Source organism: Bacteroides sp. AM16-24 (assembly GCF_003471885.1).
GTDB lineage: Bacteria > Bacteroidota > Bacteroidia > Bacteroidales > Bacteroidaceae > Bacteroides.
On the sequence record NZ_QRKI01000015.1, the window covers coordinates 1 to 115,343 of the forward strand.

Genomic DNA, 115,343 nt, shown 5'->3' on the forward strand with positions numbered 1-115,343 from the left:
TTAAGGGGGTAGAATCGCTTGGTTTTAGGGGGCAGCTTACACTGGATTTTCCACTTGGTTTGGATAAAGAAAGAATAGCGTATGATTGGGCTTGGAGCCATCGAGGTTTTGATTTCGATGGTTTTGTTTATTGGAAGAAAAACAATGCATCTAATTTGTATTTGGTGCAGGACGTAAAAGTTAGAAAATTTAAGGCAACAAATCTACCTTATATTCAATCAAAAGAGCGATATTCAACTTCGCTGCTGGCTAGTATAGATTTTGCTGATTATGTAGATTATAGGTTTTATCATGCATTTGGAAGGCGTATTAGTTGGTTTATTGAGGTTCCTATGGATGAAACCTTTGATGTCAATAATGAACAATTTGAGCTTATTCCTAGTGGAACTCTTTTTAAGAAAGCTGAAAGTAAAATTGATTATGTAATAGTTGATGAAGCACAAGATTTTGATGTTAATGATTATAATAATCGCTTTCTTCCAAATGTAAATAAGAGTATTACTCTTTTTGGTGATTCTGCTCAAAAAATCTATTCTAATCGTGGTGCAACTATGGATACGATAACAAGTGCATTAAGATATAAACGTTTTTTCTTGCGTTTTAATTATCGACTTCCTAAGTCTATCGCAAAAGTGGCTCAAGATATTTTGTCTCCCTCGATTGACCTGCTAACAGATAATATGAAAGATGGGGGTAATAGTGATTATCCTAACTATCCTAAGCCTATTATTTTGAAATATGATTCTAGAGAGGATGAGTTAAATGGTATTTTGAATAGAATTCAATTAGAAGATTTAGATGATGTCGCAATCTTAGTCCCTAAAGAGGAAGACGTAAAAGAAGTGAATAATTTCTTCGTTAAAGCAGGTATTCAGACACAAGTACATTATCGTACTGGAAAAGTCATCCCATTTCGGACAATAAACACATTGGATTTCTCAAATAATGATTTACCTTGTATCTTGACATACTATGCCGCTAAAGGAACTGAATTTGATAATGTGTTTATTCCTTTTGCTAACAATGCGGAATTGCCTGATAGGAATGCGTTCTATGTAGCATGTACTCGTTCTTCTCGTGCATTATATATATCTTACTCAAAAAGGAAAACATCTTATTTAGATAGGGTTAATTCTAATTTTGTAATAGAACAGGTAATTAAACAAGAGAAAAAGACTGTAGAAAATAATCTAAAAAAGATCTCGATCGCTGCTGATAATGATGATTGGAATGATGACTATGGAAGTCATTATGGAAAATATGCAGGAACGTATGCTCAAGATGAGGCTGGTCTTAGTGATGATGTTATAGATGATGCTTTTGAAGGTGACCCTGATGCATATTGGAATATTGATTAATTCTTTAAATATATAGTATGAAATATTGGTTGTTAATAGACTCTTGGAATTTGATGGAGTCTTTTGTGACAGAAAGCATATCTCCCTATTCATTTTATCAAGAACGTGGTTTTGGAAATAACCTTAGCCGATTTTATAAAGCGGGTAGTGAGAAAATAAACCATCTGATTCTCTCTACAGTAGAACCTGTGGGAGAATATGCCGTTGAGATTTCTGATGAGTTGCTAGATGTTGCTTTGCTCGTTAAAAGTGGAAGAAAGAAAACGGTGTTTACTTATCCAAAAACAATCTACTATAGAAAAGACTCTGTACGTTTTCGGTTCTTTAGTAGAGAGAAGCAAATCGCATTTATTGCTGAGTCTAAAATTTTGCTAGAAGTTAAATGTGTAGAGAAATATATGAATAATTTTTACTTTGACAATAAGGCGAAAGTAAAAATCAATGAAAAATCCAGTGATACTTTTCTTTTTGAAAAGCAACAATACCTAGCTTTTGATAAAAAATATAATTTTCTAAAAGGAGCAGTTGTTGGCTATGTACGGGGGCAACTCACATCTATGGATAATGGGCAGCAAGAACTATTATCTCATATAACTGAACTAAAGAATTCTTTTGCAGGACTTCATACTGAATTGATGTTAGGGGAAGATGCTGTGCATGATATGTCAATTTTGCAAAAAATATTTCAGTGCAAATTGGAATATAGTAAATTGGATATAGAGGCAACTAATCTTTTTGATATACTTGGTCAAGTATTTAAAGAGATTATAAAGTTGGCATCTATGCGAAGCCAAGAACTGAACAGGCAAAAAACGCCTGCATATGAGAAAGAATTAGAGGAACTTAAACAAAAACGTGAAAAATGTGCTCATACGTTGAATCGTTTAGAAGATATGTTTAACTTTAGTTGCATAAAGAATGAATTGGATCAGATAAGGCGAAAGGAGATTGAGAAAGGGGAAAAAAAAGGTAAAAAACGAGAATATTTTAAGAAAGATACTCCTGAATATAAAAGAAAAGTAGAGTTAAAAAAGATGCTTGATGATTTTGAGGAGAATAATAGTGAATATAAAACGTTAAAACAAGAAATAAAGAATATAGAGGAGCGTATAGATAGCTATCATTATGGCTCAACAGAATATGATTCGGCTTTAGGGGCATTGTTTGTTCGACTAAGTGATGGAGTAAATGATTTGATAAAGAAAGTAAATAAATCAGGTCAGTCTCATTCTGTGGACTTTTCAAGGATCAAGATACTTGATAGAAAAGTACTGTTGGTTTTTGGTAATGAAGCTGTCGTAGAGTCTGCTTATTTTGATATAGTCTTGCAATATATTTTGGAGCAATCTTTTGGAGGTATCCGTTCGATTTCCGAAATAGATATATTGAATCTTATTCTTGCAACGGCTAAGATATTTAAAGATACAGAATATTCTAAGACAGTTACTGGACAAGAATTGTTGGTTTCATTGGGACAATACTGGAGATACAAGAAGCAAGAGCTAGATACATTCTCTATTCCTTCGCATTTGCCCATCTTTCAATCCATTATGTCTTTCTTTATAAAAGCACAAGGATTTGAGCAAATAGAACGGTTTATGTTAAATAGAAAATATCGGTATAAGGAATATGCTTTCATGCTGTGGGGAGCATATATAGGCTTTGCTGCTATTCCGAAGACGTTTACAAATGTTATATATCAAAATGATGAAATAGATAAAGAATTAGATTATTTTTTTAATGGTATACTGGGTGATTGAGAGAATTGGTTTGTGTTTATCAAGGTTTAGTTTGTACCTTTTGCTTATATATTCAAAACGTACTAAACTTATTTATATTCACAGCAAAATATAGGTGCTGATGAAAAGAAAAAAAGATTTGGTTCCTTTTCAGTAGCATTATTTTTGTACTTTTGCGCTCAATAAAAATGCAAATGGATATAAATCAGAATTATAGAGAAGCAGTAAAGACCATAAAAGAAGCTATCTTACGCAGCCAGTACCGTGCAGCCGCATCGGTGAACAAGGAACAGCTATCTCTTTATTACGGCATCGGACGTTACGTGTCAGAAAATTCCCGTACAGGCTTTTGGGGGAAAGGTGCAATTGAACAAGTATCTTCTTTGTTGCAAAAAGAATTGCCGGGACTAAGGGGATTTTCAGCAACAAGCATAAGAAATATGCGTATTTTTTATGAGGAGTGGGATAAGGTTTTAAATCATCAGCCGTTGGCTGATGATTTGGCGTTGAATGAAAAATTGCTTCTTGTAGAAATTCATCAGCCAGTGGCTGATGAATTCAATTGGGCTGATTTCCTTTCAATCGGTTTTAGTCATCATACCGAAATAATATCCAAAGCTAAGACTTTGGAAGCAAGGCTATTTTATATACATGAGTGCGCTACTCGCTATTGGAGTAAATACACTTTAAGGGATTATTTAAAAGCAGACCTCTACAGCCATCGGGGAACTTTGCCTAACAATTTCGCACAAACATTGCCTGATACTAAGCAAGCTCTAAAAGCTGTTTGTTCATTTAAAGATGAATACTTGCTTGATTTCATCAATGTGGAGGAACTGAATGAGCAGGAGGATTTAGATGAAAAGATAGTAGAAAAGGCGATTGTTACCAATGTGAAGAAGTTCATCATGACCTTTGGGCAAGATTTCAGCTTTATAGGCAATCAATATCGTGTAGAAGTGGCTGGAGAGGAAATGTTCATTGATTTGTTGTTTTTCAATCGGGAACTTAATTCCTTAGTCGCAGTCGAGTTGAAGTCCGGAAAATTCCGTACATCTTATTTGGGGCAGTTGAATACTTATCTATCTGCCTTAGATACATATATCAGAAAGCCACACGAAAATCCCTCTATCGGAATAATCCTTTGCAGGGAAATGAATCAAACTTTTGTGGAATTTGCCGTTCGTGATTATAACAAGCCGATGGGTGTTGCTACTTACCGTGCATCTAAAGATATGCCGGAACGACTTCGTAACGCTCTGCCGGACATTGAGGACTTGAAAAAGCTATTGTAAGGCAAAAGCCTTGTTTCTTTTTTGGCAGGTAATTGCCTTTTGTTACCTTTGCACATGAAGTTCACCACTAAGCGAATTTCTTCGTTTTTTTTGTTACTATTTTGTTACCCACTGTTAGTAATAGGTGGACTTCTTCTTTGACAATCAGACTAATATACTATTCGATATATAATATGTGGCAAAATTTGATTAATAGTTGGCAACTATGGAAGAAAAGAAAGAAACAATCTGTGCCTTAAAAACGTTTAGCATTCTCAAGGGGGGATTGCCTTGGATATCCCCCTACCGTTTCAGATAATATACCTTTAATCGGTAGGGGGTTGTCCTTATCAAGCAATCTTGAGGTTGTAGTGCAATTTTAACCTCGCTCTCTATGTTGATGCGTTGTGCTGTTGCGATATCTTAAGTGCTTTTTATTAGATATCGCAGGGCAGAAAATCTTTGTGTTTGCTCCTTTTTAAAGAAAAGTAGGAATATATAAGATTGATGTTACTGATCAAATGACGTTCCCTTTTCTTTACTTGTATTAAGATAGTATAAATCTTAATATTCAATAACTTGATTAATGCTACAAAGTTCTTTCTTAATTCGACCAAAACCAAAAAAGATGAGTGAAAAAGGAGTACGGATATTTGCGAAAATGTTCAATTGTTGATATGTTGACAAACTTTAACTCTAAAGAGCTTGTTGAAAGAATGGATAGAATGTGCATTTGCCCGGATTAAATGTATTTTTGTAGAAATTTACTAGAAAAAATTGTAATGGAAGAAAGTAGACTTCTTTTTGAAATATCGGAAGATATTGTAGCTAAGGAAAATGTTTCGGCAGATGATTTGCAGGATTATTTGGAGAATCCTTATCATGTAAAGGGAACTATCTTTGTGGTATGTATGAAAGGAAGTATAGAAGTTACATTAAATTATGGAAGATATATTGTTCGTGAGAATGATTACATCACTTTGCTGGATAACTCTTTTCTACAGATTCATAACGTTTCACCAGATCTTCGCTTTTCATATGCTGGCTTTTCTCCGAAGATCATGCATGAGGTGGAGTTTTTTAAAAAAGCATTTGATTATTTGTTTATTATCTTTGAGGAGCCTGTTAAGCATATATCTGAGAATTTGGAACTTTATATGCTACGTTCCATATCGTTATGGAAAATGATACGCGAAGTTCCGGAAATCTATAATAATAAAGAAGTGTTGAGAAGTATGTTGGGCACTTGCATTCATACGAGTATTGCAATGTATTATCAGGATAATTTGGAAGAAAGATGGGCTAAATCCCCAAAAAATGTTAGAATGAGCCGGCAATTTCTTAAATTGGTTGCGATACATTATAGGACAGAACGAGGAATATCATTCTATGCAAAAGAATTAGGGACTTCGAAGGAGAATTTGTGCCGTAATATTAAGAGTTGTACCAATATGACTGCTTTGGATGTGATAGACTACCTTATTATTATAGATGCAAAAACGCAACTGAAATCTACCAGTACTAGCATAAAAGAGATAGGTATATCATTAGGTTTTGATAATCTGGCTACTTTTTGCCGTTTCTTCCGCAGGCATACAGGAGTTTCTCCATTGAAGTACAGAGATAAATGACCCTTTTCTCTTTTAACGTAATAATAATTCCTCCTCGTTGTAGCGTGGACGATCTTTTACTTCAATGTAGATCTTTCCGATGTACTCACCCACAATTCCCAGGGATACGAGTATAGTACCACCTACTAACCAAAGAGAAATCATCAGGGATGACCAGCCGGGTACTGTATTGTGAAGAAAGTATGCACGTAGGGTCCAGATAGTGACGCAGAGAGCTATCAGAAGGAAAATGCAGCCCAACCAGAATATCATGCGTACAGGCTTGACTGAAAAAGACGTGATTCCGTCAATAGCAAAATTCAACATCTTCTTAAAAGGATATTTCGACTCTCCGGCGAAACGTTTGTCGCGATTATAATAAACGCAGGCGGTTTGATAACCAATGAGAGGCACTAATCCACGCAGATAAAGGTTACGTTCGCGGAAGCGACAGAGTTGCTGGATGGCACGGCTACTCATTAACCGATAATCTGCATGATTATAAACTGATTTTGCCCCCATCGTTTTCATCAGTCGATAGAAGGCGAGGGCGGTGGTGCGTTTGAAAAAAGTGTCAGTCTTGCGTTCACGTCGAACACCATAAACAATATCATTGCCTTCCATATAGCGTTCTATCATCTCAGGGATGACATTGACGTCATCCTGCAAGTCGGCATCAATGGAAATAGCTGCGTCGCAACGTTCCTTTACAGTATTCAGTCCGGCCATAAGTGCGTTTTGATGGCCCACATTTCCAGCCAGATTCAGCCCGCAGGCATACGACGTATTTTTATAAAATTCCTTGATGATTTTCCAGGTATGGTCTGTACTACCATCGTTTACATATAGTATATAACTTTTGGAAGATATGCGTTCTTCAGTTATCAACCGATCGAGCAATTGGCTGAGCCGTTTATGTGTTTCGTGTAAAACAGATTCTTCCTTATAACAAGGTACTACGATAGCAAGTACTGGAGCTTCTTTCATAATCAATAGTTCTTTTTGCAATATTCGTAAGAAATCGGGAGAAAAACAAATTATCTTCCTTTGTATTTGAAAACGAATCTAACCAGCAAGAAGTTTACCGGAATGCCGATGGCGAATACCGGTATGGGTGCAAATGGTTTGGATATTCCAAACCAGAGGAATAGATTCAGCAAACTCATATGTAGAAGGTAATTGATCAGATGTGCTCCGCCAAACCCAAAAGCCTTTTTCCAGGACGGCTTTTTTCTGAAAGTGAAAAAGGCTGTAAGGTAAAAATTGGCGATGAAACTGAGTACGTAACCTATGCTGTAGGCTATGTTGACATTGATGACCTGCTGGAGTATAATATATATTCCATAGTGCAGGGTGGTAGCAAAGATGCCTACCATAATGAAACGGACAAATGCAGGTAGTTGTTTCAGTCTCTTCATGTTCATAGAATTGAGATGGCAAAGTTAGGGATTGTTGCAGAATAATTTGTACTTTTGCGCACAGAAATCATTAAAAACAGAAATATATGTCAGATGATAGGAAGAAAGCATTCTGGTTTATAGCACTGCTCAGTGTGCTTGTGATACTCCCTTTTCTAGGAGAAACTATTTTTTATTCCAAAGGAGAACCACGCGAGGCTATCGTTGCATTTTCTATGCTGGAGAGTGGAAATTGGATACTTCCGGTAAATTATGGAACTGATATAGCTTATAAACCTCCTTTCTTTTATTGGTCAATTGCCACTGTGTCGTCGCTTCTGGGTGGAGTGACGGAATATTCGTCCCGCCTGCCGTCTGCTCTTGCATTTCTGGCTATGCAGTTGGTGTTTTTTTCTTTTATAGCAAAGCGCAAAGGTGTGAAGACGGCTTTTCTTGCTTCCATTCTTCTCCTCTCTTCTTTCGAAGTGCATCGGGCAGCGGTAGCTTGCCGTGTCGATATGGTGCAGGTATCATTTATTGTTATTTCATTATGTCTGTTGTTCCGCTGGGATGAGAAAGAATGTCGCGGAATTCCATGGCTGGCTATTTTATTGATGGGCTGCGCCACGTTGACCAAGGGGCCGGTAGGTTCCATTTTCCCTTGTGTCAGTATCGGTCTCTACCAATTATTACGCAGACGTCCTTTCTGGAAAACATTTTTCCGGTTATTTGTGATAGGAATACTTTCCCTGATTCCATATGCTGCTTGGATTAGTGCGGCTTATGTACAGGGAGGCCAATCTTTTATAGATTTAATGCTGGAAGAAAATACAGGCCGTTTCATGGGTAAGATGTCTTATGATTCGCATGAAAATCCGCTATGGTATAATTTCCTGACCATTATTTGGGGATGGATACCTTGGACTTTAGTACTGTTGATTTCTCTCTTTGGTTTGAAATGGAAAAATATAAGCTTATTGCCTGAAGGTTCATCTTTCGGTGAACGTATAAAGAAAGCCTGGAATAAATTCCGTTCACAATCGCCTCTGCAATTATTCACATGGGTAGTTATACTCTTTATTTTTGTGTTCTATTGTATTCCTAAGAGTAAAAGAAGTGTTTATCTGCTTCCTATCTATCCCTTTATGGCGGTGTTGATAGCCGAGTATCTGCTGGCTTTGGTACAGCGGGGAGCGAAAGTCTTTAAAATTTCGGCTTATATCTTTGCTTCGCTGGCTTTGTTGCTCACGATAACGTTTGCTGTGGTGCGTCTCGGACTGATTCCTGATAGTGTTTGGGGAACGGGAAAGCATGCCATGGAAAACGTAGGATTCATGAATGCATTGGAGAATGTGGATTTGTCATTCTCTAAATGGTTGCTTGTGGCTTTGCCGCCAATTGCAGGTGTCTGTATGTTGATTGCATTGGCAAAAAAGGCGGATTCTCGTTCATTATTATATGGTATAGCCGGTTGTATCTTGTGCCTGTTTGTTTCCTTAGACGGTGTTTATCAACCTACGGTACTGTCTACGAAATCAGACAAGCGTCTGGCAGAAGAAGTAAATACTTATGTGCAGGACGGGGTCATGTATTCGTACACTACACGGCTGATTCGTTTTTATTGCACTAATTACTATCTGAATGATCGGATGAGGAATTTTACTCCCGGTCTTTCCGGAACGGGATATGTGATGCTTTCCGAACGAACCAAAGAGGACTTTCTGAAAGAGTATTCAGATAAATATCAGTTGGAGGAAATCTATCTTACTCCTTATCGCAGCTGTGATTTACGCGATAAGGTATTGATTTATAAATTCAGTGAAAAATGAATCCGATAGAATTGATTGATGCATATTATCCGGAAGATAATGAGCGGAAGCATATCTTATTGGTGCATAGCCGTCTGGTAGCCGAGAAGGCTCTCCGCATTGCAGACGGCCATCCAGAACTTAACTTGGATAAAGACTTTTTATATGAAGCGGGTATGCTTCATGATATTGGTATTTTTCTGACTAATGCTCCGGGTATCTTCTGTTTTGGTGATCAGCCTTATATCTGTCACGGTTATCTGGGAGCTGATTTGATGCGCCGGGAAGGGTATCCCCGTCATGCGTTGGTATGTGAAAGACATACAGGCGCAGGACTCTCTCTAGACGATATTATTGCACAAAACTTGCCTGTACCTCATCGGGATATGCTTCCGGTGAGTATGGAAGAGCAAGTAATTTGCTTTGCCGATAAGTTTTATTCCAAAACTCATTTGGAACGGGAAAAAACGGTAGAGAAGGCTCGGAAAAGTATCTCTAATTTCGGTAATGTAGGCTTGGAACGTTTTGACCATTGGTGCGAACAGTTCTTGTAGCATTCTAAATTTCTTTAAAAAGGGAGATTATCCGTATAATTTACGTACTTTTGCCCCTTCAAGCGGAAACTATTAGTTGATTACGCCATTGAAAGCAAATACATTCATATCATTCATACTACTACTAGTCTTACTCCTGATCCCTGACGAGGCTTTTTCGCAACGTCGGCGTGGAAGGACTGTTCCTACAGGAATCGAACGGACTGATACCTTTAATATAGGAGGTGTGCAAGAGGGAGATACCCTGTTGAGAGGAGATACACTGCAAAACGATACGATTCAGTTGCAGCCTGCCAAGAAGAAGCAACCGCTGGATGCTCCGGTTATTTATGAAGCTAATGACTCCATTGTGTTTACACAAGATGGTGTGGCCAACTTGTATGGCGACGGCAAAGTGAATTACCAAAATATAGAACTGGCCGCTGAAGTGATAACCATGAATATGGATAGTAGTACGGTCTTTGCTCATGGTGTGGAAGATTCGTTAAAGGTGATAAAGGGAAGACCTGTCTTCAAAGATGGCGATACTCCTTATGAAACGAATACGATACGGTATAATTTTAAAAGTAAGAAAGGACTTATTAGTAATGTAGTCAGCCAGCAGGGTGAGGGATATGTTACCGGTAATAATGCTAAGAAGGGTATGAATGATGAGTTGTACATGAAAAGTGGTCGTTATACCACTTGCGACAACCATGATCATCCGCACTTTTATATGCAGATGACTTATGCCAAGGTGCGTCCCAAGAAAAATGTTGTGACGGGACCTGCATATCTGGTAATTGAAGATGTCCCGTTGCCTCTTGCTGTTCCCTTTTTCTTTTTTCCTTTCTCCAGCAGCTATTCGTCCGGTTTCATAATGCCGAGCTATATGGACGACTCCGCTCGTGGCTTTGGTCTGACGGATGGTGGTTACTACTTTGCCATTAGTGATAAGATGGACTTAAAATTAAGAGGTGATATTTTCACGAAAGGTTCATGGGCGCTGAATGCAGAAACTAATTACAATGTCCGCTATAAATTCTCAGGTTTGTTTCAGGCCAGTTATCAGGTGACTAAGACGGGTGACAAGGGCTTGGAAGACTATATGGTGGCAAAAGACTTTAAAGTTGTATGGTCACACCGCCAGGACCCGAAGGCTAATCCTAACTCTTCATTCTCGGCCAGTGTGAACTTCTCTTCCAGTAGTTACGAGCGCACCAATATCGGTAATATGTATAACTCGCAGGCTATGACACAAAATACTAAAACATCCAGTGTCAGCTATTCGCGTAACTTCCCCGATCAGAAACTTTCTATTGCAGCTACCGGTAACATTGCACAGAATATGAAAGACTCATCTATTGCTGTGACTTTGCCGGACCTAAACATTACCCTGAGCACCATTTTCCCTTTTAAACGGAAGAATGCAGTAGGAAATGAGAAGTGGTATGAGAAAATCTCTGTTCGTTATAGCGGACGTCTTTCTAACAGTATTACTACAAAAGATAATCTTCTGTTCAAGTCTAATCTGATCAAGGACTGGAAGAATGGCATGAAACATGAGATACCTGTCAGTGCAACATTTACGTTATTCAAATACTTTAATGTAACCCCGTCTGTTAGCTATACGGAGCGTTGGTACACCCGTAAGGTGATGAAGGATTGGGATCCGAATTCAGGTACCAGTGGGCAGGTTGTGAATACTGATACTGTCTACGGCTTCCACCGAGTATATAATTATAGTGCGAGCCTGGGTGTCAATACAAAGATTTATGGCATGTATAAGCCTTTGTTTATGAAGAAGAAAGAGATACAGATTCGCCATGTCATCACTCCTTCTATCAGCATCAGTGCATCGCCGGACTTTGGCTCTTCCCGTTATGGCTACTATGATACTTATCTTAAGCCCAATGCTGACGGAACACAGGATACCGTTGTTTACTCTCCGTATGCTGATCAAATGTTTGGTGTGCCGGGACAAGGTAGGTCGGGAAATATTTCATTTCAGATTTCCAATAACCTGGAAATGAAATACAGGGATAAAAACGACTCTATACGTAAGGTGAGTTTGATTGATGAGTTGGGTGCCAGCATTTCATATAATACGGCTGCTCAAGTACGTCCATGGAGTAATCTTACCCTAAATCTACGTTTGAAATTAAGTAAGAGCTATACCTTCAGTATGAGTTCAGTCTTTGCTACTTATGCTTACGATTTTGATAAGAATGGTAATGTAATAACAAGTAATCGTACGGAATGGTCTTATGGGCGTTTCGGGCGTTTTCAGGGATACGGAACTTCTTTCAGTTACACGCTTAATAATGACACGTGGAAGAAATGGAAAGCATTCTTTACCGGAGAAAAAGCGGATGATGATGGCAAGGGAAATGGGCAGACTGATACGGATAGTGAAGGTGATGAAGCTGATGATTCTGAGTCAGGTGCTCCTACAAAGCGAAAGAAAGAAAAAGCTGCTGTAGATAGCGACGGCTATCAGGAGTTTAAGATGCCTTGGTCCATAAATCTGAGTACAGGTTTTAATATTACGGAAGATAACACAAAGCCTATCAATAGAGAGAGTATGCGTTATCCATATAAATTTAGCCTGAATGCCCTCAATATCAATGGTAATATAAAAATCTCAAATAAATGGGCTGTCAGCTTCAACTCCGGTTATGACTTTAATGTTAAGAAGATTGTGCAAACCTCTTTCAATATAACGCGTGACCTGCACTGTTTCAGTATGTCTGCAAGCCTTTCTCCTTTTGGCACATGGAAGTATTATAGTTTTGTGATTCGCGCAAATGCGAGCATTCTACAAGACTTGAAATATGACAAAAAGAGTCAGACTCAGACGAATATCAAGTGGTACTAAGAGAATTTAAGATCCTTTCTTACCATGCAATTTCCTGTTCACCATGTTCCTTTAAGTAAGCGTTTGCTCTGCTGAAATGCTTGTTTCCAAAGAAACCATTGTAAGCTGATAGAGGGGAGGGGTGTGCGGATGTCAGTACCAGGTGCTTGCTACGATCAATAAATGCACCTTTACGTTGCGCATATGATCCCCAGAGAATAAAAACAAGGTGTTCCCGTTGTTCGGCAAGAACACGTATAGCTGCATCGGTGAATGTTTCCCAACCGCGGTTTTGGTGAGAACCTGCCTGATGGGCACGAACGGTCAGTGTAGCATTCAGAAGCAGAACTCCCTGCTCGGCCCAGCGGGTCAGATTACCTGTGTTGGGCGCATCGGTGCCGATATCATCTTTAATTTCTTTGAATATATTAATCAGCGAAGGGGGAAAACGAACCCCGTCATTGACGGAAAAACATAACCCGTGAGCCTGTCCGGGACCATGGTAAGGATCCTGACCGATAATGACTACTTTCACTTTGTCGAATGGGCAAAGATTGAAAGCATTGAATATCAACTTTCCCGGAGGATATATCGGATACTGGCTATATTCTTCCCGTACAAAATTAGTTAGTGTGCGGAAATAGTCTTTTTCGAATTCCGGTTCCAAACGTGCTTTCCAACTTTCTTCTATTTGAACATTCATAATTTTGTATGTTAAAAGTTTCGGACGCTAAGATACTATTTTTATCCGGTTCCGATGGCAGGACATTGGCTTTATTTCTTAGAGTGGGTGATAAACAAAGAGGCAGAAATCAAAAAATCTCTGCCTCTTCCTGTTATTGAGAAAATGTTAAATCAGATATATATTATGCTCTTTACATTCCTGACGCATATCTTCTGGCCAGATACTGGCTTGAATTTCACCGATATGTGCTTTGCGGAGATAGAACATACAAAGGCGTGATTGCCCTATACCGCCACCTATAGACAGAGGTAATGTATCACTCATCAAACGCTTGTGGAAGTAAAGTTCCAGGCGTTTCTCTTCTCCTTCCTGTTTTAACTGGCGTTGTAAAGCTTCCTTGTCTACACGGATACCCATGGATGAGAGCTCAATACTGCGTTGGAGTACATCATCCCATAGCAAAAGGTCACCATTCAGTCCGGGGAGGCCATTCAGACCTTCTGAAGTATAGTCATCGTAGTCCGGGGCACGTCCGTCGTGCTTCTCTCCGTCACTTAACTTACAACCGATACCGATAATGAATACTGCACCATACTTTTTGGTAATAGCATGTTCGCGACATTTGGGTTCCAGGTCCGGATAGAGTTGGCGCAATTCTTCAGCGTGAATGAAGTGCAGCTTTTGAGGCAGGCAAGGCTTGATTTCCGGATACATCTCATACACCATATATTCTGTGCGGATCATGGCGGCATAAATGCGGGTTACTATTTCTTTTAGGAAATCCACATTCCGGTTTTCAGCAGTAATAACACGTTCCCAGTCCCATTGGTCTACATAGAGTGAATGTAAGTTTCCCAGTTCTTCATCTGAGCGTATGGCATTCATATCCGTATAGATGCCATATCCGGGTTCAATATTATAATCTGCCAATGTCAGTCGTTTCCATTTGGCAAGTGAATGTACAACTTCAGCTTGTGCGTCTCCCAGATCTTTGATAGGGAATGATACGGCACGTTCCACTCCGTTCAAGTCATCATTGATACCCATTCCTTTTAATACAAAAAGCGGGGCGGTGACGCGACGCAAACGTAATTCCGATGAAAGGTTCAACTGAAAGAACTCTTTAATCTGTTTGATTCCTAATTCTGTTTGTTTTAAGTCCAATAAGGGTTTGTACCCTTCTGGTTTTATTAGATAACTCATAAGTGTATACTATGTTTTTGTTCGGCAAATATAGGTATAATATTTATATTTGCATCGGTTTTGAACGAATTTGTTGTCAAATTGTTCCTTATTAACTACCTGTTGCTCTCAAAATAACATTCTTATTTTGAAGTCTTTGCAGTAAAAAAAGATAAATCATTAGGAATATGCCCGGATTTTTTATACTTTTGTCCCCGCATTTGAGGCCTGGTAGCTTAGTGAATAGAGCGTCAGATTCCGGTTCTGAAGGTCGTGGGTTTGAGTCCCACCCGGGTCACTATATAAGAAAGAGGGGATACTATTTAAAGTATCCCCTCTTTCTTATATAGTATGTTAATCTTCTATTTTTATCATTTCCAATGGTAGTATTGAGTATCTTACTCTCAGTGTCTTTATTTCCGAATCAGTGGCATAAATGAATATGCACCTATTGACAGTCGGAATCTGTATTTTTCTTATCTTTTCTTTCCACTTATATTGTACATAAGTGGTAGGGAGGTGGCTTATGATGCCTTTGTTATCCAAGTCTTCCCTTATTTTTTTTTCTTTCCAAGGTGATGTTAGTACGATGTACCAGTTCCGTGTTTCGTTGAGATATTTTTTTATGTCTTGAAGTTTCATGGTTAGTAAGCTTGCTTAACTACGAAATCGAAGGTTGTGAAGAATTGGGGTTTGTTGGCGATAGCTATGGGAAGAATAATACTGACTGCTATCTTATTACCTTTTCGGATATCTTTTGGGTTATATATCTTTTTGTTTTTTGTACCTTCCATCAAGATGCTTGCTGTACAGGTTTCACTAATTTCACTATTACCGTTTATTATTTCTTTTGAAGGGGAAGATTCTGATTCCGGGTAAAGCAATAGCCCTGAGGCGCGTCCGTTGATGATGAATTGCGCATTTTCCCAATTGACTTGCGCAGCATCAGATGAATTATTCCGGATAATTATTTTCCAAAAACTTTCATTAGGAATGAACTCATAGGTGAGATTTCCGTTTATACATTCCAGTTTTCCTTGTTGGTTTTCATGCCATTTGAAGCTTATGCAACAGTTTTTGTCTACATATTGGGCTTGCATAGTGGCTGGTAAAGTCCAAAAAAGCAAAAGTAGGAAGCTTTGCTGCTTTTTATATTTGCGATAGTCGTTGTATATCCATAATAAAATTATCAAAATACAGATAGGAATGGCTATAAGTATAAGGATTAATAACGTCATAGCTGTTAATTGTTTATATGATTTTGTGACAAAAGTATCAAAATATATCTGATTAAACAAATAAATTATGAATAAAATGAAGTGTATGAACAGATAAAATTTTATTTTTCATTCTTTAGGTCTAAATTATAAATCGTACCTTCATTAAAATGGAAAAGCCCAATATATACATAGGTGAAATTATAAAAAATGTCATGGCTGAAAAGCAAGTGACAAAGGCGGAACTTGCAAGAAGACTGCAAGTTAAGCCTCAAAGTGTTGATTATATGTTGACACGAAAAAGCATTGATACAGATACTCTCTATAACGTATCAAAGGCTTTGGATTATGATTTTGCTCTGTTATATTCTATTAGTAAGGAACAGATAAATTGTGATAAAAAAGACGAAGCTTACAAAGTGCCGACTGCTAAGGTTCTGATAGAGTTGGAATTAAAGCCGGAGGAAATCATAAAATTAAACTTGAAGAAAAAAATAGCGGAGCTACTGAAATGATTTTCTTCTTTTCCAAAAATATCAAAGTGTCCGGTTTATTTGTCCGAATGCTTCATGTAATTTCTCCCAATTATCACAAAATGCCTGCATGGACGGGAATAGTACATTTGCTCCCGCATCTAATAATACTTGTCCATTGATAGGACCTGTGTTGACGGCTATAGTGAATATACCTGCGGCTACACCAGCTTGTACGCCCATAGGTGCATTTTCCACCACGATAGCTTCATTGGGTTTTACTCCCCCTTTCTGCAGAGCCATCAGATAGGGTTCCGGATGGGGCTTACCATATTTTACATCAAAGGCGGTTACCATCAATTCTCGGTGAAACATACCGGGGAAGTTGTGTGACAGCCGGTCTAACAATGAATGTTGCCCGGAGCCGGTAACTACCATAGGGACCAGTCCGTCTGCTTTTATTTTTTGCAGTACTTCCCATGCGCCGGGCATACGTTCCGGTTCAGGATTACTATTGAACTCAGCACTCTTTTCTGCATATATACTCTTTATCATTTCAGGGGTGGCATCTTTACCGTATTGCCGCTGATAAACGATATTTATGGTAGCAGCTCCGGTTCTCCCCTCATGCAGATAAGCTTCTTCACGGCTCAGATGGAGGTCATGGCGTTCCATAACCTTGTGCCAGGCATCGGCATGGTAAGGCATAGAGTTGAACAATACACCGTCCATATCAAAAAGGACAGATTTCAATTGAATTTGTGAGTGCCCGCTGGATTGAAGATAACGGGCGATAGCTTCTTGAAACATAATACCTATTGTTTTATAGCTGCAAAGATACAATAAAAAAACGAGGTGTGAATGAGTTTAATCATTCACACCTCGTCTATCTGTGTTTAACTTACTCCTCTTTAGAGTCTTGCCTGGATAGCTTTTGACTCTTCTTCGTATCCCGGCTTATTCAGCAGAGCAAACATATTCTTCTTGTATGCTTCTACACCTGGTTGGTTAAATGGATTAACGCCCAGCAGATAACCGCTGATACCACAACCGATTTCAAAGAAATAAAGCAACTGACCGATGTTATATTCGTCCAGTTTTTCGATAATGATACGCATATTAGGCACACCACCGTCTACGTGAGCCAATTGAGTACCCAGTTCGGCCATCTTGTTTACTTCGTCCACACGCTTACCTGCCAGGAAGTTCAGGCCGTCCAGGTTTGCTTCATCAGAAGGCACTTCCAGTTTGTGGTCTACTTTCTCTACAGAGATTACAGTTTCAAAGATAGTGCGTTCGCCTTCCTGAATCCATTGTCCCATGGAGTGCAGGTCAGTAGAGAAGTCTACAGCAGCCGGGAAAATACCTTTATTTTCCTTACCTTCCGATTCTCCGTAAAGTTGTTTCCACCATTCGCTTACATAGTGCAGTTTCGGGCAGAAGTTCACAAGAATTTCAATCTTCTTGCCATTCTTGTACAACTCGTTACGAGTAGCGGCATATTGTGCAGCCAAGTTCTCTGCAAACGGAACATTTACTCCGCAAGCCTTTTCCATATCCGCAGCACCGGCAACTAATTTTTCGATGTCGAAGCCAGCTATTGCAATCGGCAATAAACCTACCGGAGTCAGTACGGAGAAACGTCCTCCTACGTTATCGGGGATAATGAATGATTTGTAACCTTCTTTATCGGCTGTAATGCGGGCAGCGCCTTTCTTTGCATCCGTGATGGCAACGATTACTTTCTTAGCCATATCCTTACCGCGTTGGTTTTCGCATTGCTTTTTCAGCAGGCGGAAAGCAAGAGCAGTTTCGGTAGTAGTTCCTGATTTGGAGATATTGATGACACCGAATTTCTTGTCTTTCAGGAATTCGGTCAGTTCATACAAATAATCTTCGCTGATATTGTGTCCTGCATAGATCATGACAGGCGCAGTTTTCTTTTCCTGTAACCAGGTGAAACTGTTTGATAAAGCCTCGATAACTGCACGTGCGCCGAGGTAGCTTCCGCCGATACCGGCAACGATTACTACATCGCAATTGTCGCGCATAACCTGTGCAGTAGCTTTCAGGTCGGCCAGATGCTCTTGACTGATAGATGAAGGGAGGTGCAACCAGCCCAGGAAGTCATTTCCTTTTCCGGTACCGTTTTCCAATGCTTCCTGCGCAGCCTTTACCTGAGCTTCGTAAGCAGCAACAGATGCTTTGGAGATAAATCCAAAAGTCTTTTCGATGTTCAAACTAATCATAATATTCTAGGTTTTAAAAGCCTCTCCTCTCATCCCTTTCCCATGGAAAAGGGGGAACTGAGTTGCTTTTGATTTAAAAGATGTTTATTGTATGTTGTTTATTATACTTCTATCTGAGCGAGTCAGTCAGCAACTTGATTTCTATCATGGGTGAAATGCGTTCGTACAAGATGTTATAGACAGCATCCAGTATCGGCATGTTGACATGGTGATGTTTGTTGATTTCCTTGATACACTTTGTTCCGTAGTATCCTTCAGCAATCATCTCCATTTCTATCTGCGCACTTTTCACAGAGTATCCCTTACCGATCATTGTACCAAACGTACGGTTACGGCTGAAATTAGAATACCCTGTCACCAGCAAGTCACCTAAATAAACAGAATCATTCACGTTTCTGTTCAACGGATGTACAGTTTGCAGGAAACGATTCATTTCCTGTACGGCATTGGATATCAATACTGCCTGGAAGTTATCACCATATTTCAGACCACTGCAAATACCTGCGGCAATGGCGTACACGTTTTTCAGTACAGAGCTGTATTCTATACCGGCTACGTCATTGCTGACAGATGTTTTAATGAATGAACTGGCCAGACGGCGGGCGATGGTGCATGCTTTGTCTGTGTCCGGGCAGGCAATGGTGAGATAAGAGAGACGTTCCAGGGCTACTTCTTCCGCATGGCAGGGACCTGCCAATACAGCAATATTTTCAGGTGGAACGCCATATTCTTTTGTGAAGTACTCCGATACGATCAGATTGTCATCGGGTACGATTCCTTTAATAGCAGTGATGATGAATTTATCCCGTATCCGCGTTTTCAGTTTCTTTAAGTGGGCTTTGAGATAAGGGGAAGGAGTGACAAATATCAGCGTATCAGACTCTTTCACCACATCGTTGATGTTCGAGGAGAAATTGATACGTTTCATGTCAAATTTGACGCCCGTCAGGTAGGCAGGGTTATGGCCCAGTCGTTTAAAATCAGCTATACGATCATCTCGTCGCATATACCAGTTAATCGACTCAGCCTGAGCAAGTACCATTTTTGCAATGGCTGTAGCCCAGCTTCCTCCGCCCATTATGGCTATCTTTCCGGGTAGTTTCATATCGAAATTAATAATTAATAATTAAAAATTAAAAGAGGGAAAGGAAAGTAAACTCCTTTCCCTCGTTCGATCTTTAATCTTCTTATTTAATTTTTAATTCTTTAATTCTTAATTTTTTCGATCCAGCCTTCTACGTCGTTTACAGACGGGTTGGTCAGTTCCAATTTGTATTTTTTGTTGATACCGCAAATGTCTTGATGTAACTTTTGCGGATTTACACCTTTCATGTCTTCTATTGTGTTGTAGCCGGCTTTCTGGATAACGGGTACCCAGTCTTCGGCAATACCCAGTTCCATATATTTGGCCGGAGCATCTTTCGGGATAACCTTTTCGGGACGCATTTGCGGGAAGAATAGCACTTCCTGAATGTATGACTTACCTGTCATTAGCATAGTAAGACGGTCGATGCCGATACCGATACCAGATGTAGGAGGCATACCGAACTGCAGAGCACGCAAGAAGTCCTGGTCGATGAACATTGCTTCATCGTCACCCTTTTCGCTCAGGCGTAACTGATCTTTGAAACGCTCTTCCTGATCGATGGGATCATTCAACTCACTGTACGCATTGGCAAGTTCTTTACCATTCACCATCAACTCAAAACGTTCAGTCAGACCCGGTTTGCTGCGGTGCATCTTGGTCAACGGACTCATTTCAACAGGATAGTCAGTGATGAATGTCGGTTGGATGAAGGTTCCTTCACAGAATTCACCGAATATTTCATCTATCAGCTTACCCTTGCCCATGGTGTCATCAATCTCCATCTTCAGCTCTTTACAGATCTGGCGGATTTCTTCCTCACTCTTGCCATTGAGGTCGTAACCGGTTTTCTCCTTGATAGCATCCAGGATAGGCAAGCGGCGGTATGGTGCCTTGAAACTGATAGTCTTACCGTCGATGGTAGTCTCTTCGCTGCCATTTACAGCAATGCAGATACGTTCCAGCAATTTTTCGGTAAAGCTCATCATCCAATTGTAATCCTTATATTGTACGTAAAGTTCCATACAGGTGAACTCCGGATTATGGTTCTTGTCCATACCTTCGTTACGGAAGTTCTTGCCGATTTCATAAACACCCTCAAAACCACCTACAATCAGACGCTTCAGGTAAAGCTCGGTAGCGATACGCAGATACAGGTCGATATTCAGTGAGTTGTGGTGGGTAATGAACGGGCGGGCGCTTGCTCCACCTGCTATAGATTGCAGAATGGGAGTTTCCACTTCGGTATAGCCGGCTTCATCCAGTACGGCACGCATGGTCTTAATGACAGTGGCACGTTTTAAGAATGTATCTTTTACGCCGTCATTTACAATAAGGTCGACGTAACGTTGGCGATAACGCAGTTCAGGATCTTCAAAAGAGTCATAAGCTACACCGTCTTTGTATTTTACGATAGGCAGTGGTTTGATGGATTTTGCCAATACGGTCAACTTCTGGGCGTGGATACTGATTTCGCCCATCTGAGTACGGAAAACAAAACCTTCGATTCCAATGAAGTCGCCTAAGTCGAGCAGGCGTTTAAATACAGTATTGTAGAGTTCCTTGTCTTCTCCCGGACAGATATCGTCGCGAGTGATATACACCTGAATGCGACCTTTGGAGTCCTGCAATTCAACGAACGAAGCTTTACCCATCACCCGGCGCGTCATCATACGTCCGGCTACGGATACCTTGCGAGGTTCTGCGTCATCTTTAAATTCCGCTTTTATATCTGTAGAGAAAGCATTGGTTACATACTCTGCAGCGGGATAGGGGTCGATGCCCATCGCGCGAAGTTCATTCATACTATTACGTCGAATGATTTCCTGTTCACTTAGTTCTAATACATTCATTTCGTTGTACATTAACACAATTTGGGAGCAAAAATACGAAACATTTTTCATATAATGGCATGAAGAAGGGGAGAATTAGGAAAAGTTTAAAGTCAACGTGTACATTCTCAGTGGAGTGAATGAATTTCTCTTTGAAGTAGCGATAATCTCTTTGTTCTCCTTTTCTTGTTTGCTTATGGGAAAATCAGTACCTTTGCACCCTAAAATAGAGGAATAGGTATTATGACAGGACAAAAGGCACCCACAGCGTTGGGAACAGAACAGATTGGAAAGCTACTGATGCAATATGCCGTACCGGCAATTATCGCTATGACGGCATCTTCTTTATATAATATGGTGGATAGCATTTTTATCGGTCACGGAGTAGGCACAATGGCTATTTCGGGATTGGCGCTAACTTTTCCTCTGATGAATCTTGCTGCTGCGTTTGGCTCGTTGGTAGGAGTTGGAGCTTCCACATTGGTTTCGGTTAAACTGGGACAAAAAGATTACGATACAGCCCAACGTATCTTGGGTAATGTACTGGTGCTAAATATCGTGCTGGGATTGGCATTTACGGTTGTTACGATGATATTCCTCGATCCCATCCTTTACTTCTTTGGGGGTAGTGACGAAACAGTGAAGTACGCCCGCGAATATATGCAGATTATTTTGCTGGGCAATGTTGTCACTCATCTTTATCTTGGCTTAAATGCTGTTCTACGCTCTTCCGGACATCCGCAAAAGGCAATGTACGCCACTATCGCTACAGTAGTCATCAATACGATACTTGACCCTTTGTTTATTTACGGTTTCGACTGGGGGATTCGTGGAGCTGCTATTGCCACCATCATAGCACAGGTTATTTCACTGTTGTGGCAATTCAAGATATTCAGTAACAAAGACGAACTGCTACATTTCCATCGCGGTATATTCCGCCTGCGCCGTAAGATTGTGATGGATTCGCTTGCTATCGGTATGTCTCCTTTCCTGATGAATCTGGCAGCATGTTTTATTGTAATTGTTATTAATCAAGGGTTGAAGCGCTATGGTGGAGACTTGTCTATCGGTGCATTCGGTATTGTCAACCGCCTGGTATTTATATTTGTAATGATCGTGATGGGATTGAATCAGGGCATGCAGCCTATTGCCGGATATAACTTTGGTGCGCAGCAATATGCACGTGTTTCCCGGGTGCTGAAACTGACTATAATTTTTGCTACGCTTGTCACCACATCAGGTTTCCTGATGGGGATGATTATACCCGATCTGGTGGTTTCCATATTTACTTCTGACGAAGAATTGATAGCTATTTCGGCACGTGGACTACGTATTGTAGTGATGTTCTTTCCGATAATCGGTTTCCAGATGGTGACGTCGAATTTCTTCCAGAGTATCGGGATGGCGAGCAAGGCTATCTTCTTGTCTCTTACCCGCCAGATGCTTTTCTTGCTTCCGGCACTGATAATTCTTCCCCATTTCTTCGGTGCGGCCGGTGTTTGGTATAGTATGCCGGTTTCCGATTTGCTTGCCAGTTTGGTGGCAATGGTGATGTTGGTTAGCCAGTTCCGTAAATTTAAAAGAGGCGAAGGATAGTGTGAAAAACATGCGGTTCGTGGTAAAGTTAGTTATAACCGGAAAATTAGTATAGATTATTTTTTTGTTTCTTTCCTATAAATCCTTACTTTTGCTATTAGTAAACCAATATTTAGATTGAAGCTATGAATAAGAAATTCGTTGTGAACATCGGTCGCCAATTGGGAAGTGGCGGAAAGGAGATAGGGGAGAAGTTGGCAGCCCGTTTGGGTATTGATTTCTATGACAAGGAGTTAATAACTCTGGCTTCCAAGGAGAGCGGTCTATGCCGTGAGTTCTTTGAGAAAGCCGATGAGCGTGCTTCGCAAGGGATTATCGGCGGACTCTTTGGCATGCGTTTCCCTTTTGTGGGAGATGGTGCTTTACCAACCCAGAATTGCCTCAGTAACGATGCACTTTTCAAGGTGCAGAGCGATGTAATCCGTCAGTTGGCAGCAGAGAAATCCTGCCTTTTTGTAGGTCGTTGTGCTGATTATATACTGCGTGATCATCCTCGTTGTGCCAATATCTTTATTTCCGCTTCGCATGAAGCACGCGTTGCCCGTCTGTGCGCTTCACATCATGTTTCAGAAGAAGAAGCAGAAAATATGATGAATAAGGCTGATAAAAAACGTTCGGAATATTATAACTATTATAGCTATAAGACGTGGGGAGCTGCGGCAACCTATCATCTGTGCATTGATTCTTCCGTGCTGGGGATTGAAAAGACTATCGATTTTATAGAAGATTTTGTGAAACTTAAAATAAAGTGAAACAGAACAATTTCTAACCCGGACCATACCTTCTCCGTATCAAGCCCGTACCAACTCCATACCAAGTCTAAGTGTATAGACATGGAGCAAGTACGGAGAAAATACGGTTTTGGTAATATGAAGGGGAAAAACAGAACAAAAAAAAAGAGAGACTACAATTGCGTAATCTCTCTTTTCTTTTATATCATCTGACATTACATCATTGTCAGCAATATCATCTGGCCTGCCAGAATACGCAGGAACATTGTAAGTGGATAAACAGTAGAGTAACCTACTGCCGGAGCATCATTGCCGGATGCCTGGTTAGCATAAGCTAATGCAGGAGGGTCTGTGTTACTACCGGCAATTAATCCCATCAGGGTGAAGTAATTTACTTTGCAGTAGAAGCGGGCAATCATACCGATAATCAGCAAAGGAATAACAGTGATCAGGAAACCATAGCCTACATACAGCAAACCGGAGCCTTCTACCACTGTTTCTACAAAGTGGGCGCCGGCTTCGATACCTACGCTGGCAAGGAAGAGTACGATACCGATTTCACGCAGCATCAGGTTGGCACTCATAGTTGTATAAGTCACCAGTTTCAGCTTATGACCGAAGCGACCGATGAGAATAGCTACTACCAGCGGACCACCTGCCAGACCGAGTTTGACTGGAGTGGGTATGCCCGGAAAAGCGATAGGAAGACTACCCAGCAAGATACCCAGGAAGATACCCACGAAGATAGTCACAATATTAGGCGTATCCAGACGTTTCAGTTGATTACCCAGTACTCCTGCAACACGCTCTACGGCATCTTGCTGGCCAACGACCATTACACGGTCACCTACCTGTAGTATCAGGTTCGGATCAGCAAACAAGTCCATACCGGAACGGTTGATACGGGTTACGTTTACTCCGTACATACTACGGAAATGGAGGCTACCTAATTTTTTACCATTGATTTCGGATTTTGTCACCAATATACGGCGTGAAACCATCGGCATGTCTTGTTTTTCCCAGTCCACCTGAATTTCTTTACCGATGAAAGCGGTTACTGCTTCAGCGTCTTCTTCGGAACATACAATAAATACCTGGTCGCCAATATGGAATTCAGTGTCTTGGTTAGGGATGCTGACGTGTCCCTCGTGACGGATGCGTGAGCATACAAAAGGACGTCCCATAAACTCCTTGATCTGGATGAGCTTTTTTCCATCGATAGATTCGTTGCGGACTTCCAGATGTAACATATGGGGCATATGTTTCATATCAGAAGTCTGAACGGCCAGTTCATCTTCTTCTTTTTTCAGGTTCACCCGGCAGATGTAGCGGACGGCAATGATAGAACCGATGATGCCGACAACACCAAGAGGGTAAGCGCAAGCATATCCTAGTGCGATAGGGTCACCTGTGTAGCTTAACTGATTCAAGGCTTCCTGTGCGGCACCCAAACCCGGAGTATTGGTGACAGCACCATATAGGATACCTACCATCATGGGAAGATCGATTCCCCCGTCGATGAAATAAATACCCAGAGCTACTGCTATATTCAGTACCACAATGCCTACTGCAAGCATGTTCAGGGTCATTCCACCTTTTTTAAAAGAAGAAAAGAATGACGGTCCTACTTGCAGACCGATACAGAATACAAATAAAATTAACCCGAATTCGCGGATAAAGTGCAAAATGTGTGTCTCACCCGTAAAACCGAAATGTCCCATCAGAATACCAGTGAAAAGCACAAATGTGACACCCAGTGATATCCCGAAAATTTTAATCTTACCCAAAAGCACGCCGACAGATATTACGAATGCATACAAGCATACAATATGGGCGACGGAGGCAGGGTCCCATAACAAACTCTCTAACCAATCCATAGTTACTTTTGTTTATCTTTTTTATTAGCTTATTGAATTTCCGCGCAAAGGTAGGCATTAAAAGGGAGGTGGCAAAGGGTTTGCTGGAGTTTTTCTTTTGGAATATAGGTAAAGGTGTCAGAGGCTAATTGGGTAGTATGCAAGGATATTAGTTTATACTCTAAAATGTAAAGTGTACTTTGCAATCATGTATATACATACGAAAATCATACTTGCAGAATGTCATTTCTCCATGCGAATTTTACTTAAAAGACCTTGTATTATTAAGTTATTGAGTATATTTGCGAATCCTATTCTAGACAAATAGGTAAATGAAGAGATTACTTATTATCTTTATTAATTATAAAATAAACTATGGCAGACAGTAAAGAAAAACTCTTCTCGGACTTTGCTCCCACCACCACCGAACAGTGGATGGAGAAAGTAACAGCTGACCTGAAAGGCGCTGATTTTGAGAAGAAACTCGTTTGGAAAACAAACGAAGGATTCAAGGTAAAACCTTTCTACCGCATGGAAGACCTCGAAGAATTGAAAACGACGAATGCACTTCCCGGTGAATTCCCTTATCTCAGAGGTACCAAGAAAGACAACAACGAGTGGCTTGTTCGCCAGGAAATTAAAGTGGAATGCCCTAAGGAAGCCAATGCGAAAGCACTGGACATCCTGAATAAAGGTATCGATTCACTGGCTTTCCGTGTAAAGGCAAAAGAACTCAATGCCGAATACATCGAGACTTTGCTTGAGGGAATCTGCGCTGAGTGTGTAGAACTGAACTTCTATACTTGTCAGGGACACGTGGTAGCACTTGCAGAGCTTTTGGTGGCTTACTTCCAGAAGAAAGGTTACGACTTGGCGAAGTTGCAGGGTTCCATTGGTTATGATTTCTTCGACAAGATGCTGGCAAAAGGCAAAGAAAAGGGTGATATGGTGCAAACCGCCAAAGCTCTGATTGAAGCAACTACTGCTCTGCCGAAATACCGTGTACTGAATGTGACAGCTTTGACGCTGAACAATGCCGGAGCATACATTTCCCAGGAACTGGGCTATGCTCTTGCTTGGGGTAATGAATATATGAATCAACTGACAGAAGCAGGAGTTCCTGCTGCTCTTGTTGCCAAGAAGATTAAATTCAACTTTGGTATCAGCTCTAATTACTTCCTTGAGATTGCTAAGTTCCGTGCTGCCCGTATGTTGTGGGCAAACATCGTAGCTTCTTATGATGCCGATGCTCAATGTGCTGCCAAAATGCACATACATGCTGAGACTTCTACGTTCAACCTTACTTTATTTGATGCTCATGTAAACCTGTTGCGTACGCAGACAGAGGCTATGAGTGCTGCACTGGCAGGTGTGGATTCAATGACAGTAACTCCATTCGATAAGACTTACGATGCTCCGAATGAATTTTCGGAACGTATGGCACGCAACCAGCAATTGTTGCTGAAAGAAGAGTCTCACTTCGATAAAGTGATTGACCCTGCTGCCGGTTCTTACTATATTGAAAATCTGACTGTATCCATTGCTAAACAAGCTTGGGAACTTTTCCTGGCTGTTGAAGAGGAAGGTGGCTTTTATGCTGCTGTAAAAGCAGGTACGGTGCAGGCAGCTGTGAACGAAAGTAACAAGGCTCGTCATAAAGCTGTTGCTCAACGTCGCGAAGTGTTGCTGGGTACGAATCAGTTCCCGAACTTTAATGAGAAGGCAGGCGAGAAGAAACCATTGGAAGCTACTTGCTGCTGTGGTGGTCATGATACTTGTGAAAAAGATGTGGCTACACTCAACTTTGACCGTGCTGCCAGTGAATTCGAAGCATTACGCCTCGAAACAGAAGCTTCAGGCAAGCGTCCGAAAGCCTTTATGCTGACTATCGGTAATCTGGCTATGCGTCAGGCACGTGCTCAGTACTCTTGTAACTTCCTGGCTTGTGCCGGATATGAGGTTGTTGATAACCTGGGCTTCCCGACTGTAGAAGCTGGTGTGGAAGCTGCGATGGCTGCTAAGGCTGATATCGTGGTACTTTGTTCCAGTGATGATGAATATGCAGAATACGCTGTTCCGGCTTTCAAGGCTCTGAATGGTCGTGCTATGTTTATCGTAGCCGGTGCTCCTGCTAATATGGACGAGCTGAAAGCTGCCGGTATCGAGAACTTCATCCATGTTCGTGTCAACGTACTGGAAACATTAAAGGAATACAACGCTAAACTTTTGAAGTAAGATGAGAAAAGATTTTAAAAACTTAGATATATATGCCGCATTCAAGCCCGCTAACGGTGCTGAGTGGCAAAAGGCTAACGGCATCCATGCTGATTGGAAAACGCCGGAACACATTGAAGTGAAGCCTGTTTATACAAAAGAAGACCTGGAAGGCATGGAACATTTGGGCTATGCTGCCGGTCTGCCTCCTTATCTGCGCGGTCCGTACTCAGTGATGTACACACTACGCCCTTGGACAATCCGTCAGTATGCCGGATTCTCTACAGCTGAAGAATCAAATGCATTCTACCGTCGTAATCTGGCTTCCGGACAGAAAGGTTTGTCTGTAGCCTTCGACTTGGCTACACATCGCGGCTACGACCCTGACCATGAACGTGTGGTAGGTGATGTGGGCAAGGCCGGTGTATCTATCTGCTCACTGGAGAATATGAAGGTTCTTTTCGATGGTATTCCTTTGAACAAGATGTCTGTGTCCATGACTATGAATGGTGCTGTTCTTCCAATTCTGGCATTCTATATCAATGCCGGTCTGGAACAAGGTGCTAAATTGGAAGAAATGGCAGGTACTATCCAGAATGACATCCTGAAAGAATTCATGGTGCGTAATACTTATATTTATCCGCCTGCATTCTCCATGAAGATCATATCCGATATTTTCGAATATACTTCTCAGAAGATGCCGAAGTTCAACTCTATCTCTATCTCCGGTTACCACATGCAGGAAGCGGGAGCTACGGCAGATATTGAGTTGGCTTATACGTTGGCCGACGGTCTTGAATACCTTCGTGCCGGTGTTGCCGCAGGCATAGATATCGATGCTTTTGCTCCGCGTTTGTCTTTCTTCTGGGCTATCGGTACCAATCACTTTATGGAAATTGCCAAGATGCGTGCGGCTCGTATGCTTTGGGCAAAGATCGTGAAACAGTTCAATCCGAAGAATCCGAAATCACTGGCTTTGCGTACGCACTCCCAGACTTCCGGTTGGTCGTTGACTGAACAAGATCCGTTCAATAATGTAGGCCGTACTTGTATCGAGGCTATGGCTGCAGCTTTGGGACATACCCAGTCTCTGCATACCAATGCTCTTGATGAGGCTATCGCATTGCCGACAGACTTCTCTGCCCGTATTGCCCGTAATACTCAGATTTATATCCAGGAAGAAACTTATATCTGTAAGAACGTTGACCCATGGGGAGGTTCTTATTATGTAGAGTCTCTGACAAACGAACTGGCTCACAAGGCTTGGGAGCTTATTCAGGAAGTAGAAAAACTGGGTGGTATGGCAAAGGCTATCGAAACCGGTATTCCTAAGATGCGTATCGAAGAAGCTGCTGCGCGTACACAGGCTCGTATCGACTCCGGTTCTCAGACTATCGTTGGTGTGAATAAATATCGTCTGGAGAAAGAAGCTCCGATTGATATCCTCGAAATCGACAATACGGCTGTTCGTCTGGAACAGATTGAAAACCTGAAACGCTTGAAAGAAGGAAGAAACGAGGCTGAAGTACAGAAAGCATTGGAAGCTATTACCAAATGCGTGGAAACCAAGGAAGGCAATTTACTGGAACTGGCAGTAGAAGCTGCCCGTGTTCGCGCTACATTGGGAGAAATCTCATATGCTTGCGAAAAGATTGTAGGACGTTATAAAGCAGTAATCAGAACTATATCAGGCGTGTATTCATCAGAAAGTAAGAATGACAGCGACTTCAAGCGTGCTTGCGAATTGGCCGAGAAGTTTGCGAAGAAAGAGGGACGTCAGCCCCGTATTATGGTTGCCAAAATGGGTCAGGACGGTCACGACCGTGGCGCTAAAGTAGTTGCGACCGGATATGCCGACTGTGGTTTCGACGTGGATATGGGACCGTTGTTCCAGACTCCTGCCGAAGCCGCCCGCGAAGCTGTTGAAAACGACGTTCATGTAGTGGGCGTATCTTCATTGGCTGCCGGACACAAGACGTTGGTTCCGCAGATCATTGACGAACTGAAGAAGCTGGGCCGTGAGGATATCATCGTAATTGCAGGTGGAGTGATTCCTGCACAGGACTATGATTTCTTGTATAAAGCCGGTGTGGCTGCTATCTTTGGTCCCGGAACTCCGGTTGCCAAAGCTGCTTGTCAGATTCTGGAAATCTTGATGGACGAAGAATAAATCTTTATTCATATAATTTTAGAGGGGCAGGGTATTGTATTAATATCCTGCCTCTCGCATTTTAAGTATATAGAGATAAAATTAGTTGATTTTTAATGTCATATTAATCTTTTCTTTAATCACTCCGGTGGATATTTGCGACATCATTTCTTTGATATCCGTAATCTAATAATTGATGTAGCATGAAAAAATTATTACTTCTTTTTATCTCAGCTTTATTAGCTGTAAGTGTGCAGGCACAATCGAGTGATAAGCCTGGTAACTGGAAACTGATTGTGTCGGATGAATATCCGGCGGATGACATCGGTGTGGCAACGTATGACGTTGTAGCTGACTTTGGAGCAGATCCTACCGGAGTGAAAGACTCGTGGAGTATTTTCCAAACAGCACTTAATAAACTAGGTGAGAACAGGCGTGGCGGTGTGCTTTTTGCTCCTGCCGGCCGTTACCGTATTACCGGGAAACTTTATATTCCTACAGGTGTGACGCTGCGTGGCGAATGGAAACGGCCGACCAAAGGAGTAGCCATACAGGGAACCATTCTGATGGTAGACAATGCCGGGGGAGATGAACTTGAGTCGAAATCTTTCATCACCATGGAGCCTTCCACTGCCTTGACCTATCTTTCCATTTGGTACCCACATCAGGATCCGGATCATATAAAGCCCTATCCGCCGACAGTGCTTTATGGCCGTGATGGTGTGTGGGGTAATGAATATTGTAATGTCCGTCATGTAACATTGGTAAATTCTTATAGCGGCATTATCCTTTCCAGAAAGAACGGTGGCGGTTGCCCTAATATCTATGATGTATATGGAACCCCACTGAGCCGTGGTATTGAGATTGATAACATAGCTGACGTCGGTCGTTTTGAGCAGATATACTTTTCTCCTGATTATTGGGCAGGTTCAGGGCTTGAAGGGGCACCGAAAGCAGGTTCCGCTTTCACAGATTGGATCTATCAAAATGGGGTAGGTATAACAATGCGTCGTAATGACTGGTCTTACACCTGTTTCGTCGATGTCGAAGGATATAATTGTGGTTTTAAGACCGGAAATAGCATGTCCGGTGACGGCAATCCGAACGGTCATAATTACAGCTTTCATCTGAAAGACTGCCAGACTGGTATTCATGTTGATGGTAGTTCTTCCTCCGGCATTATGTTTACTCGCGTAGAGATGGAGAATTGTGAAAATGGTATCGTTGTATCTTCTGCCGACGGACCTGTTCAGCTTTACGGATGTGAAATATCCGCTCGTGAGAATGCTGTACTTATGGAATCCGGTTCTTCTTCTCGCTTGATGATGGAGCAATGTACTGTAAAAGGGGGAGCGGTGAATAGTATGTCAGGTGATTTTGTCGCTTCGGATTGTGACTTCAATAATACTACTCCGCAAGTTTTCATAGGTTCGGATGCACGTTGCATTCTTAAGGGTAACCGCTTCGCAAAGAAAGCAGATGTTCAAAACAATTCGCTGTTTGAATGTCATATAGATCACACAGCTCTGACAGAGAGGAGCAAGCTGCCGGAATTTCCTGACTTGCGTGTGCCTGAAACAAAACCTGCCCGTGTGGTGCTTTATAATGTCCTCGATTTCGGTATTGAACCTTTCGTTGTGCCTTTCAATTCTTCTACGAATACGCAGAGTATCCAAAATGCGATCCGCAATGGCCTTAACAGTGCGAAGGATGCTACTGCAGCTATACAAAGTGCCCTGGATAAAGCCAAAGCTGATGGGGGTGGTATTGTCTATCTTCCCGGCGGGCGGTATAAGATGCTCGGGACTCTTACTGTGCCTACCGGAGTAGAACTACGTGGTGCAGCCGATTTCGGGAGTATTCCCCGTGGGCACGGAACCATTTTTGAGGTATATGCCGGTAAAGGACAGCCTTCTGGAGAATCATTCTTGAAACTTGAAGCCGGTAGTGGTGTTCGTGGAATATCCATTAATTATCCTGAACAACTCTCTTCCATGTTGCCTGCGATGGCACAGTATCCGTACACCATTCAGGGGAAGGGGAAAGATATCTATATTGTCAACGTCGGCATACGTGCAGCTTGGAACGGACTGGATTTGTTCAATAACAAGTGCGATAACCACTATGTGGACTATCTGGCAGGACATGCTTTCAAGAATGTGATTCGTATAGGCGGAGGTTCGCAAGGCGGTATGGTTAATAACATGCAGTTCAATACCATTGTCTATGCTTGTGGTGCTGAAACAAAATTTGGATCTTGGTCTAATAATGCCGATGCTGATAATGGCAAGGCATACGATCAGAATATGAAGGAACTTCGTTTTATTACGGTGGAAGACTGTACGGATGAGATTCTTTACAATGATTTCCATTACGGAGGATACGAGGGGATTGTGTTCGATAAGTCCGGTGCAGGCAGGGCTGCTTCTGGAAAGGCACTTGGGCTTGGTATAGACGGTTCGATGAATTCTGCCATGTTCAATGCGCTGGGCAGTGCAGGTTTTCCGCTGGTGAATACGCAGTTAGTTGCCCTTGAAGCAAAGAGTACTGCTTTTCCTGATACCCGTTACATTACTTTGGGTGAAACATTTACAGGAAATGCTGAGTTTTATGGCATAGACCTTTGGGGAGGACCCAAACATTCGACTGTTATTAATAATGGGAACTTGGTATTGAATCTGGCCAATTTTTCAACTACTGGTAACGTTTATCATTTCTATTTGCCTAAATCAACCGGAAAGGCCAGGATGCACAATGCAGTAGTAAATATGAAGTCTGACGCCAGTATTGCTAATTCAAGTCATGAGAAGCAGGCATTTGTCGGTGCCAGTGTCCTCGACGTAGAATCGTGGAGGATTAAGTTGATGGGTGAATGGGATTGCAATCTCACGCTTACCCCCGTTTTTGAGGCTACCGATGCCTTGTTGAGCCGTACTAAGTGGAGTATCACCGCCAATGTGAACAATGGGAATGCCCGTAATGCCATTGACAATAATGTATCTACCCGATGGGACACAGGACAATCACAAAAAGCCGGTCAGATGGTTACTGTGAATATGAATGCAGCCAATAAGCTGAACAGAATAATTCTGGATTCTTCAAAAAGTCCCGGTGACGGTCCTGCCGGTTACGAACTGTATGTGAAGAATGGCGCTAACGCTGACTGGAAACTTGTAGCCGAAGGGAAAAACGGTACTTCCGTCCTGATTATCGGTTTCCCGGAAGAGACAGCAACACATTTCAAAATTATCCAGACCGGGACGAAGGGCGGATATTGGTCTATCCACGAGCTCTATGCGGCACTGGTGGATGATACCCCTACAAGTATATCACCGGAGGTTGCCGAATCAGCCGGAGAGATTTATTATTATGACGGTCGGTTGGCTTGGAGTGGATTGAAGAGCGATGTAGACAATCAAGTTGAAATCATTGATTTGTCGGGACGACGCATATTATCACAGCAAGTGAATACTAATTCCCTGCAATTATCCGGCATGCAAGGCGGGTTCTATATTGTGGTGGTCAGTGATGGCACGAATGTGTTGCGGAAGAAACTGTTCTTTAAAGAATAAAGCCTTGACCGGGGTATGATTTTGCGTTTGGTTGATGAGAATTATAAATTGTTTGTTTTTAGTATTTGTGTTGATTCTCAATGTATTGCATTTACCAAATGTTTTTCTGATAATGTAAAAGCATTTACCGTAGTATGTAACGACTTTTACCGCTTATTGTAACGGCTTTTACTTCGGTATGTAACGACCTTTACCTCGGCGTGTAAATGAAGTTACCGTGTGGGGTGAAGGTTGTTACCATGAAATGAAAGCAGCCGTGTCCACGTAAGGTGAAATTCATTCACCTGCCGGGGCACGGCTGTTTGTTTGTAAGATATGACTGGTCGTCCGTTGTATGGTAGATAGCGGAAACCTTGTTACCAGCTATATTCTTCTACATAGCTATCGAAATACTCTTCCTGTTGCAAACCCAACTTCTTGGCCAGTGCCATCACTTTTTGTTGTTCGGAAGGCGACAACAAGGTTTCTCCTTTCCGTTTCTGATAATATTTTCTGATTCCCCACGTGCCTATCAGCCCGTAGCGGAATGTTCCTGATGCACTGACAGCCAGTGCTTCCGTGGTGCGGACAAAACCTTTGGCATAGTGCACTTTCTGGTTGGAACGGTAATATTCGCACTTCCCTGTCCTGGCTTCAATCGTTTTCGGATTCAGTGTAGGCGGAAAAGTAACACTTGCCGGTGTATGAGTGTATGCAATCCGGCGTAGGCAAGTGTCGGCATGAGGGCAATCTGCCGTTGCGCACAGACCAAAGTTATGGGGAACTCTTGAATAATCGAATGATTCTTTTTCCATTGTGTTTTCAATTTAATGATTGTGCGGCAAAGGTACGATATATATCACAGATTGAGGCAGATTATAAAATGATATTCTGTGATATTATGACTCGTTTTTATAAAGTATGTTTGACTGAAATATCAGGATTATCTTTTATAAATAAAAAATCCGTTACTTCCATATCATACATCAGTAACGGATTTACCCTGTCAAACAATCTGATTACTTCGTTAGATTCCTATATCTCTGTAAAGCTTCCAGATAATAGTAGTCTGCATAGTTCAGAGGCACATCTATTTCCGAGCCATGAGGAAGTGAACCGGTGGAGTGCATCAGTACAAATCCTTGGTTGCTGCCTTTCATAGCCAAATATTTATCACTGGAAAGATTTTTCAGAATGGTTTCGGCATAGTCGAAATATTTCTTTCCTTCCGGAGCTAAGGTGCTGAGCTCAAGTAATGCTGAGGCTGTGATGGCTGCTGCCGAGGCATCTCTCGGAGTGCTTTTACCTGCCGGTGCGTCATAGTCCCAATATGGAATGCAGTCGTCGGTAGTTACTCTTTTCATAATCATATCCGCTATGTTTGTAGCTTCTTGAAGGAAAGCAGTATCTTTTGTTTCGCAATAACATGAAGTGTAGCCATATACTGCCCAAGCCTGTCCGCGCGACCAAGCAGAACCATCGTTTTTACCTTGATAAGTACCTTTACTTTCCACTGTGCCGTCATTGTTGTAGCTGATGACATGATAAGAGGTGTAATCCGGACGGAAATGATGTTTCATGGTGGTTTGAGCATGTTTAACAGCCACTCTGTAATAAGTGCTGTCTCCGGTCAGCCGGGTTGCATTAAACAATAAATCCAAGTTCATCATGTTATCAATGATAACCGGAAAATTCCAGTGTCCGAAGTCCCACGAGCGGATACAGCCAATTTCCGGATTGAAACGTGCGCAGAGATTATCTGCTGTTTCCACAATTATGCTTTTAATGCTGTCATTGGGAGCCAGGCGGAGAGCATTGCCGAAACTGCAATTGATCATGAAACCTAAATCATGCGTATCTTTGAAACTTCTTATCGGGTTCAGCAAGTTAGTATATTGGATAGCTTGTTCTTTTAACTTTTCATTTTTTGTCATCTCATAGGCGTACCATAGGCTCCCGGGGAAAAAACCGCTGGTCCAATCATAGATATCGGTCAGATGCCTTTTACCAGTTATTTCAACAGATGGATTAGGTAAAAGAGCTTTTTGGAATGAATCGGGACTTCGTTCCAACTGGCTGGTAAGAAAGTCGATGTCGTATCCCGCCCATACAGATCTGGGGAGCTTTGCAGAGTCAGCAAGCTCATTTGCCGTCAATTCCAATTGATAGGAAGCAACATCTAAAGTTTCTTTTACCCATGATTCCTGATTCATATCTGTTTTCTTTTGACAACTGACGAGCCCCAATAATAGGGCGGCTATAATTGATCTGTTTATTTTCATACTAAAAATTGAATTATAAAATGATTATTACTATACTACTTAATCTTCTGATTGATAAACCACGTTTGCAGGGATTAATATCTGTTTCTCCTTTTGATCTCGGAAAATGATAATTTCCACTACTTTGGTAAAATCAGCCTGTTTTGTGTGTTTTATCATATCCGCCAATGTGTGAATATCGTTTCCTGCCAATGAAAGAATCACGTCATTAGGTTGTATAAAGTCACGTAATGGACTTTCCAATGCATCAACAGCAATGACATATACGCCTCGCTTAGAATCCATTCCGGTAGCGGAACGTTCTTCTTCCGAATCCAGTTCTTTTAAAGACAATCCTGACCAGTTTTTAGTGACTATGCTTTTAGCTTTATGTGCATAAATAGTCGGGAGGGGCATTTGGGGGTGTTTAGCCAGTTGTTTTAAATTAGGAGAAACCACTCCGAACTTATCCATCTCAAGGTTCTTGAAACCACATAAAGGAGTTATCTTTGATATCTCCACAATACTGAAATCGCCAATGAGGGCGTTTTTGAATGTCACGGGATAAACAACAGAATGCTTGTCTGTATGATTTTTAATTGCCTCCTGATATGACAGGCTGTCAGTAAATAAATTGTAATCTGTCTCTGCTCCCCAATCAGAAACTCTGATAGGACGATAAGGACGCATTATCAGATTTCTGACAAATACATCACCACTGTTTTTAAACCATACATGTGGATGGAATGTATTATTCACTATTATATTATTTTCTACAACTCGATAAAAGCCTTCTCTTAACTTTATCCCTCCACTTAAGCAAAGATTATTGTAGATGTGATAATTACTGGAACCATCATCCAGGTCAATATCCCAACCACGGTCACATCTGAATCGGTTGTATCGTATTATATTTTCTTTTTTAGCGTCAAGGAGGATGATATCGGGCTCTGCTGTAACCAAGCTGTCCATTTGGGAACGATTGCTTCTCCAAAAGCGGTCTCTTCCCCAGGAGTTGAGCGAACCGTGATCGCCCGTTTCTCTTACAGTGTTGAAAACATCATTATACTCGATAATATGCCCTCCCCAAGTACCTTCGCTTATATTGATACCTGCACGTGGGGTATGGTAGATGCTGTTGTGACTGATAGTGATGGAGCTGCACATTGATAACTGAACTCCGGCAACTTGTTTTTCGTAAAGCCCTATATGATGAATCAAATTGTCATAGACTAAACATTCTGTTGGATAATTCTCTGTTTTAGAACCGGTGATACGGTCAATCTGTGGTATAGCCACGGATTCTTCATATCTGAATGAAGGAGAACGCACGGCTTCAGGATCACCTACGAAACAAATCCCGCTGGCACCTATTTGAGACAAATGACAACCAGTGACAGAAGATTGGTAGTTATAATTAGAGAAGAGTATTGCGTTACCTCCCAAATTATAAAAATTACAATCTTGTATTCTGCAGTTTTCACTGCCCTCCAATAGAATGCTACCTCCCCGATATATAGCCCAGTCCGAGCGCAACAAGGTCTCATAAGGCTCCATAAAAGTTCGGGTGGTTTGAGTAAACTCAATATCTTTTATAGTAATATTCTGTACCGGTCTTTCCTTACAGCCTCTCAATTCAATCAGATGCTTCAGTTGGGGCGTTTCTAATGTAATCTCTTCCATATTCTCATCAGGCATGGGATAATAATAGAGTATTCTATTTTCTTTGTCATAATACCATTCTCCCGGCGCATCCAGTTCTTCAAATATATTTTCTACCATTCGATTCTGTACATGTCCGGCAGAGGGACGGTTGTTCTGCCAGCCTCCTTCCAGTTGCAGTGTGTTATTCTTGTTCTTTCCAACAATTTGATAATGAATATCTCCCCAGTCTGATGCATGCATGACATGCAGATATCCCCCCTTGGGAGCCTTCCACTTCTTTATCCTTTCAGTGGAAGTGGCTTGAGCTGAGGTACCGTTAAACCTGACTGCAGTAGAGTCAAAATTGGGGTATCGGGCCATTGGACGATAGCTGCCATTGACAAATAGCTGATCCATTATCGCCGATTCCTTAACAGAGGATTTCATGATATTTTTCTTATAATGTTCCCAGTTGGGATGAAGAGTTACTCCGCTTGTAATAATTACTTTTTCTTCAGGATATGCACAAATCGTAAGTTGCTTTTCTCCATTTCCATCTTCGGAAGTTAAAACGAGTGGTTGTTCTAACCGATATACACCTTCACGCAGGTAAATGGTTGTAATTCCATTTTGCTTGCGTGACTCTTGCTTCGCTTTTTCTATACTTAGAAAGGGAGAATCGATGTCTCCTTTTCCTGTATCTTTTCCATTGGGAGACACAAAATATTGCGCCTGTGAGTATGCGTAATTTGTTCTGACAAAGCATAACAGAAACAAATAAATGATGATTTTCCTTCCCATTTTAGTATTGCTTTACCGTTTTACCCTTCACTCTTGTAGCTGACATTTCAGTGTTTTCTTTTTGCCATTTATTTTCACTTCAAGTTCTACGCTGTTTCTTGTTTTTTCTTGAAACTTAGCTGAAATATCAACTTTCTTATTTATATCTTTGACTGGATATATTACAGTTATATAACTCACTGTTTCTTCACTTGTTTTTTCAACATTAAAGGCAAAGGCAGGGCGCTTAGTGCGATGGCGATAGGATGTGGAATACCACCCTTCTTCCTCTTCCATCTTTACTTCTTTATTTGCGAAGCACTGCAACACTACATTGCTATTGCCCTCGTAGGCGGTAGCTAATTTTTTATTTTGAGAATCAATGTTTACTTTTCCGTCACAGAGTTGATAGTGCAGATTTATGGTTCCTTGCGCTGTGCCTATAGCCTCATCTACAATAACGAAGTAAGAAGCATCTATAAAAAAGATGAAACGACGATGCTTAAGTTCCTTATAGCTTGGATTCTCTGTTACCAGTACTTGTATATCACCATCTGCTTTCCACTGCTTGGTTACGGACTGCGTAGTCTCTAAATCCTTGTTGTTTAACGTCAGTGTGTTATGTACGGCTGTCTGTCGGAACCAATTACGGAGTTTCGCTACTTCTTTGTCACCGCCATATACGTATGAGCCTGAATCCGGAAACAGGTTCTTGCCGTTAAACCACAGTTCGAAAGTGCCATTATCGGGTTGACAATGCCATTCTCCCTTTGGACCGGCTTTTATCATCATTATTGTGGCATCTTTATTCCACCCGTTACGAAATGTAAAGAAACCGGACGTTAGGAAGCCTTTCGATAAATTATCCGGTGCTTTGCCTTCCTTCCCCAGTGTAGCAAAATAGCGTATTTGTTCATTGTCAGGGAATAATTTAGTCCAATTCCGGAATCTGTCCCGTGTGTTTTTCCGGCTGGCATCGCTGAAGCACGGGTACGTATAATCAGGGAAATTAAGATTCAGAAAAAATACAATCATATTCTCTACAGTCTTGATATATGATTGTGGAAATTCATTGTGAAATCCATTGGACTCTGCCATGAACAATGCTTTTTGAAATATATCGGCACAAGCGGCATGGTAGCCCAAGTCTAGCTCATACTGACCTCCATCCTCATATACTTGTTTTTCTATTTCCCTATTCAGAATCTTGATACCACTTTCTCTCCATGAAACAGCTTCTTTAAATTCGGGGAAGAAGACACCTGCATAAATCATGCGTTGCGCTTCGAATAATAGATGGTTTCCTTCCGCTGAATAGTTATGAAGCACATGAAAGGCGTGACGCCGGTAGTTCACGAGAAACTCCGTCAGAAAGTCCGCCGTAAATGAAGGTGATGAAAGAAAGAGTGTAAATTGATTGATTTGGTCTGCCAGACGGTGGCTTGTCTCTAATGGACGCCAGGCAAATCGCACATTCTCTGCCACATCTTTGGTTTTACTATGGCTCAGTATCTCATACTCTTGTGCATCAATTTCGAGTAAGGGATTCTTTCGAACCCAGTCTCTATATTGATAGACCCATTCTTTGGCATATTTTTCGTCTTTACTTAAATAATATGCTTTTCCCATGGGAATAAACCACTTATGGCGGTGCAATTGCCAGCGCAGTTCATTATCTTTCACCGGCCAGTATTGCCAATTGATGTCTTTCCCATAATTGAAGGGCCGGTAACCATCATGTACATAAAATGTATGTTCCAATGCTTCGTCTGCCCATTCTTGCTCTTGTTTGCTGATGCTAATACTATCGAGGTTAATGGTAGGATTAATTATGCTTTTGCGATTCTGATAATATTTTAGAAGAGCTTTTGCAGCATCTTCCTCGTTCCCTTCATGATATAGTCGGTTTACCTCTTCCAATCCCGGGTAGTTTAAATCCAGCAAAGTAAATGCATCTTCGTTCAATGATTGTGCCCATACCGTATTAGTAAAAAGACATAGATAAAAGCAGAGTATTATTGTTGGCAGCTTTTTCATATTTATATATGAAGTTAGTATTTATAATGAATATACCTATTTTCTTATGAGATGAAAGAGAGAGAGGAATAAATTGAGTATAATACTGCAAAGTATTCCTCTCATAGATTTTCATAAAAGCATCAAAAAGGATTAGCTTATTTTTCTCCTATTGGGAAAAAATATTTTTCCTATTGGAGAAATAATAAAGCCTGTTATACCACTTTATTTTTTAAACGTTACTTAATAGCCCGGATTCTGTTTCAATAGCGGGTTAGAAGTCATTTCTTGCTCCGGAATCGGGAATAAGTAACAATCTTTTGTAAATTGAAGTGCTGTACTGGAAAATGCTGGCCAACCATCACGCCCTTGTGTCCAGTAATCCTTCAGTTCACTAACCAGAATATCCCAACGTGCCATATCAAACATCATGTGTCCCCACTCGAAACCTAACTCACGGAAACGTTCTTGTTGCAGATATTTCATTAGATTTTCTTTATTACCGGCAATATCTACGCCTTGAATAGTACCGATTTGTTCAACAGAAGGCATATTGACTCTATTTCTTACTCTATTGATTAATGAAACGGCTTTGGGCAAATCATTTTCATGAATACAAGTTTCTGCATATAGTAAAAGGACGTCTGCATAGCGCATCACAATCATATTCATTGGGCTGTAGCCACTTTTTCCTCCGAGTTTCCCAACGATGTATTTTACTACGCAATGATTGCTGGTTTTAGAATATCTGCTCTTGAAGTTTGCATTGTCTTGCCCTGTCTTCTGTATAAACTCTTCAACGGCAGGTGAATCCTCATACCAAACTGTATATTTCAAACGGGGATCTCTGATTTCGTAAGGTGCAGTGGCATTAAATTGCGGATCCTTTGACTCATAGTTGTAATTGAATACAGGACCGGGAGTCGCATCTGTACGGTCAATATATGTGCTGGCTACTTTATACCCATTAAGAGTCTCAAATAAGTCACAGTAGTATTCAGTTGGTTCCAGATAACCAAATCCTCCTTTGAAATTCATATTCGCTTCGGCGGGCGGATTTATAAAGTCCATGAAGCGGTTCATGGCATATTGTCCCGTGGCAGTGGGGCGGGATGGATCATATTGAATTTCATAAATGGATTCTATTCCATTTTCACCGTCTGGCCAGAATTGATCATAATAGTGAGGAGTTAAGTCATAATCAGCATCCTGCACATCAACCAATGCTGCAAATTCCTTTTTTGCGTCTGTCCATCTTTCTTCATATACGTACACTTTCCCTAAAAATGCTTGGGCGGCACCTTTTGAAGCACGTCCCAGGTTGGCTGTGCCACGATATTCTTTAACAGAGGGCAGCAATTGTTTTGCCTTCTCAAAATCTGCAATAATCTGAGTGATGACTTCTGACTTTGGAGTTCTGGGCTTTAAAACTTGGTCATAACTAACCTGCGGTTCTGTGAATAGGGGTATATCTCCAAATAGAGTAACCAAGGTGAAATAAGCATATCCACGTATAAAGTAAGCTTCTCCCAATGTTCTGTCGAACACCTGCTGGCTAACGTTAGCGGGCTTTTCCGTATTAGTGAGAATATTATTGGCGCATGCGATTCCTTTGTACATATTCTGCCAACATTGGCGGGTGAAATCCAGGCTGGAAGAAACCATCGGGAGACGTCCGTTGTATGGATTGAATACACCGCAACGACTGGTTGCCGTTTCTCCTGCAAAAGGAGTAATTCCATCAATCATCGGAAAGAATTCTGAGGGATATCCGGTCATGACCGAATACATACCATTGGCTGCTGCTGCAAAATCATCGTCAGTTTTGAAGAACGTTCCTGCAGTCAATTGATTCTGAGGATAAGTTGTCAGGAAGTCTTCGCAAGAAGACAAGAGCATACTTGTTATTATCCCTATTATTAAATATATCTTTTTCATATTTCTCTATGTTTTATGTTTGGAGATGATTTACATTAAAATTTCAATGAAAGTCCCATTGATACAGATTTACTTACCGGATAGTATCTCACAGTGCCATCCTGTTGGGTACTGGTGGTTTCCGGGTCGAATCCTACGTATTTTGTAAACAAGAAGGGGTTTACCGCATTGAAGAAAATGCGCAGGTTACTAATCCTCATCTTCTGTGTGAAACTTTGGGGTAAAGTATAACCTATCTGAATATTCTTTATACGGAAGAAACTGGTATTCTGCATTACCTTTTTATGACCTTCCGGGGCATTGGTACCGAGCCCTGCCATTGCAGGATATTTACCGGAAACAGTTACATTGCCATCTTCGCCAACAATAGTACGATTGTCGAAATATTCTTTATAAATATTGCAGAACCTGGGGCTTATTCCGCCATAGCTGTTATCATAGTAGAGACATTTTTTTGATTCTCCACTCGTGGCTATAGAAAGGTCGATACCTTGCCATTCTGCCGTTAGATTAATTCCATATACTAATTTGGGGTCACGGCTACCAAGGAAGGTTTTATCTTCTGTATCTATTTTGTCATCTCCGTTGGTATTTTGGATGATATAGTTACCCGGACGAATGTCACCATTCGGTTTTACGCTGTTATTGACTTCATCCCAGTTTTGATAAATGCCTATTGTCTTATAGCCAAAATAAGAATTGATAGGATATCCTTCTTTAATCCAAAGGTCATTTTCTATTTGGAATGGAGCTACCCCTCCCATATTTGTCACTTCATTTTTATTGTGTGCAAGGTTGATGGATATGCCATAATGGAATTTTTTAATATTGTCGTTCCAACTTGCACTGATTTCCCATCCGCGATTCATCACCTCACCGACATTAATGACGGGGCCATTTAAATATCCTGTAGAATAAGGAATGGTAGCGGTAAACAACATATCATTTGTACGTTTGTCATACCAGTCAAATGTAAAATTCAGCCTGTTGTCCAATACTGTTGCATCAATACCTACATTGGTAGTGGTAGTACTTTCCCATTTGATATCCTTATTGCTCATGTCTGTCTGGTAATAAGCCGGATATATCGCATTAGGGGCTCCTAAAGGATAACGGTCGGTCAGTTTGTAACTACTTACCCATGCAAATGACTTGATATTGGCATTTCCCAAAGTACCATAGCCTATTCTTAGCTTTAAATTGTTCAGCCAGGAAATCTTTTTCATGAACTCTTCCTCACTGATGCGCCACCCGATTGATACAGAAGGGAATGTACCCCATTGGTTGCCCGGTGCAAATACTGACGAACCATCTCTTCGGATATTGGCCTGGAAGAGATATTTACCCATATAGTCATAATTCACTTGTCCGAAAAGAGAAACTACGGAATTTTCTGCCATACTGCCATTTAAATAATCAATGGTGTTACCTGCATCAATTACACGCAACTCATTACCGGGAAAGCCTGTTTTCTTACCGGAAAGATTCCCTGATTTAGCTTTCTCCGCTGTAAATCCGGCAAGTACTCCTAAAGTATGCTTTTTTGCAAATATTCTGTTGTAAGTAAACAACTCTTGTATCTCCCATTTCTGACTATCTGAATAGTTGCTGATAGCTTCAGCATTAGCTTCTGTGTCATAAATGCTTTCAGGAGTTTCATAATCATACACTGTATAACTGGATTTCCAATAGTTCTTTTTGCTCCATATATACTGTTGATTATAAACAGATTTAAATTTCAGTCCTTTGAGGATTTCCCATTCCAGGAAAAAGTTTGCTCGAGTGGTAAAGGTGTTACCTTCAATCAGTCTTACGTAGTTTGGGTCGCTGAGGTACATCATGGACAAAGGCATAGCCTGCCCTGCATCATACTGTCCGGAGAGACTACGAAGTGGAAGTCCGTATGAACCATCAGGCATATATTGTGGAACGCTTGGATGCATGAGTAAAGCGTTTTTAGAATAATGATAGATATCCTCACGGCTATCAGTATTGGCGATACTGGCTTCTATATTGACTCCTATTTTAAATTTCTTGTTGAAGGCATAATCAAAATTTGAACGGAAATTAAAACGGTCATAATCTGTCAGGTGGATGACCCCTTCTTGCTTGATATATCCGGCTGAAATAGCATATTTTGCCTTCTCGGTACCGCCTTTCATGGAAAGATAGTAGTTTTGTATGGGAGCATCATTCTTATAAGCATAATCCCACCAGTTGAATCCTTTGCCGAGGGTCTCAGGCGCATGATTGCCACTCCAGGGCAGAGTCTGATTGCTCCATGCGGCTTCTTCGTTCTGTTTTATTGCCATTTCTGTAGCATTCAGCACATCTGGCATGTGAGAAACGCTTTGCCATCCATATTCAGCGGAAACTTCTACCTGCATAGCTCCTGTTTTCCCCCTTTTAGTGGTGATGAGGATAACGCCATTGGCGGCTTTTGAACCGTAAATAGCTGCTGATGCCGCATCTTTCAGTACGGAAATGGTTTCGATATCCCTCATGGCAATGTTGTCTAATGTTCCCTCAAAGCCATCAACGATAACCAATGGTTGTGTTCCTGACATGACTGAGCCTATACCTCGCACTTGGATGTTGGATGCAGATCCGGGAGCACCATCTCCTGCTGTGATTTGTACACCTGGTAGTTTCCCTTGTAATGCTTGTGCGGAACTGGTTGCTGTGATTTTAGTCAATTCTTCACCATTAACGGAAGATATGGCACCGGTTAAGTTCACCTTCTTCTGTGCAATATATCCTGTTACGACTACCTCATCCAGTATTTCTGTATCTTCTTTTAAAATGACAGAGATTTCATTTTTCCCTTCTACAGATATTTCTTGTGTAATATATCCGATGAATGAAATGACGAGAACTCCTTTTTGAGGTGCATCAAAACTAAATTTGCCATTTATGTCGGTAATAGCTCCAATTGTCGTCCCTTTGATAGAAACATTGGCACCGGTTATAGGGCCTTGACTGTCTTTTACAACACCTGAGATTCTTCTGTTTTGCAAGATATTCTCAATAGAGTTCCGCTCTGTTAATGCTGCTGACACATCATTTGCCTTAGTTTGTCCTGGGAGGCAACAAGCGCAAGTTAGTAACGAAAGCATGAGCATTCGTTTTGTGTAAAATTTTCTCTTGTTCATAATTTTTTTAGTGTTAGTTTATGTATTAGAAATTAGTGTTATTTCTTATTGTGCCTTATTGAAACGGAAAACCAAGGATTCTTCTTTTATTCCTTTGGGTAGAGTGATTCTTGTTTTTCCGTTTCTACAGGTATATTTCATCTGCTTTCCGTTTTGCAGCAGCGTGATTTTACCGGTGGGGATATTGCCTTCCCATTCGATGTATGCGGGGAGTTTTTCATTTTCAGGGAGTGCGTAAATTGCATATAACGTTTTTCCGTTTTTATTGGCTGTAAACCAGGTGTTCCCGAAATGATAGTTAGGTGTTGTACGTGTATCATAGATGGCTGTACCATTCTTATGGAGCCATTCGCCAACTTTTTCTAAGCGTTGGTATACGATGTCATCGATATTGCCTTCTCCATCAGGACCTACATTCAATAGAAGGCATCCCCCTTTGGCAACCACTTCTGCCAGAGTGTTTATTACCCATTCTGAAGTTTTGTATTTTGGATTAGGATTCCATCCCCAGGTATTACTGAATGTTATGCAACTTTCCCATGGGAAATTCTGCTGTTCTTGCGGAATTGCTTGTTCTGGAGTTTGGTAATTCTCATTTCTACCGGGAATGGTTCTGTCAACAGTAATTAATCCGGGTTGTTTTTTGCGGGCATTCTGTATTATTTCATCTAACTTAATATCTTGTTGAGGTTTTCTTACCCATCCGCCGTCTAGCCAAAGAATATCGATTTTACCGTAGTCAGACATTAACTCATCAATCTGATTGGCAGTATATTCTTGATATTTAGCCCATTTTTCAGGGTATTTCTTAAGGTCGTAATTGGGATTGCGCGTAGGGGTTGCAAAAAACGGATCCCAATAATTTTCATTGTGCCAGTCCGGTTTTGAGAAATAAGCTCCAATCATGAAGTCTGATTTGCGAAAAGCTTCAAAGACATGGTAGGTAATATTGCTGTATTTTCCTTTCTTATACGGCCCTTTGGTAACGGTATAATCTGTATATTTGGAGTCGAACATACAGAAACCGTCATGATGTTTGGTAGTGAATATCAGATATCTGAATCCTACTTTCTTCATAAATGTAGCCCATTCGGTTGGCTCAAAACGGCTTGGTTTGAAGGATTCGGATAATCCCCAATACCATTTCTTAAATTCACAATAGGTACTTCCCGGAAGTGCTTCTCTGCGACGATCTGTAAACCATCGGTCTTCTGAACACAATGCCCATGATTCTGCAATGCCGGGAACTGAATATATTCCCCAATGAAACATAATGCCAAATTTTGCATCTTGCCACTTTTCTATCTTCTCTAATACGGATGGATCTGTGGGCCATTCGTATTCTTTGGAGGTTTCGTGAATAAAAGTTTGCTCTTTAGTGACCAAATTGTTTTGACCATTCACAATAAGTGATAAACTGATCCCGGTTAATAAGGTTAATAGTTTTTTCATTGTCTCGTTTAAATGGAGTTATTATTAATGTTTTTCATTATTCCTGCTTTTTTGTTTGATGTAAAGGTAGGGGTTGTTTTTTTATATTCGCTTTGCTCTTGTAGAAACGACTTGAGGTATTGTATAGAATGCTTTTATTTTTGTTGAAGTAGCTTTCGTTTTTGTGTAATATATACTTAAATAGCCTGTTTACAGGCTATTTAAGTGGAAATATGAAGTGGATTTTCAATTTCTTTTTTAGGTTTGGCTATGATTGCTTTTGCCGTTTTTTCCATATTCTGATGGCAGGCAACCAAAATATTTCTTGAAACTTGTAGCAAAGTAGGAAGGTACGTAACCAACCATGCTACTAATTTCAGACACTGTATATTTCCCTTCTTTTAGCAATTTGCAAGCATAATTGAATCGCATCTTGCGAATAAATTCATTGGTCGATTCACCAGTCAATGCCTTCATTTTAAGGTGAAGGTTGGAACGACTCATACACATCTCACGGGCGAATTCGTCTGTTGTAAATTCGGCATCATCCATGTGCTTTTCCATAACTTCAACCGCCTTTTTTAATAAATCTTCGTCTAATGGGTTGAGTGCTATTTTTTCGGGCTCGATTTCTAAAGATTTGGAGTAATATTCTATAGCGCGGTGCCGTGTTCGGAATAAATTCTTTATTTTAGTCGTAATCATAACTAACGAAAACGGTTTGGGGATATAGTCATCTGCTCCTACTTGTAAACCTTCCAATTGCTCTTTAAAATCAGTCTTAGCAGAAAGAATAATGACGAGGATATGGCAAGTGCGCAAATTTTGTTTAATGAGTTTACATAGTTGTATTCCATCCATGACGGGCATCATTATATCGGTCAAAACAAGGTCTACTTCTTGTTCTTTTATTATAGCTATTGCTTCTTCTCCATTTTGAGCTTTTAGGATTTGGTAATTTTTACCTAACTCGTCGCTCAAGTATTGTAGAATATCGATATTGTCCTCCACGATCAATATGCTTTCTTTATTATTTTTATTTGTCTCAGTTATGTCTTCTTTTTCTTGTATGTCTCCTGTCTCTGTAATGTACATATCTTGATTGTTGGTTGTATGAACTTCAGTTTCTTGTTCTGTGGCTTTTTCTTCAGGTTTATAGACAGACTCGTCTGTTGGTAAAAATACAGAAAAGACACTCCCAACACCCTCTTGGCTTTCCAGTTCAATCCTTCCATGATGCAAATCTACTAATCGCTGTACTAAGGATAAGCCAATACCGCTGCCCAGATGTTCGTTATCTACTTGGTAGAAACGTTCAAAAATTCGTTCTTGTTTGTCGTTAGGTATACCACTTCCAGTGTCTTTCACCTGAAGTAATAACATATCATTCTCCTCTTTCAGTGTTATAATGATGCTTTTTCCTTCCCCAGTGTATTTAAAAGCATTGGAAAGCAGATTGTTGGTTATCAATTCCAGATAGCTGGGGTCACAGAGGATGTTTTGTCCTTCTACTTCAGAGTAGAAGTTATAGTCTATTTTTTTATATTGAGCCATTTTCTGGTAAAAGAGAAAACTCTCTTCAATAGTTTGGTGAATAATATTGTATTTAACTTTAAGGTTAAATACGCCTAATTCAGCACGTCGGTAATCCATTAGTTGGTTTACTAGGTGCAGCAATCGATTCGTGTTTCGTTGTATATGTTCTAGCTGTTTATGTATCCAGCGGTCGCTCACCTTATCCATAATTTCTTGTAGAGGAGCAAGGATTAGGGTGAGTGGAGTACGTAACTCGTGTGAGATGTTGATAAAGAAACGTAGCTTCATTTCGTTTACTTCCTTTTGTTTCTCTTTGTCCATGCGTTCCATTTGGAGTTGCATCTTCATATTTTTTCGCATCCAGAAATATCGAAAGATGAAAGTGAAAATCATTATAAGAACAAATCCCAATAGTAAGATAGCCCACCATGTTTTATACCATACAGGTAGAATTATAATTTCCAGTTCGGTTGGTTTCTCATTCCATTTTCCGTTGTTGTTGGACGCTTTGACAAGAAAGCGATAAGTGCCGTGTGGCAGATTTGAGTAGGAGGCTGTACGCAAAATATCTGAGTAATACCATTCTTTATCGTATCCATCCAATTTGTATGCAAATGTGTTATGATTGCCGGAAATATAATTTGAAACAACGAATTCCAGCGAAAACACTGATTGGGCAGCTGTTAATGTAATGCTTTCCGTGATATTGATATTTTTTTGTAGTATACCGGAATCGTCACCGGGAAGGACTGTTTTATTGAAAAGTCGTAATCGCTTGATGACAACCGGTGGAGTATAGGGGTTATCCATTAATTGATCTGGATGAAAAGTAGTAATACCGTTAATTCCTCCGAAATACATTTCTCCATTTTCAGTATGGCAGAAAGAATTATTAGTGAATTGGTTACTCTGCAATCCGTCGTTATCTGTATAATTCCTGATTTTTTCTGTTTGCGGTTGGAAGCGACTCAATCCTTTGTTAGTACTTATCCAGAGTTCTCCATAAGAGTCTTCCAGAACCCCGTGCACTATATTGTTGGGAAGTCCGTTGGCTGTAGTGTATTGCTTGAATTCTTTCTTATTTATATCATAACGGTATAGACCACTTCGGGTACTTATCCAAAAAAGACCATTGTGAGATTCGTATATACTGTTGATAAAATTATGATTGACCGAAGAACCTTCAGGCAATAATAAAATACTCTTTAGCTCGTCTCCGATTTCAATATAGGTACTAATCCCTTTTTCACCGCAGAGCCACAAGCGCTGTTCACTGTCGCGGAAAATAGTAGTAATATGATTCGTCTTTATTGCCTTTTTGTCTTGGTCAGTGGCATAAGTTATGAATCTCTTCTTATGTGGATTAAAGCGTACAATAGAATCAAGTGTACTTATCCAAAGGTCTCCGTTGTTGGCTGGCACTATGGAATATGCGTGTTTTATATTGGAATTGTACGTTTCAATGCGTTTGGAATGGCGGTGCAGGATACTAATCCCTCCGGCATGTGTACCAATATAAACTAAATTTTTAGTTTCGTCTATATAGATTGTTTTTATATCATTTGATCCTAATCCTTCTTTTTGAGTGTAATGGGTAAAGGTGTTTGTTTCTTTGTTGTAGTGGTTCACTCCTCCGCCGTTAGTACCTATCCATAGCCCTTTTTGTTTATCTTCTATGATGCATGTGATTACATTATCGTTTAGCGAGTTCCGTTCAGACATATATCGTATGTTTTGGAAACAACTTTTGAGAGGGTGATAGTAGTTCAGACCTCCAAAGTAAGTGCCAACCCACATGCCTCCCTGAGAGTCCATAAAGATACTTCGAACGGAGGTTTGTGATAAACTTGTTTGTTTTTGCAGATCTCGGTCATAGGTGGTGAAAGTATCTTTTTCTTCGTTGTAAATATTGAGCGCGGTAAAAGTTCCTACCCATAATTGATTCTGCTGATCAGTGGCAAGTACACGTACATAATCAGAACTGAGTTGATGTTCTCCTCTTTTACGATATATGTTGGTTGCTAATGTCTGTGGATTGATGCGGAAAAGTCCTTTACCTTCTGTTGCTACCCATAGACGAGTAGAAGATTGTTGCAAAATAGCTAATATTTCCGTTCCTCTTAGTTGTGGAATAGGAAAAGATTTTAATGTGTTGCCGGATATGGAGTAAATAAATACACCTTGTCGTGGGGTACCGATGTAGACATTATCTCCTTCTCTTTTGAGACATGTGGCGGAAAGTGATACTAAAGATGTTGGAAGTTTATCAACGCTGAATGTATGACTTTCTGTGTTAAAAAGAAATATCCCTTTTTCTGTACATATAAGAAGTTCTTCTGAATTAATTTCTTCAATATCAATAATCGGTATATGTTCATCTTTAATTGGATAGAAGTTCACAAAATGATCTCTGCCCGAAGCATAGAGCGAAAGTCCTTCTTCGGTTCCCGCCCAAAGCCTTTTTTGACTATCTATTTTGAGAGTTCGTATAATATCTCCTGATATGCTGGCTGTATAATTCTCATTGTGCTGATATACGGTAAAAGTATATCCGTCATATTTGTTTAGACCATCGTAGGTGGCAAACCACATATTTCCTCGATCATCTTGTACAATGTCAAGTATCGTACTTTGTGATAATCCTTGCTCAAGTCCAATGTGGACAAAGTTTATTGTGTTTGAGAACTGAGCATATATTGGAAATGCTGAGAAAAAGAAAATGAGGTATACGCAAAGTCTTGTCATAATTAAATTTATAGAGAAACATTGTGAAACAAAGATATAAATAATCGGGGAAAGACCAATAGATAGGCTGAAAATAAAACATGTGCAGAACGTGCAGTGGAAATAAGTAATTGATATGACATTTTCCTCATAATTTTATTTCTTAATGTAATAAGATGCTGAATTTTTATTTGTAAAAATATGCATAAAAAAGGTATTTCTCATTTGGATTTGTTTAATGATTTTAGATTTCTGGGTATATTGATTCTAATTTTGTTGAAAGCTCTTTGGGTTTTGTTGAAAGTGAGGCGAATGGGGCTTATGGAGTCTGATTCTCTTATTTTGTTACTTTAAAAATGTGATATGGTCTTATATTGGAAGATAAAGAATATCTCAATGCCAATTCTTTTATCATTCTTCTCTTTTTTGTACCTTTGCTCCGCTAAAAGAATAATGAATGATAGTTTGTATTGCCGAAAAGCCCTCTGTGGCGCGTGACATAGCTGATGTATTAGGAGCGAAAGATAGAAGAGACGGCTATATCGAAGGAAACGGATACCAGGTGACCTGGACATTCGGTCACCTCTGTACACTCAAGGAACCGCACGAATATACCCCGAACTGGAAATCATGGAGCTTGGGAAGCTTGCCTATGATACCACCGCGTTTCGGAATAAAACTGATCAGTAACCCTACTTATGAAAAGCAATTCCATACGATAGAGACTCTTATGCAGAAAGCCGACATGATCATAAACTGTGGTGATGCCGGGCAGGAAGGAGAGTTAATTCAGCGTTGGGTGATGCAGAAAGCCGGTGCACGTTGTCCGGTAAAGCGTCTGTGGATTTCATCCTTGACGGAAGAAGCCATTCGGGAGGGTTTTGCCAAATTGAAAGATCAGAAAGAGTTCCAACCGCTTTATGAGGCAGGATTAAGTCGCGCAATAGGCGACTGGTTATTGGGAATGAATGCCACACGTCTTTATACTATGAAGTATGGGCAGAATAAGCAGGTACTTTCTATTGGTCGTGTGCAGACACCTACATTGGCACTGATTGTAAACCGACAGTTGGAAATAGAGAACTTTGTGCCCAAGCAATATTGGGAATTGAAGACAGTGTATCGGGATACGATATTCTCTGCTATCATCAGGAAGAGCGAAGAAGAATTGGTTCTGGAAGCTGAAAAGAACAAGGAGGCAATTGCTGCCGGGAAGAAACCCAAAAAGGAAGAAGAGAATAGAGGTATTGATCCTATTGCCAACCAGGAACAGGGTATGGCACTGCTGGAACAGATCAGGAATTCTCCTTTTATGATTACGGATGTAACCAAGAAGGAAGGAAAAGAAGCTCCCCCCCGTTTGTTTGACTTGACTTCCTTACAGGTGGAATGTAATAAGAAGTTTGCTTATTCTGCCGATGAGACCTTGAAAATCATCCAGTCATTATATGAAAAGAAAGTGGCTACCTATCCTCGTGTAGATACCACCTTTCTGAGTGATGACATTTATCCGAAATGTCCGGGTATCTTGAAGGGTTTGCGTGATTATGCAACATTTACAACCCCTTTGGATGGAACCACTTTATTGAAATCGAAGAAGGTATTCGATAATTCAAAGGTAACGGATCACCATGCCATTATTCCTACCGGACAATATCCGCAGAATTTGACGGATATGGAGCGCCGTGTATTCGACTTGATAGCCCGTCGATTCATAGCTGTATTCTATCCCGATTGTAAGTTCGCTACTACTACCGTACTGGGTGTAGTGGAAGAAATAGAATTCAAGACTACCGGAAAACAGATTTTGGAACCGGGTTGGAGAGTTATATTCGGAACTCCGGGTGCACAGTCACAGGAAGAAAAAGATCCGGGAGATGAAGAAAATGTATTGCCGGCTTTTGTGAAAGGTGAAAGTGGTCCTCATGTACCCGATTTATATGAGAAATGGACACAACCTCCCCGTCCTTATACTGAAGCTACTTTACTGCGTGCTATGGAAACAGCGGGTAAGTTGGTGGATAACGATGAATTGAGGGATGCATTGAAAGAGAATGGAATCGGTCGTCCGTCTACGCGTGCCGCTATTATTGAGACTTTATTTAAACGTAATTATATCCGCAAAGAGAAGAAGAACCTGATAGCTACACCTACAGGAGTCGAGCTTATCCAGATTATCCATGAAGAGTTATTGAAATCTGCCGAACTGACGGGTATTTGGGAAAAGAAACTTCGTGAGATTGAGAAAAAGACCTATGATGCTGCACAATTTCTTGAGGAATTGAAACAGATGGTTTCTGAGGTTGTGATGAGTGTACTTTCGGATAATAGCAATCGTCATATTACTATTGTGCAGGCGGTGGAGGGAGCATCCGGTGCTAGTAAGAAGCAAGGTGGAAAGGCGGTAAAAGAGAAAGATGCTGCCAAGCCTAAACGCCAAAGCAAACCGCGCAAGAAGGTTGTGGAAACAAATGCTGCTGGCACTTCTCAAATACAATCTATTGAGGGACAAACTTGCCCATTGTGTGGCAAAGGAACCGTAATCAAGGGGAAAACAGCTTATGGTTGCTCGGAGTGGAAGAACGGATGTACTTTCCGTAAACCATTTGAATAAATGATGGTCATACAATAATCAGTCGACTTTTCAGTTTATATGAACGATAACTTGTGAGGCATGAAATTATATAAACTGTTTTTATTTCTTCTTTGTGCTATCTTATTTCTCACTTCCTGTGGAGTGGGTCGGAGCCTGCGTCAGGCAGAGCAAAGTTATGCCCGTGGAGAATACTTTGATGCTGCACGCCATTACAAAACGGCCTATACCCGCACTCCTCCCAAAGATCGTTCGCAACGAGGTGTGCTTGCCTATAAACAAGGTGACTGCTACCGCCGTATCAATTACACGTTGAAGGCTAAAGCCGCCTATATGAATGCCGTCCGTTATCGCCATCCGGATACTCTTTCTCATTTTTATCTGGCGGAGATGCTTCGTAAGAATGGCGAATATGCTGCTGCCATACCTTATTATGAGAATTATCTTGCTTATGCACAGAACCAGTCTGATATAAAAGGGCGTAAAGATTCCTTGGCGCATATAGGAATTGCTTCTTGTCTGCTGGCACAGGAGTGGAAAAAAAATCCTACCCGTCATATTGTAAAGCGTATCCCTATTCTTGTTTCCCGCCGTAGTGATTATTCTCCCATGTATGCGGGTAATGATCCTGATATCCTATATTTAACTTCTACCCGTAACGAGGCCAATGGTGCCGATCTGAATGGTATTACCGGCATGAAAAGTGCTGATATATTCCACTCCAAACGAAATGAAAAGAAGCAATGGCAAAAGCCTGAACCGCTTGCTTCAGAAGTAAACAGTGAATTCGAAGAAGGGGCTTGTTCTTTTTCGGCAGATGGTAAAACGATGTATTTCACTCGTTGCCGGACATTGCCCAATGCACCGGCTTATGCAGAGATATATGTTTCTCAACGTGCCGGGGCAGAGTGGGGGAGTCCTCAGAAGTGCGCAATCTTGAATGATACCCTTTCTTCTGTTGCCCACCCTGCATTATCTCCTGCAGGTGATTATCTATATTTCGTATCTGATATGCCAGGTGGACAGGGCGGACTGGATTTATGGCGTATCAACGTGACTCGTGATGGTTTCGGTTATGTCGATAATCTGGGGCCTGAAATTAATACTTCCGGTGATGAAATGTTTCCCTCTTTTGCACCGGATGGTACCCTGTATTTCTCCTCCACCGGACATCCCGGTATGGGTGGTCTGGATATCTTTCATGCTGTGCCGGATAGCCTGACGGGACGTTGGCGTATTGAGAATATGAAATCTCCGGTAAATTCACAAAGTGATGATTTTGGTATGACGTTCGAGCCGGGTGCGCCCAATCGGGGTTTTTTCTCTTCTAACCGGGGAGATGCCCGTGGCTGGGATCACATTTACAGTTTTGAGCTTCCGGAGGTACATCATATCTTGAAAGGACTGGTTTATGATAAAGAGGGGGATGTACTTTCTGATGCGCTGGTTACTTTGGTGGGAGAGGATGGTACTTATATGAAGATCAATGTGAAGAAGGATGGAACTTTTACTCAGGAACTTACACCAGGATGCCGTTATGCCTTGCTTGCTTCTTGTCGTGGTTATCTGAATGACAAAGAGGAGTTGATGACGGAAGATGTTAATGAGGATCGCCATTATGAACTTGAGTTTCCTTTATCTTCCATTACTCGTCCTGTACTGATAGAGAATATCTTTTATGAATTTGACCGGGCTGACCTGACTTCGGAATCTACTGTAGCTTTGGATGAGTTGATACAATTATTGAACAATAATCCGAATGTTACTATCGAACTCTCCGCACATTGCGATTATAAGGGGAATGATGATTATAATCTCCGCCTTTCGCAACGTCGTGCAGAATCTGTGGTACGCTATCTTATTAAAGGAGGCATTGATTCGCAACGTCTCACGCCGAAAGGGCATGGGGAGCAACAGCCTAAGACAGTAACTAATTTTACTCTGAAATCTGCACCTTTTTTGAAGGTGGGAGATGTATTGACAGAGGAGTTTATAAAAAATCTCCCACTGGAACAGCAGGAGATTTGTAATGCTATTAATCGTCGCACAGAATTTAAAGTGTTGCGAACCACGTATCAATGAGTTACAAGCTACGAGTTACAAGCTACAAGTACTATGCAGTAACGATAGCGCAGTACTCGTAACTTGTAACTTGTAGCTCGCAGCTTGTAACTCGTAGCTAATACCTTAAATGGAATTCAACGACTGCTTCGATTCCTTTTCGGAAAATATCCAATGGAAAGTTCTCATTTGGTGAATGGATAGCATTTGATTCCAGTCCGAATCCCATAAGTACAGTCTTGATTCCAAGTACTTGCTCGAATGTGGAGATGATAGGAATACTTCCTCCCCGGCGTACTGCAAGTGGTTTCTTTCCGAATGCTTTTTCAAAACCTTTCTCGGCAGCCTGATAGGCTGGAAGGCTAATTGGGCATACATAGCCCTGTCCTCCATGCATGGGTGTCACTTTTACCTGTACGGTATCCGGAGCGATGCTTAGGATATAATCTGCAAACATTTGGGAAATCTTGTGATGATCCTGATGGGGAACCAGGCGACAAGAAACTTTGGCTGTGGCTTTTGAGGGAAGTACTGTCTTGGAACCTTCGCCGGTATATCCGCCCCAAATGCCACAAACGTCGAAAGAGGGACGGCAACTGTTACGCTCCAGAGTGCTGTATCCTTTTTCTCCGGATAGCTCTTTTACGCCAATGGCTGCCTTATATTTTTCTTCATCGAAAGGAATATGGGTGATCATGTCACGTTCCGCCTGTGGAACTTCTTCTACATCATCGTAGAAACCGGGCACTATGATACGTCCATCGGCATCTACTACTTTGGCAATCATTCCACATAATACATTAATGGGATTGGCAACGGCACCTCCGAAATGTCCTGAGTGTAAGTCACGGTTAGGGCCGGTTACTTCAATTTCCCAGTATGCCAGTCCGCGAAGACCTGTAGTCAGTGAGGGCAGGTCGGCACCCAACATACTGGTATCCGATACCAGAATAATATCTGCTTTTAATAATTCTTTATGCTCCTCACAGAAAGCTTCCAGACTGGGTGAACCGATTTCCTCTTCACCCTCAAAGATGAATTTGACATTGTTCTTAAGCATGCCATGTTTCACCAGATATTCGAATGCCTTTACTTGTATAAATGATTGTCCTTTGTCGTCATCGGCACCACGAGCCCAAATGTGCCCATCGCGGATTTCCGGTTCAAAGGGATTGCTTTTCCATAGCTCCAACGGTTCTGCCGGCATTACATCATAATGTGCATATACCAAAACTGTCTTTGCTGCCGGGTCTACTATCTTTTGTCCGAAAACAATCGGATTGCCTTTCGATGGCATTACCAGTGCTTCGTCTGCACCTGCTTCAAGCAATAGTTGTGCCCAGCGCTCTGCACAAGCCAACATGTCGTCATGATGTTCAGGTTTTGCACTGATACTTGGGATACGGATGAGGCTGAACAAGTCTTCCAGCATCTTCGATTCATTCTCTGAGATGTATTTCTGTATTTCGTTCATAAATATATATATGATAAGGTGATAGGGTGATAAGATGATAGGGTGATAAAATGATAAGATGATAGGGTGATGTCACTTTATCATCCTATCACTTTACCACTTTATCATTCTTATAACTGTGTAGTACGGTCAATCAGATAAAAATCCAGTATTGTCAAGGCAGCCATAGCTTCTACTATAGGCACTGCGCGTGGCAAAACGCATGGATCATGACGACCGCGGGCTTTCAATGTTGTATCTACGCCATCTATATTGACTGTATGTTGCTCCATCAATACAGTAGCTACCGGTTTAAAGGCAACCCGGAAGAAGATATCCTGTCCGTTACTGATACCGCCTTGGATACCACCGGAATGATTGGTTTTCGTTTCAATGCGTCCGCAGTTATTGAAGAATACATCATTCTGCTCCGAGCCTTTTTGTTTCAGACCTTTAAATCCGTCACCGTATTCAAATGCTTTAGCTGCATTGATGCTGAGCATACCGGAAGCAAGAGCAGCATGTAACTTACCGAATACGGGTTGGCCTAATCCGATGGGGCATCCTTTGATGACACAGGTCACTACGCCGCCAATGGTATCACCTTCTCCTTTGGTCTTGAAAATAAGTTCCTCCATTTCTTTTGCCTTTACCGGATCTGGACAGCGTACTGGATTCGTTTCTATTAAATCAAGATCATAAGCAGTATAATTCTCTTCCAGACGGATTGGTCCTACCTGTGAGGTATATGCTGTGATTTTCACACCCAGTTGACGGAGTGCCTGTTTGGCAAGGGCACCTGCCACTACGCGCGAAATGGTTTCGCGTGCTGATGAGCGACCGCCGCCACGATAATCACGGATGCCATATTTCACCTTATAAGTATAGTCAGCATGCGAAGGACGGTATACCTCCTTCATATTATCATAATCACTGGAATGCTGATTCTCATTCCACACAATGAATCCAATGGGACATCCTGTTGATTTGCCTTCAAAGATACCTGAAAGGAATTCTACTTTATCGCCTTCTTTCCGGGCCGTAGTAATAAGAGACTGTCCGGGACGACGACGGTCCAGTTCCGCTTGCACGAAATCCATGTCAATGCGGATGCCCGCGGGAAATCCATCTATGACGCCTCCGATGCCTTTACCATGTGACTCCCCAAAGCTGGTAAGGCGGAGAATGTTGCCGAATGAGTTGAACATAATCTTTTGCTTTAATGGTTTATGTATAAGGTTTATTCATGCCAAATCCTTTGAATAAAAGCTTTTGGTTGCATAAAGATAACAAATAGTTATGGATTTTTCTCATGAAGAGGGAGAAATATTATATTTTTTATGGAATGATGAGTTCTCTTCTCTGAACAAAAGAACTCTTTGGCTGTTGAAACAAGTTGTCTCATAGTAAGATACAAATAGATAGAATCTACTTTGTTAATAAAGTCAAATAGCAGACAAACGCTGAAACACAAAGCACTATTGCTTAAAAAAAGAACATTTCAGTTTTAGAATAGACCTTGTTTGATATTATAAAAAGCCGTTATTTTGCACCCTGAAAGCTATAAAAGAAGATATGCCTACCCAGCGATGGGAAGCTGTTATTATTAAAAAAAGAAAAATATGAAGAAGAATTTATTTTATTTGTTCGCATTGATTTGCTCAATGAGTTTGTTTACGGCTTGTAGCAATGATGATGATCCTGATTACACTCAGGTGATTGAGAATGAAATTGCTGGTGAATACAAAGGTGCACTGGATATCAGTCTTGATGGTATTCCCGTAGCGAAAGATTTGCCGAAAAATGTTACGATTGCCAAAGTGAATGGTAATACAATCAGTTTGGAATTGAAAGATTTTAATTTCAGTGGATTGAATCTTGGTACTATAAAATTGGAGAAATGTGTTTTGACTGAGTCGAATGGTACTTATATTTTTACCGGAAACCAGAAGTTGGATTTGACGGCTAGTAGTATTGGGGTATGCGATGTAACTGTGACAGGAACAACGCTTCAAAATGAAACTACCGTAAATTTGGATATTGCTGTTCCGACATTAGGACAGACAGTAAAGGTGCTTTATAAGGGTAGTAAACTGAAAGGTAATGAAAGTGGCGAGGCAAAGATTACTTCTTTTATTTTCGATAGAAATGTGGCTGAAGTAGATTCATTAGTTCTTAGCACGAAGATTGACGAGGTTGCCAAGACAATTTCTATTGTAGTGGTTGATACAGCAAAGAATGAATATTTGACAGCTCTTGTGCCGACTATTGAGGTGTCTAATGGTGCTACGTTGGTTCCAGGTAGCAAGGTTGCTCAGGATTTTTCTAATGGAAATCAGGTAAGTTATACTGTGGTTGCTGAGGATGGAACGGTGGCTACTTATGTTGCTTCTGTATCTTCAAAATTATTTGTTGCGGATTTTGAAGAATGGATTGCTGGTGTAGAAGGACAAAAGCCGGAAATGACATTCTATGAACCGACGGGATGGTCTTCAAGTAATACGGGAGCTCATTTCTTGAAAGCATTTGGTTTAGCCGAGAGCTATGTAGTAATGTCTACTGAGGATGCGCATTCTGGGGAAAAGGCTGCTTTGATTCAGTCTATTGATACTAAAGGACAGGATTTGTGGCTTGCTAAGGCTCCGAAAGTAACAACTGGTACTTTGTTTTTAGGTAAGTTCATCACAGATGCTTCAAGTACGTTGAATAGTACGAAATTTGGAGTCCCTTATTCTAATAAACCTGTAGCTTTAAAGGGGTGGTACAAATATACACCAGGTGAGATATATTATTTGGTAACAAAAGAACCGTATGATCAAAACTGCCATAAAGAATTTGTTGTTGATGAAAATAAAACGGATGAATTTGCCATCAGTGTGGTGTTATACGAAACGGAACAATATGATTTGGAGGGATGGACAGACTGTTTGACTGGTGTCGCTAACGCAGAAAATAATATTTATACTTCAAGTCGCATTGCTGCTATTGCTCAATTGACAGGTGGAATTCAGGCTGATTGGAAGAATTTTGAGCTTCCTCTGGAATGGAAAAAAGAGTTTGATGCCAATAAGAAGTATCGAATGACGATAGCTTGTTCTTCCAGCAAGGATGGTGATAAATTTTGGGGTGCTCCGGGAAGTACGTTGATTGTGGATGAATTTGAATTGGTTGTGGAATAAGTAAGACAAACAAATAAAAAAATGGCAGGAGGTACTTGTGTATTTCCTGCCGTTTTTATTTGTTCTTAACGTATGTGAAGAGTTAGAATTGGAAAATATTCTAAACAGATAAGCAAAATATTTATAGGCTAATTCTTCTTTATAAGTTTTTCCTTACTTGAGATGTATTGACTATAACGGGAGAGCTTCACTTTATGTTATCTTTTGTAGAGTTCAGTCTCTTTTTCTCATTATGAGGAATTTAGACTTCTTTGTCCAAACTAAAATGAATATCCGAATCCTATATTCAGATAGATAGGATACATGGCAAAGCTGATTGTATTGAAGTCTTTTTTAAAGATATCATTTAATCCCCATGTTAAGTCGGCATAGACATTCAGATGCTTGAAAGCTTTCCATTCGCCACCGAATTGTATACCCCATTGGAATTTGCGCAAATCATCAGAGAAGTCATATGTAGCAATACTTTCATCCGTAAAGTCTACGCGTGAGCCTGTTTGGTCCGGAGTGCGGAGGTGCCCCTCATATACATGACCGGAAAAATCTCCTTCAAGTAAATAGGAGAAATAAGGACCAGCTACAAGTTTCCAGCGTTTGCTTATTTTGTAGTTAGCAAGAACGGGAACAGTAAGATAGGAGTTTTTTACTTTAGTCTTTACACCTCCCGTCCATAAACCTTCTAATTCACCACCGTTAGTATTGATAATTTTCATACCATAATTCTTAACGGTGGCTTCAGTAGTCATATTTTTAGTTTCAAGGCGCAAGCCTAAAGTCAAGCCCCATATTTTTTTTTCATCCAGCCATTTGGTAGCATTACCTTCAATAGAGATTGCCATACTGGGAACATAACTGTCTATCTTGCGTATTTCTTCGGGCAAAGGTAGGGGAGCGGTTCCTCCGATGCTGAATCCTGCCTTTAATGAATATTCCCAACCACGAAGATAAGACTGGCCGAGAATGTGGGTTCTATCTTCCTGAGCTTTTATTGACGTAGCTCCAACTACTGTTAACAGTAATGTGGCAATAATAATATTATATTTCTTCATGATTATCTTTTTTAGTTCTCTTCGCAAATAAGTTCTACTTCATCAATATATAGCGTGCTGCCTACGGCACCTCTGAAATAAGCGCCGTCTACACTTGAAGAGAATACAATGCCAAGTTTATATTTACCTTTCTGAAGTTCCGTTTCATTAATCTCTTTACCATTCTGAGCTTTAAAAGGGAGATTGAACGGTTTCCATTGATCAGTTTCCAATGCTTCTTCTGCACTAATTCTGGCTAAAGATACTACTTTATCCGAAGTAAGAGAATTAGTTCCATCCAACATAAATGAGTTTTCTTCGGCTTCATACATGACAGCATAGATATCAAATCGATCTTTCTTTCCAGTTTGAGGTTCTCCGCTCTCAGTATAAACCGGTCCTGCTTTAAATTTATAGTATCCTTTCAAAGCTTTCGGTCGTTTGTAGAACTGGAAACCAAAAGTTGTTGCTTTAGGAGCATTTTTAAGTGCATTGGCAAGATCAAAAGCTCCGATAAATAAGTTGCCGGCAGCAATATACATCTTTACCATGGCACCGAAACTTCCGGTATCTTTAGTTTCCAACTTGGCACATTTACCTATATATCCTCCTGCGACTTGTACGGTAGGATAGTCTGTAGGAAGTTTAGACATACCGGTCAACTTATAGCCGGGATTACCACTGGACCACTGCAATACTTTTGAAATCCCTTGTGAAGTATTAGGCTCAAATTCGTAAAAGATGTGATAAGGAGTATTTTGGGCAACTAATAACTCCTCGAAATGATAGGAAGTCGGTAATTCTGTTGGTTGGACGTTTATTTCATAAACAGGTTTCCAAACATTATCTTCGGAAGTCACCGTAAATGACCGCGAATGATCTCCTTCGCTAAAGTTGTATATGTTTCCTATATCACCATCTCTGCGATCATTGGGCTTGATGGATGCACCTTCCGGCAAGGTGAAGTTTAGTTGTTGTTTTGCAAGGTTTGCACCTTTATGTACATATACATCGACTATTTTTTCATTCGCATTAATATTGGCCAGCTGCACATCTGCACCCGTACAACCATCAATGGCCGCTTCAGAATTAAGCGCTTCGTCTTGTATACAAGAAGATATGGCAAATGCCAAAAAGAAACACGAGGTTAGCGTTTTAATCTTCATTTAATTCAGTTTTTGGTTATTAATAATGTAAAACTCAGGCGCAAAGTTAAGTTTCTTTTTTGAAATAGAAGACTTTGCGCACGTATTAAAAACATTTTTTCTAAATTTGTGTCCATTAAAATCAATGAAATAATGATAACGGAAACGGAGAGAAAACGGATAATCGACCTGATACATCAGGAAGTGGTGCCTGCCATTGGGTGTACAGAGCCTATTGCAGTGGCATTGTGCGTAGCTAAAGCAACAGAAACACTGGGGACAAAGCCGGAAAAAATAAGTGTGTTGCTAAGTGCTAATATTCTGAAAAACGCGATGGGAGTGGGGATTCCGGGCACCGGAATGATTGGTTTACCCATTGCTATTGCACTGGGAGCACTGATAGGAAAATCAGAATATCAGTTGGAAGTGCTGAAAGACAGTACGCCTGATGTAGTGGAAGAGGGGAAACGTTTCATTGAGGAAAAGCGCATTCATATTTCGCTGAAAGAGAATATTGAAGAGAAATTATATATTGAAGTATGCTGTGAGGCTGGAGAAGATAAAGCAATAGCAGTGATTGCCGGAGGGCATACCACCTTTATATATATAGAACGTAACGGAGAAGTCCAATTTCAGAAACAACATACAGCTAGTTGTGAGAAAGAAGAAGAATGCTTGGAACTGACTTTACGTAAAGTTTATGATTTTGCTCTGAATACTCCGCTGGATGAGATCAGCTTTATTCTGGAAACAGCCCGCTTGAATAAGGCAGCTGCCGAACGTTCTTTTGAAGGCAATTATGGCCATGGTCTGGGTAAGATGTTGCGTGGTACTTATGAACATAAGGTGATGGGAGATAGCGTCTTCTCACATATCTTGTCTTATACGTCAGGTGCCTGTGATGCTCGTATGGCAGGAGCTATGATTCCGGTAATGAGCAATTCCGGTAGTGGGAATCAAGGTATATCTGCCACTTTGCCTGTACTGGTCTTCGCTGAAGAAAATGATAAATCCGAAGAAGAACTGATACGTGCTCTGATGTTGAGCCATCTGACGGTGATCTACATTAAACAAAGTTTGGGGCGTTTGTCCGCTTTATGTGGCTGTGTGGTTGCTGCTACAGGTTCTAGCTGCGGTATTACTTGGTTGATGGGGGGAACTTATGATCAAGTAGCTTATGCTGTTCAGAATATGATAGCCAATCTTACAGGTATGATTTGTGACGGTGCGAAGCCCAGTTGTGCGTTAAAAGTAACCACTGGTGTATCTACCGCTGTTCTTTCTGCCATCATGGCTATGGAAAACCGTTGTGTAACTTCTGTAGAAGGTATTATTGATGAAGATGTGGATCAAAGTATCCGTAATCTGACCAAGATAGGTTCGAAGGGAATGAATGAAACGGATAAATTGGTGCTGGAGATAATGACGGGGAAGAATTGACAGAACAGTTGATAATTCTCAATTGACAATTGGCAAATGCCGCGCTGTATGCCGCATAGTAATTGTCAATTGAGAATTGTCAATTGTTTAATGATTGCATCCGCATCCACATCCCTGGTGATCGTGATCACCGCATCCGTCGCCGCAATCGTCACCACAGCTATCGCAACCGCAACTGCATCCGCCGCCGCTCATCATACGGGCGATTTCAGCTAATTCCTCATTGGTTGCCGGGCGGCTTTCTATTACTTCACCTACAAAGTTCAGGTCGCAACCTGCCAAGGGGTGATTCATATCCATTACCACTACGTCTGCTTTAATTTCTTGTACGGTTCCGTTGATACGTTGGCCTTCAGAGGTCATCAAAGGCACTACGTTGCCGACTATAATACGTTCGCTATCGAACTTCCCGTCTACTTCAAAGATTTGTTTCGGAAGGTCGATTACATGTTCTTCGTCGAAGTCACCGTAAGCATCTGCACAAGCGATCGTGAAATCAAATTTATCACCTGCTTTCAGATCTTTCACCTGATCTTCGAAAGACTCTAAAGTCAGACCCAAACCGGAAATGAACTGGAACGGATGTTCTGCAGTGGCTTCTTCGGTGAAATCTTTTTCACCGTCTTCTATAGCGTATAATTTATAAGCTACGGTAATGTACTTGTTTTCTACTGTTTCCATTTTCTATTTATAAATTGGTATTTTCTACTTTTTTTAAGAGCGTCAAAGGTACGAAATAAATTTGAAAGGGAGTGCAAAGTATGAGAATTTGAATATTTCTTCTGCTCCCGGACTATACTTACTCCTTACCTACTCCTTATCTACTCCTTACCTACTCCTTGTTTATAGATAAGGAGAAGGTAGGTAACAAGTAAGATGGGGTTATGGTTCGGATAGGATCCGGGGCAGCACAGGGATAAAAGTGACTATCTGTGGCAAATTACTAATTTTTGAATCGGATTAGTGATAAAATAGGATTTAAAAGCAGTGTTTTCTTACGATTAATCATAATAATCTCATTTTTTTCTTCAAATTGTTTGGAGTTTATAAAAAAGCCCTTACCTTTGCAGCACGATTAACGAAAACAGTAAAGTAAATAAAGTTATGAACTTACATACATCTATTAACCTGGCAGTCCTGCATATTATTCGCGTCGTGGTCCTGGAATCAAGAGCGTGAGAAAGGTTGTGTATGTATTCGTACGTTAAGATATCAATTTAGGAGCCTTTCTCACTATTATGTGAGGAAGGCTTTTTAATTAAAGGAGATTTAAAGATGAAACACCAATTACGCAGTTCGTTCAGCACGCAAGGCCGCCGTATGGCAGGGGCTCGTGCGTTGTGGATGGCAAATGGCATGAAGAAAGAGCAATTAGGAAAACCTATTATCGCAATTGTCAACTCATTTACACAGTTTGTCCCGGGACATGTGCATCTGCACGAAATCGGACAACAGGTGAAAGCTGAGGTTGAGAAGCTGGGATGCTTTGCTGCCGAATTCAACACGATTGCCATTGACGATGGTATTGCGATGGGACACGATGGAATGCTTTATTCGCTTCCTTCACGTGACATCATTGCCGACAGCGTAGAGTATATGGTGAATGCGCATAAAGCGGATGCAATGATTTGTATCAGTAACTGCGACAAGATTACTCCGGGTATGTTGATGGCAGCAATGCGCCTGAATATCCCTACTGTATTCGTTTCAGGCGGACCGATGGAAGCCGGCGAATGGAACGGTCAGCATCTGGATTTGATCGATGCTATGATTAAGTCGGCTGATGAAAGTGTAAGTGATGCCGATGTAGCTCAGATAGAACAACATGCTTGTCCTTCTTGTGGTTGTTGTTCCGGTATGTTTACCGCTAACTCGATGAACTGTCTGAACGAAGCTATCGGACTGGCATTGCCAGGCAATGGTACGATTGTGGCTACTCATGCCAATCGCACGCAACTGTTCAAGGATGCTGCCAAACTGATTGTTGAAAATGCTTATAAATATTATAAAGATGGGGATGACAGTGTGCTTCCCCGTAGCATCGCTACCCGTCAGGCTTTCTTGAATGCCATGACGCTGGATATTGCGATGGGTGGTTCAACCAACACAGTGCTTCACCTCTTGGCTGTAGCGCACGAGGCAGAGGTAGATTTCAGTATGGATGACATTGACATGTTGTCACGTAAGACTCCCTGTCTGTGTAAGGTTGCCCCGAATACTCAGAAGTATCACATTCAAGACGTAAATCGTGCCGGAGGCATCATCGCTATTATGAGCGAGCTTGCCAAAGGCGGATTAGTCGATACGAGCGTAAAGCGTGTAGACGGTAGGTCGCTGGCGGATGTAATCGATAAATACGGTATTACCAGCCCGAATGTTTGCGAAGAAGCTGTGAAGAAATATAAGAGCGCTGCTGCCGGAAAGTTTAATCTGGTACTGGGTTCGCAGGATGTCTATTATAAAGAATTAGATACTGACCGTGCCGGAGGTTGTATTCGCGATCTGGAACATGCTTACAGCAAAGACGGTGGTTTGGCAGTACTGAAAGGTAATATCGCTCAGGATGGTTGTGTAGTGAAAACAGCAGGTGTGGATGAAAGTATCTGGAAATTTACGGGTCCTGCTAAAGTGTTCGACTCACAAGACGCTGCTTGCGAAGGCATCCTTGCCGGAAAAGTGGTCAGCGGTGATGTTGTGGTCATCACACACGAAGGTCCGAAAGGCGGTCCCGGTATGCAGGAAATGCTCTATCCGACTTCTTATATCAAATCGCGCCATCTGGGCAAGGAATGTGCACTGATTACTGACGGTCGTTTTAGTGGCGGTACGTCAGGATTGAGTATCGGACATATTTCTCCCGAAGCAGCTGCCGGAGGTAATGTCGGTAAGATTCAGGATGGTGACATCATCGAGATTGATATTCCCGGACGTGCTATCAACGTCAAACTGACGGATGAGGAACTGGCAGCCCGCCCGATGACTCCCGTCACCCGTCAACGCGAAGTCTCAAAGAGCCTGAAGGCATATGCCAGCATGGTAAGTTCTGCCGATAAGGGCGCAGTGAGACTGATTGATTAACCGAGAATTGACAAATGAAATAGAATTCCATTATCCATTAATAGAATGAAAGATATAATAACAGGCGCTGAAGCATTGATGCGTTCCTTGGAACATCAGGGAGTAAAGACCATTTTCGGATATCCGGGTGGCTCCATCATGCCGGTATTTGACGCTTTATACGACCATCGGAAGACATTGAATCACATCTTGGTTCGACACGAACAGGGTGCTACTCATGCTGCGCAAGGTTTTGCCCGCGTATCAGGCGAAGTAGGTGTTTGCCTGGTGACGAGTGGTCCCGGAGCGACGAATACGATAACGGGTATCGCAGATGCTATGATAGACAGTACCCCTTTGGTTGTAATTGCCGGTCAGGTGGGTACGGGATTCCTTGGGACGGATGCTTTTCAGGAAGTTGACCTGGTAGGTATTACGCAGCCTATCACGAAGTGGAGCTATCAGATACGTAGTGCCGAAGATGTGCCTTGGGCCGTGGCCCGTGCTTTTTATATTGCCAAAAGCGGTCGTCCCGGTCCTGTTGTACTGGACTTTGCCAAGAATGCACAAGTAGAGAAGAATGAATATGCTCCTGCCAAGTTGGATTACATCCGTAGTTACCAGCCTGTTCCCGAAATGGATGAAGAGGCTGTGAGACAGGCTGCTGAACTGATCAATAGCGCTGAACGTCCGTTGGTATTGGTAGGGCAGGGCGTTGAGTTAGGTGATGCGCAACAAGAACTGCGTGCCTTTATCGAAAAAGCTGGAATGCCTGCCGGTTGTACCCTGTTAGGACTTTCTGCTTTGCCTACTGCGCATCCTTTAAATAAAGGTATGTTGGGTATGCATGGTAACTTGGGACCGAACATCAATACGAATAAGTGCGATGTACTTATCGCCGTAGGTATGCGCTTTGACGACCGGGTAACCGGAAAGTTGGATACGTATGCCAAACAGGCGAAAATCATTCATTTCGATATAGACCCTGCTGAGATAGATAAGAATGTGAAGACAGATATTGCCGTGTTGGGTGACTGTAAGGAGACTCTTGCTGCCGTTACGGCACTTCTGAAACCTGCTACTCATCCGGAATGGCTGGATAGCTTCTTGCCTTACGAAAAAGTAGAGGAAGAAAAGGTGATCCGTCCTGAATTGCATCCGGCAAGCAAATCTTTGAGTATGGGAGAAGTGATTCGTGCCGTAAGTGAGGCAACGAATCATGAAGCTGTATTGGTTACTGATGTTGGTCAGAATCAGATGATGTCTGCCCGTTACTTTAAGTATAGTAAGGAACGCAGCATTGTAACTTCCGGTGGATTGGGTACAATGGGCTTCGGACTTCCCGCAGCAATCGGTGCAACTTTCGGACGTCCCGACCGCACTGTATGTGTATTTATGGGTGATGGTGGTCTGCAAATGAACATTCAGGAGATGGGAACCATTATGGAACAGAAGGCTCCTGTTAAGATGATCTTGCTGAATAATAACTTCCTGGGTAATGTACGCCAGTGGCAAGCGATGTTTTTCAATCGTCGCTATTCGTTCACTCCGATGCTGAATCCGGATTATATGAAGATAGCTTCTGCCTACGACATTCCTTCACGCCGTGTAATGACGCGTGAAGAACTGAAAGGTGCAATAGAGGAAATGCTTGCTACGGACGGTCCGTTCCTATTGGAAGCCTGCGTTATGGAAGAAGGCAATGTTTTGCCGATGACACCTCCGGGTGGTTCGGTAAACCAGATGTTGCTGGAATGCTAACATAATGAAGAATGAAGAATAAAGAATTGCGGTGCAGAAATTGCATCTTTCATTTCTCAGTTCTTTCTTGAAATTCTTCATTCATCATTCTTAATTCTTAATTTGAAATATGGATAAGACATTATATACGATAATCGTTCATTCGGAGAACTTCGCCGGTTTGCTGAACCAGGTAACCGCAGTGTTTACCCGTCGCCAGATCAATATCGAGAGTCTGAATGTTTCGGCTTCGTCCATCAAGGGCGTACATAAGTACACCATTACCGCATGGACGGATAAAGACACCATTGGGAAAGTAACCAAGCAAATCACCAAGAAGATAGATGTGCTGCAAGCACACTACTTCACGGATGATGAGATCTATCAGCATGAGATTGCATTGTATAAGATAACAACCCCGATACTGGAAGAAAAACCGGAGGTATCGAAAGTGATCCGTAAGTATAATGCACGTATTGTAGAGGTGAATGCTGTGTTTGCTATCGTAGAGAAGAATGGTATGGGTGAAGAAATCACCAATCTTTATGACGAATTGCGTGCCCTCGACTGTGTACTTCAGTTTGTTCGTTCGGGACGTGTGGCTATCACTACCAGTTGCTTCGAGCGTGTGAACGAATACCTTGCCGACCGTGAAACGAAATACCGATTGAAAAAAGAAAAGGAGCAAAATAATGAGTGAGAATAGTAGTAAGATTGGAAAGTATCAGTTTGTAGCGGAGCCATTCCATGTGGACTTTACCGGACGCCTTACCATGGGCGTATTAGGAAACCATTTGTTGAATTGTGCCGGTTTTCATGCCAGTGACCGTGGATTCGGTATAGCCACGCTGAATGAAGACAACTACACATGGGTACTCTCCCGCCTTGCCATCGAACTGGATGAAATGCCTTTTCAATATGAGGACTTTACCATCTGGACTTGGGTGGAGAATGTATACCGTCTTTTCACAGATCGTAACTTTGCCTTGTTGGACAAAGACGGCAAGAAGATTGGTTATGCGCGTTCCGTATGGGCCATGATTAACCTCAATACCCGCAAGCCTGCCGATTTGCTGGCATTGCACGGAGGTAGCATTGTAGATTATGTGTGCGATGAACCTTGTCCTATCGAGAAACCTTCACGCATCAAAGTGACTTCTACCGAACCGGTAGCTACATTGAAAGCTAAATACAGTGATATCGACATCAACGGACACGTGAACAGTATCCGCTACATCGAACATATCATGGACTTGTTCCCGATAGAGATGTATAAGGAAAAGCGTATCCGTCGTTTCGAAATGGCTTACGTAGCCGAAAGTTATTACAATGATGAGCTCACTCTTTATAAAGATGAGCTGGGTGACGGTGCTTTCGATATTGAAGTGAAAAAGGATGGCAACGAAGTCGTTTGTCGTTCGAAAGTAATATTTACAGAGAAATAATTTTATTAATCATTAGCTGGCGCAAGCCACAAATAAAAAACTAAAAAAGAAAATGGCACAATTGAATTTTGGCGGTGTTACTGAGAATGTAATGACCCGCGAAGAATTTCCTTTGGAAAAAGCACGTGAAGTTTTGAAAGATGAAACAATTGCAGTGATCGGTTATGGTGTACAGGGACCGGGACAGGCATGCAACCTGCGTGATAATGGTTTCAACGTAATCGTTGGACAGCGTCCGGGTAAGACTTATGAGAAAGCAATAGCTGACGGATGGGTACCGGGTGAAACACTGTTTGGCATTGAGGAGGCTTGTGAGAAAGGTACTATCATTATGTGCTTGTTGTCTGATGCAGCCGTAATGTCTGTATGGCCTACTATCAAACCTTACCTGACTCCGGGAAAAGCTCTTTACTTCTCTCATGGTTTTGCTATCACCTGGAGCGATCGTACAGGTGTAGTTCCTCAGAAAGATATCGACGTAATCATGGTAGCTCCTAAAGGTTCAGGTACTTCATTGCGTACCATGTTCCTCGAGGGTCGTGGCTTGAACTCTTCTTACGCTATCTATCAGGATGCTACAGGCAAGGCTATGGATCGTACCATCGCATTGGGTATCGGTATAGGTTCAGGATATTTGTTTGAAACTACTTTCCAACGTGAAGCTACTTCTGACCTGACAGGTGAGCGTGGTTCATTGATGGGAGCTATTCAGGGATTGCTGTTGGCTCAGTATGAAGTATTGCGTGAAAACGGTCATACTCCGTCGGAAGCATTCAATGAAACAGTAGAAGAATTGACTCAGTCATTGATGCCGTTGTTCGCTAAAAATGGTATGGACTGGATGTATGCTAACTGTTCAACTACTGCACAACGCGGTGCTCTGGACTGGATGACTCCGTTCCACGATGCTATCAAGCCGGTAGTACAGAAATTGTATGCAAGCGTTAAGTCTGGTAATGAGGCTCAGATCTCTATCGACAGCAATTCTCAACCTGATTATCGTGAGAAGCTGAACGAAGAACTTCGTCAGTTGCGCGAAAGCGAAATGTGGCAGACAGCTGTTACGGTTCGCCAGTTGCGTCCGGAAAATAACTAATCCTTCTTGGGGATAAGAATAAAAATGCCCGAATGCTTGATTTCGGTGTTTCAATGTAGTATATTTGTAGCCGTAATCCTGATTTAAGTTCGGGAAGAAGATAATGGGAGGAGTAACGTAAGTTGCTCCTCTTTTATTATATAGTAAGGTATGAAGTCGTCGGAAACATGCTTTCTTCTGGACTAAAACATACGATGTAATCACTCAAAACATACAATCTGTTTGGGTAAAATAGACTATGTAATGAGGGTAAACGCATCATCTGTTTCGGGAAAAGAAGCAAGGGAAAAACAAAACTCTCCTGTTATGTTAATGTTGCGTAATTCTGCTCTTGACAGATTTTCTGTGTTTTACCTTGGCATCCTTCTTTTATAAAGGTAAAAGGAAGCAATTGTTGACCATCTTTTGCTAAATATTGCATATTATAATAATTTATTTTTCGAATAATGTAATAAGTGAATATAATTTGCTACTTTTGTACCGAATTGACAACATAAAACATATTGCTATGACGAAGAAAGCAAACTTCTATGCAATACATGGCGCATTCTACTATTTACTATGCAGTGTATTGGTTATTTTGATGGTATCTGGATGTACCCGTGATGTTTATGATCCTAATGGTGGTGGTGAAGATAAACCTAATTCTTTTGATTTTTCCACTACTTCTACTATTCAGTTGAATGTGAAGTATGATGTTCCTGAAGGTTATAAAGTGCTTTTCAATGTCTATTTTGAAGATCCGTTTACTACAGATGAAGGTGGACAGACAGTTTTGTGTACTGATATAACTCCTGCAATTACCCGTATGACTGATGAAAATGGCGAGTATCATGCCAAAGAAATTGTGGCGGCAGATCACGGTTCGGATGTTTATATCTATACTTCGTATGTCGGAGTTCCGGGATTGGTGCAGACCACTATCACGGATAATGTGATTAATGCTGATATTGAATGGAAACTGACCGATGGCATCCCACAAACGCGTGCCGATAAATGGGATCCATCAACTGAGTATGGACTTTTGGGAACCTGGCAGACTAATGGCCGTCCGAATTATCTGGATAGTGAAGGAGAATTGGTTTTGTCGGCTTCAGTATTGAAGACCATTAGAAATACAATTCAGGAAGGAGGAATCTGCCCTCAAACATACCGTCAGTCCGCAGATTTCAAAGTGGATGATCTTCAAGGCAGAGATACTGAGGTTTCTGTCCGTTTTATAGGAGGAAACAGTTCTGCTGCAAGTATTTTTGGTTATTATTGTTATAAAGACGGTGCATCTGTCAAGGAAATAAAAGCTGCAAAGAAATATATTGTTTTTCCAAACACACATACAGCCGGTTATTATGGGAAGCCGATTGGCTTGAAAGGAGGAGAATGTGTTAAGTTGCATTATATAGACGAGAACGGAGTAGATAAAGGTACTGTATTCCCTAATGGAGTAAGAATAGGTTGGTTTCTTCTGAATAACGCTTTTGTTAAAGAAGGAAAAACTGATAAGATTTGTTATTCAACTACCGCTTTGAATGGTGATGGACGTACACATACGGCTGCTTTCCGTATCAATGACTTTGTAGTACTTTCATTTGAGGATTATACGGATTATGATTATAACGACGTACAGTTTAATGTCTGGTCCAATCCGATAGAAGCAATTGCTCCTGACGTTCCGTCTGTAACACCTGATCCGGGAACGGATGATGACCGTTCTGTCGCCTATCGCATGACTTATAAAGGAATTTTGGCTTTTGAAGATAACTGGCCTAATAAAGGTGATTATGATCTGAACGATGTGATTGTGAAGTATAATTCTGTTCTGGCGTTTAATACGAGTAACCAGGTACTTTCTACGGAAGACACATTTACAGCACTTTGGTCCGGAGCTTCCTTTAAAAATGGCTTTGCTTATCAGATGAATACTGATCGTTCGAATGTAGTTACTGAGTTTGAGAACATTTCAGATACCAGTCAAGGTTTGGACCGTGAACTTGCTAAAGCTACGGTTAATGTGTTTACTAATGCTCTTGTGGCTACAGAGAATAATACAAAGACAGCATCTTATAAGATTAAAAATACCCTGACTACTCCTGTTGATCACGAAACTTTTGGAGTGGCTCCTTATAATCCGTTTATTATGGTTCATGAGAATTTGGGTAACAATCGTTGTGAAGTTCATCTGGTAAACTATAAACCGACAGAAAAAGCGGATATGAGTTTGTTTCATACAGGCAAAGACTTGTCTTCACCGAACAGTGGTGTCTACTATGTAGCGGCAGAGAATTATCCATTCGCCATTCAGTTGGTTGATGCTGAAGACTTTAGCACCACTGAAACCGAAAGTGTAGATATTACTTATTCGGACTTTATCAAATGGGTGAAATCTAACGGTAGCGAGTATAAGGATTGGTATAAGAAATAAAAGCGAGAGGCTTTGGGTAAAATAAGAGATTGCGCAATTTCATGCAGGAAATGACTTGTATGAAGTTGCGTAATCTTCTTTATGTTTTTGAAATCCTTTTGATATACTCAATAAGTTTTTGATAGAATTTATGATGCTTTAGTGTGTTAGCTTCACCCAGTATCACTAGCTTCATTCGGGCACGGGTTATGGCGACATTCATTCTTCGCAGGTCGTTGAGGAAGCCTATCTGTCCATCTTCGTTGGCACGCACAAGGCTGATGAAGATGACATCACGTTCTTGTCCCTGGAAACCATCTACAGTGTTAACGGTGAGTAGACTGCGATAGGGTTTGAGTGAACCGCTTGCTTTAATCTTATTGCGGAGGTACTGCACTTGGGCTTTGTAAGGAGAGATGATACCGAAATCAATCCGTTCTTCTAAGACGCGCTTTCCGCCGATCCGGTTAATATAAGCTTTTAATTCCTGAAGAAGTAAATCAGCTTCTGCTTTATTGATACGCCCGAATGTTTCCCCAATAAATTCTTCCTTAAAATCCATTTCAGAAGTATCTATCCAACTGATAGGCGTATCCCAATCGAGAATGCCGCGGTATCGTATCTCCGGAGCCGCTTCCAGTTCTCCATTGTAAAACCATTGTGAGGGAAATTTCATGATTTCTTCATGCATACGATATTGTACTTTCAATAGAGAGACGGTACTGGGTTTATTGGCAACGACTCTTTCCATCAATGTACATTCCAGTCCTCCACGGGCAGCTTCGTAACATTTTATAGTAGGTGGAAGCTGGCAATGATCGCCTGCCAGCACTACACGGTCGGCCTTGCGGATGGCTATCCAGCAAGCAGCCTCCAAAGCTTGGGCGGCTTCATCAATAAAGAGTGTACCGAAGCGGCGCCCGTTCAGTACGCGGTGATTGCTACTGACGAGGGTGGAGGCTATGACATGGGCATTGTCGAAAAGATCGGCATTGATTTGTATTTCCAATTGTGTGGCACGATCACGCAGGCGACTCATACGATTGCGGGCGCTTTCACGCTCCTCATAGCTGCCTCGATGTTTGCCACCCATTTCACGCATGGCTTTGCGGATACTCCATAATTCAGAATAGGCCGGATGTCCTTCGAAACGGCGCTCATAAGTGAATGAAAGCATTTTGTCGTTTACCCGGGTGGGATTACCAATCCGCAGGACATTCACACCACGATCTACGAGTTTTTCACTGATCCAGTCGACGGCTGTATTACTTTGGGCGCAAACCAGTACTTGAGGTTCGCGGTGCAATGTTTCATAGATAGCTTCTACGAGAGTAGTTGTTTTCCCTGTTCCCGGAGGCCCGTGTACAATAGAAACATCGCGGGAGTACAACACTTTGTTCACTGCATTTTCCTGTGTAGAATTCAGCCAGGGGAAACGGACAGGGTAGAGCTCACGGAATTCGGGTTTTAAAGTTCCCAGCATGATATCCCTCAATTCTGCTAATCGATTACCCTTGGCACGAATTACATCGGAGAGGGCTTCGAACATAGTGCGGTAGGACGTTTCATCAAAATAAAGCTGCACTCCGAGGTTTTCGGCAGATTGTACTTCCAGTATAGCACCTGCACCGGGCATTACAACAACCATGCGTGTTTCGTTGGCATAACTGATAGTACCAATGGAATTGAAATATGTGATTTTATCATCGTATCCTTTGCGGAAAAAACAGACGGGACGCCCAAATTCGAAATTATGTTCTATATCAGTATCTTCCGTATGTGTAATTTCTATTACTAATTGATTCAGTGAATTGTAGTAACTTCGTCCGGGAGTGGCAGGATACCAACAGAGTCCCCGTTTCACCTTGCGGGCGATACCCATGGTTTCGGTCTGCCTTTTGAATTCTTCTTTTTCGAATTCATATTCCATACGCAGGAGCAGTTCTTGTCGCTGAAGATGGTCGGTTGGAGGAAGGAGGTTATTGCTCATATTATTATTAAATCTCTTACAAAGGTAATCATTCTTCGCTTTTGCACGAAGAAAAGCTTTAATTTGTTAAACCTTTAACGATTTTAGTTTGTTTATTATATTAATTTGTAATCTTTACAATATTGAAAAACTAAAAAATAAATGTGATTATGGTGTATGACGTAACTATGTTAAAGGCCTTTTATGCTTCTTATAAGGGGAAAATGGAACACGTGCGGGCGGTACTGCAACGTCCGCTGACATTAGCAGAAAAGATTTTGTATGCTCATCTGTTTGATGAGAAGGGAGTAAAAGACTACAAAAGGGGAGAAGATTATGTAAACTTCCGCCCTGACCGTGTAGCAATGCAGGATGCAACCGCCCAAATGGCATTGCTGCAATTTATGAATGCAGGTCGCGAACAAGTTGCCGTACCTTCGACAGTACATTGCGACCATCTGATACAGGCCTATAGGGGAGCCCGGGAAGATATTGCCACTGCTACCAAGACAAATGAAGAAGTATACGATTTCTTGCGTGATGTTTCTTCCCGGTACGGTATAGGTTTCTGGCAACCGGGTGCGGGTATTATTCATCAGGTGGTATTGGAAAATTATGCCTTTCCTGGTGGAATGATGGTAGGAACGGACTCGCATACGCCCAATGCAGGCGGTCTAGGTATGGTTGCCATCGGCGTCGGTGGTGCTGATGCGGTGGATGTGATGACCGGTATGGAATGGGAATTGAAAATGCCTCGCTTGATTGGTGTACATCTGAAAGGTGAACTGAATGGTTGGGCGGCTCCAAAAGATGTGATTCTGAAGTTGGCAGGTATCCTGACGGTTAAAGGCGGTACAAATGCAATCATTGAATATTTTGGACCGGGCACGGCTTCTTTGTCCGCTACCGGTAAGGCAACTATTTGTAATATGGGTGCCGAAGTCGGTGCCACCACGTCACTTTTCCCTTATGATGATCGTATGGCTACTTATCTGAAAGCTACCGGAAGAGAAGAAGTGGCAGAGATGGCTGATTCTGTGGCGGGGGATCTTCGTGCAGATGCCGACATCATGATTGCTCCGGAGAAGTATTACGACCGGGTAATTGAGATTGACCTTTCCAGGCTGGAACCTTATATTAATGGTCCCTTTACTCCCGATGCCGCTACGCCTATTTCTGAATTTGCAGAAAAAGTACTGGTTAACGGTTATCCACGCAAGATGGAAGTCGGATTGATAGGTTCATGCACCAATTCATCCTATCAGGATTTAAGTCGTGCCGTTTCCCTGGCCCGTCAGGTTGAAGAGAAGCACCTGAAAGTAGCCGCTCCCCTGATTGTGAACCCCGGTTCCGAACGGATACGGGCTACGGCAGAGCGTGACGGAATGATAGGAACTTTTGAGAAAGTCGGTGCTACAATTATGGCAAATGCCTGCGGTCCCTGTATTGGTCAGTGGAAACGTGAGACAGATAACCCTACTCGCAAGAATTCTATCGTAACCTCTTTCAACCGTAATTTTGCCAAACGTGCAGACGGTAATCCGAATACGTATGCCTTTGTCGCGTCTCCCGAATTGACTATGGCACTGACGATTGCCGGAGACCTTTGTTTCAATCCGCTGACAGATGTATTGGTGAATCGTGAAGGTGAAAAAGTAAAACTCTCCGAACCTGTGGGTGAAGAATTGCCGCCGAAAGGATTTGCCGAAGGTAGTGAAGGGTATATGGCTCCCAGCTGTGAGAAGACGGAAATCAATGTGAACCCTCATTCGCAACGACTCCAATTGCTACAACCATTCCCTGCCTGGGAAGGAACTGATTTGCTTAATATGCCATTACTGATTAAGGCACAGGGCAAATGTACTACAGATCATATCTCAATGGCAGGTCCGTGGCTTCGTTTCCGTGGACATCTGGAGAATATCTCAGACAATATGCTGATGGGTGCTGTGAATGCTTTCAATGGAGAAACTAATAGTGTATGGAATCGCTCTACCAATACATACGGTCCGGTTTCCGGTACGGCAAAGATGTATAAGTCTGAAGGGATCTCTTCCGTTGTAGTAGCCGAAGAAAATTATGGTGAAGGTTCCAGTCGTGAACATGCCGCTATGGAGCCCCGTTTCCTGAATGTTCGTGTGATCTTGGCAAAGAGTTTTGCCAGGATCCATGAAACGAACCTAAAGAAACAAGGTATGCTGGCATTGACTTTTGTGGATAAAGCCGATTATGATAAGATTCAGGAACATGATTTAATTTCGGTAATCGGATTGATGGATTTTGCTCCCCGCCGTAATCTTAAGATTGTCCTTCACCACGAAGATGGTACGAAGGATAGCTTCGAAGCTCAACATACGTATAATGAACAGCAGATAGGCTGGTTCCGTGCCGGTTCTGCTCTTAATGCAAGATAGAAAGATGGATAAAATTACAGTACCTTTTATTACCGGTGATGGGGTAGGAGTTGAAATTACTCCTTCTATGCAAGCTATTGTGAATGCTGCCGTGCAGAAAGCATATAGTGGACAACGGCAAATTGAATGGATGGAAGTGTGGGCAGGCGAACGGGCTTTTGAAAAATGTGGCCTGTGGTTACCTGATGAAACGATGGAAGCTTTCCGTGATTACAAAGTGGGTATCAAAGGTCCGCTGACTACACCTGTCGGTGGTGGTATCCGTTCACTAAACGTGGCATTGCGCCAAACGTTGGATTTGTATGTATGCCTGCGTCCGGTTCGTTGGTATCAGGGGATTCACTCTCCGGTTCGTCATCCGGAGAAGGTGAACATGTGTGTATTCCGTGAAAATACGGAAGATATTTATGCCGGTATCGAGTGGGAAGCCGGTACACCGGAGGCTGAGAAGTTCTATAAGTTTCTGCACGATGAGATGGGGGTGAAGAAAGTACGGTTCCCCGAGACATCTTCTTTCGGTGTGAAACCTGTTTCAAAAGAAGGAACGGAACGATTGGTGCGGGCTGCCTGTCGGTATGCACTTGAGAATAACCTGCCTTCCGTGACATTGGTGCACAAGGGAAATATTATGAAGTTTACCGAAGGTGGTTTCAAAAAGTGGGGCTACGAATTGGCTGAACGTGAATTTGGAGAAGCATTGGCTGACGGAAAGCTGGTGATAAAAGATTGCATTGCGGATGCTTTCCTGCAAAATACCTTGTTGATTCCTGAAGAATACTCTGTGATTGCTACCCTTAACCTGAATGGAGATTATATTTCCGATCAGTTGGCTGCCATGGTGGGCGGTATCGGCATTGCTCCCGGAGCAAATATCAACTACCAGACCGGACATGCCATCTTTGAAGCCACCCATGGTACGGCACCGAATATTGCAGGTAAAGATATTGTGAATCCCTGTTCCATCATTCTGTCTGCCGTAATGATGCTCGAATACTTCGGTTGGAAAGAATCTGCTTCCTTGATAGAACATGCCCTGGAACAAAGTTTCCTTGATGCCCGTGCTACCGCTGACTTGGCGCGCTTCATGCCCGGCGGTGTCTCTTTGTCCACTTCTGCCTTTACCCGGGAGATAGTGGAAAGAATTGAAAAATAATACTAACGATTAAAACGATACGAAAATGAAGAAGGAATATTTAGTTTATAAGCTTTCCGAGGATATGAAGGAAGCGGTTCGGATTGATACCGAATTGTTCTCCAAATTTGATGTGAAGCGCGGTTTGCGCAATGAAGACGGCACAGGTGTGTTGGTCGGGCTCACCAGAATTGGTAATGTAGTGGGGTATGAACGTGTTCCGGGCGGTGGCTTGAAACCTATCCCGGGTAAGTTGTTCTACCGTGGTTATGATGTAGAGGATATTGTTCATGCTTTTGTTAAAGAGAAGCGTTTCGGATTCGAGGAAGTGGCTTATCTGTTGTTGTCCGGCAATCTGCCTGATAAAGAAGAACTGGCTTCTTTCCGTGAACTTATCAATGACAACATGCCGTTGGAACAGAAAACCAAGATGAATATTATCGAACTGGAAGGAAATAATATTATGAATATCCTGGCACGCAGTGTACTCGAGATGTACCGTTTTGACCCTGCTGCCGATGATACTTCCCGTGACAATCTGATGCGCCAGAGCATTGATTTGATTTCCAAGTTCCCGACCATTATTGCGTATGCATATAATATGTTGCGCCATGCCACTTTCGGTCGTTCATTGCATATTCGCCATCCGCAGGAAAATCTTTCTATTGCCGAAAATTTCCTCTATATGCTGAAACGCAATTATACGCAGTTGGAGGCTCGTACGCTCGACCTTTTGTTGGTGCTTCAGGCAGAGCATGGTGGTGGTAATAACTCCACTTTCACGGTTCGTGTTACTTCTTCTACCGGAACGGATACATACTCATCCATTGCCGCAGGTATCGGCTCGTTGAAAGGTCCGCTTCATGGCGGTGCAAATATTCAGGTGGCTGATATGTTCCATCACTTACAGGAGAATATTCAGGACTGGACAAGTGTGGATGAGATCGACACTTACTTCACCCGGATGCTGAATAAGGAAGTTTATAACAAGACCGGATTGATTTATGGTATCGGACATGCTGTTTATACGATTTCCGATCCACGTGCTATCTTACTAAAAGAACTGGCTCGTGATCTTGCCCGGGAAAAGGGTAAAGAGCGCGAATTTGCTTTCCTTGAACTCTTGGAAGAACGCGCTATCGAAACTTTCGGTCGCGTGAAGAATAATGGAAAGACGGTATCGAGCAACGTTGATTTCTATTCCGGCTTTGTTTATGAAATGATTGGATTACCGCAGGAAATCTTTACGCCATTGTTTGCTATGGCTCGTATCGTCGGCTGGTGTGCGCACCGTAATGAAGAATTGAACTTTGAAGGCAAGCGTATCATTCGTCCGGCATACAAAAATGTACTTGAAGATACGACTTACGTACCTATCAAGAAACGATAAATACTTGTAAACTATTTAGGGGAGAAAAGTTTTCTTTCTCCTCCTTTTTATATATCTTTGCCCGTACTTAAATCGAAACAAGTATGGAACAAGGGACTTTTCAGCTATTTCTTGGTGCCATGAGCATCATCGCACTGTTTGTATTTATCGCACTTTATTTTGTCAAAGCGGGATATGGAATGTTTCGCACTGCATCTTGGGGCATTTCCATTAATAATAAATTGGCATGGATGTTGATGGAGGCACCTGTATTTATTGTGATGTTATTACTTTGGTGGAATTCAGCACGATATAATTCAATTGCTCCCCTAATTTTTTTTCTTTTATTTCAATTACATTATTTCCAGCGCGCCTTTGTGTTTCCTTTCCTGCTGAAGGGAAAGAGTCGTATGCCGCTTGTCATTATGATGATGGGAATGCTGTTTAACCTTCTGAATGGCTTTATGCAAGGAGAATGGCTTTTTTATCTGGCTCCTGAACTTTTTTATACACCGGAGTGGTTGATGACTCCTCAGTTTATTATTGGAGTGTTGCTATTCTTTATCGGAATGGGGATCAACTGGTATTCGGATTATGTAATCCGCCATCTTCGTAAACCGGGAGATACGCGGCATTACCTTCCATCGCAGGGGATGTATCGTTATGTCACCTCTGCCAATTACTTTGGTGAAATCATAGAATGGGCAGGATGGGCTATATTGACCTGGTCGCTCTCCGGACTGGTTTTCCTGTGGTGGACAGTGGCTAATCTGGTTCCTCGTGCCAATGCCATCTGGCATCGTTATAAAGAAGAATTTGGAGATGCGGTGGGAAACCGAAAACGTGTTTTTCCGTTCCTTTATTAATCTCTCGCTTATAAATCACAAATCATAAATAATACTCATGAGCAAGTTATTTACTCCTGTAACTTTAGGGCCGCTGACTTTACGGAATCGTACTATCCGTTCGGCGGCATTTGAAAGTATGTGTCCGGGTAATGCCCCTTCGCAAATGTTGCTTGACTATCACCGTTCAGTTGCGGCTGGAGGTGTTGGAATGACTACTGTGGCCTATGCAGCTGTCACCCAAAGTGGTTTGTCGTTCGACCGCCAATTGTGGATGCGGTCTGAAATTATCCCCGGATTAAAAGAACTGACAGATGCTGTACATGCCGAAGGTGCAGCAGCAGCTATCCAGTTGGGACATTGTGGCAATATGTCACATAAAAGTATCTGTGGTGTTACTCCTGTCGGAGCTTCCACCGGTTTCAATCTTTACTCACCGACTTTTGTTCGTGGCTTGAAAAAAGAGGAATTGCCGGAGATGGCACGTGCGTACGGCCATGCTGTGAATTTGGCCCGTGAGGCAGGCTTTGATGCTGTTGAAATACATGCCGGACATGGATATTTGATTTCTCAGTTCCTTTCTCCTTACACGAATCGCCGTAAGGATTGCTTTGGTGGTTCTTTGGAAAATCGGATGCGTTTTATGGATATGGTAATGGAGGAGGTGATGAAAGCTGCCGGAACGGACATGGCTGTATTGGTGAAAATGAATATGCGTGATGGTTTCCGTGGCGGGATGGAAATGGATGAAACTATGCAGGTGGCAAAACGCTTGGAACAATCAGGAGCTCATGCATTAGTATTAAGTGGAGGCTTTGTTAGTAAAGCTCCTATGTATGTGATGCGTGGTCGGATGCCTATCCGTACTATGACTCATTATATGAATTGCTGGTGGTTGAAGTATGGAGTGCGAATGGTAGGAAAGTGGATGATACCGACCGTTCCTTTCAAGGAGGCTTACTTTTTGGAAGATGCGTTGAAGTTCCGGGCAGAAATTAAGATGCCATTGGTGTATGTGGGTGGCTTAGTTTCGCGTGAGAAAATAGATGAGGTGCTGAATGATGGTTTTGAAGCTGTGCAGATGGCACGTGCCCTGCTTAATGAACCGGGGTTTGTTAACCGCATGCGTGAAGAAGAGAAAGCGCGCTGTAATTGTAAACATAGTAATTATTGTATTGCACGGATGTATTCCATCGAGATGGCATGCCATCAGCATTTGAATGAAGAACTTCCGGCCGGTTTGAAACGGGAAATTACAAAAATAGAAGCAAAAGGATAATGAAACAGAAACTTGCAGTTATAACTGGAGCAGATGGTGGCATGGGAATGGAGATTACACGCGCTGTTGCCACCGCCGGATATAAAGTCATTATGGCGTGTCGTGATCCTGAAATCGCAGAAGAGAAGCGTCAGTTAATAATGCGGGAAACAGGAAATATAGCATTGGAAATAGTACCGGTCAATCTTGCTTCTTTATCTTCTACGGCTTCTTTTGCCAATGAACTTCTTCAGCGTGGAGAAGCTATCACCTTGTTAATGAACAATGCCGGTACTATGGAAACGAAACGTCGTATTACCGAAGATGGATTGGAACGTACAGTGAGTGTCAATTATGTAGCTCCTTATCTATTGACTCGTAAATTGTTACCACTGATGGGGGAGGGAAGCCGGATTGTAAACATGGTGTCTTGCACTTATGCCATCGGTAAACTGGATTTTCCTGACTTCTTTTTGCGTGGAAAGAAAGGCGCTTTCTGGCGTATTCCGATTTATAGTAATACGAAATTGGCATTAACTTTGTTTACAATAGCTCTATCGGAGAAGGTGAAAGAAAAAGGAATTGTTGTCAATGCTGCCGATCCGGGTATTGTTTCCACCCCAATCATTACGATGCATATGTGGTTTGATCCGTTGACGGATATCTTTTTCCGCCCTTTCATACGTACGCCTCGCCAAGGAGCAGCGACGGCCATCAGTTTGTTGCTGGATGAAGATGCGGGAAAACGTACCGGAACGTTGAATGTAAGTTGCCATCCTAAACAGCTTGCAGAGAAATTCTTTCATCATGTACAGATGAAGGAACTATGGGATAAGACAGAAGAAATTGTAGCAAAATGGCTATAATGCAAAAGCGCGGATGAAATTCATCCGCGCTTTTGCATATTTCACTATATTCTAATTAAATAGAGAGTTCTCTCAATACATTTACCAAGTCTTTCTTGATTGGCTTATCATTCTTGATAGCTTTTGTGAAAGGAACGTATACTACTTCATCATGTTCGATACCAATCATCACGTTCCGTTGTCCTTCCATGATGGCATCGATAGCTGCTGCGCCGAGTCGGCTGGCAAGGATACGGTCGTGAGCAGTAGGGCTTCCACCGCGCTGCAAGTGGCCAAGGATGGTAACACGTACATCGTATTGAGGATATTCATTCTTCACACGCTCTGCAAAGTGCATGGCTCCACCTGTCAGTTCGCTTTCCGCAACAATTACAATACTACTGTTTTTGGATTTGCGGAAACCATTCTTGATGAATTCTTCCAGTTGATCGACTTCCGTACTGAACTCCGGAATGATAGCGGCCTCTGCACCTGAGGCGATGGCACCGTTCAATGCAAGGAAACCAGCGTCACGTCCCATTACTTCCACGAAAAACAAACGCTCATGAGAAGTAGCGGTATCGCGGATTTTATCCACTGCATCCAGAATGGTATTCAAAGCTGTATCATAACCGATAGTCGTATCTGTTCCGTACAAGTCATTATCGATAGTACCCGGCAATCCTATACAAGGTACATCGAACTCTTGTGCGAAAATACGTGCACCTGTCAATGAACCGTCACCACCAATGATAACCAAGGCATCAATGCCTTCCTTTTTCATATTATCATACGCAATCTGGCGTCCTTCGGGAGTAGTGAATTCCTGACAACGAGCTGTTTTCAGGATAGTACCACCTAATTGTATGATATTACTTACGTTCTGGCTTTTGAATTCTTTGATTTCGCCGGTTACCAGACCTCTGTAACCTCTATATATACCTTTTACTTGTAATCCGTTGTAAATAGCAGCACGTGTTACTGCACGAATAGCAGCGTTCATTCCCGGTGCATCACCACCGGATGTCAAAATACCTATGCACTTAACTGTTCCCATAACAATCTTTTAGTTTGGTTTAAATAATCGACGCAAAGATAGCAAAAAGCTGAGGGCGTGATTCATATTTAACGTTAATTTGTTGTTTCAAAACGGTGACTTATTGTCCTGTAAGTCGTGATTGAATGGCCTTTGAAATTTCTTCCATCAGCCATTTGGGAGTGGAGGTTGCTCCACATACTCCGATAGAGGAAGCTCCGGTAAGCAGAGAACTGTCTATCTCTTCAGCACTGTCTATCAAATGGGAATTAGGGTTGACTTTTTGGCATTCGCTGAACAGCATTTTCCCATTGGAACTTTTCTTGCCACTTACGAAGAATACCAGATCGTGCGAAGCGGCAAATTTCCGTATGTTCGGAATACGATTGGCTACTTGCCGGCAGATGGTATCGTAATATTCGAATGTGACATCAGGCGAGATATGTTCTTTGATGTATTCTACGATTTTCTGGAATTCATCCAGTGACTTTGTTGTCTGCGAATATAAACGGATGCTTCTGGTGAAATCCAGTTTTTTAGCTTCTTCCAACTTTTCTATGACAATTGCTTCTCCGGTAGTTTGTCCTACTAAACCAAGGACTTCCGCATGACCGGTTTTTCCATAGATAACGATTTGTTTATCCTCGGTATCTTTTTGAGTATATTCTTGCTTGATTTTCTTTTGTAAGCGGAGTACTACCGGGCAAGTGGCATCAATGATTTCAATATTATTGCGACGGGCAATTTCATAGGTTTCGGGCGGTTCTCCATGGGCACGTAGCAAAACTTTGGCATCGTGCAAATGATTAAAGTCATCATGATTGATAGTGATGAGGCCCATCTCTTTCAGGCGCTCCACTTCACGGCTATTGTGCACGATGTCTCCCAGGCAATATAAAGTGCCTCCATTGGCTAGCTCTTCTTCAGCTTTATTTATTGCAGTGACTACACCGAAACAGAAGCCAGAACCTTCATCTATTTCTACTTTTACCATAATATAATATGTTGATATAGAGATTGTAAACGGACCTTCGGAAGGGCTACACCCTTTACGGCCCAAGGCTACACCCTTTGTCTTGGATGGCTACACCTTTTACGGCATAAGGCTACACCCTTTTTCCTTTATCTCTTAATGATCTTATTGAATTGCTCTTGCAACCATTCCTTTTGTTGAGGAATAGTCATATCAGTATTGTCCAACAGCAATGCGTCATCTGCTTTGCGAAGCGGGCTTACTTCTCTATTCTGATCGATATAATCTCGTTGCTTTACGTTCTCAAGTATTTCATCAAAACTGGCTTCTTGTCCTTTGGTCTTTAATTCATCATAGCGACGTTGTGCACGGATTTCGGGCGTGGCAGTTACAAATATTTTTAGTTCAGCATCTGGAAAAACCGTAGTTCCGATATCACGTCCATCCATGACAATACCTTTGGAATTGCCCATTGCTTGTTGCTGTGCTACCATTGCTTCGCGTACAAACCCTAAAGTTGCAATGGGACTAACATGGGAAGAAACTTCCATGCTGCGGATTTTATTTTCTACATTTACTCCATTCAGATAGGTGTCCGGGCGTCCGGTTTCAGGGTTTAATTGAAAGGAGATATGGATATTATCTATTTCTTTCCGGAGTCTTTCCGTATCGATGGCATTTCCCTGAAAGATGCTATTTTCTATACTGTATAAAGTGACTGCACGATACATGGCGCCACTGTCGATGTATATGTAACCTATTTCACGGGCAAGATCTTTTGCCATGGTACTTTTTCCACAGGAGGAAAAGCCGTCGATTGCGATAGTTATCTTTTTCATTTTGAGTTATACTATTTATATATTATAAGGTATATGACAAATTAAATATAAGTGAGGATGAACTCACATGATATTTGGCATATGCCATCCCCAATTTCAATCGTTTTAACTGAATACCTGTGCCACAAGTAAAACCTGCCCAATGGCTTGAACCGTTTATTTTCATTTCTTCTCCACGGCGGAAGTTGTATCCGGCTGCCAGGTAAAAATTGCTGGTTGGAAGGAAATCAATGCCAAGGGAGATATGATTTAACAATTTCTTTCCGAAATTGTTTGCTGCTGTGGTTGATGAACTCCAGTGTGTCAGGTCATGTAGAGTAAATGAGAGCCTGAAAGGAGCATGTGCCAGTCGTTTGCTAAAACCAAGCTGTACGTCGGCAGGTAGCTTTTCATGCCGTTCTTCGAAAGCTTTCAGTTGTCCTCCCAAATTGCGTGCAACAAGTGAAGCGGAAAAGTCTGACTCCTGATGATAGTAATTCAATCCCAAATCAATGCCAATTGCGAATGAAGAGTACTTATCATAATGAGAATAAATGAAGTTTGTGCGGACACCACCACTCCAATAATCACTTAAATCATAGGTATAAATGCCCGATATGGAAATATCTTTGGCAGAGAAAGTGCCGATTTCTATATTTTCTTCGGTGGTTTCTTTTAATTCTCCGTAATCTACATATTGAGCGGTTACCGCCCAAGTGGAACGCTCGCCTGCTGTACGTGCGAATGCGGCTCCTCCAACATTGACACCATCCATATAGAGCATGTAATTCAGGTTGAGAGTTTTATCCGCTACACACGAAAGAAGGGCGGGATTTTGGACAGCCATCGTTAAATCGTCTTCTATAATAGAAATATTTTCTCCACCCAATGCCGATGCGTGGGCAGAAAAAGGAAGCTTTAAAAATTGGAAGGCGCTGGTTCCGTCTTGCGCACGTAAAACGGAGAAAATCAGTAGTAGTAGCACCGTAATAAAAGACTTTTTCAACATTTCATTTAAAATTATTGCCAAAGATACGGTATTTTTAAAATATCTCGTTACATTTGTGGCACAAAAGCGCAGGTGTGCTTTTTGAAGGATAAAAAAAACAAAAATGGGTGTATATTGTCTTAAAAAAGATAGTACGGATGGACGTTTTGCAGAAAAAGTACTATATTTGCCCAAAATGAGAAACACGTTAAAATAATATTATAATTATGGAAATTAAGAAAACACCTAAAGCAGATTTGGAGAACAAAAAATCGACTTGGATGCTTATTGGTTATGTTATTGTGCTGGCTTTTATGTTTATAGCATTTGAATGGACAAAGCGCGATATCAAGATCGATACAAGCCAGGCTCTTACTGATCTCTATTTTGAGGAAGAAATGGTTCCTATTACTGAACAAGAAGAAAAGGTCGCTCCTCCTCCTCCAGAAGTAGCTCCGATTAACGAAACATTGGAAATCGTAGCTGATGATGCTGATGTGGAAGAAACAGTGATCGCTTCTTCTGAGGAAACAGGTCAGGCAGTAGAGGTAAAATATGTGCCTGTAACTGTTGTTGAAGAAGAACCGGAAGAACAAACCATTTTTGAGGTTGTAGAACAAATGCCTGAATTCCCGAATGGTGGTATGGCTGGTTTGATGCAATTCTTGAGCAAGAACATCAAATATCCTACTATTGCACAGGAAAACGGTACTCAAGGTCGTGTAACAGTACAATTCGTTGTTAATAAGGACGGTAGTATTGTAGACGCTAAAGTCATAAGAGGTGTTGACCCCTATTTGGATAAAGAAGCGCTCCGTGTGATTGGTACCATGCCGAAGTGGAAGCCTGGTATGCAACGTGGTAAACCTGTACGCGTTAAATATACAGTGCCTGTAATGTTCAGATTGCAGTAATAACGTTATCTATATAAAAAAAGAGGCTGCTTTTCGGCAGCCTCTTTTTATTCTTACTATTCTCCTTAATTTATAATCACTATGTTTACAGCTTCTGAGCTTCTTGAAAAAATTAATTCTCATATTGCTGATTTACAGTTTACACGTACTCCAAAGGGATTGTATGCTCCGGTGGAATATGTTCTGTCTATGGGTGGAAAGCGAATTCGTCCGGTATTAATGTTGATGGCTTATAATTTATATCAGGAAGATGTGACTCGTATCTATGCTCCGGCTACAGGTATTGAAGTTTATCATAATTATACCCTTCTTCATGATGATTTGATGGATCGTGCCGATCGCCGTAGAGGTAAAGAGACGGTTCACAAAGTCTGGAATGATAATACCGCGATTCTTTCGGGCGATGCGATGTTGATTTTAGCTTATCAGTTTATGGCAGAGTGCTCTCCGGTCTTTTTGAAGGAAGTTATGGATCTTTTTAGTCTGACAGCTCTTGAAATTTGTGAAGGTCAGCAAATGGATATGGAGTTCGAACAGAGAAATGATGTAACAGCAGAAGAGTATCTGGAAATGATTCGTCTGAAAACAGCAGTTTTATTGGCTGCAAGTTTACGAATCGGTGCCCGCTTGGGAGGTGCTTCAGCAGAAGATGCAGATCGTTTATATGATTTTGGAATGCAAATAGGAGTTGCTTTCCAATTGAAAGATGATCTTTTGGATGTCTATGGTAATGCTAAAGTCTTTGGAAAGAATATTGGTGGAGATATCCTTTGCAATAAAAAAACTTATATGCTGATTAAGGCATTTGAACATGCCGATGCGGGTCAACGTAACCAGTTGAATCATTGGATTCAGGCGGAAAACTTTCAGCCCGCTGAAAAAATTGCTGCTGTGACGGAACTCTATAATCAGATTGGTGTAAAAGCTATTTGCGAGAATCAAATGTTGGAGTATAGCAATCGTGCGATGGAAAGTTTAGCGGCTGTCAGTGTTGCAGAGGAAAAGAAAGAAGAACTTAAAAAGATAATAGAGAATTTGATGCATAGAGAGGTTTAATAGTGTCTTTTTGGATTTATGCCTTATAGAAGATTACCAAATACAGATCAGGCGAGAATACGGGCACTGAAAGCAGTGGTTGCGAAAGCTGATGTCCAGAACCTTTATGATTTGGCAGTTTCCCTGAAGACGTTGACAGAGGCCCGGAATTTCTTGACGAGGTTTGAGGCTGCCCAGTCTTATTATTTGCAATGTTTTGAACGTCAGTCGCAGGCTGGTCATAAGCATCAGGCCAATGTAAAGATGGCGCGTTTGTATGTATCTCATTTTATTCAGGTATTGAATTTAGCTGTAATACGTTCGGAAGTACGTGTTGCTCACAAAGCATATTATGGCTTACCGGGAGATAGTACAAATGTTCCGGATTTATCAACAGAAACAGCATTAGTGGAATGGGGACGAAAAATTATAGATGGAGAGGCTAAACGAACTTCACAGGGCGGAATTCCTATTTATAATCCTACAATAGCCAAGGTTAGAGTGCATTATGATATCTTTACAGATAGTTATGACCGACAAAAAAATCTGCAAGCTTTGACAGCGCGTAGTTTAGAATCTCTTTCTGCTATGCGAACCACAGCAGATGAATTGATTTTAGATATTTGGAACCAGGTTGAAAAAAAGTTTGAAGATGTTTCTCCAAATGAGAAACGTTTGGATTTGTGCCGTGATTACGGATTAATTTACTATTACCGTACCGGTGAAAAACGAAAAGAAGAAGTAAATAAATGAGATTGATAGATACACATTCCCATCTCTTTTTAGAAGAATTTTCAGAAGATTTACCGCAAGTTATTGAGCGTGCCCGTTCTGCAGGAATCACTCATATCTTTATGCCTAATATCGACAGTACGACAATTGATTCAATGTTATCGGTATGTAATACCTATAATGATTATTGTTTTCCTATGATAGGACTGCATCCTACTTCTGTTAATGCCGATTATGAAAAAGAACTGGAGATTGTGGCTCGTGAACTAAGGTCTTTCAATAAGTATATTGCAATAGGGGAGGTTGGTATGGATCTTTATTGGGATAAAACTTTTCTGAAAGAACAGCAGATTGTATTAGATAAGCAAATCAATTGGGCTTTGGAATATGACCTTCCTGTCGTTATTCATTGTCGGGATGCCTTTGGCTATATATATAATGTACTGGAACCTTACAAGAATACTTCTTTAAAAGGAGTTTTCCACAGTTTCACGGGTACTGATGATGAGGCTGCCCGGATTCTGGAGTTTTCAGGTTTTCTAATTGGAATTAATGGTGTGGTCACTTTTAAAAAGTCGCGCCTTCCGGAAGTTTTGACTAAAATACCTTTGGAGAAGGTTGTTCTTGAAACGGATTCCCCTTATCTCACTCCGGTTCCGAATCGTGGTAAGAGAAATGAAAGCGCATATGTGAAGGATACTTTGATGAAGGTTTCTGATATCTACCGGATGTCTCCGGAGGCCGTTGGACGTGTTACTTCCGAGAACGCTTTAAAAGTGTTTGGAATGCTCAAATAACATCGTAAAGATTTTAAAGTTTATTAATTTTGAGATTTTATTAAAGATAAAACGGAGAGAATGAGGGGCAAGAACGAAAAAAAGAATACATTTGTAGCTGAAAACGCTTGTGGTTCGCATTTTTTTTGTAATTTGCAGCCGTTTTTGAAAGAGGCGTCTATTGGAGAGATGCTCGAGTGGTTGAAGAGGCACGCCTGGAAAGCGTGTATACCTCTAAAGGGTATCCGGGGTTCGAATCCCCGTCTCTCCGCAGAATGAAAGAAGGAAACAAAAATAATAAATGAATATAATAAACAATTTAATTAATTAATCTTAAAAATTAGACACACAATGAAAAAGTTATTTGCAATTGTTGCTGTGATGGGAGTCTTAACATTTGGCTCAACTCAACTTGCTCAGGCTCAAGATGCTCCTGCAGCTGAACAAACAGAACAAGCTGCTCCTGCAGCTCAAGCAGCTCCTGCTGGTGATGCTACTGTAGAGGCAGAAGAAGGTGGTATTCACAAGGAAATCAAGACTAAATTTATTGAAGGTACTGCATCTTTCATGAGTTTGGTTGCTATCGCTTTGGTTATCGGTCTTGCATTCTGTATTGAACGTATCATTTATCTGAGCTTGGCTGAAATCAACACAAAGAAATTCTTGGCTGCTATTGAAGCTGCTTTGGAAAAAGGCGACGTAGAAGCTGCTAAAGACATCGCACGTAATACAAGAGGTCCTATCGCTTCTATCTATTACCAAGGCTTATTGAGAATTGATCAAGGTCTTGACGTAGTTGAGAAGTCAGTAGTATCTTATGGTGGTGTACAAGCTGGTTACTTGGAAAAAGGTTGCTCTTGGATCACATTGTTCATCGCAATGGCTCCGTCTTTGGGATTCTTGGGTACTGTAATTGGTATGGTGCAAGCATTTGATAAGATCCAACAAGTAGGTGATATCTCTCCGACGGTTGTAGCAGGTGGTATGAAAGTTGCCTTGATTACAACTATTTTCGGTTTGATCGTTGCTTTGATTCTGCAGGTATTCTACAATTATATCCTGTCTAAGATCGAGGCTTTGACCAGCGAAATGGAAGATTCTTCTATCACTCTGTTGGATATGGTTATCAAATATAACTTGAAATACAAAAAATAAGAGAAATGGCTAAATTATCATATAGAGTATCATATTACGTACTGTATGTTTTATTCGCCGCTATTTTAGTAGTATTGGGCTTATTCTACTTCGGTGGAGATGCTCAGGGCGATGCAGTACTGACGGGTGTTGATCCCGAGATGTGGCAGCCTGCACAGACAGAAAGTCTGCTGTACTTGATGTATGGTTTGTTTGCTTTGACTGTTGTTGCAATGGTAGCTGCGTTTATCCTGCAATTTGGTAGCGCATTAAAAGATAATCCTGTAAAAGCTTTGAAATCACTACTAGGTGTTATTTTATTGGTTGTCGTAATGATCGTTGCTTGGTCTATGGGTAGTGGAGAACAGATGAATATACCAGGTTATAGTGGAACTGATAATGTTCCGTTCTGGCTAAAGGTTACTGATATGTTCCTGTATACTATTTATTTCTTACTGGGAGCAACTGTTCTTGCAATGCTTTTCAGTAGTATTAAAAAGAAATTATCATAATCGATTGAGGGAACTCGATCTAATGGAGTAATTACAATGGCAAAAGGAAAAAGAAAAGTTCCTGATATAAACTCAAGTTCTACAGCGGATATTGCTTTCCTATTGTTGATCTTCTTCTTGATTACGACTTCTATGGATACGGACCGTGGTTTGGCAAGACGTTTGCCGCCACCACCCGAAACAGAAGATAGAAAGGATGATTCAGATAAGGTTAAGGAGCGTAACGTTATGACAGTCTTCCTAAACATGAACGACCAGTTGATGGCTAATGGAGACTATATCAATGTAGATCAATTGAGAGATAAGGCAAAAGAATTCATTGCTAACCCGTATAATGATGAAACCAAACCGGAAAAGCATGCAAAAGAGATACCTTTCTTTGGTACTATGCAGGTTACGGAAAAGCATGTAGTTTCTTTGCGTTGCGACCGTGGATCTTCCTACAAGGCATATTTGGCTGTTCAGAATGAACTGGTGGCTGCTTATAATGAGCTGAGAGAAGAATTGTCTCAGGAAAAGTTTGGCAAAAATTATGCCGCTTTGGATGAAGATCAACAAAAAGCAATTCGTGATGTATATCCTCAGAAGATTTCTGAGGCAGAACCTAAAAAGTACGGAGAAAAGAAGTAATGGGAAAATTTAATAAGACTGGTAAACGCGAAATGCCTGCGTTGAATACTTCTTCTCTGCCTGACCTTATCTTTACTCTGTTGTTCTTCTTTATGATTGTAACAACAATGCGTGAGGTAACATTAAAGGTTGAGTTTAAGGTTCCGCAAGCTACAGAATTGGAAAAACTGGAAAAGAAATCTTTGGTTACGTTTATCTATGTAGGAAAACCTACAGCTGAGTTTCGTAAGAAACTGGGCAATGAAAGCCGTATCCAATTGAATGATAGCTATGCTGAAGTTGCTGAAATTCAGGACTACATTATTGGTGAACGTGCCAGTATGAAGGAGGAAGATCAGCCTCAGATGACTGTTTCTTTGAAAGTTGACCAAGATACGAAAATGGGTATCGTAACAGATATCAAAGAGGCTCTTCGTAAAGCTTATGCATTGAAACTTAACTATTCTGCGCAACCGCGTCAGTAAGAAGTTAATCAAACTATAAAAAAATAAAGGGTGCTTATTTCGAATAAGCACCCTTTATTTTTTATCCCCTTACATTATATACTTCTCTGTATATAGAGTCTTTTACTGTTTCAAAATCTCTTTCACACTCTAAATCTCCATGGGCCATAAGCAACATTGGAAGATATTCATCTGTAGGTCTGTATGGAGGTTGAAGATATGGTTTTTCCCAGAGCACGAATCCTTGGCGCTTATAGAAATTAATACGTCTTTGGGCCATTTCTTCTTCCAGCATTTCCACTTCCAGGACAATAGGGTGTTGAAGCAACTGACATAAATGATTTAAAACATTCTTTCCATGTCCGCCATTACGCTGGGCTGGATCTACGGCGAAATGTTCGACATAGTAGAATTTGCCGAAATCCCAATAGGTAATGAATCCTACAGGAGTATCATGATGGAAAATAATATTGTTATAGAAGTGAGGTCTGCTATCGGTGTACAGACGAAGCTCCTCTAAGGGGCGGTGTTCTTCCGGTGGGAAGGCAGCGGTTATCAACTGTTCCATGTACTCATACAAAAATCCATCAGCGGTGCTGATGCGTTGAAGTCTGATCATAATGTTGGTCTTTAAAGTTTAGTTCTCTTATTATTTTGTATAAAAATCAATTAGTCTTTGCAGTGCTCGTTGGCATACCGGACAAAATGTAGGATGTTCATTGGTACGCATGCGGCAGTTATCAGCAGGACGGAATATCCCTTTGGCAGAATATCCGCCTCCTTCATACACTCCTACCGGATACTTAGCCTGTTCGCTGACAGGGGTAGGGACAGGAGTACCTTTGACAAGCATATCTTCCCATTTTGAAGCAAAATCTACGCGTGTACTTATGTTCTGTTCCCAAGGTTCTGTATCCAATGGGTAAGTATCTGTCATGACGTCATCATTGTAGAAGTACTCGTCAGCTAATCCTCCGAAGCTGTGCCCAAATTCATGCACAACTACCGGGCGGAACATCGGATGGTGTGCAGTGGTTAAAGTATATGCATTATAGATACCGCCACCACCATATTCTTCAGTATTGGCGAGAATAATAATGTGTTCATAAGGTATTCCGGCTAAAGCATCGTGTATGGATTTGACACACCGGGTCGTCAGGTAACGATCAGAATAGAATGTGCTGAAATGCGAGTTAAAAGCCGTATGCTTCCATTCTCCTAAACGGGGGACACTTACACCACTGTCATCAGAAGGACTGGCGACTGCTACAATATTGAAGCGATCTTTCATACTTTTGAATGGTTCGTGTGAAAATAGACTCTTACAGGCGATTTCCGCATCCTGATAGAATACGTCCATCTCGGCAGGCGTATATCCTTCGGCAAGGATGGCTACGTCGATACATTTATCTGTTTCACCACTTTTTAGCAGGTACTTATGCGGAGTGATATGTGCAGTCCCTTTTTGATGAATAAGTACATCATCCGGGCGAACAGTGTGTTTCAGACATGTACGCACTTCTTTTCTCGGACTTAACAATGTGATTTCTATTTCCACGGGGCGGAGTGGATAGGGGAGTAAAAATGTATTTTCAAATCCTTTGCTGATGACCTTAGCTTCATCCGTCTCCAGCCATTCTTGAAAGAGGGAAGAAAAAGAAGTCGTATAGACTGTTTTTCCACTTTCCAAATCCTTCATGATAATTTGTCCGTTACCTTGCAAAGGTAGTTCGGCCAAATGATGGCGTCTTCCGGCCCATGATGGAAGTACGGATAGCTCGTCCAGGCAAACATTTTGGCAAGAAGCGTCTCCTGTAAAGATATAATCAACACGCAATGTCTTATCGGCAAAATACTCAGTGTAGTTTTGCGCATGGCCTACTGTTAGTATCAGCAAGCATAATGCAAGTACAAGATATTTTTTCATAGCAATCTTATTTTGTAGTTATAGGCAAAGATAATGCAAATTGAGCGCATAACTTTCATGCTTGCATGAAAAAGTTATGCCGAGATGCAGCTTATCTTCTTTAAAGATAATGCAAATTGAGCGCATAACTTTCATGCATGTATGAGAAAATAATGCCGAGTGTGGGTTTATTCATTTTTTAGCAAGAAAAGTAATAAATCGTATTTTAATTGGGAAAGATTTTGCTAACTTTGCATATTACTGTATGAGAATACGGTAAAGCAATCGTTATTTATTAATCATAAATTAAGAAATGGGACATCATCAATTGGATACTTTAGACGAGCAGATACTGAAATTGATTGCAGATAATGCCCGTATTCCTTTTCTGGAAGTGGCAAGAGCTTGTAATGTTTCCGGCGCAGCCATACATCAACGCATACAAAAACTGACGAATTTAGGTATTTTAAAAGGATCGGAATACGTTATCGATCCGGAAAAGATCGGTTATGAAACTTGTGCCTATATTGGTATTTACCTGAAAGATCCGGAATCATTTGACGCAGTGACAAAGGCGCTTGAAGCTATTCCGGAAATTGTGGAATGTCACTTTACGACAGGTAAATATGATATGTTTATCAAACTTTACGCACGCAATAACCACCATTTGCTGAGCATTATCCATGATAAATTACAGCCACTGGGGTTAGCGCGCACTGAAACACTGATATCTTTCCATGAAGCCATTAAGCGGCAGATGCCAATCATGGTGGAGGTCGATGAAGATTAGGAATTACTTACGGATATAATCCACAAATGCATAGGAGCAGGGATGTTTCTCGTCAACAAGATGAGACTCCCTGCTTTTTTCGTGCCATATCGCAAAATCCATAGCTGGGAAATAAGCATCTACCTGAGGTGCTTCGGCAGCGATTTCTGTCAGACAAAGCATATCTGCCAATGGCATTGCCTGCTTATAAACACTTGCACCGCCAATAATATATACTTGTTCCTCCGGTTGACAGCTCTGCAAAGCTGCTTCAAGAGTGGGAAATACTTCTGCGCCGGGGCACAGAGTTGCAGGATTGGATGAAAGCACTACGTTCCTACGATTGGGCAGTGCGCCTTTAGGCAGAGATTCAAATGTTTTTCTTCCCATGATTATTGTGTTCCCTGTGGTTAATGCCTTGAAACGCTTCAAATCATTGGGAAGCCAGAATAACAGTTTATTTTGAAAGCCGATCCCTAAGTTACGGTCTACGGCGGCGATGATACTAACCATGATTGGATTTATGATTTGTTAAACAGAAACTTTACCGGCAATATGCGGATGCGGGTCGTAATTTACCAATTCGAAATCTTCATATTGGAAATCAAAGATACTCTTCACGTCCGGGTTTATTTTCATTTGTGGCAATGGGCGTGGTTCACGGGAAAGTTGTAGTTTCACCTGCTCCAGATGATTCAGATAAATATGCGCATCACCAAGCGTATGAATGAAGTCTCCTGCCTTCAATCCGGTTATCTGTGCCATCATCTGCAACAGTAGAGCATAAGACGCAATATTGAAAGGTACACCAAGAAAAATGTCCGCACTACGTTGATAGAGTTGGAGGCTTAACCGTCCGTTTGCCACATAGAATTGAAAGAACGCATGGCAAGGAGGGAGATTCATATTGTCAAGATCCCCCACATTCCAAGCACTGACAATGATGCGTCGGGAATCCGGATTATGAAGAATTGTTTCTACAGCCTCACTGATCTGGTCGATGGAACCACCTTTATAATCAGGCCAAGAGCGCCATTGATAACCGTAAATATGTCCTAACTCACCATTCTCATCCGCCCATTCGTTCCAGATACGAACGCCATGATCTTGCAGATACTTGGCATTGGTATCTCCATTCAGGAACCATAGCAATTCATATATAATTGATTTCAGATGTAGTTTTTTGGTGGTGAGGCAGGGAAAGCCTTCGTCCATATTAAAGCGCATCTGATGTCCGAATACGCTGATCGTACCGGTTCCGGTACGGTCTTCCTTGTGTATGCCTTCGGTTAATACCCGGTTGAGCAAGTCTAAATATTGTTTCATGATTGCAGATTACGAATTATAAACAACAAAAGTGACCATCTTTTTAGCCTCGCCAAAGGTAATTAAACTTCGGCAGATAGCATAATTATTTCTAATTAAAGGAATGGTGTCATCAGGTTACCCACCCAGCCTACAAACTTCTTCCATCCGGAACGTTTCTTCCAAACCTCGGGAGTCAATAGCGTACTATTCTTTTTATCTCGTTCAAACATATCATTCAACTGATGAGTGACGGTGGGATCGAAAATAAATGCATTTGTTTCGAAGTCATAACGCAGACTGCGGCTATTCAGATTGGCTGTACCTACAGTACAGAAGTTCCGGTCTACCATCATAATCTTGGAATGGTGGAACCCTCCGTTGAAGAGATAAACTTTTGCTCCTTTTTTCATCAACTTGTGCACAATGTAGAAAGATGCTTCCGGCGTAAAAGGAATATCAGAGACAGCAGGTATCATGATTTCCACTTCAGTACCTTTCTTTAATGCGTGCTTGATGGCTTTCCGGATGGATTTGGTTGGTACAAAGTAAGGGTTTACAATCTGTATGCTATGTTGTGCTGCTCCGATGGATGCTGCATAAGCGTGACTGATAGAGCGGGGAGTTTCCCGTGGTGTACGGTCTACTATTGCTATTTCTTCCGCTATACTGTCGGGCAGTTGCGGTATATCCGGAAAGTAAACCGGTCCACCGATATGCTGTTTAGTTTCTTGGTTCCACATAGTGAGGAAAATGCCTTGCAGATAACGCACTGCATCTCCTTCTATGCGCATGTGCATATCGTGCCATTGCCCGATTTTAGGCAATCCGGTGATGTAATAGTCGGCGATGTTCATGCCACCAGTATATCCTATTTTTCCATCAATTACTACAATCTTCCGGTGGTCACGGTGCATGGCATGATTGATCCACGGGAAGGTAATCGGGTCGAATTTCACGATTTCAATACCTCGGTCACGGATTGCTTTCAAATGACGCTTTTTCAGTGGTTTGCTATTCGACCAATTGCCAAAAGCATCGAAGAGGGCACGGACTTCCACACCTTCCTGCACTTTTATAGCAAGTAGGTCGAACAGGGCATTGGCGATAGAGTCATTGCGGAAATTGAAGTATTCCAGATGAATGTGATGTTTGGCATGGCGTATTTCTTCGAAGAGGTCAAGGAACTTCTCCCGTCCGCTCATCAGTAGCTTTACTTCATTGTTGGCAGTGACCGGGATACCTTGTTGTTGTAGATAATGCATCACGAGCGAGTCACTGGTAGCAACTTGCGCGTGAATATTTCCTATAAAAAATAATGCAGATGATAATATGATGAATAATATTCTTCTCAAAACTTCTTACGCTTAGTTAGTTTTTCTAATTGAGTCGACAAAGATACAATTTATTGGTGAGAAATGTTTGCTCAGTTAAAAAAAATTAGCCCTTGACCTGCAGAAAGCAGATAAGGACTAACTAAATTATTGTAAGGGTAAACGGATTTATTGCAAGGGATAAGTGAACTTTATGCTAAAGAACAAATCTTGCGATATCCTAAGTAGACAAGTACTACTGCCGCTATGATCAGTGATTTGGGATCGAGTTCCGTTGTACCGCTTTGTACGGCACTGGTGAAAGTCTCGCGCAAAGCTCCCAGCACCAGTTGCAAACCATCGAGAACAAAGAACAACACCACGGCAAGTGTAAAGCAGAACAAGCTCCACAGCTGCGAAATCCGGTAATACCGGTCGGGCAGGTGGTGCATCACGCGACGGCTGAAGCCGTTATCTTCTATCTCTTTCCGATTGTCAGAGAAGAATTGCTGCAAAAGTTTATCATCAGTTGTTTCCGTCATAACCATTTTGTTTTAAGTAGGTAGCCATTTTTTCTTTTGCCCGCGAGAGGTGGCTTTTGACTGTTCCCGCCGGGCATCCCGTGATACCTGCAATCTTTTCGATGCTCTGATCTTCCATGTAGAACAAGGTGATGCAGGTTCGTTCCATTTCTTTTAGTGTCGCCAGCGCCCGGTAAACGTCCATCTGTTGTCCTACGTCATCCTGACTGGTGTTCCAGTGAGTATCCACTTCCCGGGTGTCAAGGTCAGCTGTCTCCTTCCGACTGCGAAGATAATCATAAAATACATTATATGCAATACGGTAAAGCCAGGTGGAAAAATTGGACAGGTTTTTGAATGAAGCCAGGTTAGTGTAGGCTTTGATAAACGTGTCCTGCGCCAAGTCGTCACTCAATTCGTTGTCGCCGCAAGTCAGGTTGAGGAAGAACCGTCGCACGGGCGACTGGTACTTCTTCACTAACTGGTCGAAGGCCCTGGTGTTGCGAAACACCACGATCTGTGCGACTAACGATATATCATTGAGTTGGCTCATCTCTCCCGATTGTTCTTTTTATTAGAGTCTTGCGTATAATGGATTACTAATTGTCCGAATCCGGTGAACATAATCAGTAGTCCGATACAGCCTACTCCAAACTTTCCGGTGATGGCCCAGAGGAAGATGAATAATCCGACACCGATAAAGATGTTCTGAATGCCTTTGGTACGAATATCTTCTGTTTTTTCCACATTTTTGAAGAAGTCTTCAGGCAGTTGTTGCCCACTGGAGAGGGCTTGTTCTGCAAGGCGGTATTTGGCTTTTCTATTTTTGTAATTGAAAAAGAATACCGTAAAGACGATGAGTAGCGGCAGACCGAAGATGAAGACGATGGCAGTGACTGAAATAATGGTTTCGGAGGTTTTGCCGTCTAAGTCGAATAGATTCCAGTGCCAATCACCGTTTTTGTCCTGTTTCCATCTTCTGTCGGCATGGGCAGAATCCCTTCCTTCGTAGGTCATGACGCTGAGCGTATCGGTTACAGCCTTTCCGTCAATGATAGTATCGCGCAGTTCAATTACGCGTTTTTTGTTCCCCAGACTGTCATTTTCTGTAACCGTTCTGTTTTTTGCCTGTACCAGTGAGCATAATGTCATGGCGGCGATGAGTGCTAAAATTATCCGTTTCATAATCATATTTTGTTTTATCTTTTATTGTTTCTTTGTGTGTTAGACGTATCATGTTAGTTCGAAAGTTGCAAAGAGACGATATTTTTTTTAGAAAATCAGTATTATCTGAAATTATTTGCCAGATATTTAGGTTTATGCAAGGTAGGGGATATTAAGTATTCCTTTCTTTCCCTATATGAACACAATCCAACTCCTTATCCGCATAAATAATATTAAGTTTCAGAGGTTAAGCCGCTGCATCGCCACTTTTATCCCTTTTCGCTGCGACGGTTAAGGAAAATAGTAGTAGGTACTTATTCTTTCCACCATGGAAAAAGTTTCTTTCCATCACGGGGAAACTTTCTTTCCACCATGGTGGAAAGAAAGAAACTCCACGGTGGAAAGAATAAACGTTCGGATGGAAAGGGCTAACCGTTGGAAGGGAAAAAGCATAGGAATGCCTAAGAAAGGAATTAGCTGTTGCATTTAGTTCATTTCTTTCCGGTTATGAACAAAATGTGATAATGTGATAAGGTGGTAGCGGGATAACACTCTGTGATATATAGCGCAGCCACTTTATCACCCTACCGCCTTATCACTCTTTTTCCTCCTTTCTTCTCCAATATGAGTCAGCTTTACTTAATGTAATATCGAAATCTTGTACTCATAAGATGTAGGTATTTTGCTCCATATCCGGTTAAAACACCTAAATCCGGTTGCTTCTTATTGTAATTAGTGTTACTTTCGCAAACCTATATTAAAAACGCTTTTGGAGAAGTTACGGAATATACTGAAATGGTTCCTTCCTTTATTATTTATTGCATATTTAGGAGGAATTACGCTGTTTACTCACTCGCATGTGGTAAATGGGGTAATTATTGTGCATTCCCATCCCTTCAAAGGTGAACATAGCCATACGGAAGCACAGGTTGAAACGATATTCTTCCTTTCTTCTTTTGTAGCTTCTTCTTTGCCTGCTATTCTTTTTGTCGCATCGGCTCTCCTTGTTTTATTGCGTGTACTGAGTGTTCCGGCTGTGGAACATATCAAGTGCGTGCGAGTTCGTTGCGGCATCAGCCTGCGTGCACCACCTGTAGTTCATTGACAATAGGATCCCCCTTTATTTAAAATCCATTAAAAATTAGAACTACATGAAAAAATATATCTTTTTCGTGGTGGGAGTAATGTGTACATTGCTCTCCCACACTGCTTATGCCATTGATTTAAATAAATCCGATGCCAATATCATCGGCCACGTACTGGAGAAAAAAACAGGAGAACACCTTCCTTATATGACAGTAGCCCTGAAAGGGACCACTATCGGAACCATGACTGATGGTACCGGACACTACTTTTTGAAGAACCTTCCGGAAGGTGAGTTTACGCTCTCCGTCAGTGCCGTAGGTTATAAGCCACAAGAACGAAAAGTAACCCTGAAACGAGGCAAGACACTGGAAGAAAACTTCGAACTGGAAGAAGACATGGTAGCCCTGGATGGCGTAGTTGTTACAGCCAATCGTAATGAAACCGCCCGCCGACTGGCACCTACCTTGGTAAAAGTCGTTACACCGAAACTATTCGATATGACCAATTCGCACACCTTATCGCAGGGGCTTGTATTCCAGCCGGGTGTACGTGTAGAAAATGATTGCCAGAATTGTGGTTACTCTCAGGTACGTATCAATGGTATGGACGGAAAATATACACAGATATTGATCGATTCCCGCCCTATCTTCTCTGCACTGGCAGGTGTCTACGGTCTGGAACAAATTCCCGCCAACATGATAGAGCGTGTGGAAGTGGTGCGTGGAGGTGGTTCGGCCCTATTCGGCTCTTCCGCCATTGCCGGAACGGTGAATATCATCACGAAGGAACCTCTCCGCAACTCCGGTTCGTTTGCCCACTCCATCTCCAATTTCGATGGTTCCGGTTCGTTTGACAATAATACCACGCTTAATCTTTCCCTGGTATCTTCGGACAACAAAATGGGAGCCTACATCTACGGGCAGAACCGTCACCGTTCAGCATGGGATTCCAATGGGGACGGCTTTTCCGAATTGCCCAAATTGAAGAACCAGACAGTAGGCATAAACGCTTATTATAGACTGAATCCCTATTCCAAGCTGAATCTGGAATATCATCACATGGAAGAGTTTCGTCGTGGCGGTAACCGCTTTGATCTGCCGCCTCACATTGCCGAAGATGCCAATTTGAATGGTTCCGGTAAGCCCGGACTGGTGGAGCAGATTGAACATTCCATCAATACGGGCGGATTGAAGTTCAGTGCCTTTTCCAAGGACCAGAAACACTCATTCAATGCATACGCCTCTGCCCAGCATATCGTGCGCGATAGTTATTACAGTGCCTATGGGCATACCACAGACTTTACCGGCGTATTGGGTGCTCAGTATATCTATCATTTTGATAAGCTCTTTTTCATGCCTTCCGACTTGACGGGTGGTGTGGAATTTAACCATGATAATCTGGATGACAAGGCAACAGACATGCAAAAATACCGCGATGCTGCCCTGGCGGAAGATCCTACTGCAACAGGCGACCGTCTGCAACAGTTGATTGATAAGTATACGCCCGATCCCTTGAAGCAAATAGTGAACATAGCAAGTGCCTACGTGCAGAATGAATGGAAAAGTGAGCAATGGAGTTTCCTGATAGGCGGACGTCTGGATAAGAACAGTATTATGAATAAAGCCATCTTCAGCCCTCGTGCCAATATCCGCTACAATCCTACACAAGATATAAATATCCGTTTCAGTTATGCCGAAGGTTTTCGTGCTCCGCAGGCTTTCGACGAAGACCTGCATATTAGCAATGTGGGAGGCGAGTTGATTTCCATCGTTCGTGCCAAGGATCTGAAAGAGGAACGTTCGCGCAGTGTGAATGCTTCGATGGACTGGTATCACTATTTCGGTGACTTTCAGGCAAACCTGTTGGTAGAAGGCTTCTTCACAAAACTCTCTGATCCATTTGTGCTGACAGCACCGGTAGAAGATCCGAACGGTAGCGGATATCTGATACAAACCCGTGTCAACGGTTCCGGTGCAAAAGTATATGGCGGTACATTGGAAGGAAAGATTGCCTGGCGTGATAAAATCCAGTTGCAGGCGGGACTGACTGTGCAACGCAGTCTGTACGACTCTCCCGAGGAGTGGAGCGCAGACAAAGAGCACCTGTCTGACAAAGAACGATATAGCGACCGGTTATTGCGTACCCCCGATGTTTATGGCTATTTTACTGCTACTTTCAATCCCACAAAGGCATTGTCGGTGGCCTTGAACGGTAATTATACCGGGCAAATGTATGTGCCTCACCTGATGTCCGAAGTAGATGGTACGGCAGACTTGTTGGTGAAGAGCCCGGATTTCTTTGAACTGGGTGCTAAAGTCGCTTATGATATAGATTTCTCCGGCATGTGCCTGCAATTCAACGTAGGAGTACAAAATATATTCAACTCTTATCAGAAAGATTTTGATAAAGGAGCCACTCGTGATTCCGGTTACATTTATGGTCCGGGGGCACCTCGTTCCTACTTTGCGGGCGTCAAGCTTAGTTTTTAGTACCCGGCAGTTTTGTCTTGTATTGCCTTTTTATGTTCCTTTGAAGAAGATAAGCTACATCTCAACATAACTTTTTTATGCAAGCATGAAAGTTATGCATTCGATTTGCATTACCTTTGCGGACATAAAATAATTTGGCACATGGACTTACCCGTATCTTTTGCAGACCGTACCCGTTCCCTCCTGGGAGATGAAGAATATAACAAACTGGCTGATGCCTTGAATGACGAACAGCCCGTAAGCATCCGACTGAATGAAGAAAAACTATCCAGTTCTTCATTCAGTCTTTTTCATGCCTCTTCCGATCGTGTGCCTTGGTCGGCAACAGGTTACTATCTCGACCGTCGATTGACGTTTACCTTCGATCCGTTGTTTCATGCCGGATGTTATTATGTACAGGAAGCATCTTCCATGTTTGTGGAGCAGGCATTAAAGCAATATATCGGCGAAACACCCTCCGTAATGCTTGACCTTTGCGCTGCTCCCGGTGGAAAATCTACTCATGCTCGCAGTGTATTGCCCGAGGGTAGCCTGCTGGTAGCAAACGAAGTGATTCGTAACCGTTCGCAAATTCTGGCGGAGAATCTGACGAAGTGGGGGCATCCCGGTGTCGTGGTGACCAATAATGATCCGGCAGATTTCGCTGGTCTGGAAGATTTCTTCGATATTATCCTGACCGATGTTCCCTGTTCCGGTGAAGGCATGTTCCGTAAAGATCCTGTTGCCGTCAGCGAGTGGAGTCCGGAGAATGTGGAAATCTGTTGGCAACGTCAACGGCGCATCATCTCCGATATATGGCCCAGTCTGAAACCCGGTGGGTTGCTTATCTATAGCACTTGTACGTATAACACAAAGGAAGATGAAGAAAATATCCGTTGGACGCACGATGAATTCGGTGCAGAGATACTTCCTGTAGATGCTCCGGCAACGTGGAACATTACCGGAAACTTGCTTGTAGGTGAAGATTTTCCTATATATCGTTTCCTGCCTCACCGTATAAAGGGTGAAGGCTTTTTCCTTGCCGTGCTTCGTAAACCGGAAGGAGAGGCAGCACAAATCCGCTACAAATCCACTTCTTCACAAGGAAAGAAAAAAACGGGTAGCTCTAAAGTTAACGCCGGAGCATCTAAGGAACAATTATTGGCTGCACGTGCCTGGCTTCTTTCGGCAGAGGACTATGAAGTTTCTGCAAATGGAATGAATATTACAGCTTTCCCTAAAGAATATATATCCGAATTATCCATTTTCCAACAATCCCTTCGCGTTGTTCAGGCAGGTGTTACTCTTGCCGAAGTGAAAGGAAAAGACTTGATTCCCAATCATGCTCTTGCTATGAGCACTGTACCGGTTTCCGATGCTTTTCCTCGTGAAGAGATCTCTTATGAACAGGCTATTGCTTATTTGCGTAAGGAAGCCATTGTACTTTCCGGTTCTGCTCCACGCGGTTATGTGCTGTTGACGTATAAGAATATTCCTCTGGGCTTTGTGAAGAATATCGGTAACCGGGCTAATAACCTTTACCCGCAGGAGTGGCGCATCCGGAGCGGATACTTGCCGGATGAGATACTGATGCTACTGAAATCTTAATCAGATGTTTGCAAGCAACTGTTCAAAAGAATGATATTCGTGTTGTCCCTCTGTGTGTAATATGAAGTGGTCGGCAGCTAAAACCTGCAAACGCGGCGATTCGTTGGTTTCCGGTGAAGAGACAGGGTGACAAGCGTATCCATGACGATTGAGTGCGTTTGTTGTCCAATGCAGTAATACTTCATCATTGGCTTCTACACTGATACGGCGGTGGCTGTCTACTTTGGGATAATATACCCCGTGCGCATAATCAAACCGGATATCGTTACGGGAGAACAAGCCGTCCATCCGGTGACTCAGAATCATATCTTCTGTTACTCCGCATTGCAGTCCGTTTTCTTTGGAAAGTAACCAAAGTTTATCTGCCAGTACCAATGCCTGTTCTATGTCATGAGTGGAAAGCAGAATTGCTTTCTTTTGTTCTACTGCCAGGCGATGAAGCAACGTCATAATTTCAATACGACTCACTACATCCAGGAAAGCTGTCGGCTCATCCAGCAGAATGAGCGGACACTCTTGTACCAATGCCTTGGCAATCATAACCTTCTGCCGTTCTCCATCCGATAGCTCTGCGGTATAACTGTGGGCTTTATGGCTGATGCTTACAGCTTCCAGAGCTTCTTCAATGATAGAATGATCCGTTTTGTTCAATCTGCCGAAGAACCCCGTATGAGGTTGCCGTCCCAAGGCTACCAACTCATATACAGTCAGTCCGCCTGCCTGTGTCTTGTCTGTTAGTACTACGCCGATGGTACGTGAACGTTCTTTCTCTGAATAGGCGGACAACGGCTTTTCCTGTACAAGTAATTCACCCGACAACGCTGGTTGTGAAGCAGCCAAAGTGCGGAGCAGAGTCGATTTGCCGGTTCCGTTAGCTCCCAGCAGACAAGTCAGTTCTCCGGGGTAGAGCCGGAAGAAGAGATGCTCATGTATCCGTTTTTCTTGCTTTCCCTGGCGGTAGCCGATGCATAAATCGCTTGCGGTGATAACAGCTCTTTCCATCAGTTGAAGTATTGTATTTTACGTTGGTTGACAATGACATAAATGATAACAGGCGCACCCAGTACTGGAGTCACCGCATTGAGAGGAATAATACCTGCTTCGCCCGGAAGAATGCAGATCAGATTGCAGAGCAAAGCAATCACACCACCCGTCAGCAAAGTGACGGGAAGCAGTGAATTATGATTGGATGTGCCCAGCATCAGGCGGGAGATATGAGGAACGGCCAGACCGATGAAAGCCACAGGTCCGCAGAAAGCAGTGGTGACAGCTGTCAGTAGTCCGGTAGCAATCAGTAGCAGATTTCTTGTGCGACGGATGTTTACTCCTAAGTTTTCAGCATAGCGTGTACCCAGTAGCAGGGCATTCAGAGGTTTGATAAGCAAGATGGAAAGTAACAAACCTGCCAGACAGAAAATAGAGAAATAGGGGAGTTGTTGCAACGAGACCCCTCCAAAGTTTCCCATACCCCATATCATATAAGAATGTACCCCTTCGGCTGTTGCAAAGAAATTGAGCAATGAAATAGCGGACGAAGTGATATAACCGATCATGATACCTGTAATCAGCAGCATGATATTGCTTTTAATCAGTGTAGAAAAGAAAAGGATAAGTCCCATTACCACCATCGACCCGATGAAGGCACCAAGTATCACGGAGAAGAAACCGGATAAGGTGAATACCCCTGTAGCAATGCTTCCTCCACCGGCTAACATCACCAATGCGACACCAAGACTTGCTCCTGAGTTAATGCCCAGGATGGATGGACCTGCCAGTGGGTTGTTGAATGCCGTTTGCAGCATCAGTCCCGAAGCTGCGAGTGCGGCACCACATAGTAATGCCGTGACGGCTTGTGGCAGACGGGACTCCCAGATAATAAAAGTCCAGCTGGCTTTTTCTACTTCATTTCCTGTGAGGGTATTCCACACTGCTCCGGCGGGGATATTGATTGAACCGAACCAGAGATTGGCAGCCATCAATACGAGAATGAGGACTGACAGTGCTATACCATATATATATCCTTTTGCTTTCATTCTGAAATAGACCGCAGATTTTACTCTGCTAATTTATTGTAATATCTCAGTTCATACCCTTCCAACAGTGAAGGATGAAATATCTTAATTAAATCTTTCAATAACCAGTCTGGATGGAAAGGTGTTTCTTCATAAAAAGGAACCCGGTTGGTATTGCATCCGTAGATGTTCCGTTCTTTGAAGGCACGGAAACCTGCATAAGGGGCAAACTCTTTTTCAAGTTCCCCGTATGTTTTATCTACGGGTTGATTGTAGCGTATCAGCCAGAAATCCGTTTGTTGACCTTTCTCAAAGATAACTTCGAAAGGATAGGGGAGTGAGCCGCTATGTGTATCTTCTCTGAAAATATAGTTGGCACCTGCATCAGAGTATAGTTTGGCGATGGTACTGTTACCACCCGGAGTGTACCAGGTAGAGCTTGTTTTCAAATCACACATCACGGAGGGAGCAAAAGAGATAGGCTTTACTAATTCTTGCAAATCCTTATAATTTCTTTCTATCGAAGCAAACATAGCATCTGCTTCTGTTTTCTTGCCAAATAATAAACCGTAGAAACGCATCCATTCGGCACGTCCCAATGAAGAGGTTTCCATATAGTCGGCACATTCAATGATGGGTACATTCAGTTTCTCTACACGTCCGTATCCACCACTGTTTTCGAAAGGAGAAAGGAGGATGGCATCGGGATGCAGGTCTATGATTTTCTCAATATTGGGATTCATTCCATCACCTACATCGGCGATGGTTCCGTTTCGACATCCTTCCTCTATTTCCGGTAGTTTGATATACTTCAAGTCGCATACGCCACCAATGCTATTCAAATCACCAAAGTCTTTCAGTAAGCTGCAATGAACGGATGAGTAAATGACGGCTTTACTAAGTGGAGTGCGAACAAGGGTGCCTTGAGGCAGTTCATGGGGCAACGGCTGTTTTTTGTCTACTAATACATAGGTGTGTAGTATCTTTGCTGTATCCCAGGGATTGCGTAGCTGTGCAACGATGTAATCTTCGTAATCTATCAGAGAGAGATTAGCGGAGTAGTGCAGCGGGATGGTGTCTCCTTGTGCAGAGCCGGAAGCAGTGCTGTTCTTTCCGCTACAGGCGGAAAGAAGTAACACTGTCACCCAAAAGGTTAGAAAGAAAGAAATTTGTTTCATGCTGTTATTCAGTTACAAAACGCATATTAGTGGTATAGTATCCGGTTTCCAACTTCTTTTTAAGTACGCCGTCACTACCATAAACATATATGTCGTTGAGAGCAGAGAAGGGTTGATCGATGATAATTACATCTCCTGTAGCCGGGTCGACTACAATATTACCAGGATTGGAGAAATCGCTGTAGTTGGCAAACCGCGTAGTTTGCTTGGTATTCATGTCATATACAGAAATGCTTTTAGGAGCGGCATCTTCGTAATATTCTGCATAAATGAGATAGATCTTGTTGTTTTTTATTGCTATTTTGCTGGCTGGGCATATTTCCGTAACCTGATCTGTTTGCGGGTCGATGCATTGTAATGTCTGAACTGGATTTCCTCTGAAATCTCCACATGAAATGAAATATACTTTTCCGTCTTCTCCGGTTGTACAAACATCATAAGGATTGAGAAGTACTTCTATGTTTTTCGTTTTCTTGAAAGTAGCAATATCGACAACTGCCACGTATTTGCCGGTACCATCATTGTTATAATTTGACAGATTTACATAGAGTTTTCCATTTGCAGAAGTCAATGCTTCCGGATGATCTCCTATTTCTATCTTTCCGGTGATGGAGAGGTTCGTGGTGTCCAAGCGTGATACCGTGCCATCGTATGAGGTGAAATAAACATTTCCTCCGGTAGCTGTCATATATCGTGGTTGGATAGACTTCTCACTTTCGTCTTTTAAGTTCAACGTTTTTATACGAGCGAAATCTTTTCTGTCCACCACTTCAATCTTGGCTGAACTGGAACAAGTGATATATATTTTTGTACCATATATACACAAGTCCTGTGCATCACCGATACCTGCTCCGTTGGCAGCTGCAAACAAATCTGCACTAATTGTCTTCAGATCTCTGTCATACCATTGTATAGTACCATTATTCTTTCCCCAGTTTCCTGTATTAATAACATATGCTCCATTAACAGGTGCTATCGGTCCTTTCGGAATTGTCGGTTCGTCATCATCACTACATGCGGTAAATGCTCCTAATGCTATAACCAGCATGGCGGTTTTATACCAATACTTCTTCATAGTTTTTGTTTTTAGTTTATAATTTATAGTTGATTGTTACTTTGTAATTGCGTCCGGGCATCGGGTAGAAGCGGACTATTTCGTAGTTCTTATCACTTAGGTTCAAGGCATCCAGCTGTATGCGTAGTGACTGCTTCTTCCATTTAAAGGTATGCGAGAGTGATATACTGTGGTCAGTGTAAGATTTAATACGATTTTCCGGAATGTTCTGGGCAATTGAATAGCGTTCCGAAGCGTACAATATGTTATAAGTCAGGTTGACATACGGATTCTCAAAAGTCAGACTTCCTGAACCTGAATGCTTCGGAGTATATATAATCTGATTCCGCCATATTTTAGAATTACGGTCAGTAATATCTTCCGCTTGCATGAAGTTGTAAGTTCCTGTGAGATATAACTTATAATGTTCTGCTAATTCTTTTTCAATTGCCAGGTTAATATCCGTACCAATGGTTTCGACTTTACCTAAATTCATCATCTTCCAGATAAACATAGTGGGTACTGCCACAATTTTATCTTTCACCCGATTATAATAAGCATCTACTGAAAGGCTTAGATAGTCGATAAATTCCAATGAAGTAGAACTCCACGTTGTACCTACATTGAATTGCCGGGTAACTTCAGGCTTTAAATTATGGTTGCCAATTACCAGATAATACAAATCATTGAATGTCGGTGTACGGAAGATATCTTTGTATGAAGCTCTGAAACGTAGACCAAAATCAAATGGTTTCCACGACAGACTGACAGCGGGGGAAAGGCGTTTACGGTCTGCAGCAGCTTTTCCTGTCCGTACATTCTCTGTAATATAAGTATTCAGCAGGGAAGCGGTAGCAGAAAATCGGTTGCTTTTATAGTGTGTGGCTATTGCTGTTAAATAGGTGAAACGTTCCGGATATTGATTGTTCTGTAAAGTCGTTGACAAATAGTTATAGGCGAAATCCTGTGCTAATGAGAAAGATAACCCTTTCACCGGTTCGTTCCATAGGGTAGCGGATAAGTAAGTCTCAGTCTGGCGGAAACGATTGTCTGTAATACCGGAAGATTCATTATTATAGTCCCGGTTCCAGCTGAAGTTAAATTTTCCACTTGCTTGTAGTTTCCATTTCTCAGAGAACCGATTCTCATACTTCAATTGGCCGAAGTAATTACGGTCATATAGTCTTTCGGCAGCATACGGATTGTCATAAATTACTCCGCCGGGTAACCCTCTTTCCGAATCAAAGAGATAAACTTTGGCTTTCAAATCCTGTTTCTCATTCAGAGTTACAAACAAATTTAATTCTGCCCGATAAGTCTCTATATCACTATTGTTTCGTTTGGAGTCAATCAGTTTATTCCCATTCCACATTTTGAAAGGATAATTGCCGTCTGCTCGTAAATAATCAGCATGGGCAGAAAGACTGAAACGGTTACTTAATTTTTGAGCATAAAATAAAGAAGGATTAGCAAGCCCGTAAGAACCGGTTTTCATATTTGCAAGCAACCGGAAAGGTCTGTCACTAAAGTCCGGACGTGCGGTTTCGATACTTAAAGCACCGGCAGAGGCAAACATCTTTGCTGTCTGGTAAATATTATCACTCTGCCCAATGCTGAGTGCCAGTTCAGAAACATTGTCTAACGAAAAACGGGAGATATCTACCTGCCCTGACTGACAATCACTGACAGTCACTCCGTCATAGCTGACTGCTGTATGTTGCGCTCCCAAACTGCGTACAGAAACAGTCTTTAATCCACCAACTCCACCATAATCCTTAACGCTGACTCCCGAGAAATGGCGAACTGCATCGGCCACATCCGATACTCCCAAACGTTCCATATCAGTTTTCTTCATCTGTTGGAGCGGGGCGGTTGCTGAGAGAGCCGGTGGTACACGCCGACCTTTTATCCCCACTTCCGGAATTGCATGTACTTTTCCTGTAATGGAGTCTCCCACCTGTTGTGCTTGCAGGCTGGCGCAAAGCCAACATACAAAGCAAAACAAATAAAACCGTAGCCAGATGTACCGACATAGATTATCTTTTATCATATATAGAAAGCTATAAAAATAGATACACCTCATGCCCTTTCCTCGAAGGCATAAGAAATGATCGGTTTTGCAGGTCTTCTGACTTACTCCGGATTTACCGCCTTCCCACCATACGAATATTGGCAGTGGCACAGGTGATTGGCAAATCCTGCAATAGGAGATCACAGCAGCGGGACTGTTTGGGAGTCACACCCAATTCCCTTTTCATGGAGTATACCGAAAGGCATACTCCAACAAAACCGGGAGCAAAGATAAGAAAGATTTATGTTTAATTTGTAATGTGGTGCAGTATTTTATAAATTTATGCATTTATTCTAACAGAGTAACTTAATAGAAAACTAATACTATAATGCTTATGCTAAAGAAAACTATTGCTGCGCTAAGCCTACTCAGTATCCTTGCAGCTTGTCAAAATGATGAGACTCCTCCTCAACCGGAACCTAAACCACGTCAAGACATCAATCTCACCCGTGCGGAACAAGCTTTAATGGACAAAGGTACAGACTTTGCTTTCCGTTTCTTCGATCAGGTGTGCAGTACCGAAAAGGAAAAGCCGAATGTCTTTGTGTCTCCATTGAGTGCATCATTTTGCTTATCAATGATTACTAACGGAGCTTCGGGCAATACGCTTACTGAAATGCAGGACGTATTGGGATTTCCTGCCGATTCTTTCTCTCTTGATGATCTGAATAATTATAATCAAAAATTAACTTCAGCTTTATTGGATTTAGATAATACCACTCAATTAGGAATCGCCAATTCTATTTGGGTAAAACAAGGTTTTAAAGTTTACGATTCTTTTGTGGATGTGAATAAGAAGATGTATGATGCCCAGGTACAGGAACTTGATTTCACATCTCCCACAGCGAAGGATGTGATTAACCGGTGGTGCGCTGAGCAGACGAATAATTGTATAAAAGAGGTTATACAGAGAATACCGGAAGATGCGCGTATGTATTTGATTAACGCACTCTACTTCAAAGGCATTTGGAAGAGTCAATTCCAAAAATCGGATACTCGCCAGGAAAATTTTACTAATTCTGATGGTGCTGAGCAGAAAGTGAATATGATGAATCAGACAGAAACGTTTAATTATGTCCAGAACTCAGCATTCTCTATCGCAGAATTGCCGTATGGCAACGAAGCTTTCAGTATGGTGCTCTTATTGCCTGCCGTGGATAAGACTTTGGATGAGAGTTTGTCCGAATTGACTTATGAAAACTGGAAGGAATGGAATGCAGCTTTGTCGAGCAGGCAATTGCAGGTTAAACTTCCCCGTTTTAAAGTGGAGTATAACAAGATGCTCATAGAAGATATGGTTGCTATGGGGATGAAGGATGCCTTTGATGGTTATAAGGCTGATTTCTCAAAAATGTCGGCTGCCGAGTTGTATATTGGTCTTTTGCAGCAATTTACTTATGTAAATGTAGATGAGGAAGGTACTGAAGCAGCAGCTGTTACAGTTGGTGGAATGTTTGAAACTTCCGTTGGACCATCTACTCCTATTTCTTTCTATGTAGACCGTCCTTTTGCTTTCGTGATTAAGGAAAAGAGTACGGGAGCAATTCTATTTATGGGGAAAATTACGAAACTGTGATTTGTTATGCTATTTATAAAGAAAGCGAAGAATCAACTCCTTCAATTGCCGGAGTTGGTTCTTCGCTTTCTTTATAAATATAATAAGAATATATTCTTATAGTTTACTCTTATATATCTGTGCCATTACCTTCTGATACTGATTTTCCAATTGAAGCAGATTCTGTTTACTTTGATAAATCACAGAAACTTCTACAAAATACTCTATCACGCTGATCTGTCCACCGGTAAGGGCTTGTTTCAGTAATGCAAGATCTTGTTGTGAACTGAATGCTTCCCTATATTCCTGTATGGAGGTTTGCAATGATTGCGCCTCACTATACAGTTTTGCTAAGGTCGCCTCAGCTTGAAAAGTAGCGTTCTCTTTCTGATAGTCGAGATTCAGAGATTGTGCTTTGGCTATCTTCACCTTATTGCGGTTTTCAAACAGTGGGAAAGAAAAGCCCACTACAACTCCATTGAACGGAGTACCGGACTCAGTATTACGGCGATATCCCAGTTCCAATTTTGGCAACCAGCCTTGCTTACTTGCAGAAATCTGTTTGCGGGCAGCAGCACTTTCACTGCTCAATGACAGCAAAGTCTGATCAGCTGCCAACACTTCCGAACGTAACTGTTCATAGTTGTTAGGAAGAAGCGGCAACGGATAATCATTGATGGAACGGAAACTGCTCAGTTCATTGTCTTGCAAAGACTGGTCTCCGTTGAGTGCAAGGAGAGATTTCCAGGCATTATCAAGCGCAGTCTGATTGGCGCGGAACTCTGTACGTACATTCAGTAATTCCAGATTGATTTTGTTTGTTTCCAATACATTGGCATCACCTGTTTCCAGACGTTTCTTGTAGTATGTGGAGAGTTCCTCAGCCTGTTTCATGCGTTCATCCAGAATCACTTGCTGATGCTGTAACATGATGATATCGAAACAAAGCTCCTTGGCTTGCAACAACAATTGTTGACGGAAAGCAGCAGACTGTGCATCAAGCGCACCGGTTTTGAGTCGATTTACTTTTCCGCGTGTAGCATATAAAGTAGGGAAATCAAAGCTTTGGGAAACAACAAGTTCACCTATCGTCTCGCTCTTATCTTCCGAACCCCACAAATGGGCATACGAGAGAGTGGGATCAGGCAAATTGTTTTCCGACTTGTTTTCCAATTTCTGTGAAGTGATAAGTTGCGCATTAGCCTGCAACTCCTTATTGTTCGCTTCAATGCGGTGCAGCACTTCGTCTATGCCAATCGATTGGGCACGCATCCCCGCATATAGGAAAAAAGTGATAAAACTAAATATAAGAATTCGTTTCATTATTTGATATTGTTAATAGTTATATGGATGTTAATTCGCCGGTTTCCGGTGCATCATCAGATAAACAATCGGAATGATGAAACCGTTCAGGAACGTGGAAGTTAAAAGACCGCCAAGTATAACTTTTGCCATCGGACTTTGGATTTCATTACCCGGCAAATCACCTCCCAGTGCCAACGGAATAAGTGCAAGAGCAGAAGACAACGCGGTCATCAGAATTGGATTCAAACGGTCCATTGAACCGCGGATTACACTGTCATACACATTCAGTCCTTCTTCCCGTTGCAAGTGGTTGTAGTGGCTGATCAACAACATACCGTTTCGGGTAGCAATACCGAACAGTGAAATAAAACCGATAATAGCCGGAATACTCACTTCTCCCGTTGTCATCAACAAAGCAAATACACCGCCAATCAATGCAAGCGGCAGGTTGATAAGAATAATCGCACTTTCCTTCACACTGCGGAATTCATGATAAAGTAGTAAGAAGATCACTGCAATACTCATCAGCGATGTGAGTAATAAGGTGCGGCTTGCTGCCTGTTCGCTCTCAAACTGACCGCCGTATTCAAGGTGATATCCTTCCGGCAATTTGATGTCCTTGTCCACGCGAGCCTGAATATCATTCACCACACTGCGCAAGTCACGGTCGGCAACATTGGCAGAGATCACAAT

86 protein-coding genes, 2 tRNA genes and 1 riboswitch (1 of these 89 running past the window's edge) are annotated in these 115,343 nt (G+C 41.8%); of the genes, 44 read left to right on the forward strand and 44 right to left on the reverse strand.

The features are described 5' to 3' along the window. The 4 genes from DW182_RS16235 to DW182_RS16250 all read left to right on the forward strand — a co-directional run. Positions 1–1,358: 3'-5' exonuclease (locus DW182_RS16235; RefSeq protein ID WP_118296192.1), on the forward strand; the 1,358-nt coding region annotated here is incomplete at its 5' end. Positions 1,359–1,375: 17 nt separating this feature from the next. Next, positions 1,376–3,118, forward strand: coding sequence for a lantibiotic ABC transporter (locus tag DW182_RS16240; protein ID WP_147400133.1), 1,743 nt, complete (start codon positions 1,376–1,378; stop codon positions 3,116–3,118). A 173-nt stretch (positions 3,119–3,291) separates the two neighbouring features. Beyond that, the gene (locus DW182_RS16245) at positions 3,292–4,392 is read left to right on the forward strand and encodes a YhcG family protein (RefSeq protein ID WP_118296194.1); all 1,101 of its coding nucleotides are present in this window, start codon (positions 3,292–3,294) and stop codon (positions 4,390–4,392) included. A gap of 761 nt (positions 4,393–5,153) precedes the next feature. Continuing rightward, positions 5,154–6,002: an AraC family transcriptional regulator gene (locus DW182_RS16250; protein ID WP_021967658.1), complete on the forward strand. Its 849-nt coding sequence runs from the start codon at positions 5,154–5,156 to the stop codon at positions 6,000–6,002. Positions 6,003–6,014: 12 nt separating this feature from the next. Here the strand turns inward: DW182_RS16250 and DW182_RS16255 are convergent, their stop codons facing one another. Next, positions 6,015–6,968, reverse strand: a complete 954-nt coding sequence (locus tag DW182_RS16255; RefSeq protein WP_007659989.1) for a glycosyltransferase family 2 protein — start codon at positions 6,966–6,968, stop codon at positions 6,015–6,017. Positions 6,969–7,018: 50 nt separating this feature from the next. After that, positions 7,019–7,399 carry a GtrA family protein gene (locus tag DW182_RS16260; RefSeq protein ID WP_044154613.1) on the reverse strand — a complete coding sequence of 127 codons (381 nt, stop codon included), beginning with the start codon at positions 7,397–7,399 and terminating at the stop codon, positions 7,019–7,021. 86 nt (positions 7,400–7,485) lie between these two features. Here DW182_RS16260 and DW182_RS16265 point away from each other — a divergent pair, with 86 nt between their 5' ends. The 3 genes from DW182_RS16265 to DW182_RS16275 all read left to right on the forward strand — a co-directional run bounded on the left by DW182_RS16265 (position 7,486) and on the right by DW182_RS16275 (position 12,597). Next, positions 7,486–9,207, forward strand: a complete 1,722-nt coding sequence (locus DW182_RS16265) for a glycosyltransferase family 39 protein (RefSeq protein ID WP_007659987.1) — start codon at positions 7,486–7,488, stop codon at positions 9,205–9,207. Continuing rightward, on the forward strand, positions 9,204–9,740 hold the full coding sequence (locus DW182_RS16270; RefSeq protein ID WP_007659986.1) for an HD domain-containing protein: 537 nt from the start codon (positions 9,204–9,206) through the stop codon (positions 9,738–9,740). The genes DW182_RS16265 and DW182_RS16270 overlap by 4 nt, the downstream gene beginning before the upstream one ends. A 79-nt stretch (positions 9,741–9,819) precedes the next feature. Further along, positions 9,820–12,597 (forward strand): putative LPS assembly protein LptD, encoded by a 2,778-nt coding sequence (locus DW182_RS16275; protein ID WP_118296245.1) that lies wholly within the window; start codon positions 9,820–9,822, stop codon positions 12,595–12,597. A gap of 19 nt (positions 12,598–12,616) precedes the next feature. Here DW182_RS16275 and ung read toward each other — a convergent pair whose 3' ends face one another. Together ung and asnA are read right to left on the reverse strand one after the other, a co-directional pair. After that, positions 12,617–13,279, reverse strand: a complete 663-nt coding sequence (gene ung / locus DW182_RS16280) for a uracil-DNA glycosylase (RefSeq protein ID WP_007659983.1) — start codon at positions 13,277–13,279, stop codon at positions 12,617–12,619. Positions 13,280–13,426: 147 nt separating this feature from the next. Then, on the reverse strand, positions 13,427–14,464 hold the full coding sequence (gene asnA / locus DW182_RS16285; RefSeq protein ID WP_007659981.1) for an aspartate--ammonia ligase: 1,038 nt from the start codon (positions 14,462–14,464) through the stop codon (positions 13,427–13,429). A 204-nt stretch (positions 14,465–14,668) separates the two neighbouring features. Here asnA and DW182_RS16290 point away from each other — a divergent pair. Next, a tRNA-Arg gene (locus tag DW182_RS16290) sits at positions 14,669–14,741 on the forward strand. A 56-nt stretch (positions 14,742–14,797) separates the two neighbouring features. Here DW182_RS16290 and DW182_RS16295 read toward each other — a convergent pair. After that, the gene (locus DW182_RS16295; RefSeq protein ID WP_118296195.1) at positions 14,798–15,085 is read right to left on the reverse strand and encodes a transcription termination/antitermination NusG family protein; all 288 of its coding nucleotides are present in this window, start codon (positions 15,083–15,085) and stop codon (positions 14,798–14,800) included. A gap of 2 nt (positions 15,086–15,087) precedes the next feature. Then, positions 15,088–15,681, reverse strand: coding sequence for a hypothetical protein (locus DW182_RS16300; RefSeq protein WP_007659968.1), 594 nt, complete (start codon positions 15,679–15,681; stop codon positions 15,088–15,090). A 149-nt stretch (positions 15,682–15,830) separates the two neighbouring features. Here DW182_RS16300 and DW182_RS16305 point away from each other — a divergent pair, with 149 nt between their 5' ends. Next, entirely contained in the window at positions 15,831–16,175 is a 345-nt protein-coding gene (locus DW182_RS16305; RefSeq protein ID WP_007659966.1) for a helix-turn-helix domain-containing protein, read from the forward strand. A gap of 21 nt (positions 16,176–16,196) precedes the next feature. Here the strand turns inward: DW182_RS16305 and DW182_RS16310 are convergent, their stop codons facing one another. The 4 genes from DW182_RS16310 to lysS all read right to left on the reverse strand — a co-directional run bounded on the left by DW182_RS16310 (position 16,197) and on the right by lysS (position 21,319). Then, positions 16,197–16,943, reverse strand: a complete 747-nt coding sequence (locus DW182_RS16310) for an HAD family hydrolase (protein WP_007659965.1) — start codon at positions 16,941–16,943, stop codon at positions 16,197–16,199. 101 nt (positions 16,944–17,044) lie between these two features. Next, on the reverse strand, positions 17,045–18,382 hold the full coding sequence (locus tag DW182_RS16315; RefSeq protein WP_007659964.1) for a glucose-6-phosphate isomerase: 1,338 nt from the start codon (positions 18,380–18,382) through the stop codon (positions 17,045–17,047). Positions 18,383–18,491: 109 nt separating this feature from the next. Next, on the reverse strand, positions 18,492–19,487 hold the full coding sequence (locus DW182_RS16320; RefSeq protein ID WP_007659963.1) for an NAD(P)H-dependent glycerol-3-phosphate dehydrogenase: 996 nt from the start codon (positions 19,485–19,487) through the stop codon (positions 18,492–18,494). A gap of 101 nt (positions 19,488–19,588) precedes the next feature. Beyond that, positions 19,589–21,319, reverse strand: coding sequence for a lysine--tRNA ligase (gene lysS, locus DW182_RS16325; RefSeq protein WP_044154611.1), 1,731 nt, complete (start codon positions 21,317–21,319; stop codon positions 19,589–19,591). A gap of 222 nt (positions 21,320–21,541) precedes the next feature. Here lysS and DW182_RS16330 point away from each other — a divergent pair, with 222 nt between their 5' ends. Further along, positions 21,542–22,894 (forward strand): MATE family efflux transporter, encoded by a 1,353-nt coding sequence (locus DW182_RS16330; RefSeq protein ID WP_118296196.1) that lies wholly within the window; start codon positions 21,542–21,544, stop codon positions 22,892–22,894. Between the two features lie 125 nt (positions 22,895–23,019). After that, positions 23,020–23,646, forward strand: coding sequence for an AAA family ATPase (locus DW182_RS16335; RefSeq protein WP_007659959.1), 627 nt, complete (start codon positions 23,020–23,022; stop codon positions 23,644–23,646). A 194-nt stretch (positions 23,647–23,840) separates the two neighbouring features. Here DW182_RS16335 and DW182_RS16340 read toward each other — a convergent pair whose 3' ends face one another. Further along, positions 23,841–25,502: a putative transporter gene (locus DW182_RS16340; RefSeq protein WP_021967551.1), complete on the reverse strand. Its 1,662-nt coding sequence runs from the start codon at positions 25,500–25,502 to the stop codon at positions 23,841–23,843. 354 nt (positions 25,503–25,856) lie between these two features. Between DW182_RS16340 and mutA the strand changes: the two genes are divergently transcribed. The 3 genes from mutA (at position 25,857) to DW182_RS16355 (ending at position 33,416) form a co-directional block, all read left to right on the forward strand. Next, the gene (mutA, locus tag DW182_RS16345) at positions 25,857–27,716 is read left to right on the forward strand and encodes a methylmalonyl-CoA mutase small subunit (RefSeq protein WP_021967550.1); all 1,860 of its coding nucleotides are present in this window, start codon (positions 25,857–25,859) and stop codon (positions 27,714–27,716) included. A gap of 1 nt (position 27,717) precedes the next feature. Then, complete coding sequence (gene scpA, locus DW182_RS16350) at positions 27,718–29,865, forward strand: methylmalonyl-CoA mutase (RefSeq protein ID WP_007659955.1); 2,148 nt, start codon at positions 27,718–27,720, stop codon at positions 29,863–29,865. Positions 29,866–30,047: 182 nt separating this feature from the next. Beyond that, a complete protein-coding gene (locus DW182_RS16355) occupies positions 30,048–33,416 on the forward strand; it encodes a glycosyl hydrolase family 28-related protein (protein WP_118296197.1) in 3,369 nt (1,122 codons plus the stop codon). Positions 33,417–33,772: 356 nt separating this feature from the next. Here the strand turns inward: DW182_RS16355 and DW182_RS16360 are convergent, their stop codons facing one another. From DW182_RS16360 to DW182_RS16395, 8 genes are all read right to left on the reverse strand, one after another. Beyond that, a complete protein-coding gene (locus DW182_RS16360; protein WP_118296198.1) occupies positions 33,773–34,210 on the reverse strand; it encodes a DUF6078 family protein in 438 nt (145 codons plus the stop codon). Between the two features lie 204 nt (positions 34,211–34,414). Next, complete coding sequence (locus DW182_RS16365; protein ID WP_118296199.1) at positions 34,415–35,677, reverse strand: DUF4995 domain-containing protein; 1,263 nt, start codon at positions 35,675–35,677, stop codon at positions 34,415–34,417. A gap of 39 nt (positions 35,678–35,716) precedes the next feature. After that, entirely contained in the window at positions 35,717–38,101 is a 2,385-nt protein-coding gene (locus DW182_RS16370; RefSeq protein WP_118296200.1) for a PDZ domain-containing protein, read from the reverse strand. A gap of 27 nt (positions 38,102–38,128) precedes the next feature. Next, positions 38,129–40,117, reverse strand: a complete 1,989-nt coding sequence (gene hepC, locus DW182_RS16375) for a heparin-sulfate lyase HepC (RefSeq protein WP_118296201.1) — start codon at positions 40,115–40,117, stop codon at positions 38,129–38,131. A gap of 222 nt (positions 40,118–40,339) precedes the next feature. After that, positions 40,340–42,034, reverse strand: a complete 1,695-nt coding sequence (locus tag DW182_RS16380) for a RagB/SusD family nutrient uptake outer membrane protein (RefSeq protein WP_118296202.1) — start codon at positions 42,032–42,034, stop codon at positions 40,340–40,342. A 35-nt stretch (positions 42,035–42,069) separates the two neighbouring features. Then, positions 42,070–45,093, reverse strand: a complete 3,024-nt coding sequence (locus tag DW182_RS16385) for a TonB-dependent receptor (protein WP_199678604.1) — start codon at positions 45,091–45,093, stop codon at positions 42,070–42,072. A gap of 138 nt (positions 45,094–45,231) precedes the next feature. Then, on the reverse strand, positions 45,232–46,638 hold the full coding sequence (locus tag DW182_RS16390) for an alpha-L-fucosidase (RefSeq protein WP_118296204.1): 1,407 nt from the start codon (positions 46,636–46,638) through the stop codon (positions 45,232–45,234). A 237-nt stretch (positions 46,639–46,875) separates the two neighbouring features. Next, entirely contained in the window at positions 46,876–50,898 is a 4,023-nt protein-coding gene (locus DW182_RS16395; protein ID WP_118296205.1) for a hybrid sensor histidine kinase/response regulator transcription factor, read from the reverse strand. Between the two features lie 436 nt (positions 50,899–51,334). Here DW182_RS16395 and DW182_RS16400 point away from each other — a divergent pair, with 436 nt between their 5' ends. Together DW182_RS16400 and DW182_RS16405 are read left to right on the forward strand one after the other, a co-directional pair. Next, positions 51,335–53,491 carry a DNA topoisomerase 3 gene (locus tag DW182_RS16400; RefSeq protein ID WP_118296206.1) on the forward strand — a complete coding sequence of 719 codons (2,157 nt, stop codon included), beginning with the start codon at positions 51,335–51,337 and terminating at the stop codon, positions 53,489–53,491. 60 nt (positions 53,492–53,551) lie between these two features. Continuing rightward, positions 53,552–55,552 carry an OmpA family protein gene (locus DW182_RS16405; RefSeq protein WP_118296207.1) on the forward strand — a complete coding sequence of 667 codons (2,001 nt, stop codon included), beginning with the start codon at positions 53,552–53,554 and terminating at the stop codon, positions 55,550–55,552. A 97-nt stretch (positions 55,553–55,649) separates the two neighbouring features. Here the strand turns inward: DW182_RS16405 and DW182_RS16410 are convergent, their stop codons facing one another. Beyond that, positions 55,650–57,005, reverse strand: coding sequence for a dipeptidase (locus tag DW182_RS16410; RefSeq protein WP_118296208.1), 1,356 nt, complete (start codon positions 57,003–57,005; stop codon positions 55,650–55,652). Between the two features lie 110 nt (positions 57,006–57,115). Further along, the gene (aroC, locus tag DW182_RS16415; RefSeq protein ID WP_007659949.1) at positions 57,116–58,192 is read right to left on the reverse strand and encodes a chorismate synthase; all 1,077 of its coding nucleotides are present in this window, start codon (positions 58,190–58,192) and stop codon (positions 57,116–57,118) included. 414 nt (positions 58,193–58,606) lie between these two features. Here aroC and DW182_RS16420 point away from each other — a divergent pair, with 414 nt between their 5' ends. Next, entirely contained in the window at positions 58,607–60,163 is a 1,557-nt protein-coding gene (locus DW182_RS16420) for a PCMD domain-containing protein (RefSeq protein WP_021967729.1), read from the forward strand. A gap of 260 nt (positions 60,164–60,423) precedes the next feature. Here the strand turns inward: DW182_RS16420 and DW182_RS16425 are convergent, their stop codons facing one another. Next, the gene (locus DW182_RS16425; RefSeq protein WP_021967728.1) at positions 60,424–61,212 is read right to left on the reverse strand and encodes a porin family protein; all 789 of its coding nucleotides are present in this window, start codon (positions 61,210–61,212) and stop codon (positions 60,424–60,426) included. Between the two features lie 11 nt (positions 61,213–61,223). Then, on the reverse strand, positions 61,224–62,357 hold the full coding sequence (locus DW182_RS16430) for a PCMD domain-containing protein (protein ID WP_118296209.1): 1,134 nt from the start codon (positions 62,355–62,357) through the stop codon (positions 61,224–61,226). Between the two features lie 132 nt (positions 62,358–62,489). On the opposite strand from DW182_RS16430, the gene DW182_RS16435 reads away from it, so the two are divergent. After that, complete coding sequence (locus tag DW182_RS16435; protein WP_118296210.1) at positions 62,490–63,776, forward strand: serine dehydratase subunit alpha family protein; 1,287 nt, start codon at positions 62,490–62,492, stop codon at positions 63,774–63,776. An 87-nt stretch (positions 63,777–63,863) separates the two neighbouring features. Here the strand turns inward: DW182_RS16435 and DW182_RS16440 are convergent, their stop codons facing one another. Next, positions 63,864–64,457 carry a peptidylprolyl isomerase gene (locus tag DW182_RS16440; protein ID WP_117706898.1) on the reverse strand — a complete coding sequence of 198 codons (594 nt, stop codon included), beginning with the start codon at positions 64,455–64,457 and terminating at the stop codon, positions 63,864–63,866. Between the two features lie 594 nt (positions 64,458–65,051). Here DW182_RS16440 and ilvD point away from each other — a divergent pair. From ilvD to DW182_RS16470, 6 genes are all read left to right on the forward strand, one after another. Beyond that, the gene (gene ilvD / locus DW182_RS16445; protein ID WP_118296211.1) at positions 65,052–66,854 is read left to right on the forward strand and encodes a dihydroxy-acid dehydratase; all 1,803 of its coding nucleotides are present in this window, start codon (positions 65,052–65,054) and stop codon (positions 66,852–66,854) included. 45 nt (positions 66,855–66,899) lie between these two features. Next, positions 66,900–68,594: a biosynthetic-type acetolactate synthase large subunit gene (ilvB, locus tag DW182_RS16450; RefSeq protein ID WP_118296212.1), complete on the forward strand. Its 1,695-nt coding sequence runs from the start codon at positions 66,900–66,902 to the stop codon at positions 68,592–68,594. Positions 68,595–68,703: 109 nt separating this feature from the next. Further along, positions 68,704–69,273, forward strand: a complete 570-nt coding sequence (ilvN, locus tag DW182_RS16455) for an acetolactate synthase small subunit (RefSeq protein ID WP_118296213.1) — start codon at positions 68,704–68,706, stop codon at positions 69,271–69,273. Continuing rightward, positions 69,266–70,018 carry an acyl-[acyl-carrier-protein] thioesterase gene (locus tag DW182_RS16460; protein WP_118296214.1) on the forward strand — a complete coding sequence of 251 codons (753 nt, stop codon included), beginning with the start codon at positions 69,266–69,268 and terminating at the stop codon, positions 70,016–70,018. The genes ilvN and DW182_RS16460 overlap by 8 nt, the downstream gene beginning before the upstream one ends. Before the next feature lie 52 nt (positions 70,019–70,070). After that, positions 70,071–71,114: a ketol-acid reductoisomerase gene (gene ilvC, locus DW182_RS16465; protein WP_007210378.1), complete on the forward strand. Its 1,044-nt coding sequence runs from the start codon at positions 70,071–70,073 to the stop codon at positions 71,112–71,114. Between the two features lie 508 nt (positions 71,115–71,622). Beyond that, positions 71,623–73,533: an LruC domain-containing protein gene (locus tag DW182_RS16470; RefSeq protein ID WP_118296246.1), complete on the forward strand. Its 1,911-nt coding sequence runs from the start codon at positions 71,623–71,625 to the stop codon at positions 73,531–73,533. 79 nt (positions 73,534–73,612) lie between these two features. On the opposite strand, the gene DW182_RS16475 is transcribed toward DW182_RS16470, so the two are convergent. Further along, on the reverse strand, positions 73,613–75,502 hold the full coding sequence (locus DW182_RS16475; protein WP_118296215.1) for an AAA domain-containing protein: 1,890 nt from the start codon (positions 75,500–75,502) through the stop codon (positions 73,613–73,615). A gap of 149 nt (positions 75,503–75,651) precedes the next feature. Here DW182_RS16475 and DW182_RS16480 point away from each other — a divergent pair, with 149 nt between their 5' ends. The 6 genes from DW182_RS16480 (at position 75,652) to DW182_RS16505 (ending at position 83,365) form a co-directional block, all read left to right on the forward strand. Then, positions 75,652–77,895, forward strand: coding sequence for an aconitate hydratase (locus tag DW182_RS16480; protein ID WP_117692349.1), 2,244 nt, complete (start codon positions 75,652–75,654; stop codon positions 77,893–77,895). A gap of 4 nt (positions 77,896–77,899) precedes the next feature. Next, positions 77,900–79,048 (forward strand): NADP-dependent isocitrate dehydrogenase, encoded by a 1,149-nt coding sequence (gene icd, locus DW182_RS16485; RefSeq protein WP_118296247.1) that lies wholly within the window; start codon positions 77,900–77,902, stop codon positions 79,046–79,048. A 25-nt stretch (positions 79,049–79,073) separates the two neighbouring features. Beyond that, the gene (locus DW182_RS16490) at positions 79,074–80,417 is read left to right on the forward strand and encodes a citrate/2-methylcitrate synthase (RefSeq protein WP_118296216.1); all 1,344 of its coding nucleotides are present in this window, start codon (positions 79,074–79,076) and stop codon (positions 80,415–80,417) included. A gap of 83 nt (positions 80,418–80,500) precedes the next feature. Next, positions 80,501–81,262 (forward strand): DUF1295 domain-containing protein, encoded by a 762-nt coding sequence (locus tag DW182_RS16495; protein ID WP_118296217.1) that lies wholly within the window; start codon positions 80,501–80,503, stop codon positions 81,260–81,262. Between the two features lie 37 nt (positions 81,263–81,299). After that, positions 81,300–82,520, forward strand: coding sequence for an NADH:flavin oxidoreductase (locus tag DW182_RS16500; protein ID WP_118296218.1), 1,221 nt, complete (start codon positions 81,300–81,302; stop codon positions 82,518–82,520). Then, positions 82,520–83,365 carry an SDR family oxidoreductase gene (locus DW182_RS16505; RefSeq protein WP_118296219.1) on the forward strand — a complete coding sequence of 282 codons (846 nt, stop codon included), beginning with the start codon at positions 82,520–82,522 and terminating at the stop codon, positions 83,363–83,365. Before DW182_RS16500 ends, DW182_RS16505 begins: the two co-directional genes overlap by 1 nt. Before the next feature lie 55 nt (positions 83,366–83,420). Here the strand turns inward: DW182_RS16505 and pfkA are convergent, their stop codons facing one another. The 4 genes from pfkA to porQ all read right to left on the reverse strand — a co-directional run bounded on the left by pfkA (position 83,421) and on the right by porQ (position 87,180). After that, the gene (pfkA, locus tag DW182_RS16510; RefSeq protein WP_007659890.1) at positions 83,421–84,401 is read right to left on the reverse strand and encodes a 6-phosphofructokinase; all 981 of its coding nucleotides are present in this window, start codon (positions 84,399–84,401) and stop codon (positions 83,421–83,423) included. A gap of 100 nt (positions 84,402–84,501) precedes the next feature. After that, positions 84,502–85,374 (reverse strand): 4-hydroxy-3-methylbut-2-enyl diphosphate reductase, encoded by an 873-nt coding sequence (locus tag DW182_RS16515; protein ID WP_118296248.1) that lies wholly within the window; start codon positions 85,372–85,374, stop codon positions 84,502–84,504. A 128-nt stretch (positions 85,375–85,502) separates the two neighbouring features. After that, positions 85,503–86,192: a (d)CMP kinase gene (gene cmk, locus DW182_RS16520; RefSeq protein WP_118296220.1), complete on the reverse strand. Its 690-nt coding sequence runs from the start codon at positions 86,190–86,192 to the stop codon at positions 85,503–85,505. A gap of 22 nt (positions 86,193–86,214) precedes the next feature. Continuing rightward, positions 86,215–87,180: a type IX secretion system protein PorQ gene (gene porQ, locus DW182_RS16525; RefSeq protein ID WP_118296221.1), complete on the reverse strand. Its 966-nt coding sequence runs from the start codon at positions 87,178–87,180 to the stop codon at positions 86,215–86,217. Positions 87,181–87,386: 206 nt separating this feature from the next. Between porQ and DW182_RS16530 the strand changes: the two genes are divergently transcribed. From DW182_RS16530 to DW182_RS16575, 9 genes are all read left to right on the forward strand, one after another. Further along, positions 87,387–88,073 carry an energy transducer TonB gene (locus DW182_RS16530; RefSeq protein WP_007659882.1) on the forward strand — a complete coding sequence of 229 codons (687 nt, stop codon included), beginning with the start codon at positions 87,387–87,389 and terminating at the stop codon, positions 88,071–88,073. A gap of 81 nt (positions 88,074–88,154) precedes the next feature. Then, positions 88,155–89,129: a polyprenyl synthetase family protein gene (locus DW182_RS16535; RefSeq protein WP_118296222.1), complete on the forward strand. Its 975-nt coding sequence runs from the start codon at positions 88,155–88,157 to the stop codon at positions 89,127–89,129. Positions 89,130–89,147: 18 nt separating this feature from the next. Then, positions 89,148–89,861, forward strand: a complete 714-nt coding sequence (locus DW182_RS16540) for a hypothetical protein (protein WP_007659880.1) — start codon at positions 89,148–89,150, stop codon at positions 89,859–89,861. Further along, positions 89,858–90,637 (forward strand): TatD family hydrolase, encoded by a 780-nt coding sequence (locus tag DW182_RS16545; RefSeq protein ID WP_118296223.1) that lies wholly within the window; start codon positions 89,858–89,860, stop codon positions 90,635–90,637. The genes DW182_RS16540 and DW182_RS16545 overlap by 4 nt, the downstream gene beginning before the upstream one ends. 162 nt (positions 90,638–90,799) lie before the next feature. Beyond that, a tRNA-Ser gene (locus DW182_RS16555) sits at positions 90,800–90,887 on the forward strand. 80 nt (positions 90,888–90,967) lie between these two features. Continuing rightward, complete coding sequence (locus tag DW182_RS16560; protein ID WP_007659875.1) at positions 90,968–91,771, forward strand: MotA/TolQ/ExbB proton channel family protein; 804 nt, start codon at positions 90,968–90,970, stop codon at positions 91,769–91,771. A gap of 5 nt (positions 91,772–91,776) precedes the next feature. Beyond that, entirely contained in the window at positions 91,777–92,262 is a 486-nt protein-coding gene (locus DW182_RS16565) for a hypothetical protein (RefSeq protein ID WP_007218977.1), read from the forward strand. Between the two features lie 36 nt (positions 92,263–92,298). Then, a complete protein-coding gene (locus DW182_RS16570; RefSeq protein WP_118296224.1) occupies positions 92,299–92,892 on the forward strand; it encodes a biopolymer transporter ExbD in 594 nt (197 codons plus the stop codon). Next, positions 92,892–93,356 (forward strand): biopolymer transporter ExbD, encoded by a 465-nt coding sequence (locus DW182_RS16575; protein WP_007210400.1) that lies wholly within the window; start codon positions 92,892–92,894, stop codon positions 93,354–93,356. The genes DW182_RS16570 and DW182_RS16575 overlap by 1 nt, the downstream gene beginning before the upstream one ends. 61 nt (positions 93,357–93,417) lie before the next feature. Here the strand turns inward: DW182_RS16575 and DW182_RS16580 are convergent, their stop codons facing one another. Both DW182_RS16580 and DW182_RS16585 read right to left on the reverse strand, forming a co-directional pair. Next, a complete protein-coding gene (locus DW182_RS16580) occupies positions 93,418–93,954 on the reverse strand; it encodes a GNAT family N-acetyltransferase (RefSeq protein WP_118296225.1) in 537 nt (178 codons plus the stop codon). Positions 93,955–93,984: 30 nt separating this feature from the next. Next, complete coding sequence (locus DW182_RS16585; protein ID WP_007667935.1) at positions 93,985–95,262, reverse strand: IgA Peptidase M64; 1,278 nt, start codon at positions 95,260–95,262, stop codon at positions 93,985–93,987. A gap of 292 nt (positions 95,263–95,554) precedes the next feature. Here DW182_RS16585 and DW182_RS16590 point away from each other — a divergent pair, with 292 nt between their 5' ends. Then, positions 95,555–96,031 carry an Lrp/AsnC family transcriptional regulator gene (locus tag DW182_RS16590; protein ID WP_007667933.1) on the forward strand — a complete coding sequence of 159 codons (477 nt, stop codon included), beginning with the start codon at positions 95,555–95,557 and terminating at the stop codon, positions 96,029–96,031. Positions 96,032–96,034: 3 nt separating this feature from the next. Here DW182_RS16590 and DW182_RS16595 read toward each other — a convergent pair whose 3' ends face one another. From DW182_RS16595 to DW182_RS16620, 6 genes are all read right to left on the reverse strand, one after another. Continuing rightward, positions 96,035–96,523, reverse strand: coding sequence for a dihydrofolate reductase (locus tag DW182_RS16595; RefSeq protein ID WP_007667931.1), 489 nt, complete (start codon positions 96,521–96,523; stop codon positions 96,035–96,037). 18 nt (positions 96,524–96,541) lie between these two features. After that, the gene (locus DW182_RS16600) at positions 96,542–97,336 is read right to left on the reverse strand and encodes a thymidylate synthase (RefSeq protein ID WP_007667929.1); all 795 of its coding nucleotides are present in this window, start codon (positions 97,334–97,336) and stop codon (positions 96,542–96,544) included. A gap of 95 nt (positions 97,337–97,431) precedes the next feature. Further along, complete coding sequence (gene cls, locus DW182_RS16605; RefSeq protein WP_255421300.1) at positions 97,432–98,616, reverse strand: cardiolipin synthase; 1,185 nt, start codon at positions 98,614–98,616, stop codon at positions 97,432–97,434. A gap of 224 nt (positions 98,617–98,840) precedes the next feature. Continuing rightward, positions 98,841–99,170: a DUF5056 domain-containing protein gene (locus tag DW182_RS16610; RefSeq protein WP_117707791.1), complete on the reverse strand. Its 330-nt coding sequence runs from the start codon at positions 99,168–99,170 to the stop codon at positions 98,841–98,843. After that, positions 99,154–99,702, reverse strand: a complete 549-nt coding sequence (locus tag DW182_RS16615; protein ID WP_118296227.1) for an RNA polymerase sigma factor — start codon at positions 99,700–99,702, stop codon at positions 99,154–99,156. The genes DW182_RS16610 and DW182_RS16615 overlap by 17 nt, the downstream gene beginning before the upstream one ends. Then, entirely contained in the window at positions 99,699–100,334 is a 636-nt protein-coding gene (locus DW182_RS16620; RefSeq protein WP_118296249.1) for a DUF6249 domain-containing protein, read from the reverse strand. The genes DW182_RS16615 and DW182_RS16620 overlap by 4 nt, the downstream gene beginning before the upstream one ends. Positions 100,335–101,082: 748 nt before the next feature. Here DW182_RS16620 and DW182_RS16625 point away from each other — a divergent pair. The 3 genes from DW182_RS16625 to DW182_RS16635 all read left to right on the forward strand — a co-directional run bounded on the left by DW182_RS16625 (position 101,083) and on the right by DW182_RS16635 (position 105,475). Further along, positions 101,083–101,418, forward strand: coding sequence for a hypothetical protein (locus tag DW182_RS16625; protein WP_118221303.1), 336 nt, complete (start codon positions 101,083–101,085; stop codon positions 101,416–101,418). Positions 101,419–101,464: 46 nt separating this feature from the next. Next, positions 101,465–103,888 (forward strand): TonB-dependent receptor, encoded by a 2,424-nt coding sequence (locus DW182_RS16630; protein WP_118296228.1) that lies wholly within the window; start codon positions 101,465–101,467, stop codon positions 103,886–103,888. Between the two features lie 141 nt (positions 103,889–104,029). Further along, entirely contained in the window at positions 104,030–105,475 is a 1,446-nt protein-coding gene (locus DW182_RS16635; RefSeq protein WP_118296229.1) for an rRNA cytosine-C5-methyltransferase, read from the forward strand. On the opposite strand, the gene DW182_RS16640 is transcribed toward DW182_RS16635, so the two are convergent. From DW182_RS16640 to DW182_RS16660, 5 genes are read right to left on the reverse strand one after another with little or no spacing between them, the layout of a single operon-like run. Then, entirely contained in the window at positions 105,476–106,480 is a 1,005-nt protein-coding gene (locus DW182_RS16640; RefSeq protein WP_181996143.1) for an ABC transporter ATP-binding protein, read from the reverse strand. Then, the gene (locus tag DW182_RS16645; RefSeq protein ID WP_007667916.1) at positions 106,477–107,508 is read right to left on the reverse strand and encodes an iron ABC transporter permease; all 1,032 of its coding nucleotides are present in this window, start codon (positions 107,506–107,508) and stop codon (positions 106,477–106,479) included. The genes DW182_RS16640 and DW182_RS16645 overlap by 4 nt, the downstream gene beginning before the upstream one ends. A 20-nt stretch (positions 107,509–107,528) precedes the next feature. Beyond that, entirely contained in the window at positions 107,529–108,665 is a 1,137-nt protein-coding gene (locus DW182_RS16650) for an ABC transporter substrate-binding protein (protein ID WP_115503581.1), read from the reverse strand. Between the two features lie 4 nt (positions 108,666–108,669). Continuing rightward, entirely contained in the window at positions 108,670–109,740 is a 1,071-nt protein-coding gene (locus DW182_RS16655; protein ID WP_118296231.1) for a DUF5074 domain-containing protein, read from the reverse strand. A gap of 16 nt (positions 109,741–109,756) precedes the next feature. Then, positions 109,757–111,769, reverse strand: coding sequence for a TonB-dependent siderophore receptor (locus tag DW182_RS16660; protein WP_117707797.1), 2,013 nt, complete (start codon positions 111,767–111,769; stop codon positions 109,757–109,759). 50 nt (positions 111,770–111,819) lie between these two features. Next, positions 111,820–112,023, reverse strand: a riboswitch (cobalamin riboswitch). 101 nt (positions 112,024–112,124) lie between these two features. On the opposite strand from DW182_RS16660, the gene DW182_RS16665 reads away from it, so the two are divergent. Further along, entirely contained in the window at positions 112,125–113,366 is a 1,242-nt protein-coding gene (locus DW182_RS16665; protein WP_118296250.1) for a serpin family protein, read from the forward strand. A 96-nt stretch (positions 113,367–113,462) separates the two neighbouring features. Here DW182_RS16665 and DW182_RS16670 read toward each other — a convergent pair whose 3' ends face one another. Together DW182_RS16670 and DW182_RS16675 are read right to left on the reverse strand one after the other, a co-directional pair. Next, the gene (locus DW182_RS16670; RefSeq protein ID WP_007667909.1) at positions 113,463–114,668 is read right to left on the reverse strand and encodes a TolC family protein; all 1,206 of its coding nucleotides are present in this window, start codon (positions 114,666–114,668) and stop codon (positions 113,463–113,465) included. A 30-nt stretch (positions 114,669–114,698) separates the two neighbouring features. Then, positions 114,699–115,343: the end of an efflux RND transporter permease subunit gene (locus tag DW182_RS16675; protein WP_118296232.1), read on the reverse strand. Its footprint extends 2,460 nt past the window's final position; only the last 645 of its 3,105 coding nucleotides appear in the window; its start codon lies beyond the right edge, outside the window; it ends in the stop codon at positions 114,699–114,701.

Coding starts and splice junctions, on each gene's coding strand:
- ilvC (WP_007210378.1), top strand. CDS start 70,071: ATGGCACAATTGAATTTTGGCGGTGTTACTGAGAATGTAATGACCCGC.
- DW182_RS16500 (WP_118296218.1), top strand. CDS start 81,300: ATGAGCAAGTTATTTACTCCTGTAACTTTAGGGCCGCTGACTTTACGG.
- DW182_RS16560 (WP_007659875.1), top strand. CDS start 90,968: ATGAAAAAGTTATTTGCAATTGTTGCTGTGATGGGAGTCTTAACATTT.
- DW182_RS16395 (WP_118296205.1), bottom strand. CDS start 50,898: ATGACAAGACTTTGCGTATACCTCATTTTCTTTTTCTCAGCATTTCCA.
- DW182_RS16595 (WP_007667931.1), bottom strand. CDS start 96,523: ATGGTTAGTATCATCGCCGCCGTAGACCGTAACTTAGGGATCGGCTTT.
- DW182_RS16405 (WP_118296207.1), top strand. CDS start 53,552: ATGAAATTATATAAACTGTTTTTATTTCTTCTTTGTGCTATCTTATTT.
- DW182_RS16305 (WP_007659966.1), top strand. CDS start 15,831: ATGGAAAAGCCCAATATATACATAGGTGAAATTATAAAAAATGTCATG.
- DW182_RS16660 (WP_117707797.1), bottom strand. CDS start 111,769: ATGATAAAAGATAATCTATGTCGGTACATCTGGCTACGGTTTTATTTG.
- DW182_RS16580 (WP_118296225.1), bottom strand. CDS start 93,954: ATGATCAGACTTCAACGCATCAGCACCGCTGATGGATTTTTGTATGAG.
- ilvD (WP_118296211.1), top strand. CDS start 65,052: ATGAAACACCAATTACGCAGTTCGTTCAGCACGCAAGGCCGCCGTATG.
- DW182_RS16505 (WP_118296219.1), top strand. CDS start 82,520: ATGAAACAGAAACTTGCAGTTATAACTGGAGCAGATGGTGGCATGGGA.
- DW182_RS16590 (WP_007667933.1), top strand. CDS start 95,555: ATGGGACATCATCAATTGGATACTTTAGACGAGCAGATACTGAAATTG.
- DW182_RS16615 (WP_118296227.1), bottom strand. CDS start 99,702: ATGAGCCAACTCAATGATATATCGTTAGTCGCACAGATCGTGGTGTTT.
- pfkA (WP_007659890.1), bottom strand. CDS start 84,401: ATGGGAACAGTTAAGTGCATAGGTATTTTGACATCCGGTGGTGATGCA.
- DW182_RS16400 (WP_118296206.1), top strand. CDS start 51,335: ATGATAGTTTGTATTGCCGAAAAGCCCTCTGTGGCGCGTGACATAGCT.
- cmk (WP_118296220.1), bottom strand. CDS start 86,192: ATGAAAAAGATAACTATCGCAATCGACGGCTTTTCCTCCTGTGGAAAA.
- DW182_RS16585 (WP_007667935.1), bottom strand. CDS start 95,262: ATGAAAAAATATCTTGTACTTGCATTATGCTTGCTGATACTAACAGTA.
- DW182_RS16435 (WP_118296210.1), top strand. CDS start 62,490: ATGATAACGGAAACGGAGAGAAAACGGATAATCGACCTGATACATCAG.
- hepC (WP_118296201.1), bottom strand. CDS start 40,117: ATGAAAAAGCTGCCAACAATAATACTCTGCTTTTATCTATGTCTTTTT.
- DW182_RS16545 (WP_118296223.1), top strand. CDS start 89,858: ATGAGATTGATAGATACACATTCCCATCTCTTTTTAGAAGAATTTTCA.
- DW182_RS16490 (WP_118296216.1), top strand. CDS start 79,074: ATGAAGAAGGAATATTTAGTTTATAAGCTTTCCGAGGATATGAAGGAA.
- DW182_RS16630 (WP_118296228.1), top strand. CDS start 101,465: ATGAAAAAATATATCTTTTTCGTGGTGGGAGTAATGTGTACATTGCTC.
- lysS (WP_044154611.1), bottom strand. CDS start 21,319: ATGAATGTATTAGAACTAAGTGAACAGGAAATCATTCGACGTAATAGT.
- DW182_RS16335 (WP_007659959.1), top strand. CDS start 23,020: ATGAATAAGAAATTCGTTGTGAACATCGGTCGCCAATTGGGAAGTGGC.
- DW182_RS16365 (WP_118296199.1), bottom strand. CDS start 35,677: ATGAAAATAAACAGATCAATTATAGCCGCCCTATTATTGGGGCTCGTC.
- ilvN (WP_118296213.1), top strand. CDS start 68,704: ATGGATAAGACATTATATACGATAATCGTTCATTCGGAGAACTTCGCC.
- DW182_RS16475 (WP_118296215.1), bottom strand. CDS start 75,502: ATGAGCAATAACCTCCTTCCTCCAACCGACCATCTTCAGCGACAAGAA.
- DW182_RS16620 (WP_118296249.1), bottom strand. CDS start 100,334: ATGAAACGGATAATTTTAGCACTCATCGCCGCCATGACATTATGCTCA.
- DW182_RS16650 (WP_115503581.1), bottom strand. CDS start 108,665: ATGAAACAAATTTCTTTCTTTCTAACCTTTTGGGTGACAGTGTTACTT.
- ilvB (WP_118296212.1), top strand. CDS start 66,900: ATGAAAGATATAATAACAGGCGCTGAAGCATTGATGCGTTCCTTGGAA.
- DW182_RS16390 (WP_118296204.1), bottom strand. CDS start 46,638: ATGAAAAAACTATTAACCTTATTAACCGGGATCAGTTTATCACTTATT.
- DW182_RS16330 (WP_118296196.1), top strand. CDS start 21,542: ATGACAGGACAAAAGGCACCCACAGCGTTGGGAACAGAACAGATTGGA.
- DW182_RS16265 (WP_007659987.1), top strand. CDS start 7,486: ATGTCAGATGATAGGAAGAAAGCATTCTGGTTTATAGCACTGCTCAGT.
- icd (WP_118296247.1), top strand. CDS start 77,900: ATGGATAAAATTACAGTACCTTTTATTACCGGTGATGGGGTAGGAGTT.
- DW182_RS16340 (WP_021967551.1), bottom strand. CDS start 25,502: ATGGATTGGTTAGAGAGTTTGTTATGGGACCCTGCCTCCGTCGCCCAT.
- DW182_RS16260 (WP_044154613.1), bottom strand. CDS start 7,399: ATGAAGAGACTGAAACAACTACCTGCATTTGTCCGTTTCATTATGGTA.
- DW182_RS16540 (WP_007659880.1), top strand. CDS start 89,148: ATGCCTTATAGAAGATTACCAAATACAGATCAGGCGAGAATACGGGCA.
- ung (WP_007659983.1), bottom strand. CDS start 13,279: ATGAATGTTCAAATAGAAGAAAGTTGGAAAGCACGTTTGGAACCGGAA.
- DW182_RS16355 (WP_118296197.1), top strand. CDS start 30,048: ATGAAAAAATTATTACTTCTTTTTATCTCAGCTTTATTAGCTGTAAGT.
- DW182_RS16310 (WP_007659965.1), bottom strand. CDS start 16,943: ATGTTTCAAGAAGCTATCGCCCGTTATCTTCAATCCAGCGGGCACTCA.
- DW182_RS16565 (WP_007218977.1), top strand. CDS start 91,777: ATGGCTAAATTATCATATAGAGTATCATATTACGTACTGTATGTTTTA.
- DW182_RS16495 (WP_118296217.1), top strand. CDS start 80,501: ATGGAACAAGGGACTTTTCAGCTATTTCTTGGTGCCATGAGCATCATC.
- DW182_RS16420 (WP_021967729.1), top strand. CDS start 58,607: ATGAAGAAGAATTTATTTTATTTGTTCGCATTGATTTGCTCAATGAGT.
- DW182_RS16460 (WP_118296214.1), top strand. CDS start 69,266: ATGAGTGAGAATAGTAGTAAGATTGGAAAGTATCAGTTTGTAGCGGAG.
- DW182_RS16250 (WP_021967658.1), top strand. CDS start 5,154: ATGGAAGAAAGTAGACTTCTTTTTGAAATATCGGAAGATATTGTAGCT.
- DW182_RS16670 (WP_007667909.1), bottom strand. CDS start 114,668: ATGAAACGAATTCTTATATTTAGTTTTATCACTTTTTTCCTATATGCG.
- DW182_RS16645 (WP_007667916.1), bottom strand. CDS start 107,508: ATGAAAGCAAAAGGATATATATATGGTATAGCACTGTCAGTCCTCATT.
- DW182_RS16315 (WP_007659964.1), bottom strand. CDS start 18,382: ATGATTAGTTTGAACATCGAAAAGACTTTTGGATTTATCTCCAAAGCA.
- DW182_RS16270 (WP_007659986.1), top strand. CDS start 9,204: ATGAATCCGATAGAATTGATTGATGCATATTATCCGGAAGATAATGAG.
- DW182_RS16320 (WP_007659963.1), bottom strand. CDS start 19,487: ATGAAACTACCCGGAAAGATAGCCATAATGGGCGGAGGAAGCTGGGCT.
- DW182_RS16425 (WP_021967728.1), bottom strand. CDS start 61,212: ATGAAGAAATATAATATTATTATTGCCACATTACTGTTAACAGTAGTT.
- porQ (WP_118296221.1), bottom strand. CDS start 87,180: ATGTTGAAAAAGTCTTTTATTACGGTGCTACTACTACTGATTTTCTCC.
- DW182_RS16665 (WP_118296250.1), top strand. CDS start 112,125: ATGCTAAAGAAAACTATTGCTGCGCTAAGCCTACTCAGTATCCTTGCA.
- DW182_RS16535 (WP_118296222.1), top strand. CDS start 88,155: ATGTTTACAGCTTCTGAGCTTCTTGAAAAAATTAATTCTCATATTGCT.
- DW182_RS16610 (WP_117707791.1), bottom strand. CDS start 99,170: ATGACGGAAACAACTGATGATAAACTTTTGCAGCAATTCTTCTCTGAC.
- DW182_RS16255 (WP_007659989.1), bottom strand. CDS start 6,968: ATGAAAGAAGCTCCAGTACTTGCTATCGTAGTACCTTGTTATAAGGAA.
- DW182_RS16240 (WP_147400133.1), top strand. CDS start 1,376: ATGAAATATTGGTTGTTAATAGACTCTTGGAATTTGATGGAGTCTTTT.
- DW182_RS16360 (WP_118296198.1), bottom strand. CDS start 34,210: ATGGAAAAAGAATCATTCGATTATTCAAGAGTTCCCCATAACTTTGGT.
- DW182_RS16480 (WP_117692349.1), top strand. CDS start 75,652: ATGGTGTATGACGTAACTATGTTAAAGGCCTTTTATGCTTCTTATAAG.
- DW182_RS16570 (WP_118296224.1), top strand. CDS start 92,299: ATGGCAAAAGGAAAAAGAAAAGTTCCTGATATAAACTCAAGTTCTACA.
- DW182_RS16655 (WP_118296231.1), bottom strand. CDS start 109,740: ATGAAGAAGTATTGGTATAAAACCGCCATGCTGGTTATAGCATTAGGA.
- DW182_RS16300 (WP_007659968.1), bottom strand. CDS start 15,681: ATGACGTTATTAATCCTTATACTTATAGCCATTCCTATCTGTATTTTG.
- asnA (WP_007659981.1), bottom strand. CDS start 14,464: ATGAGTTATCTAATAAAACCAGAAGGGTACAAACCCTTATTGGACTTA.
- DW182_RS16470 (WP_118296246.1), top strand. CDS start 71,623: ATGACGAAGAAAGCAAACTTCTATGCAATACATGGCGCATTCTACTAT.
- DW182_RS16380 (WP_118296202.1), bottom strand. CDS start 42,034: ATGAAAAAGATATATTTAATAATAGGGATAATAACAAGTATGCTCTTG.
- DW182_RS16575 (WP_007210400.1), top strand. CDS start 92,892: ATGGGAAAATTTAATAAGACTGGTAAACGCGAAATGCCTGCGTTGAAT.
- DW182_RS16370 (WP_118296200.1), bottom strand. CDS start 38,101: ATGGGAAGGAAAATCATCATTTATTTGTTTCTGTTATGCTTTGTCAGA.
- DW182_RS16635 (WP_118296229.1), top strand. CDS start 104,030: ATGGACTTACCCGTATCTTTTGCAGACCGTACCCGTTCCCTCCTGGGA.
- DW182_RS16440 (WP_117706898.1), bottom strand. CDS start 64,457: ATGGAAACAGTAGAAAACAAGTACATTACCGTAGCTTATAAATTATAC.
- DW182_RS16410 (WP_118296208.1), bottom strand. CDS start 57,005: ATGAACGAAATACAGAAATACATCTCAGAGAATGAATCGAAGATGCTG.
- mutA (WP_021967550.1), top strand. CDS start 25,857: ATGGCAGACAGTAAAGAAAAACTCTTCTCGGACTTTGCTCCCACCACC.
- DW182_RS16295 (WP_118296195.1), bottom strand. CDS start 15,085: ATGAAACTTCAAGACATAAAAAAATATCTCAACGAAACACGGAACTGG.
- DW182_RS16600 (WP_007667929.1), bottom strand. CDS start 97,336: ATGAAACAATATTTAGACTTGCTCAACCGGGTATTAACCGAAGGCATA.
- scpA (WP_007659955.1), top strand. CDS start 27,718: ATGAGAAAAGATTTTAAAAACTTAGATATATATGCCGCATTCAAGCCC.
- DW182_RS16530 (WP_007659882.1), top strand. CDS start 87,387: ATGGAAATTAAGAAAACACCTAAAGCAGATTTGGAGAACAAAAAATCG.
- DW182_RS16245 (WP_118296194.1), top strand. CDS start 3,292: ATGGATATAAATCAGAATTATAGAGAAGCAGTAAAGACCATAAAAGAA.
- DW182_RS16515 (WP_118296248.1), bottom strand. CDS start 85,374: ATGGTAAAAGTAGAAATAGATGAAGGTTCTGGCTTCTGTTTCGGTGTA.
- aroC (WP_007659949.1), bottom strand. CDS start 58,192: ATGTTCAACTCATTCGGCAACATTCTCCGCCTTACCAGCTTTGGGGAG.
- DW182_RS16430 (WP_118296209.1), bottom strand. CDS start 62,357: ATGAAGATTAAAACGCTAACCTCGTGTTTCTTTTTGGCATTTGCCATA.